Origin of the sequence: Leisingera sp. NJS201, assembly GCF_004535885.1 — a bacterium.
Lineage (GTDB): Bacteria > Pseudomonadota > Alphaproteobacteria > Rhodobacterales > Rhodobacteraceae > Leisingera.
In genome coordinates, this window is sequence record NZ_CP038234.1 from 4,229,804 (window position 1) to 4,345,146 (window position 115,343).

95 protein-coding genes and 10 pseudogenes (2 of these 105 running past the window's edge) are annotated in these 115,343 nt (G+C 62.6%); 60 read left to right on the forward strand and 45 right to left on the reverse strand.

Annotated features, from left to right (window positions below; translation table 11 throughout):
* Together ETW23_RS20955 and ETW23_RS20960 are read left to right on the forward strand one after the other, a co-directional pair.
* Positions 1-181, forward strand: the 3' end of a protein-coding gene (locus tag ETW23_RS20955; protein ID WP_134831138.1) for a GntR family transcriptional regulator. It extends 521 nt beyond the left edge of the window; the window shows 181 of its 702 coding nt (coding positions 522-702); its start codon lies beyond the left edge, outside the window; it ends in the stop codon at positions 179-181.
* Positions 182-316: 135 nt separating this feature from the next.
* Positions 317-1,516: a TIGR03862 family flavoprotein gene (locus ETW23_RS20960; protein ID WP_134831139.1), complete on the forward strand. Its 1,200-nt coding sequence runs from the start codon at positions 317-319 to the stop codon at positions 1,514-1,516.
* Here the strand turns inward: ETW23_RS20960 and ETW23_RS20965 are convergent.
* The 5 genes from ETW23_RS20965 to ETW23_RS20985 form a co-directional block, all read right to left on the reverse strand.
* Positions 1,489-2,079, reverse strand: a complete 591-nt coding sequence (locus ETW23_RS20965) for a glutathione S-transferase family protein (RefSeq protein ID WP_134831140.1) — start codon at positions 2,077-2,079, stop codon at positions 1,489-1,491. The two genes, ETW23_RS20960 and ETW23_RS20965, sit on opposite strands and share 28 nt — an antisense overlap.
* Before the next feature lie 74 nt (positions 2,080-2,153).
* Entirely contained in the window at positions 2,154-3,182 is a 1,029-nt protein-coding gene (gene holA / locus ETW23_RS20970) for a DNA polymerase III subunit delta (RefSeq protein ID WP_134831141.1), read from the reverse strand.
* Positions 3,179-3,694, reverse strand: a complete 516-nt coding sequence (lptE, locus tag ETW23_RS20975; RefSeq protein ID WP_129372456.1) for an LPS assembly lipoprotein LptE — start codon at positions 3,692-3,694, stop codon at positions 3,179-3,181. The genes holA and lptE overlap by 4 nt, the downstream gene beginning before the upstream one ends.
* A complete protein-coding gene (gene leuS / locus ETW23_RS20980; RefSeq protein ID WP_134831142.1) occupies positions 3,681-6,347 on the reverse strand; it encodes a leucine--tRNA ligase in 2,667 nt (888 codons plus the stop codon). The genes lptE and leuS overlap by 14 nt, the downstream gene beginning before the upstream one ends.
* Before the next feature lie 88 nt (positions 6,348-6,435).
* Positions 6,436-6,924 (reverse strand): DUF3576 domain-containing protein, encoded by a 489-nt coding sequence (locus ETW23_RS20985; protein WP_129372454.1) that lies wholly within the window; start codon positions 6,922-6,924, stop codon positions 6,436-6,438.
* A gap of 330 nt (positions 6,925-7,254) precedes the next feature.
* On the opposite strand from ETW23_RS20985, the gene ETW23_RS20990 reads away from it, so the two are divergent.
* Positions 7,255-8,250 carry a porin gene (locus tag ETW23_RS20990; protein ID WP_134831143.1) on the forward strand — a complete coding sequence of 332 codons (996 nt, stop codon included), beginning with the start codon at positions 7,255-7,257 and terminating at the stop codon, positions 8,248-8,250.
* Between the two features lie 123 nt (positions 8,251-8,373).
* Positions 8,374-9,024, forward strand: coding sequence for a YggS family pyridoxal phosphate-dependent enzyme (locus ETW23_RS20995; RefSeq protein WP_134831144.1), 651 nt, complete (start codon positions 8,374-8,376; stop codon positions 9,022-9,024).
* Between the two features lie 57 nt (positions 9,025-9,081).
* Here ETW23_RS20995 and ETW23_RS21000 read toward each other — a convergent pair whose 3' ends face one another.
* Both ETW23_RS21000 and ribA read right to left on the reverse strand, forming a co-directional pair.
* The gene (locus tag ETW23_RS21000; protein ID WP_134831374.1) at positions 9,082-9,576 is read right to left on the reverse strand and encodes a L,D-transpeptidase; all 495 of its coding nucleotides are present in this window, start codon (positions 9,574-9,576) and stop codon (positions 9,082-9,084) included.
* Between the two features lie 14 nt (positions 9,577-9,590).
* On the reverse strand, positions 9,591-10,679 hold the full coding sequence (ribA, locus tag ETW23_RS21005; protein ID WP_134831145.1) for a GTP cyclohydrolase II: 1,089 nt from the start codon (positions 10,677-10,679) through the stop codon (positions 9,591-9,593).
* Between the two features lie 173 nt (positions 10,680-10,852).
* Here ribA and ETW23_RS21010 point away from each other — a divergent pair, with 173 nt between their 5' ends.
* Together ETW23_RS21010 and ETW23_RS21015 are read left to right on the forward strand one after the other, a co-directional pair.
* On the forward strand, positions 10,853-11,539 hold the full coding sequence (locus ETW23_RS21010; RefSeq protein WP_129372450.1) for a response regulator transcription factor: 687 nt from the start codon (positions 10,853-10,855) through the stop codon (positions 11,537-11,539).
* Between the two features lie 234 nt (positions 11,540-11,773).
* Positions 11,774-12,561 (forward strand): annotated as a pseudogene (locus tag ETW23_RS21015) (exodeoxyribonuclease III).
* 255 nt (positions 12,562-12,816) lie between these two features.
* Here ETW23_RS21015 and ETW23_RS26920 read toward each other — a convergent pair.
* Positions 12,817-13,260, reverse strand: a pseudogene (locus ETW23_RS26920) (DUF6653 family protein); the annotation flags it as partial.
* Positions 13,261-13,334: 74 nt separating this feature from the next.
* Here ETW23_RS26920 and ETW23_RS21025 point away from each other — a divergent pair.
* The 3 genes from ETW23_RS21025 to ETW23_RS21035 are packed head-to-tail and all read left to right on the forward strand — an operon-like array spanning position 13,335 to position 15,118.
* On the forward strand, positions 13,335-14,261 hold the full coding sequence (locus tag ETW23_RS21025) for a tetratricopeptide repeat protein (RefSeq protein ID WP_129372447.1): 927 nt from the start codon (positions 13,335-13,337) through the stop codon (positions 14,259-14,261).
* A 27-nt stretch (positions 14,262-14,288) separates the two neighbouring features.
* Complete coding sequence (locus tag ETW23_RS21030) at positions 14,289-14,933, forward strand: LON peptidase substrate-binding domain-containing protein (RefSeq protein ID WP_129372446.1); 645 nt, start codon at positions 14,289-14,291, stop codon at positions 14,931-14,933.
* Complete coding sequence (locus ETW23_RS21035; protein WP_134831146.1) at positions 14,930-15,118, forward strand: Trm112 family protein; 189 nt, start codon at positions 14,930-14,932, stop codon at positions 15,116-15,118. The genes ETW23_RS21030 and ETW23_RS21035 overlap by 4 nt, the downstream gene beginning before the upstream one ends.
* A 26-nt stretch (positions 15,119-15,144) precedes the next feature.
* On the opposite strand, the gene ETW23_RS21040 is transcribed toward ETW23_RS21035, so the two are convergent.
* Positions 15,145-16,371 (reverse strand): FAD-dependent monooxygenase, encoded by a 1,227-nt coding sequence (locus ETW23_RS21040; protein WP_134831147.1) that lies wholly within the window; start codon positions 16,369-16,371, stop codon positions 15,145-15,147.
* A gap of 111 nt (positions 16,372-16,482) precedes the next feature.
* On the opposite strand from ETW23_RS21040, the gene ETW23_RS21045 reads away from it, so the two are divergent.
* The 4 genes from ETW23_RS21045 to ETW23_RS21060 all read left to right on the forward strand — a co-directional run bounded on the left by ETW23_RS21045 (position 16,483) and on the right by ETW23_RS21060 (position 22,903).
* Entirely contained in the window at positions 16,483-17,814 is a 1,332-nt protein-coding gene (locus tag ETW23_RS21045) for an amidase (RefSeq protein WP_134831148.1), read from the forward strand.
* Positions 17,815-17,923: 109 nt separating this feature from the next.
* The gene (locus ETW23_RS21050; RefSeq protein WP_134831149.1) at positions 17,924-19,102 is read left to right on the forward strand and encodes an aminotransferase class I/II-fold pyridoxal phosphate-dependent enzyme; all 1,179 of its coding nucleotides are present in this window, start codon (positions 17,924-17,926) and stop codon (positions 19,100-19,102) included.
* Between the two features lie 116 nt (positions 19,103-19,218).
* The gene (locus ETW23_RS21055; protein ID WP_134831150.1) at positions 19,219-22,239 is read left to right on the forward strand and encodes a DNA translocase FtsK; all 3,021 of its coding nucleotides are present in this window, start codon (positions 19,219-19,221) and stop codon (positions 22,237-22,239) included.
* 79 nt (positions 22,240-22,318) lie between these two features.
* Positions 22,319-22,903, forward strand: coding sequence for an outer membrane lipoprotein carrier protein LolA (locus ETW23_RS21060; protein WP_129372440.1), 585 nt, complete (start codon positions 22,319-22,321; stop codon positions 22,901-22,903).
* 201 nt (positions 22,904-23,104) lie between these two features.
* Here ETW23_RS21060 and ETW23_RS21065 read toward each other — a convergent pair whose 3' ends face one another.
* Both ETW23_RS21065 and ETW23_RS26600 read right to left on the reverse strand, forming a co-directional pair.
* The gene (locus ETW23_RS21065) at positions 23,105-23,692 is read right to left on the reverse strand and encodes a lytic transglycosylase (RefSeq protein ID WP_134831151.1); all 588 of its coding nucleotides are present in this window, start codon (positions 23,690-23,692) and stop codon (positions 23,105-23,107) included.
* Between the two features lie 265 nt (positions 23,693-23,957).
* Positions 23,958-24,089: a hypothetical protein gene (locus ETW23_RS26600; protein WP_282103107.1), complete on the reverse strand. Its 132-nt coding sequence runs from the start codon at positions 24,087-24,089 to the stop codon at positions 23,958-23,960.
* A gap of 419 nt (positions 24,090-24,508) precedes the next feature.
* On the opposite strand from ETW23_RS26600, the gene hspQ reads away from it, so the two are divergent.
* Positions 24,509-24,835 (forward strand): heat shock protein HspQ, encoded by a 327-nt coding sequence (gene hspQ, locus ETW23_RS21075; RefSeq protein WP_035920248.1) that lies wholly within the window; start codon positions 24,509-24,511, stop codon positions 24,833-24,835.
* Between the two features lie 36 nt (positions 24,836-24,871).
* On the opposite strand, the gene ETW23_RS21080 is transcribed toward hspQ, so the two are convergent.
* The 3 genes from ETW23_RS21080 to ETW23_RS21090 all read right to left on the reverse strand — a co-directional run bounded on the left by ETW23_RS21080 (position 24,872) and on the right by ETW23_RS21090 (position 27,578).
* Positions 24,872-26,446: a gamma-glutamyltransferase family protein gene (locus ETW23_RS21080; protein ID WP_134831152.1), complete on the reverse strand. Its 1,575-nt coding sequence runs from the start codon at positions 26,444-26,446 to the stop codon at positions 24,872-24,874.
* Between the two features lie 242 nt (positions 26,447-26,688).
* Positions 26,689-27,198: an ATP-binding protein gene (locus tag ETW23_RS21085; RefSeq protein WP_134831153.1), complete on the reverse strand. Its 510-nt coding sequence runs from the start codon at positions 27,196-27,198 to the stop codon at positions 26,689-26,691.
* 35 nt (positions 27,199-27,233) lie between these two features.
* A complete protein-coding gene (locus ETW23_RS21090) occupies positions 27,234-27,578 on the reverse strand; it encodes an STAS domain-containing protein (RefSeq protein WP_129372437.1) in 345 nt (114 codons plus the stop codon).
* A gap of 95 nt (positions 27,579-27,673) precedes the next feature.
* On the opposite strand from ETW23_RS21090, the gene ETW23_RS21095 reads away from it, so the two are divergent.
* The 11 genes from ETW23_RS21095 to ETW23_RS21145 all read left to right on the forward strand — a co-directional run bounded on the left by ETW23_RS21095 (position 27,674) and on the right by ETW23_RS21145 (position 40,806).
* On the forward strand, positions 27,674-28,846 hold the full coding sequence (locus tag ETW23_RS21095) for an acetyl-CoA C-acyltransferase (protein WP_134831154.1): 1,173 nt from the start codon (positions 27,674-27,676) through the stop codon (positions 28,844-28,846).
* 93 nt (positions 28,847-28,939) lie between these two features.
* Positions 28,940-29,395, forward strand: coding sequence for a GAF domain-containing protein (locus ETW23_RS21100; RefSeq protein WP_134831155.1), 456 nt, complete (start codon positions 28,940-28,942; stop codon positions 29,393-29,395).
* A gap of 201 nt (positions 29,396-29,596) precedes the next feature.
* Positions 29,597-30,166: a helix-turn-helix domain-containing protein gene (locus tag ETW23_RS21105; RefSeq protein ID WP_129372434.1), complete on the forward strand. Its 570-nt coding sequence runs from the start codon at positions 29,597-29,599 to the stop codon at positions 30,164-30,166.
* A gap of 9 nt (positions 30,167-30,175) precedes the next feature.
* On the forward strand, positions 30,176-30,547 hold the full coding sequence (locus ETW23_RS21110; protein ID WP_129372433.1) for a GFA family protein: 372 nt from the start codon (positions 30,176-30,178) through the stop codon (positions 30,545-30,547).
* A gap of 15 nt (positions 30,548-30,562) precedes the next feature.
* Positions 30,563-33,010, forward strand: a complete 2,448-nt coding sequence (locus ETW23_RS21115; RefSeq protein WP_134831156.1) for an FAD-dependent oxidoreductase — start codon at positions 30,563-30,565, stop codon at positions 33,008-33,010.
* Between the two features lie 123 nt (positions 33,011-33,133).
* Positions 33,134-34,030, forward strand: coding sequence for a homocysteine S-methyltransferase family protein (locus tag ETW23_RS21120; protein WP_134831375.1), 897 nt, complete (start codon positions 33,134-33,136; stop codon positions 34,028-34,030).
* A 23-nt stretch (positions 34,031-34,053) separates the two neighbouring features.
* Positions 34,054-35,148, forward strand: a complete 1,095-nt coding sequence (locus ETW23_RS21125) for a GlxA family transcriptional regulator (RefSeq protein ID WP_134831157.1) — start codon at positions 34,054-34,056, stop codon at positions 35,146-35,148.
* 1 nt (position 35,149) lies between these two features.
* Positions 35,150-37,600, forward strand: a complete 2,451-nt coding sequence (locus ETW23_RS21130) for an FAD-dependent oxidoreductase (RefSeq protein WP_134831158.1) — start codon at positions 35,150-35,152, stop codon at positions 37,598-37,600.
* Positions 37,601-37,894: 294 nt separating this feature from the next.
* The gene (dnaN, locus tag ETW23_RS21135) at positions 37,895-39,013 is read left to right on the forward strand and encodes a DNA polymerase III subunit beta (protein WP_129372428.1); all 1,119 of its coding nucleotides are present in this window, start codon (positions 37,895-37,897) and stop codon (positions 39,011-39,013) included.
* A 78-nt stretch (positions 39,014-39,091) separates the two neighbouring features.
* Entirely contained in the window at positions 39,092-40,189 is a 1,098-nt protein-coding gene (recF, locus tag ETW23_RS21140) for a DNA replication/repair protein RecF (RefSeq protein ID WP_129372427.1), read from the forward strand.
* Complete coding sequence (locus ETW23_RS21145) at positions 40,186-40,806, forward strand: LysE family translocator (protein ID WP_129372426.1); 621 nt, start codon at positions 40,186-40,188, stop codon at positions 40,804-40,806. The genes recF and ETW23_RS21145 overlap by 4 nt, the downstream gene beginning before the upstream one ends.
* Here ETW23_RS21145 and ETW23_RS21150 read toward each other — a convergent pair.
* Positions 40,803-41,396 carry a TetR/AcrR family transcriptional regulator gene (locus ETW23_RS21150; RefSeq protein ID WP_129372425.1) on the reverse strand — a complete coding sequence of 198 codons (594 nt, stop codon included), beginning with the start codon at positions 41,394-41,396 and terminating at the stop codon, positions 40,803-40,805. The two genes, ETW23_RS21145 and ETW23_RS21150, sit on opposite strands and share 4 nt — an antisense overlap.
* 109 nt (positions 41,397-41,505) lie before the next feature.
* Here ETW23_RS21150 and ETW23_RS21155 point away from each other — a divergent pair, with 109 nt between their 5' ends.
* The 11 genes and pseudogenes from ETW23_RS21155 to ETW23_RS21210 all read left to right on the forward strand — a co-directional run bounded on the left by ETW23_RS21155 (position 41,506) and on the right by ETW23_RS21210 (position 51,337).
* Positions 41,506-42,096, forward strand: coding sequence for an NAD(P)H-dependent oxidoreductase (locus ETW23_RS21155; RefSeq protein WP_134831159.1), 591 nt, complete (start codon positions 41,506-41,508; stop codon positions 42,094-42,096).
* A 93-nt stretch (positions 42,097-42,189) separates the two neighbouring features.
* Positions 42,190-44,607, forward strand: coding sequence for a DNA topoisomerase (ATP-hydrolyzing) subunit B (gyrB, locus tag ETW23_RS21160; RefSeq protein WP_129372423.1), 2,418 nt, complete (start codon positions 42,190-42,192; stop codon positions 44,605-44,607).
* 226 nt (positions 44,608-44,833) lie between these two features.
* Positions 44,834-45,367 carry a hypothetical protein gene (locus ETW23_RS21165; protein ID WP_134831160.1) on the forward strand — a complete coding sequence of 178 codons (534 nt, stop codon included), beginning with the start codon at positions 44,834-44,836 and terminating at the stop codon, positions 45,365-45,367.
* A gap of 12 nt (positions 45,368-45,379) precedes the next feature.
* Positions 45,380-45,763 (forward strand): hypothetical protein, encoded by a 384-nt coding sequence (locus ETW23_RS21170; RefSeq protein WP_134831161.1) that lies wholly within the window; start codon positions 45,380-45,382, stop codon positions 45,761-45,763.
* Between the two features lie 110 nt (positions 45,764-45,873).
* Positions 45,874-46,892: pseudogene (locus ETW23_RS21175) on the forward strand (GSU2403 family nucleotidyltransferase fold protein).
* 269 nt (positions 46,893-47,161) lie between these two features.
* Positions 47,162-47,353, forward strand: coding sequence for a hypothetical protein (locus tag ETW23_RS25280; RefSeq protein ID WP_167738162.1), 192 nt, complete (start codon positions 47,162-47,164; stop codon positions 47,351-47,353).
* A gap of 477 nt (positions 47,354-47,830) precedes the next feature.
* Complete coding sequence (locus tag ETW23_RS21190; protein ID WP_134831163.1) at positions 47,831-48,031, forward strand: hypothetical protein; 201 nt, start codon at positions 47,831-47,833, stop codon at positions 48,029-48,031.
* 343 nt (positions 48,032-48,374) lie between these two features.
* Positions 48,375-48,875 carry a helix-turn-helix domain-containing protein gene (locus tag ETW23_RS21195; RefSeq protein WP_134831164.1) on the forward strand — a complete coding sequence of 167 codons (501 nt, stop codon included), beginning with the start codon at positions 48,375-48,377 and terminating at the stop codon, positions 48,873-48,875.
* Positions 48,876-48,980: 105 nt separating this feature from the next.
* Positions 48,981-49,871, forward strand: coding sequence for an abortive infection family protein (locus tag ETW23_RS21200; protein WP_134831165.1), 891 nt, complete (start codon positions 48,981-48,983; stop codon positions 49,869-49,871).
* Positions 49,872-50,634: 763 nt separating this feature from the next.
* Entirely contained in the window at positions 50,635-50,871 is a 237-nt protein-coding gene (locus tag ETW23_RS21205; protein WP_134831166.1) for a hypothetical protein, read from the forward strand.
* Between the two features lie 259 nt (positions 50,872-51,130).
* Complete coding sequence (locus tag ETW23_RS21210) at positions 51,131-51,337, forward strand: hypothetical protein (RefSeq protein ID WP_134831167.1); 207 nt, start codon at positions 51,131-51,133, stop codon at positions 51,335-51,337.
* A gap of 331 nt (positions 51,338-51,668) precedes the next feature.
* Here the strand turns inward: ETW23_RS21210 and ETW23_RS21215 are convergent, their stop codons facing one another.
* Positions 51,669-52,091, reverse strand: a complete 423-nt coding sequence (locus tag ETW23_RS21215) for a hypothetical protein (protein ID WP_134831168.1) — start codon at positions 52,089-52,091, stop codon at positions 51,669-51,671.
* A gap of 826 nt (positions 52,092-52,917) precedes the next feature.
* Between ETW23_RS21215 and napE the strand changes: the two genes are divergently transcribed.
* From napE to ETW23_RS21245, 6 genes and pseudogenes are all read left to right on the forward strand, one after another.
* Positions 52,918-53,067 (forward strand): periplasmic nitrate reductase, NapE protein, encoded by a 150-nt coding sequence (gene napE / locus ETW23_RS21220; protein ID WP_134831169.1) that lies wholly within the window; start codon positions 52,918-52,920, stop codon positions 53,065-53,067.
* Positions 53,068-53,079: 12 nt separating this feature from the next.
* Positions 53,080-53,595 carry a ferredoxin-type protein NapF gene (locus tag ETW23_RS21225; RefSeq protein WP_134831170.1) on the forward strand — a complete coding sequence of 172 codons (516 nt, stop codon included), beginning with the start codon at positions 53,080-53,082 and terminating at the stop codon, positions 53,593-53,595.
* A pseudogene (locus ETW23_RS26605) lies at positions 53,592-53,813 on the forward strand (chaperone NapD); the annotation flags it as partial. The gene ETW23_RS21225 and the pseudogene ETW23_RS26605, both read left to right, overlap by 4 nt.
* A 52-nt stretch (positions 53,814-53,865) precedes the next feature.
* On the forward strand, positions 53,866-56,364 hold the full coding sequence (napA, locus tag ETW23_RS21235; RefSeq protein WP_129372419.1) for a nitrate reductase catalytic subunit NapA: 2,499 nt from the start codon (positions 53,866-53,868) through the stop codon (positions 56,362-56,364).
* A gap of 8 nt (positions 56,365-56,372) precedes the next feature.
* Entirely contained in the window at positions 56,373-56,858 is a 486-nt protein-coding gene (locus ETW23_RS21240; protein ID WP_129372418.1) for a nitrate reductase cytochrome c-type subunit, read from the forward strand.
* A complete protein-coding gene (locus ETW23_RS21245; protein WP_134831171.1) occupies positions 56,858-57,526 on the forward strand; it encodes a NapC/NirT family cytochrome c in 669 nt (222 codons plus the stop codon). The genes ETW23_RS21240 and ETW23_RS21245 overlap by 1 nt, the downstream gene beginning before the upstream one ends.
* Positions 57,527-57,607: 81 nt before the next feature.
* Here the strand turns inward: ETW23_RS21245 and ETW23_RS21250 are convergent, their stop codons facing one another.
* On the reverse strand, positions 57,608-58,519 hold the full coding sequence (locus tag ETW23_RS21250; protein ID WP_134831172.1) for a rhodanese-related sulfurtransferase: 912 nt from the start codon (positions 58,517-58,519) through the stop codon (positions 57,608-57,610).
* Positions 58,520-58,697: 178 nt separating this feature from the next.
* Between ETW23_RS21250 and pncA the strand changes: the two are divergent.
* The 3 genes and pseudogenes from pncA to pncB all read left to right on the forward strand — a co-directional run bounded on the left by pncA (position 58,698) and on the right by pncB (position 62,987).
* A pseudogene (pncA, locus tag ETW23_RS21255) lies at positions 58,698-59,293 on the forward strand (bifunctional nicotinamidase/pyrazinamidase).
* A 74-nt stretch (positions 59,294-59,367) separates the two neighbouring features.
* Complete coding sequence (locus ETW23_RS21260) at positions 59,368-61,635, forward strand: PAS domain-containing hybrid sensor histidine kinase/response regulator (protein ID WP_134831173.1); 2,268 nt, start codon at positions 59,368-59,370, stop codon at positions 61,633-61,635.
* Positions 61,636-61,697: 62 nt separating this feature from the next.
* Entirely contained in the window at positions 61,698-62,987 is a 1,290-nt protein-coding gene (pncB, locus tag ETW23_RS21265) for a nicotinate phosphoribosyltransferase (protein WP_134831174.1), read from the forward strand.
* Between the two features lie 155 nt (positions 62,988-63,142).
* On the opposite strand, the gene ETW23_RS21270 is transcribed toward pncB, so the two are convergent.
* The 5 genes and pseudogenes from ETW23_RS21270 to ETW23_RS21290 all read right to left on the reverse strand — a co-directional run bounded on the left by ETW23_RS21270 (position 63,143) and on the right by ETW23_RS21290 (position 68,409).
* Positions 63,143-64,600, reverse strand: coding sequence for an aldehyde dehydrogenase family protein (locus ETW23_RS21270; protein WP_134831175.1), 1,458 nt, complete (start codon positions 64,598-64,600; stop codon positions 63,143-63,145).
* Positions 64,593-64,943 carry a GNAT family N-acetyltransferase gene (locus ETW23_RS21275; RefSeq protein WP_254695093.1) on the reverse strand — a complete coding sequence of 117 codons (351 nt, stop codon included), beginning with the start codon at positions 64,941-64,943 and terminating at the stop codon, positions 64,593-64,595. Before ETW23_RS21275 ends, ETW23_RS21270 begins: the two co-directional genes overlap by 8 nt.
* Before the next feature lie 136 nt (positions 64,944-65,079).
* Positions 65,080-66,653: pseudogene (locus tag ETW23_RS21280) on the reverse strand (ABC transporter ATP-binding protein); the annotation flags it as partial.
* Positions 66,650-67,465: an ABC transporter permease gene (locus ETW23_RS21285; RefSeq protein ID WP_134831177.1), complete on the reverse strand. Its 816-nt coding sequence runs from the start codon at positions 67,463-67,465 to the stop codon at positions 66,650-66,652. The gene ETW23_RS21285 and the pseudogene ETW23_RS21280, both read right to left, overlap by 4 nt.
* Positions 67,462-68,409, reverse strand: coding sequence for an ABC transporter permease (locus ETW23_RS21290; RefSeq protein WP_134831178.1), 948 nt, complete (start codon positions 68,407-68,409; stop codon positions 67,462-67,464). Before ETW23_RS21290 ends, ETW23_RS21285 begins: the two co-directional genes overlap by 4 nt.
* Positions 68,410-68,570: 161 nt before the next feature.
* Between ETW23_RS21290 and ETW23_RS21295 the strand changes: the two are divergent.
* Positions 68,571-69,720: pseudogene (locus ETW23_RS21295) on the forward strand (acetoin utilization protein AcuC).
* Between the two features lie 46 nt (positions 69,721-69,766).
* Here ETW23_RS21295 and ETW23_RS21300 read toward each other — a convergent pair.
* Positions 69,767-71,245 (reverse strand): ABC transporter substrate-binding protein, encoded by a 1,479-nt coding sequence (locus ETW23_RS21300; RefSeq protein WP_134831179.1) that lies wholly within the window; start codon positions 71,243-71,245, stop codon positions 69,767-69,769.
* Between the two features lie 163 nt (positions 71,246-71,408).
* Here ETW23_RS21300 and panB point away from each other — a divergent pair, with 163 nt between their 5' ends.
* The 3 genes from panB to glpK all read left to right on the forward strand — a co-directional run bounded on the left by panB (position 71,409) and on the right by glpK (position 74,666).
* Positions 71,409-72,239, forward strand: a complete 831-nt coding sequence (gene panB / locus ETW23_RS21305) for a 3-methyl-2-oxobutanoate hydroxymethyltransferase (RefSeq protein ID WP_134831180.1) — start codon at positions 71,409-71,411, stop codon at positions 72,237-72,239.
* Positions 72,240-72,247: 8 nt separating this feature from the next.
* The gene (panC, locus tag ETW23_RS21310) at positions 72,248-73,108 is read left to right on the forward strand and encodes a pantoate--beta-alanine ligase (protein ID WP_134831181.1); all 861 of its coding nucleotides are present in this window, start codon (positions 72,248-72,250) and stop codon (positions 73,106-73,108) included.
* Between the two features lie 67 nt (positions 73,109-73,175).
* Positions 73,176-74,666, forward strand: a complete 1,491-nt coding sequence (gene glpK, locus ETW23_RS21315) for a glycerol kinase GlpK (protein WP_134831182.1) — start codon at positions 73,176-73,178, stop codon at positions 74,664-74,666.
* A 245-nt stretch (positions 74,667-74,911) separates the two neighbouring features.
* On the opposite strand, the gene ETW23_RS21320 is transcribed toward glpK, so the two are convergent.
* The 12 genes and pseudogenes from ETW23_RS21320 to ETW23_RS21375 form a co-directional block, all read right to left on the reverse strand.
* A complete protein-coding gene (locus ETW23_RS21320) occupies positions 74,912-76,168 on the reverse strand; it encodes a flavin-dependent oxidoreductase (RefSeq protein WP_134831183.1) in 1,257 nt (418 codons plus the stop codon).
* A 78-nt stretch (positions 76,169-76,246) separates the two neighbouring features.
* Positions 76,247-76,789, reverse strand: a complete 543-nt coding sequence (gene idi / locus ETW23_RS21325; protein WP_134831184.1) for an isopentenyl-diphosphate Delta-isomerase — start codon at positions 76,787-76,789, stop codon at positions 76,247-76,249.
* Positions 76,790-76,942: 153 nt separating this feature from the next.
* On the reverse strand, positions 76,943-77,404 hold the full coding sequence (locus ETW23_RS21330) for a cytochrome c family protein (RefSeq protein ID WP_129372400.1): 462 nt from the start codon (positions 77,402-77,404) through the stop codon (positions 76,943-76,945).
* A 109-nt stretch (positions 77,405-77,513) separates the two neighbouring features.
* The gene (locus tag ETW23_RS21335; protein WP_134831185.1) at positions 77,514-78,536 is read right to left on the reverse strand and encodes a P1 family peptidase; all 1,023 of its coding nucleotides are present in this window, start codon (positions 78,534-78,536) and stop codon (positions 77,514-77,516) included.
* 153 nt (positions 78,537-78,689) lie between these two features.
* Positions 78,690-79,024 (reverse strand): annotated as a pseudogene (locus tag ETW23_RS21340) (cupin domain-containing protein); the annotation flags it as partial.
* Complete coding sequence (locus ETW23_RS21345; RefSeq protein ID WP_134831186.1) at positions 79,021-79,767, reverse strand: SDR family oxidoreductase; 747 nt, start codon at positions 79,765-79,767, stop codon at positions 79,021-79,023. The pseudogene ETW23_RS21340 and the gene ETW23_RS21345, both read right to left, overlap by 4 nt.
* 67 nt (positions 79,768-79,834) lie before the next feature.
* Positions 79,835-80,254: an alternative ribosome rescue aminoacyl-tRNA hydrolase ArfB gene (arfB, locus tag ETW23_RS21350; protein WP_129372397.1), complete on the reverse strand. Its 420-nt coding sequence runs from the start codon at positions 80,252-80,254 to the stop codon at positions 79,835-79,837.
* A 246-nt stretch (positions 80,255-80,500) separates the two neighbouring features.
* Positions 80,501-81,135: pseudogene (locus ETW23_RS21355) on the reverse strand (queuosine precursor transporter).
* 188 nt (positions 81,136-81,323) lie between these two features.
* Positions 81,324-82,238, reverse strand: coding sequence for an esterase-like activity of phytase family protein (locus tag ETW23_RS21360; protein WP_129372395.1), 915 nt, complete (start codon positions 82,236-82,238; stop codon positions 81,324-81,326).
* A complete protein-coding gene (gene mepA / locus ETW23_RS21365; protein WP_134831187.1) occupies positions 82,211-83,080 on the reverse strand; it encodes a penicillin-insensitive murein endopeptidase in 870 nt (289 codons plus the stop codon). The genes ETW23_RS21360 and mepA overlap by 28 nt, the downstream gene beginning before the upstream one ends.
* A complete protein-coding gene (locus ETW23_RS21370; protein WP_134831188.1) occupies positions 83,077-84,441 on the reverse strand; it encodes an MFS transporter in 1,365 nt (454 codons plus the stop codon). Before ETW23_RS21370 ends, mepA begins: the two co-directional genes overlap by 4 nt.
* 50 nt (positions 84,442-84,491) lie before the next feature.
* The gene (locus ETW23_RS21375; protein WP_134831189.1) at positions 84,492-85,040 is read right to left on the reverse strand and encodes an acyl-CoA thioesterase; all 549 of its coding nucleotides are present in this window, start codon (positions 85,038-85,040) and stop codon (positions 84,492-84,494) included.
* A gap of 133 nt (positions 85,041-85,173) precedes the next feature.
* On the opposite strand from ETW23_RS21375, the gene ETW23_RS21380 reads away from it, so the two are divergent.
* The 3 genes from ETW23_RS21380 (at position 85,174) to yaaA (ending at position 88,463) form a co-directional block, all read left to right on the forward strand.
* Positions 85,174-85,461, forward strand: coding sequence for a YggT family protein (locus tag ETW23_RS21380; RefSeq protein ID WP_129372391.1), 288 nt, complete (start codon positions 85,174-85,176; stop codon positions 85,459-85,461).
* Between the two features lie 125 nt (positions 85,462-85,586).
* On the forward strand, positions 85,587-87,668 hold the full coding sequence (gene recQ / locus ETW23_RS21385; protein ID WP_205879924.1) for a DNA helicase RecQ: 2,082 nt from the start codon (positions 85,587-85,589) through the stop codon (positions 87,666-87,668).
* A 30-nt stretch (positions 87,669-87,698) separates the two neighbouring features.
* Complete coding sequence (yaaA, locus tag ETW23_RS21390; protein WP_134831191.1) at positions 87,699-88,463, forward strand: peroxide stress protein YaaA; 765 nt, start codon at positions 87,699-87,701, stop codon at positions 88,461-88,463.
* Positions 88,464-88,823: 360 nt separating this feature from the next.
* On the opposite strand, the gene ETW23_RS21395 is transcribed toward yaaA, so the two are convergent.
* Positions 88,824-91,112, reverse strand: coding sequence for a response regulator (locus ETW23_RS21395; protein WP_134831192.1), 2,289 nt, complete (start codon positions 91,110-91,112; stop codon positions 88,824-88,826).
* A gap of 148 nt (positions 91,113-91,260) precedes the next feature.
* Here ETW23_RS21395 and ETW23_RS21400 point away from each other — a divergent pair.
* Both ETW23_RS21400 and pbpC read left to right on the forward strand, forming a co-directional pair.
* Positions 91,261-96,718 (forward strand): annotated as a pseudogene (locus tag ETW23_RS21400) (alpha-2-macroglobulin family protein).
* Between the two features lie 136 nt (positions 96,719-96,854).
* Positions 96,855-98,861 carry a penicillin-binding protein 1C gene (gene pbpC / locus ETW23_RS21405; RefSeq protein WP_134831193.1) on the forward strand — a complete coding sequence of 669 codons (2,007 nt, stop codon included), beginning with the start codon at positions 96,855-96,857 and terminating at the stop codon, positions 98,859-98,861.
* A gap of 180 nt (positions 98,862-99,041) precedes the next feature.
* Here the strand turns inward: pbpC and ETW23_RS21410 are convergent, their stop codons facing one another.
* Genes ETW23_RS21410 through ETW23_RS21425 form a run of 4 tightly spaced genes read right to left on the reverse strand, consistent with a single transcriptional unit; the run spans position 99,042 to position 105,783 of the window.
* Positions 99,042-101,084, reverse strand: a complete 2,043-nt coding sequence (locus tag ETW23_RS21410) for a hypothetical protein (protein ID WP_134831194.1) — start codon at positions 101,082-101,084, stop codon at positions 99,042-99,044.
* A 9-nt stretch (positions 101,085-101,093) separates the two neighbouring features.
* Positions 101,094-103,877, reverse strand: a complete 2,784-nt coding sequence (locus ETW23_RS21415) for a DUF4159 domain-containing protein (protein WP_134831195.1) — start codon at positions 103,875-103,877, stop codon at positions 101,094-101,096.
* Complete coding sequence (locus tag ETW23_RS21420) at positions 103,874-104,779, reverse strand: DUF58 domain-containing protein (RefSeq protein WP_134831196.1); 906 nt, start codon at positions 104,777-104,779, stop codon at positions 103,874-103,876. Before ETW23_RS21420 ends, ETW23_RS21415 begins: the two co-directional genes overlap by 4 nt.
* Positions 104,776-105,783 (reverse strand): MoxR family ATPase, encoded by a 1,008-nt coding sequence (locus ETW23_RS21425; protein WP_129372383.1) that lies wholly within the window; start codon positions 105,781-105,783, stop codon positions 104,776-104,778. The genes ETW23_RS21420 and ETW23_RS21425 overlap by 4 nt, the downstream gene beginning before the upstream one ends.
* Before the next feature lie 64 nt (positions 105,784-105,847).
* Here ETW23_RS21425 and ETW23_RS21430 point away from each other — a divergent pair, with 64 nt between their 5' ends.
* Entirely contained in the window at positions 105,848-106,444 is a 597-nt protein-coding gene (locus tag ETW23_RS21430; protein ID WP_134831197.1) for a DUF1285 domain-containing protein, read from the forward strand.
* Between the two features lie 3 nt (positions 106,445-106,447).
* On the opposite strand, the gene ETW23_RS21435 is transcribed toward ETW23_RS21430, so the two are convergent.
* On the reverse strand, positions 106,448-106,762 hold the full coding sequence (locus tag ETW23_RS21435) for a cupin domain-containing protein (RefSeq protein WP_134831198.1): 315 nt from the start codon (positions 106,760-106,762) through the stop codon (positions 106,448-106,450).
* A gap of 212 nt (positions 106,763-106,974) precedes the next feature.
* Between ETW23_RS21435 and ETW23_RS21440 the strand changes: the two genes are divergently transcribed.
* Entirely contained in the window at positions 106,975-107,727 is a 753-nt protein-coding gene (locus ETW23_RS21440; RefSeq protein ID WP_129372380.1) for a hydroxypyruvate isomerase family protein, read from the forward strand.
* Positions 107,728-107,817: 90 nt separating this feature from the next.
* A complete protein-coding gene (locus ETW23_RS21445) occupies positions 107,818-108,054 on the forward strand; it encodes a DUF2798 domain-containing protein (protein WP_129372379.1) in 237 nt (78 codons plus the stop codon).
* Between the two features lie 343 nt (positions 108,055-108,397).
* Here the strand turns inward: ETW23_RS21445 and polA are convergent, their stop codons facing one another.
* The gene (polA, locus tag ETW23_RS21450) at positions 108,398-111,199 is read right to left on the reverse strand and encodes a DNA polymerase I (protein ID WP_134831199.1); all 2,802 of its coding nucleotides are present in this window, start codon (positions 111,197-111,199) and stop codon (positions 108,398-108,400) included.
* A 31-nt stretch (positions 111,200-111,230) separates the two neighbouring features.
* On the opposite strand from polA, the gene ETW23_RS21455 reads away from it, so the two are divergent.
* Positions 111,231-111,740 carry a hypothetical protein gene (locus tag ETW23_RS21455; protein WP_129372377.1) on the forward strand — a complete coding sequence of 170 codons (510 nt, stop codon included), beginning with the start codon at positions 111,231-111,233 and terminating at the stop codon, positions 111,738-111,740.
* Between the two features lie 111 nt (positions 111,741-111,851).
* Here ETW23_RS21455 and ETW23_RS21460 read toward each other — a convergent pair whose 3' ends face one another.
* Together ETW23_RS21460 and ETW23_RS21465 are read right to left on the reverse strand one after the other, a co-directional pair.
* Positions 111,852-112,337 (reverse strand): flavodoxin family protein, encoded by a 486-nt coding sequence (locus tag ETW23_RS21460; RefSeq protein WP_134831200.1) that lies wholly within the window; start codon positions 112,335-112,337, stop codon positions 111,852-111,854.
* 131 nt (positions 112,338-112,468) lie between these two features.
* The gene (locus ETW23_RS21465; RefSeq protein ID WP_129372375.1) at positions 112,469-112,663 is read right to left on the reverse strand and encodes a zinc-finger domain-containing protein; all 195 of its coding nucleotides are present in this window, start codon (positions 112,661-112,663) and stop codon (positions 112,469-112,471) included.
* 71 nt (positions 112,664-112,734) lie between these two features.
* Here ETW23_RS21465 and ETW23_RS21470 point away from each other — a divergent pair, with 71 nt between their 5' ends.
* The gene (locus ETW23_RS21470) at positions 112,735-113,664 is read left to right on the forward strand and encodes an ABC transporter ATP-binding protein (protein ID WP_134831201.1); all 930 of its coding nucleotides are present in this window, start codon (positions 112,735-112,737) and stop codon (positions 113,662-113,664) included.
* A gap of 202 nt (positions 113,665-113,866) precedes the next feature.
* On the opposite strand, the gene ETW23_RS21475 is transcribed toward ETW23_RS21470, so the two are convergent.
* On the reverse strand, positions 113,867-114,331 hold the full coding sequence (locus tag ETW23_RS21475) for a DUF1203 domain-containing protein (RefSeq protein ID WP_129372373.1): 465 nt from the start codon (positions 114,329-114,331) through the stop codon (positions 113,867-113,869).
* A gap of 234 nt (positions 114,332-114,565) precedes the next feature.
* Between ETW23_RS21475 and ETW23_RS21480 the strand changes: the two genes are divergently transcribed.
* Positions 114,566-115,343, forward strand: the start of a protein-coding gene (locus tag ETW23_RS21480; RefSeq protein ID WP_134831376.1) for an error-prone DNA polymerase. It continues 2,150 nt past the right edge of the window; 778 of the gene's 2,928 nt are visible here — the first part of the coding sequence; the start codon lies at positions 114,566-114,568; the stop codon falls past the right edge of the window.

Here is a 115,343-nt window from a genome sequence, read left to right on the forward strand (position 1 = left end):
CAGCAGGTGCGATTTGCGTCTTTATGCCCGCCCTGGAACCAAGGACGACAGCGAAATTCTCCAGAGTGCGATCGGAGACGCACTGTTTGTCATGGAACGCACGACTTGGATCGGCGACGCCCCGATCACCAGCCTGCGCGCCGTTGCTCACCCGGGCTATCAGCTGTTCACTCAGGGTTGATGCAATGCTGAGCGCTCGGGGCTGGCCGGCCGCAATGCGGGCAGATTGGAACGGAAATACATGGGCCTTGGCTCGATGCAGCGAAAAAAAGCGCTGGCGCCGGGCGCTGGAAACGGGCGCTGGCAAGGGGATGGCATGACAGAAACTTGGGATGCAGTGGTGATCGGCGCCGGGCCTGCAGGGCTGATGGCCGCCGAGGAGCTGGGCCGCGCCGGGCACCGCGTGCTGGTGGCTGAGGCCAAGCCGTCGGTGGCGCGCAAGCTCCTGATGGCGGGCAAGTCCGGCTTGAATCTGACCAAGGACGAACCGTTTAACCAGTTGATCACCCGCTATGGAGAGGCCGCAGACTGGCTGGCGCCAATGATCCGCGCCTGTGATTCACAGGCCGTTCAGGATTGGGCACAGGGACTGGGGAGCGAGCTGTTCACCGGCTCGACAGGCCGGGTGTTCCCGACAGTCATGAAAGCCTCTCCGCTGCTGCGCGCCTGGCTGGCACGCCTTGATGGTTTCGGCGCACAGATACGCACGCGCTGGCGCTGGGCTGGCTGGGAGGGCACAGGGCTTGCATTTGATACGCCGGACGGGCCGAAGCGGATAGAAGCCAGGGCAGTGGTCCTGGCACTGGGCGGCGCCAGCTGGGCGCGGCTTGGGTCGGACGCGGGCTGGGTCCCTCTGCTGGATGGAAAAGCTGTAGAGATTGCACCGTTCAAACCTGCCAATGCGGGGCTTCTGGTGGATTGGTCCGATCACATGGCACCGCAGTTCGGGCAGCCGCTTAAGGGTATAGCATTGCACGCCGGCCCATTGTCTTCGCGTGGGGAAGCCGTGATATCGGAGCGCGGGCTGGAAGGCGGCGGCGTCTATTCCGTCTGCGCCGCGGTACGGGAGGGAGAGATAATGCAGATGGATCTGCTTCCGGATCTGGAAACGGCAGAAGTCATCCGCCGCCTGTCCCGCCCGCGCGGCAAGGCGAGCGTTTCAAACCATCTGCGAAAGGTGCTCAAGCTGGGCGATGCACGGGCAGCAGTATTGCAGGAATTCGGACGGCCCTTGCCGCAGGATGTCCAGGCCTTAGCCCGGTTGATCAAAACGCTGCCCGTCAATCACGCGGGCCTGCGGCCAATGGACGAGGCGATCTCCACCGCTGGCGGCGTGCGGCGGGACGCGCTGGACAACGGCCTGATGCTGAAACAAATCCCCGGCACGTTCTGCGCCGGGGAAATGCTGAATTGGGAAGCGCCGACGGGCGGTTATCTGCTGACTGCGTGCCTGGCGACCGGGCGTTGGGCGGGCCGGGCAGCGGCACATTACTTGGCGAGTGCGGCAACCCGCTGATAGGCTTCGCGTTGCCGCATCCGGTGTCCATAATCCAGCAGTCTCTCGCCCTCGACTGGGAATTTGGCGCTATGGGCCCAATTCAGGCAATGGGTGCAGATGATGTCGGCGATTGTGAATTCCGTACCCATCAGGAATTCCGCACCCATCTTATCTTCAAGCCGCGCCATATTATGGGCAAATTCCCACTTCAGGCTGCCTTTCACTTCCGGTACCCGCTGATCTTCCGGCAAGATGAAGCTGTGGCGGGCCGCTGCCCACAGCACAGCATCCACTTCGTCCAGCAGGAGATGCGTCATCGCATCCTGCTTGGCACGGGCTATCGTGCCGGCGGGTGCGGTCAGGGCGCTGTGCTTGTCAGCGAGATAAGTGAGAATGGCAGTTGAATCGCTGATGGCCTCGCCTTCGGCCTGCAGCACTGGCACCTTGCCCGAGACGTTCAGCGCCTGAACTTCCGGGCTGCGGGGGCCGTGCTGTTTCAGCTCATAGGGCTGCCCAAGTTCTTCAAGCGCCCAAAGCACCCGGAACGTGCGGGTGAGCGGAATGCCGGTGACGGTGTACATCGTCTCTCTCCTGTTGTGTGTCCCTAAGATGGGCGGCACAGCAGGGGGATCAAGCCAGGAGAGGCATTAGTGGATCAGCGGGCGCGGCCCAGCATGGCCAGCCGGATCAGGGCGCGCTCCATCAGCGCCAGCGCCGGCGCGGTTTGACCGGCGGAACGCAGCGCCAGGTCGGTATCGGTAATGATCGTCAGCGCGGTTTCCAGCCGGCTTGCGCCCCAGTTCTGTGCCTGGCGCAGCATCCGGTCGCGGCGTTTGCCGTATAGCGGCGGGCGCAGTTGGCCGATGCCCTGGGCAGGGCCGCCGGGTGCGGCGGCAATGGTGTAGAGCGTTCGGAAGTGCCGGGTTGCCCCGATGCAGAGCGTCACGGCATTGGTGCCTTGTGCTTGAAGGCGGCGGATCAGCGGGCCGATTTCGGTACTGCGGGCTTCGGCCACCACATTCAGAACATCGTCCAGCGCGGCCTCGGTCGATTGCGGAGCAACAGCGCCGATATCCTCCAGTGACAGCGGGCTGCTGTCGCCGTGTTTATAAAGCGCCAGCTTCTCGATCATGCGGGAGAAGTCACCGGGGCCGGTATCATTGGCGATATCCGTCAGCGCTGACATGCTGTCGCCGGGAACGTCCCGGATACCAGCCTCCCCCAGGATCCGTTCGATCTCGGCGCGCGAGGGCGGGTCGTCGTAGATTCCCACCGAATAGGCATTTCGGTGGCCTTCAAACGCCTTCCGCAGCTTCGAGGCGGCCTTGAGCTGCCCGGCTGTGACTACAATCTGCGCATCCCCCGGCTGCCAGTCTTCCAGCGCTGTCGCAATGGCAGGGGTGGCGGTGTCATTGGCGCCTTCGACAAAAACCGCCCGGACACCGGGAAAGAATCCCACCGCCTTCACGGCATCCAGCAGCTGTGCTGGATCCTTGCGAAGGTCGCTGCCGGGCAGGCGGGTCAGGCGCATTTCTTCTTCGGCACCGGGGCCAAGCAAGGACGCCAGCACCTGCTGCCGCTTAAGCGACACGCGCATGGCGTCGGCGCCATAGATCAGGATGCCGGTCTTGCCCGGATCAGGTTTGGCGAAATAGCCATCCGCTTCGCGCGGAGAGAGCTTCATTCCACCGGCGCGGAGAGATCCGCGGTTGCCAGAATCTGTGCGGTGATCTGGTCGGCCAGAATGACCATCAGCCGTTCATGCGCGTCACGTTCACCTGCCAGCGTCTCCACGGTAGAGCCGGTTGCGGAGTAGCCGGTAAAGTTCTGCACGGTGCCGCTGGAGGTCACCTTGCCATCCGACAAGCGGGTCAGAGAAAAGCCAGCACTGCCGATCACCGAATAGCGGGTGATCTCATTGCCCGCGGTGATTGCCTGGCCTTCTTCCTGGGTGCTGAGCGTCAGGTCCAGCTTGTAGGCAGCACTGCCGCCGCGGCCCAGGCGCTGCTCCAGATTCTGCACCAGGAAGTAGGCGTCGGTGCCGGTGGCGCCCTTGATCTCCTCCGGCGCCTGAACCTCGATCTGCCCATACAGAGCGGAGCCGGTGCCGCCAGGGGCGTACACCGGGGTAAAGCCGCAGGCCGCTGCCACCAGGGGCAGGGCCAGCAACAGGGTTCTGCGGTTAAGCAACGACATTCACAATCCGGCCCGGCACCACGATCACCTTTTTCGGCGCGCCGCCATTCAGCGCCTTTTGCACAGCTTCGTGTGCCAGGGCGCGTTTTTCAACCTCTGCCTTGTCCAGATCTTTGGCGACTTCGATTTCACCGCGGCGCTTGCCGTTGATCTGGATCGGAAGGGTGACCGTGTCCTCAACCAGCATGGCCTCATCCGCAATCGGCCAGGGCGCGGTGGCGCACAAGCCTTTGCCGCCCTGATGGTTCCAGATGTCTTCTGCCAGATGCGGGGTCATCGGCGCCATCAGCTGTGCCAACGTCATGATCGCCTGCTTCTGCACCGATGCGCTGGCCTTGGATTTGGCAAGCGTGTTGGTGAAGGCATAAAGCTTTGCAATTGCCGCATTAAAGCCAAAGGAATCGACACCCAGGGTCACGTCGCGGATGCATTTATGTGTCTCGCGCAGCAACGCTTCGTCGCCTTCACCCGCCGCATCCGGGTCCATTTCGCCGATACGGTCGCACAGGTTCCAGACCCGGTTCAGGTGCTTGTAGGAAGCCTCGGCCCCGGCGGCGGTCCATTCCACATCGCGCTCGGGCGGCGAATCGGACAGCACGAACCAACGTGCGGTGTCGGCGCCGAAGGACGAGATGATGTGCAGCGGGTCCACCACGTTGTTCTTTGACTTGGACATCTTGGCAGAGGGGATAATTTCTACCTCGGTGCCGTCTTTGAGGAAGCCCTTGCCTTCGCGCAGCTCCACTTCCTCGGGGTAGTGGTAAACCGGGCGGTGATTGCCGCCGGTGGTCTTGTAGATCGCGTGGGTCACCATGCCCTGGGTGAACAGCGCGTCAAAGGGTTCTGCGGATTTCTCTGGCAGGTGGCCGCAGATCTGCATCGCGCGGGCAAAGAAGCGCGAGTACAGCAGGTGCAGAATCGCGTGCTCAATGCCGCCGATGTACTGGTCGACGTTCATCCAGTATTCGGCCTCGGCCAGATCGGTGGGCGTTTCGGCGCGCGGCGCGGTGAAGCGGGAGAAATACCAGGACGAATCGACGAAAGTGTCCATGGTGTCGGTTTCGCGCTGGGCCGGCTTGCCGCAGGACGGGCATTCGCAGTTGCGCCATGTCGGATGACGGTCCAGAGGGTTGCCCGGCACGGAAAAGTCGATGGGTTTGCCGTCTTCGTCATAGGGCAGCGCAATCGGCAGGTTCTCTTTCTTCTCCGGCACCACGCCGCAGTCTTCGCAGTGGACGACAGGGATCGGGCAGCCCCAGTAGCGCTGGCGGCTCAGCCCCCAGTCGCGCAGGCGGTATTTGGTGACACCCTGGCCCCAGCCGGCTTTTTCCGCGAAATCAACTGTGGCGTTGACCGCTTCTTCGCCGGTCGCCTCGGTCAGCCCGGCGAAGTGATTGACCCAGCGGACTTTTAGAGTTTTGAGCGGGACATAAGCCTCTTTGGTTTTGCTGTTGATCCGAAACTGGATGGGGCCTTCAGGGTCATCGAAAGCAGTATCTAAGAGCTTGAACGGGCTTCCTTCGAAATCATCATCTGGAATGTGGTCAGCTGCAAACTCAGCGTCTAGTGGCAAAAAGGTTGCTTTAATGGGCAGGTCATACTTGCGGCAGAAATCCAGGTCGCGCTGGTCATGCGCCGGGCAGGCAAAAATCGCGCCGGTGCCGTAATCCATCAAGATGAAATTGGCGATCCAGACCGGCAGCTCCCAGTCCGGGTTCAGCGGGTGTTTCACCCGGATGCCGGTGTCATAGCCCAGCTTTTCGGCGGTCTCTATGGCTTCCTCGGTGGTGCCGCCCTTGCGGCACTCGGCAACAAAGGCTGCGACCTCTTCCGATTCGGCTTCCAGCGCCTTGGCAATCGGATGATCGGGCGAAATGCCGACAAAAGACGCGCCCATCAGCGTATCCGGGCGGGTGGTGTAAACCTCAATCGGCTCTGCGCCGTCGGTGCGTTCAAACGAAAATTGAAGGCCGCGAGACTTGCCGATCCAGTTTTCCTGCATCAGGCGGACTTTGGCCGGCCAGTTCTCCAAGCCATCCAGCGCCGACAGCAGCTCTTCGGAGAAATCGGAGATCTTGAAGAACCACTGCGTCAGCTCGCGCCGCTCCACCAGCGCACCGGAGCGCCAGCCGCGGCCGTTTTCGACCTGCTCGTTGGCCAGCACGGTCATGTCGATGGGGTCCCAATTCACTACGGCGTTCTTGCGGTAGACCAGGCCCTTGTCCAGGAAATCAAGGAACAGCGCCTGCTGCTGGCCGTAATACTCCGGATCACAGGTGGCGAACATGCGGCTCCAGTCCAGCGACAGGCCCAGCGGCTTCATCTGCTCGACCATCGTGTCGATATTGGAGTAGGTCCAGTCCTTGGGGTGCCCGCCCGAGGCCATTGCGGCGTTCTCCGCAGGCATACCGAAGGCGTCAAACCCCATCGGATGCAGCACATTATGGCCGGTGGACAGCTTGTAGCGTGCGATCACATCGCCCATCGTGTAGTTGCGCACATGGCCCATGTGCAGCTTGCCCGATGGGTAGGGGAACATTTCCAGCACATAATACTTCGGCTTGCCGCCGGTGCGCTTGGCCTGAAATATCCCGGCCTTGTCCCAGGCTTCCTGCCATTTAGCTTCGATTTCCGTGGCGGAGTAACGCGACATCAGAGCGGTCCTTTGCATGAAAACGCCGGGCAAGTGGCCCGGCGCTTCTGATAGTGGGGTTTGGCTGGTGTTTCCAGAGCGCAGCGGGTCAGAGTTTTTTATCCGCGATCCGCAGCTGCCGTGCGCGGGAAAGAATCGCGTCCTCAACTGCGCGGGACGTGCTGGCGCTGACGGGACCGCCCTTGGATTGCAGCGCAACGTTCAAGGAACGCGCGTCCAGTGCCGGGTCCTTGATGTGAACGGTGGCCCGGTAGGTGCGGCCGCCGCCAGGCGGGGTGCCATAGCCTGTGATGATAACACCGGTGAAGGGATCAACCGATTGCACCGGCAGGAAGTTCAGCACGTCCAGGCTGGCCGCCCACAAGTAGCGGTTGACCTGCACGTTCTGGTCCGGCTGGCCGCGAAACACATCCCAGATCGAGGATGGATTGCTTTGTGCCCCGATTTCATCAACCGCCAACCGGTCCTTGCCCAGCAGGGTGCCATCCTGGCTGCGGTCCTTGTTGCCGCCGCATGCAGCAAGACTGAGGCATATTGCGCCGGCCAAAGTTGCCTGCAGAGTCTTTGTTCTGATCATAACCGCTCCCAGAGCCAATTTCTGGGCGAACACCTAGCGCAAGCGGCGCGGGCGGAGCAAGTGCTTTGCCCTATATAGAAGGTCCTCCCGTCGCGCGATACGCCTCCGGAGTGATCGGCCGATGGTGCAGCAGCATGCAAACCTGTGTGCTTGCGTCCATCCGGTGCAGTAGCGAGGCAGACTGTGGCATAGCTGCACCATCCCGGACCGCATCGTTTCGCCTGACTTTCCCAAGACTTGCCAAAACGGGGGCGAAAGAGCGAAACCCCTTGGCATACCCACGCCGGATTCCCCGGTTTGGGCTTAAGATTAGAAAACCGAGGGAAAAACATGAAAAAGGTTCTCTTCGCGACCACCGCGCTGATCGCCACCGCAGGCATGGCCGCGGCCGAAGTCAAAATCTCCGGCTATGGCCGTTTTGGTCTGGACTACAACGAAGCCAACAAAACCGTTGTTGGCCGTTCCGAGACCAACATCACCAGCCGTCTGCGCTTCACCTTCGACGCGTCGACCGAAACCGATGGCGGCGTGACCGTTGGCGCACGTGCTCGTGCCCAGTTCGAAAACCGTGATGGCACACCCGGCACCGGCGCGTTCAACGGCGCACAGTTCCACGTCGCATACGGCGGCCTGCGTGTGAACGTTGGCAACATCTGGGGCGCGATCGACAACATGCCGGGCTTCTACCTGGAAACCCGTTCGGTTGGTATCGGCATCGACGGCGCCGGCTTTAACTCGCTGGTGACCAACGTTGCGGGCAACGGCTTTGACTGGGACACCTACACCTCCGCAGCAGCCGGTCGTAACGGCATCGAAGCTCTGTACTCCGCTGGCGGTTTCTCGGGTCACCTGTCCTACTCCCAGGCAAACGGCGGCACCGTTGCCGGTTCCGCAAACGGCACCGAGCGTACTGCTGTGCACGTTGCCTACACCTTCGGTGACTGGACTGCCGCTCTGGGCTACCAGGACTCCAACGTCGCAACCGAAGACAAACTGGTCTTCACCATTGCAGGCGATCTGGGTCAGTTCGGTGTTCGCCTGGCATACGGCAACAACCAGGACGCAGTGACTGTTGGCGGTGTTGCACAAGACGTCGACAAAATCACCCTGGCCGGCAACGTTGAGCTGGGCGCAGCCTCCACTCTGGTTGCCTTCGTGAGCAGCGAAGACAACCCGGCGGGCACCGGTGTTAACGGCACCGACGGCACCGCCTTCGGCATCAACTACTCCTACGATCTGGGCGGCGGCGTGTCGTTCGAAGCGGGTGCGGTTGAATCGTCCTCCGACTTCACCACTGTTCAGGCAGGTCTGTACTTCAGCTTCTAAGCTGAAGCACGCCTAGCGTGAATTCGGGGCGGGTTCCTTCGGGAGCCCGCCCTTTCCTTTTGTGGCTTAACATTTGCGGGCAAACAGTGTTTTTTGCGGCTAAACAGCTACGAGGCCAAACCCATGCCGCTTGAAGAGATCAGATCCCGAATTGCCAAAGCTGAGAAGCAGGCCGGCCGTATGCCGGGCAGTGTGCAGCTGATTGCGGTTTCCAAAGTGCAGCCGGACGAGCGGGTCGAGGCGGTTTTGCAGGAAGGCCATCGCTGTTTCGGTGAAAACAAGGTGCAGGAAGCGGCTGGAAAATGGCCGGGATTTACGGAGCAGTTTGACGGTATCGACTTGCATTTGATCGGCCCGCTGCAGACCAACAAAACCCGCCAGGCGATGGAGCTGTTTGATAGCATCCATTCAGTTGACCGGCCCAAACTGGCCAATACGCTGGCCAGGCTGGCGCAGGAGCTGGGCAAATGCCCGGAATTGTTCATTCAAGTGAATACCGGCGAGGAGGAGCAAAAGGCAGGCGTGATGCCGTCCGATGCAGATGCTTTCATCGCAGAGTGCCGCCAGCTTGATCTGCCTCTAAAGGGGCTGATGTGCATCCCGCCGGTGGAAGAAGAGGCCAGCTTGCATTTCGCGCTGCTGGCAAAGATTGCTGAACGCAACGGGTTGAAGGGCTTGTCGATGGGAATGAGCGGTGATTTCGAGAAAGCCATAGCCCTTGGTGCCACCCATGTTCGCGTCGGCTCTGCCATTTTCGGCGCCCGCACCTATTGAGGCACAAAAGTTTTAGGCAAAACTTTTGCCAAGACTTTTTGAAAAGTCTTGGTTGCGTCAGTTGCGTGCCAGAGGCGGGACGATAACCCGGGATCCAGGCTGAACCCGGTCAGCAAGCCAATGGAGATCCGCGCGCGAGAAAGCGATGCAGCCTTCAGTGGGGTATCCAGGGCCGCGCCATTGATGAAGGAAGATTGCGGAACCGCTTCCCGGAATTGCGGTTGGCCAGTTCCAATCGGTGATCAAAACCAGATCATAGAGCGGATCGCTGCGCCGCAGTCGTTCGTGACTGAACGGATAAGGCGCCCGCACATGGTGGTTGTAATTTGCATCTCCTGAATCATCCGACCATAGGTCCCGCGGACCAATAGGCTTGGCCCAGGCGGCAGGGCGGCACAGCCTGTCGGGGCGGTAATACATGGCTGCAATGCGATGCACGCCAATGGGAGTCGCGCCATCCCCTTCGCGTTTGTTCCGGGACAGCCCGCCTTTGCCGATTGTGCACGGCAGCACCCGACCCAGAAACCGCACGCCGCGGGGTGTCAGGACCAGATCGGCGGGTGATGTCACAGGATATGCCCGGATTTCCGGGCCTTGGTCGCCAGGTAATGCTGGTTGTGGGCATTTTCACCCACTTTCAGCGCCACCCGTTCCGCCACATGCACGCCGGTCTTTTGCATCATCGCAATCTTGTTCGGGTTGTTGGTCAGCAGCCGCACTTGGGAGAAACCCAATTCTTGCAGAATGGAGGCGCCCAGGCGGAAGTCGCGCTCGTCATCCTCAAACCCCAGACGGTGATTGGCCTCCACCGTATCAAAGCCCTGGTCCTGCAGTGAATAGGCCCGCATTTTGTTGGCAAGGCCGATCCCGCGGCCCTCCTGATTCAGGTACAGAAGGACACCAGCACCTTCCGCGCCCATCTGTGCCAGTGCGCCCTGCAGCTGCGGACCGCAATCGCATTTCAGCGAGCCCAGCACGTCGCCGGTGAAGCAGGCCGAATGCAGCCGGGCCAGAACCGGTTTGGATCTGTCGGGGCGGCCGATTTCCACAGCATAATGCTCCTCGGCGCCATCCTCCGGGCGGAAGATGTGAAGCCTGCCGGCTTCGGCGGCATTCATTGGCAGGCGGGCAGCTGCGACCGGGTGCAGGGGGGAGCTTTGGCTCAGCAGCGGTTCTGCAGCTGCACGAGAAATGCTGGTAAGGCCGTGGGCCGCGGCAAACCCGGACGGATCGCTGATAGGCACAAGAGCAGCAGCTGGCAGCAGGCGCGCGGATTTCACCAGTGCAATTGCCAGCCGGTGCAGGTCTGCGCTGCCGCCGCGCTGGCTGGAAAGCGGACCCTTCATCGGTGTGTTCAGATCATCCGCCGGGTCGGCCAGCGACTGGATCCACTTCAGCCCCTCAGTACCGGGAACAATAATGCGGGCGGTGTCCGCGTCATACACCCGGGCCTTCAGGGTTTCCGCCCGCCGGGCCGTCAAGGCCAATGTCGGAGCGCCCAAGGCACGCATGTCTGCCAGACGTGTTTCTGTCAGCGATTCCACGGCAATTGCCAGCGCGGCACTCTTTCCATCACTCAATACCACCGGCAGGCCCATGCGCAGATCGACCCGGGCACGGGCCAGCAGTTCGATTATAGTGGGCATCAGGCTCATACGGGGATTCCGGTGTTATTTTGTAACAAAGGCTCGCTGTCTTTACGCCCAAATGCAACGGATGTGAAACATTTTCCCTGCCATGGACACGTCGGCGTGAGAGTATTGCAGCAAATCTTGCCGAGGGCGCAAGGGATGCGCATGTGTTGTCATGTGAACAGGAGGGCGAGCCGATGGCGCAACTGAAAAAAATTCTGCTGGTTGATGATGATGAAGACCTGCGAGAGGCCTTGAGCGAGCAGCTGGTGATGACCGAGGACTTCGATGTATTCGAGGCAGAGAACGGTCAAGGCGCGATGGAGCGCGCCAAGGAGGCCCTCTATGATCTGATTATTCTGGACGTGGGCTTGCCGGATACGGACGGGCGCGAACTGTGCCGCCTGCTGCGCAAGCAGGGAGTGAAGGCACCAGTCTTGATGCTGACAGGCCACGACAGCGATGCAGACACTATTCTGGGTCTGGATGCCGGCGCCAATGACTATGTCTCTAAACCCTTCAAGTTCCCGGTGCTGCTGGCCCGTATTCGGGCGCAGCTGCGTCAGCATGAACAATCCGAGGACGCGGTCTTTGCGCTTGGCCCTTATACCTTTAAACCGTCGATGAAGCTTTTGATCGCGGAGGATGAACGCAAGATCCGGTTGACCGAGAAGGAAACCAACATCCTCAAGTTTCTCTATCGCTCCAGCGATGGTGTGGTGCCGCGGGATGTTCTGCTGCATGAGGTATGGGGATACAATGCAGGCGTGACCACGCATACGCTGGAAACCCATATTTACCGTCTGCGGCAGAAAATTGAGCCCGATCCGTCGAATGCACGCCTGCTGGTGACGGAATCCGGCGGTTACCGGCTGGTCGCGTGATGTAATCGGCGTTGAGCCAGATCAAAGAAGAACCTGAGGTTCATCTTTAAAACAGACCCTATCCCGCGCATATCCGGGTCACGGTATGCACCTCCCTGTTGGACTTGGCCGGGCGTGATGCCCGGCCTTTTTTTGTCTGGATTGTTTACACACACGGGCCATTTCATCTCTGGCCCTTCCAGGCCCGGACAGGCAGTATCGCGCCGGAACCCGGATTTCACGATGAGGCGCGCGATGCCATTTACTCTTGCCACCTGGAATATCAACTCGGTCCGCCTGCGCGAACCGATTGTGCAGAAACTGTTGCAGGAGGAAGGGCCGGATGTGCTTTGCCTGCAAGAGTGCAAAAGCCCGGTGGACAAGATCCCGTTGGAAGGCTTTGCAGCCCTGGGCTACAGCCACATGGTTGCGCGCGGCCAGAAAGGCTACAACGGGGTGGCGATCCTGTCGCGCCTGCCGATTGAGGATGCAGGGGATCAGGATTTTGCCAGCCTTGGCCATGCCCGCCATGTGGCCGGACGGCTGGAGAACGGGGTGCTGATCCACAACTTCTATGTCCCGGCGGGCGGCGATGTGCCGGACCGGGAAAAGAACGAGAAATTCGGCCAGAAGCTCGATTACCTCACGGAGATGCGCGACTGGTTCCAGACCGATAAACCGGAAAAATCCATCCTGGTCGGGGATCTTAATATCGCCCGCGCGAGGATGATGTCTGGGACCACAAAAAGCTGTTGAAGGTTGTCAGCCATACGCCCATTGAGGTGGAGCATTTCGCAGACGTGATGGACGCGGGCGGGTGGTCCGATGTGACCCGGAACGATATCCCTGACGGCCGCCTGTACAGCTGGTGGAGCTACCGGGCCAAGGATTGGGATGCCGCCGACAAAGGGCGCCGTCTCGACCACGTCTGGGCGACGCCGGACATTAAAAACGCGGCCCATTCCAGCCGGATCCTGCGGGATGCCCGCGGCTGGGAAAAGCCCAGCGACCATGCGCCGGTATTTGCAACCTTTGATCTGTGACAGCAGGCGGAGTGCTCCCGCCTGATCCGCAACATCCGCAGGATGTCTCTTCTCCGTTGGGCATGGCACTGCGCTGCCGCGCAGTGCGGTTCCGCCGCGCGTCAGCGCGGCGCCCGGCCCAACGCCGTAAAGGTTCTGGCGTAGCCAGGGCCCGCTGACGGGGCGGGAGCAATACCGCTCAAAGCAGCCAGCGGGCGTATTCGGGTGCCTGTCCTGCATGTCCTGGTAGAGCCAGACCATCCGGTCCACAAACCACAGCTTACCGCCAACCATCAGCGTCAGGCCGCCAAGGGTGAATCCGGGGTCCAAGATCCAAAGACCATAGACCCAAGGGATCGCTCCAATGCCCGACGCCCAAGCCAAACCCTTTGCCCAGCCCAGATGATGGCGCGGTATGGGAACCTGCGCCCGGTTCAGCAACACCCGCTCGCCAAATGTGCCGCGGGACGCCCAGGTGCCGGTGCTGGCAGGCAGCCCAAAGGCGCGCGGGTTCCACCAGGTCCACACCAGCACCAGCGCAATGGGCAGGACCGCAGCCCAGCCCAGCCACACCCGCGACCATACGGCGAGTGTCATCAGCGGCAGAACCGTCATCCGGCTCACGACGCTCCATGGGTTGGCGTGCCGCGCCCAAGCGGCGTCATCCATGCGCATCATCTTTTCAGATAACGCAAAGAGATCGAACCTGCGGCTGGCCATCGGCAAACTCCTCTCTTGGTTTCCGGCGCTTGGGATTCCATATAGGGGGCAAGTTCCAAGCGGAGAACAATCTGATGACCGAAATTCTTGGCAGCACCGCACCGGCGGGTGATCTGATCAAAGACGTGACCGAAGCCACTTTCATGCAGGACGTTGTCGAAGCGTCGATGCAGGCGCCGGTGATCGTGGACTTCTGGGCGCCTTGGTGCGGCCCGTGCAAAACCTTGGGCCCGATGCTGGAGGCGGCTGTCACCAAGGCCAAGGGTGCCGCCACCATGGCCAAGATCAACGTCGATGAAAATCAGCGCCTGGCGCAGGCACTGGCGCAGCAGGGGCTGCCGCTGCAGTCGATCCCCACTGTGGTCGCCTTTGTTGAGGGACGTCCGGTGGACATGTTCCAGGGTGCACTGCCGGCATCCGAGATCGAAGCCTTTGTGAACAAGGCCATCGAGGCAGGGGGCGGGTCAGCCGACGGCGGTCTGGGCGAGGCGCTGGAAGCAGCCGAACTGATGCTGACTGAGGGTGCCGTGGCGGATGCCGCGCAGACTTTTGCTGCCATCCTGGGCGAAGATGACAAGAACGCCGCGGCTTATGGCGGATTGGCACGCGCGCATATTGCGCTTGGCGATCTGGATCAGGCGGAGGCCGTTTTGAATGGCGCACCCGCCGAGATTGCGGATGCAGCCGAGATCGAAGCCGCGCATGCGCAGATCGCCCTGGCGCGGCAGGCCGAGAATGCTGGCCCGGTGGGGGAATTGCGGGCTGCGGTGGACGCCAGTCCGGAGGACCTGCAGGCACGTTTCGACCTGGCGCAGGCGCTGCATGCGGCTGGAGATGCAGAAGCCGCAGTAGACGAATTGCTGGAGCTTTTCCGCCGTGACCGCGAGTGGAACGAGGGTGCTGCCAAGGTACAGCTGTTCACCATCTTTGATGCGCTGAAACCCAACGACCCGGTGGTTCTCAACGGGCGCCGGAAACTTAGCTCAATGATATTTGCCTAAGACCGGGGCAGCACTACACTCTGTCCCATGATCCAGCCTGCTGATCTGCCGGACACGATTGCCGTGTTCCCATTGCCCGGGGCGCTTTTGCTGCCCCGGTCGCGTTTGCCGTTGCACATTTTCGAGCCGCGCTACCTGCAGATGCTCGAAGATACGCTTAAGACGCGGCAGCGTCTGATAGGCATGGTGCAGCCCTGCCCGGGTCCGCATGGAACCGGGGAGGAGCTGCACGCGATTGGTTGCGCCGGGCGCGTCACACAGTTTTCCGAGACAGAAGACGGACGGTACCTGGTCACGCTTTCAGGCGTGTCCCGGTTCCGTATTACCCGTGAAGCCAATGGATTTACCCCCTATCAGCGTTGCGATGTCAGCTGGACGGGATTTGACAGGGACCTTGGCCGTTCCGAGGCGGATGATACCCTTGACCGGCCGTCTTTCCTGGATCTGCTTGAGCGGTTCTTTTCTGCCCGGAGCCTGTCAACCGATTGGGAAGCCCTGAAAGACGCGGACGACGAGCTGCTGATCAATTCACTGGCGATGCTCTTGGAATTCGACACCGAAGAGAAACAGGCCTTGCTCGAAGCGCCCTGCCTTGCCACAAGGCGGGAAACGCTTGTCACTTTGATTGAATTCGCCCTGCGCGGCGGCACTCAGGAGGAAACCCTGCAATGACCGAGACACATGCGCCTGCCTTTGACCGCCGGATGCTGGAAGCGCTGGTCTGCCCGCTGACACAGGCGGTGCTGGAATACGATGCCCAGGCGCAAGAACTGATTTCGCGTGCTGCCAACCTTGCCTTTCCGATCCGCAATGGCATCCCGGTGATGCTGGTGGACGAGGCGCGCGCGCTGGACTGACGCTGCACAAAGGCAGCGCCTAAGCCTTAGATTGCTTGCCCTGTTAAAAGCTTGGGTAAGTCTCCGGTCAGGCCTGCTGCCTCGCGCACGAAATTGCGGCGCAGGCCGGGGACCGCCCCTGCCAATCCCATTCCGATGTCACGTCCCAACCGCAGCAGCGGGTTATCGTTGGAAAACAGCCGGTTGAAAACATCCGTGGCTGCAGCCAGCGAGGCAGTGTCGAACCGGCGCCATTGCTGGTAGCGCTCCATCACCAGGGATGAGCCGATATCTTCGCCCCGCCGTGAGGCTTCGGTGATGACTTCCGCCAGAGCGCCGACATCGCGCAGGCCTGCATTCAGCCCTTGACCGGCAATCGGGTGCATCCCATGCGCCGCATCCCCCACCAGCGCCATGCGGTCGCCGATAAAGCTGTTGGCGATGGTCAGGTTCAGCGGGTAAGTGAAGCGTTTGCCTGCCAGGGAAATCTCGCCGAGGAAATCCCCAAAGCGCGGCCGCAGCGCCTGTATGTACTCGGCGTCACTCAACGCGTGGATGGCCTTGGCGGTCTCCGTCCGTTCGCTCCACACGATGGAGGAGCGGTTGCCCGGCAGCGGCAGGATCGCCAGCGGCCCGGGCGGCATGAAAAACTGATGCGCGATGCCGTGGTGTGGTTTTTCGTGGTCAATGGCGCAGACCAGGGCGGTCTGGCCATAGTCCCAGCCGGTGCGCTTGATGCCCGCCCGTTGCGCAGTGCCGCTGCGGCGCCCGTCCGAGCCGACCAGAACCTGACCGCGCAGCTCGCCGCCATCGTCCAGGGTGACAGTGACACCGCTTTGGTCCGGTGCTTGTGCAACCACGGTGCGCCCGGACACCAGGGTGATGCCCGGCGCGTCCTCCATCGCCTGCAAAAAGGCCCGGCGCAGGAAACGGTCCTCAACCATATAGCCCATCGGGCCTTCTTCCAGCTCGGCATGGTCGAAATGGATGAAAAACGGTGACGGACCGTGGCCCGCATGACCGTCTGTCACCTTGATCTCCAGCATTGCTTGCGCGTTGTTCCCGACATGCTGCCAGACGCCGGTCTGCTGCAGCAGCCGCTGCGAGGCCAGCGCCAGCGCGTAACCGCGCCCGTCAAAGCCTTCATCAGCAAGCTTGTCAGGGGTCAGCGCGTCGACCACAGTGATGCTGTGGCCGGTCTGCGCGAGGGCCAGGGCCAGCGCGGGGCCGTTCAGCCCGCCGCCCACGATCAGGATATCAGAGGCATTTTTCATGCCCCGCAATATGCGCCTGCTGGCGGGATTGTCCATCCGGGAAGCGCGGGATTGTGCCTGTGTCTTACTGCCGCTACCGTTTGCATCAACTGCATTTGGGGAGACGGGCTGATGCAAGATTGGCTGACAATGACCGCCGCCGCTTTGGGGCGGGGGATTGAGGCGGGTGAAATCGGTCCGGCGGCGCTGACCCGCTGTTATCTGAACGCCATAGATGCCCATCCGCTGAAGGACCGGATCTATACCCAAGTGACCCATGATCGCGCCCTGGCCGAAGCCGGGGCTGCGCAAGAACGTGCGGATCTGGGCCTGCGCCGGTCGCTGCTGGACGGGGTGCCGGTCAGTTGGAAGGATCTGTTTGACAGCGCAGGCACCGCAACCGAATCCGGTTCGGATCTGCTGAAGGGCCGGGTGCCGGAACAGGATGCAGCGGTTCTGCGCAACGCAACACTTTTGGGGGCGGTCTGCCTGGGCAAAACCCATATGAGCGAACTGGCGTTCTCTGGCCTTGGCTTCAACCCGATCAAGGAAACACCGCCTTGCGTCAATGATCAGTCGGCCGCGCCAGGCGGATCGTCCTCCGGGGCGGCTGCGTCGGTCGCCTTTGGTTTGGCCGCAGCCGGAATCGGCTCTGATACGGGCGGTTCGGTCCGTATTCCGTCTGCCTGGAATGATCTGGTAGGGCTCAAAACCACCTCAGGCCGGGTTACTCTGGAAGGCGTTGTGCCGCTGTGCCTGAAATTCGATACCATCGGTCCGCTGGCCCGCTCGGTGGAGGATGCCGGGCTGCTGTTAGGGCTGCTGGAGGGAACGGCGGGACCGGATTTGCGCAATCCCGGATCGCTGAAAGGGTGCCGGTTTGCCGATTTGCAGAATGTGGCGCAAAACGACTTGGACCCAAAGGTTTCTGCCGCTCATCGTGATACGCTGCAGCGCCTGAAAGACGCTGGCGCAAGAATCGTGCCGCTGGAAGTTCCAGAGCTGGAAGAGGCCATGGCGCTGAGCCCGATTCTCTACACCACCGAAGCCTACGGCTTGTGGAAAGACGTGATCGAGGCAACGCCGTATCTGATGTATGCGGAAATCCTTGAACGCTTCCGCACCGGTGCGCAGTTCAGCGGACCGGATTATGTCGCGGCCTGGGCTAAGCTGGAGCAATGCCGTATGGCCTGGGATCAAGCGGCAGCCGGGTTTGATGCGGTGCTCAGCCCCGTTTCGCCAATTTTGCCGCCGAACCTGCAACGGCTGCAAAGCGATCATGACTATTATGTGCAGTCCAACCTGCTGGCACTGCGCAATACGCGGATCGGAAACCTGATGGGGCTGTGCGCGCTTTCGCTGCCCACCGGCACACCCAGCTGCGGCCTTCAGGTGCTCGGCCAGCCGGATTGCGAGGAAGCCTTGCTGCGCACCGGTGCCGCGATTGAAATGGCCTTGGCCTGAAAGCCACATTCGGCCCAGCGGGCCACTCACCGGGTGGACGCACCCGTCCGCCACCTGTAACCTGAGGCGCAAACGGGGCGCCAATGATCCCGTGACCGAGGCATTAGATATGGATTTTCCTGAGCGGTTTTCAAACCTGCCAGCCTATGCGTTTCCGCGCCTGCGGGCGCTGTTGGACCATCACACCCCTGGCGGGGATGTGGTGCATATGACCATTGGCGAGCCGAAACATGCGTTTCCGGCCTGGGTCACCGATGTCATCACTGAAAACGCCGCCGGGTTTAACCAGTATCCTAACAATGATGGCACGCCCGAATTGCGCGGTGCCATCGCGGGTTGGATTGCCCGCCGTTACGGCGTAACCGCCGACCCTGAAACGCAAGTCATGGCACTGAACGGCACCCGCGAAGGGCTGTACAATGCCGCCATGGCGCTGTGCCCTGAGCAGAAGAACGGGCAAAAGCCGGTGGTGCTGATCCCGAACCCCTTCTATCAGGTCTATATGGTGGCCACGATTTCGGTTGCGGCAGAGCCGGTTTTCGTTCCCGCAACAACGGCCACCGGCCATCTGCCGGACTACGGGAACCTGCCCGAAGATGTGCTGAACCGTACCGCTGCGGCCTATATATGCTCGCCCGCCAATCCCCAGGGCGCTGTCGCGTCGCGCGGTTATTGGACCCGGCTGATCCAGCTGGCAGAGAAATACGATTTCCGCATCTTCGCAGATGAATGCTATTCCGAGATTTACCGCGATGAGGCCCCCGTTGGCGCATTGACCGTCGCCCAGGAGCTGGGCGCTGATCCTGAGCGTGTGGTCTTGTTCAATTCCCTGTCGAAACGTTCAAACCTTCCGGGGCTGCGCTCTGGTCTGATTGCTGGCGGTCCCGAGACCATCAAACGGGTCAAACAACTGCGCGCCTATTCCGGCGCCCCGCTGCCGGCCCCGTTGCAGGCGGCCGCGGCCAGGGTCTGGGCGGATGAGGCGCATGTGGCGGAGAACCGCGCGCTTTATCAGAAGAAATACACAATAGCCGATGAGGTCTTTGCCGGCCTCAACGGATACATGGCGCCCGAAGCGGGCTTCTTCCTTTGGCTTCCGGTGGAAAATGGCGAGCAGGCCGCACTGAAGCTGTGGCAGGAGACCGGCGTGCGGGTGCTGCCCGGCGCCTACCTGGCGCAAGGCGCGCCGGGACAGAACCCGGGCGAGACATATATCCGGGTGGCGCTGGTCGCCCCCGCCGAGGACACCCGCGCGGCGCTAAGCACGCTGCGCGGCTGCCTGTACTGAAATTCTGCTGCGCGGCCCCTGGTTTGGGGCCGCGCAGCCAAGACTAATAAACGGACAGGTTCGTGACCTTGCGTGTAACAGCGGGCACGGGCAAAAGAAACGGAACTGAGGTAGGCATGGCATTTCAAACCCGCAGCCGCGATCCGCTGCTCGACAGCAATATGCAGGCGGCTATTGAAAAGCGCGGCAAGGAATTAATCGGGGTTGCATTGATCCTCGTGGGGCTGATGGTTGCCGCCATGCTGGGGTCGTATACGCCGGACGACCCGAACTGGACCGTGTCTACGGACGCGCCAGTGCAGAACTGGCTGGGCCGTCCCGGCGCTTCTGTCTCTTTCATCCTGATTACCTTGTTCGGCAAGGCCAGCTGGGCCGTGCCTTTGTTCCTGTCAGCCTGGGGGCTGCGGTTTGTGCTGCACCGGGGCGAGGACCGGGTGGTCTGGCCGCTGCTTTTGTCGGTGCCATGGCTGCTGGTGGTGGCGCTGCACATGGAAACCCTGAACGCCAGCTCCACCTGGCAGCAGAACTATGACTTCGGCCTTGGCGGCATGGTCGGTTACACCTTCCTGGGCGCATTGCTGGCGCTGCTGCCCGTGGGCCTGCATTTCATGGTGAAAATCATGTCGCTGCTGAGTGCCGCGGGAATGCTGGCGCTTGGCTGTGCGGTGCTTGGGTTCACCTGGCCCGAGGTGAAGAAGGGCCTGCACAAAGTGATGATTGGCCTGATCCTGGGCTATGGCGCTGTGGCCGCATTGCTGGGGCGCGGGGCGTCCAGCGGGCTGCAGGCCGCAATGACCTATCGTAAAGCACGGGCGGAACAAGCGGAAGAAACTGCCTATGACGCTGCTGACGCTGAGCCGGAGATGTTCGAGGATTATGCAGAAGACGCATACATTGCAGACAGTCAGGAGGAAGAACCGGAAGCGCCTGCCAAAGGCGGCCTGCTGTCACGTGTGCCCGGCCTGATCCGCCGTGTTGCACCTGCGCCGGCGGCGGACAGTGCCTATGCGGCTGACATGCAGGATGAGGGCGAGGCTGAATTTCCGGCTGATGGCGAGGGCGGCGAAGACCGGATCTCCCAGAAAATCGCCAATGCTGTGCGTATTCGCCGGGCAGCAGATGTGCCGCCGGAGCAGGATCCGGCCCTGCCGCTGACCAAAGGCCGCGGCCAGCGCCCCGCGCCGCTGATCTATAACCCTGCCATGGAGCAGGACGGGCTGCCGCCTGAGCCGCCGCTGACCGCTGCGCTTGCAACGATGCCGCCGCTGCCGGAGGATCCATCGCTTTCCTGGCAGGCTTCCGCAGATGACGCCTTTGGTTCGGATGCATCGGATGCTGGCCTGCGGGACGAAGATGAGATTGCAATGGCCGCTTCGGATCACAGTATGATCGCTCCGGACTACGTGCCGTCCGAGGATCTGCCGGATGCTGCGGAACCGCCTGCGCCAGTTCACTCCGCGCCTGTACCGCGCCCGGCGCCGGGACCGCGTCTGACCGTTGATCTGCCCGTGGCCGAGCCGCGCAAGGCAGTGGTCGAACAGCCGGCACGCAAAACCGTACAGCCCTCGGCGCGTGCCAAGGCCGAAGCGCAGCCCAATCTGGCGTTCGATCCCAGCGGCAGCGATTTTGAGTTGCCGCCGCTGAGCCTGCTGACCAACCCGACCGGCGTCGAGCGTCACCACCTGAGCGACGAAGCGCTGGAAGAAAATGCGCGGATGCTGGAGGCCGTTCTGGATGACTATGGCGTCAAGGGAGAGATCACCTCGGTCCGTCCCGGTCCCGTTGTCACCATGTATGAGCTGGAACCGGCACCGGGCCTCAAGGCATCCCGGGTGATTGGCCTTTCCGATGACATCGCCCGCTCGATGTCGGCGCTTTCGGCACGGGTCTCAACCGTGCCGGGCCGGACGGTGATCGGTATCGAACTGCCGAATGAGAAACGCGAAAAGGTGGTCCTGCGCGAGATCCTGTCGTCGCGGGATTTCGGCGACGGCAACCACGCGCTGCCGCTGGCATTGGGCAAAGACATCGGTGGCGATTCCATGGTCGCCAACCTCGCCAAAATGCCCCACCTGCTGATTGCCGGCACCACGGGTTCCGGTAAGTCGGTGGCGATCAACACCATGATCCTGTCGCTGCTGTATAAGCTGACGCCAGATGAATGCCGCCTGATCATGATCGACCCCAAGATGCTGGAGCTTTCCGTCTATGACGGTATCCCGCATCTGCTCTCACCAGTTGTGACCGACCCGAAGAAGGCCGTTGTGGCGCTGAAGTGGGTGGTGGGCGAGATGGAAGACCGCTACCGCAAGATGTCCAAGATGGGTGTGCGCAACATCGCCGGCTACAACGGCCGCGTTAAGGAAGCGCTGGCCAAGGGCGAGATGTTCTCGCGAACCGTGCAGACGGGTTTCGACGACGACACCGGCGAGCCGGTGTTCGAGACCGAAGAGTTTCAACCCGTTGTTCTGCCCTATATCGTTGTGATCGTTGACGAGATGGCAGATCTGATGATGGTCGCCGGCAAAGAGATCGAAGCCTGCATCCAGCGTCTGGCGCAGATGGCGCGGGCTTCGGGTATCCATCTTATCATGGCGACACAGCGCCCCTCGGTTGACGTGATCACCGGCACCATCAAGGCCAACTTCCCGACCCGGATTTCCTTCCAGGTCACCTCAAAGATCGACAGCCGCACCATTCTGGGTGAAATGGGCGCTGAACAGCTCTTGGGTATGGGGGATATGCTGTACATGGCCGGCGGCGCCAAGATTACCCGCTGCCACGGGCCGTTCTGTTCGGACGAAGAGGTCGAGGAAGTGGTCAACCACCTCAAGCAATTCGGCCCGCCGGACTATGTCGGCAGCGTTCTGGATGGTCCGGCTGACGACAAGGCTGATAACATCGATGCGGTTCTTGGACTGAACACCGGCGGCAATACCGATACTGAGGACGCTTTGTACGACACCGCAGTTGCCATCGTGGTCAAGGACCGCAAATGCTCCACCTCCTACATCCAGCGAAAATTGGCGATCGGTTATAACAAAGCCGCGCGGCTGGTTGAACAGATGGAGGACGAGGGCGTCGTGTCGGCTGCCAACCACGTGGGCAAGCGGGAAATTCTGGTTCCCGAACAATGAGCTGACGAAAATTTGCCGATGCCGGATCCGTAGTGTTCCGGCATCTTCACTTTTGCAGCAGCGTGCCTATGTTGAGGCCATGAAACGGATTGCACTCGCCTTTGCGCTGACCCTTGCTGCACCGGCCGCCTGGGCGGCTGAGCAGCTTAGCCTCAATGAGATTTCCCGTTATTTGAACGGGATTTCCACCGCCGCCTCCCCCTTCACCCAGATCAATGACGACGGCAGCCTGTCGACGGGCAAGCTTTACATGCACCGCCCGGGCCGGATGCGGTTTGAATATGACGGCAAGGGCGGCGGTACCGTGGTTGCCGGCGGCGGGGCAGTGGTGATCCACGATCCCAAATCCAACCAGCCGCCCGAGACCTACCCGCTCAAGCGGACACCGCTGTCGATCATCCTGGACCGCAACGTGAATTTAGGGCGTGCAAATATGGTGGTGGGGCACAGTTTTGACGGCACCTCTACTATTGTGCGGGCACAGGACCCGGAACACCCGGACTATGGCAGTATCGAAATGATGTTCACCGGCGCGCCGGTAGAGCTGCGCAAATGGGTCATTCACGACGGTGCGGGCGGCCAGACAACCGTGATTCTGGGTGCAATGGAAACCGGCCAAAAATTGTCCTCCAGCCTGTTCACCACCAGCGGCAGATCCCGCTGAAGCAGCGGCTCCCGCGCCCGCGGCTGCACCGGCCTTGCCGGAACAGCCTGACGGCCTTGGGCCCGGCACCGGGCTGGCGCCCGGTGCGGCTCCGCCTGAATTCAGCAGTTAGGGAACATTAGTCCAGGCCTGACATGCGCTTTGGTGCAGTGTTAGGCCCAACAGCTGAGGGGGCTTCACAAAGAACGCCCCTTCGGTACCTCAGCGGAACTTACGGCAGGTTGCGAGCTGAGCCTGATAAGTCAGGGCGCGGGATTCGACCTGTCCTGCAACACGCTGCAGCCACGGTTTGGACCGGTAGCTGCCGCGTGAGTAGCCATAATGCCCCTCGTGGTAGGCGAGATATTGATTGCGCGCGTCATACAGTTGGATGCCGTTCTTTTCGCGGCTCTTGCGCATGTACCACCCCATGAAATCGGCCGCATCGCTGATCCGGTCGCGCTTGGCCCGCCGCCTGCCGGTATCGCGCCGGTAATCATCCCAGGTTCCGTCCAGCGCTTGGCTGTAACCGTAAGCGCTGGATTGCCGCCCGACCGGGATCACTCCCAGCAGGTACTGGTGCGGCGTGCGGGCATCGCCACGGAACCGGCTTTCGTGATAGATCGTTGCCATCTGCACATGCACCGGGACACCCCAGCGGCGTTGGGACGCGCGGAAGGCTTTCAGGTATTCGGGCCGCTGCTGAATGATGCTGCACGCATTATCCAGATTGCGCGGCGGCGCTTTGTGCCCGCCTCCGCAAGACGCAACCGCCATGAGGAGAACGAGGGCGCTGATTATTCTGCTCATTGCCTCTGCCCATTTTTGATTTGGGTTATTTTGCGGCAAGTTTAGCGGATTGCGGCAGGTGAGGAAATCACAATTACAGAATCTGGGTCGGCAGCAGTGGCAGCTATGCAGTTGATATCAGGGTTGAGACCGCCACAAGCCCGGCCAAAGCGCTGGAATCGGCTTCAAATTTTCTGTCCGGTCAATTCCAGCGCATTGGTCAGAAAGCGCGGTGTATCCAATTCCTGCCACAGGAACAGCCCGCCAGGAAGCGTTGCCCAAACTATCAGTTCCGGATAGCTTTGCTGTCGGCATTGCGGCCCGCCACCAGATAGTTCCTTTGGGTGGAGGACAGGATGGCTGAAACTGCAAGCATGCCAACGGCATAGTCCAATCCGGCCTCGCCGAAGGCAAACATCGACAGCGGGAGCCCAGATCGCCGGTATTGCCGAGGATGAAAGGCACCAGATAGGTGCAACGGTCCAGATGCGCTGTGCGGCAGGCAATTCCGCCTCTGCCGGCCAGCACCGGATGGCCTGCCAAGTCGGCCAGCAAAAAGGCCCCGGGCGCCCCCTTGTCCAGCTCCGCTTTCATCAGTGCGGTGAAGATCAGGCAGGCACCGCCAGGGTCATCGCCATCCGGGTGACAAACTGCGTGCGGTACTCGAGCCTGAGTTTCACCCAAGTGTACCGGCCATGGCCGGCAGGAACACCGGGGCGGTGATTTCGAGTACTGTCAAAGCGAGGTTCACAGTCTGTTTCCCTGAAAATTTACGTCAAGAGTTGGACAATTGCTTGGCGCGCGCGCTATTTACAATGTACGGGGGCGAACATGACCATGATGAGAACACGCGCAAAATACAACCTCGGGCAGGTCGTCCGCCACCGGAAGCATCCCTTCCGCGGGGTGGTCTTTGATGTTGATCCCGAGTTCTCCAATACTGACGAATGGTATGAGGCGATCCCGGAAGACAGCCGCCCGGTAAAGGACCAGCCGTTCTACCACCTGCTGGCGGAAAACGACCAAAGCTACTATGTCGCCTACGTCTCTGAGCAAAACCTGGTGGCGGACTATTCAGGGGAGCCTATAGGCCACCCGGATGTCCCTGAAATGTTTGGTAATTTCGATGGCGGCGCCTATGCGTTGCACTATCAGCTGAACTGAGTTCCGCTGTTTCCGCCCAGCCGGAACTCCCCTTCATCAATATCCCAGTGCGCAGCCGTCTTTGCGCGGATCACTGGCGCCCTCCAGCACGCCCGAGGTGTGGATCCGGATCGCTTGCGCGCCGCCCAACGGCGTGTCCGGCACCACCACGCGATGCCCCATATCCGCAAGCTTCCGGCGAACCTCAGCCGTATAGCCGCGCTCAATCTTCAGCACACCGTTATCGGCAAAGCAGCGGGGGGCATCGACAGCGGATTGCAGGTCCATGCCAAAATCAACGAGGTTGGAAACCAGCCGGGCGTGGCCGGTCGGCTGATAACCGCCGCCCATCACGCCAAAGGGCATGATCACCTCTCCGTCTTGCTGCAGCATGGCGGGGATGATCGTATGCATCGGTTGTTTTCCCGGTCCGAATTCATTCGGATGACCCGCTTCCAGGGTAAAGCCGGCGCCGCGGTTCTGCAGCAGGATACCGAATTGTTCAGACGCAATGCCCGAGCCGAAACCGTGGAATATAGAATAGATCAGCGAGACGGCCATGCGGTCCTTGTCCACCACAGTTAAATAGACCGTGTCCCTGTGTACCGCCTCGGTTAGCGGCTGCACTGCCGGCAGGGCGTGCTTGGGGTCGATCAGCGCGGCAAGCCGGGCAGCCGTTTCGGGTGCCAGCATATGCGCCAGCCGGGAGGTGTGATCCGGATCGGCCAGGAAGCGGTTGCGCGCATCATAGGCAAGCTTGGCGGCCTCCGCCTCGATATGCGCACGTTCTGCGCCAAACGGATCCATGTTAGAAATTTCAAAATGCTTGAGTATGTTCAGCAGTAAAATCGCAGTTGCACCCTGACCATTGGGCGGATGCTCGGTCAGGCCCAGGCCATTGTACTGGCCGTCAACCGGCTGTGTTGCAAAGCTGCTGGCAGCGGCGAAATCCGCCAGAGTGTGGACGCCTCCAAGCGCTGTCAGCGCTGCGGTCATATCTTCGGCCACTTCCCCGGAATAAAAGGCATCCCGCCCGTTTTTCGCGATGCGGCGCAGCACTTCGGCCTGCCCGGGTGTGCGGAACACATCGCCGCTGATGAACGGCTGGCCGTCTTTCAGGTAATGGTGCCGCGCCGCGCCTTGCAATGCCGCTGCGCCGTTGATCCAGTCGAACGCCGTGCGCGGCGCCACAGGAACGCCCTCTTCGGCATAGTGGATTGCCGGTTGCAGCAGCGCATCAATCCCAAGCCGTCCTTCGCTTTCGGCAAGGCGGCAGAACGCGTCAATCGCGCAAGGGATAGTCACCGCATCGGGGCTGCCCAGCGGAACGGATTCCAGCCCTTGTGCCCGAAGCGCAGCAGCGCTGGCCCCGGCAGGGGCGCAGCCCGATCCGTTCAGCGCCTGGATGCCCTGTCCCGGGCGGGAATGCAGAACAAAGCAATCCCCGCCGATGCCTGTCATTTGCGGCTCGCAAATCCCCAGTAAGACCGCCCCGGCCAAAGCCGCGTCCATTGAATTGCCGCCGCGTTTCAAGATGTCGACGGCGACGCTGGCAGCTAGAGGATGCGAGGTTGCACACAGGCCGTTTTGGGCCAAGACGGCTGATCGCCCCGGAAGATGAAAGTCGCGCATTTCCCTGCTCCTGCCGTCACCTTGCAAAGGCTAGGCGCACACGGCAGGAAGGCAATTCAAATCTTCAGCGGCTCTGAAAGAACGGAACGTCACCCTGGGTCAGGAATGCGGGCCAATGCAAGTATCCCCGGTGCCGCGCACTGGTGGGGGCTAGAACACGCGGTACCGGGGGAAGCTCATTTCAGCTACAGTTTATAAGTCGCATATCTATCGGGCTGAGGTGGGCCGGGATTGCGGCGCGATTATGACAAAGCGTTAAAATGCAGCAGACCCGCAACCGTACCTCTGCAAACCGGGGGCTGTTCAGACTTCGGCTGGGGGCTGGTCACTTTGATTTCGAAGCAGAGCGATAGATTGTTGTTTCCCTCCGAACGCTCATACTGGACTTGGCTTGCCAATTCGCGGATCAGAAACCAGCCGAACCCGCCTTCGGGCATGCTTTCAACCGGAACGCTGATATCAGCAGGTTTGCCCTCCGGCAATTCTCCCTTAGCAAAGGGAACACCGGCGTCCTGGATGCTGATCCACAAACGTTCAGGATAAAGCTCAGCCCGGATCCGCACGTCTCCTGGAGGCGCACTTTCATAGGCGTGCTCGACTACGTTGTTCACAGCCTCGGTCAGAGCGATTTGAACCTCATCCACACGGGCACCCGGGATCCCTAGGGACCGAAGCTGGTCTACAACCGATGAGATGCCGGAGCGGGCATTCAGGTTCGTAGCCGTGAACGAGCAGGCAAAAGTTTTTACCATCGATTTCTCGCTTTGCACTGACAGCGCATTGGTCTTCAGGAGTTTGCGCCAGCCGGAGCGATTGCGTCGCCAAGGGAACCATAAAGGTCAAAGATCGTGTCCATGCGGGTCAGCCGGAACACTTTTTCGACCATGGGGGTCAGCCCGGCGAGATCCAGTTTCCGGGTGCCGCCAAGCTGTTTCATCGCGGCGACGATCGCGCCAAGCCCGCTGGAATCGATAAACTGCACTTCGGAAAGGTCCAGGATGACACGGTCCGCACCGGATTCTGTTTCCGTGCGCATGTCCTCCTTGAACTGGATGGCCATGGCGGCATCAATGCGTTCGGCATTGACTTTAACGATCTGTGCATCGTCCGTCATGGTGGTCGTCAGGCTCATTTTGATCCCCCGGGATGTAACGTCATTTGTCAGCACTCTAGACCGCAAAGCTTACTATTCTGTAGGTATTATTTTGACGATTGGAGGAAAATTGCATGAAAGATGTTGTTATCGCCGGAGCGGCCCGGACGCCGATGGGCGGGTTTCAGGGCATGTATGACGGGGTGACGGCTTCGGAACTGGGCGGTGCGGCCATCCGGGCGGCCCTCGAAGGCGCCGGTGCTGCCACTGTCGATGAGGTGCTGATGGGCTGCGTTCTGCCTGCGGGCCAGGGTCAGGCGCCGGCGCGTCAGGCCGGATTCGCCGCAGGCCTGGGCGATGAGGTGCCGGCCACGACCCTTAACAAAATGTGCGGCTCTGGCATGAAAGCGGCGATGATCGCCTTTGACCAGATCGCGCTGGGCCACGCGGATACGATGATCGCCGGCGGCATGGAGAGCATGACCAACGCGCCGTATGTGCTGCCCAAAATGCGCGGCGGCGCCCGCATCGGCCATGGCCAGGTGATTGACCATATGTTCCTGGACGGGCTGGAAGATGCCTATGACAAGGGCCGCCTGATGGGCAGTTTTGCCGAGGATTGCGCCGAGAAATTCCAGTTCACCCGCGAAGCTCAGGATGAATACGCACTGAAGTCGCTGGCCAACGCACTGGAAGCCCAGGAAAGCGGCGCATTCAACGGGGAAATCGCGGCTGTTTCCGTAAAATCCCGCAAAGGCGAGGTGGTGACCGATGCGGATGAACAACCGAAATCGGCCCGCCCGGAAAAAATCCCGACGCTGAAACCTGCTTTCCGCAAGGGCGGTACTGTAACGGCGGCGAATGCCTCCTCCATTTCTGACGGCGCGGCAGCACTGGTTCTTGCCTCAGCCGAGGCTGCCGAGGCGCAGGGATTGAAGGTCCGCGCCCGGATCCTGGGCCACACCAGCCATGCGCAGGCCCCGGGCTTGTTCACAACCGCGCCGGTTCCCGCTGCGCAAAAGCTGCTGAAAAACATTGGCTGGCAGGTTGAAGACGTTGACCTGTGGGAGGTGAACGAAGCCTTTGCTGTTGTGCCGATGGCCTTTATGCATGAAATGGGCATCTGCCGCGATAAGATGAACGTGAACGGCGGCGCCTGTGCGCTGGGCCACCCGATCGGGGCGTCCGGTGCCAGGATCATGGTCACGCTTTTGAACGCGCTGGAAAAACGCGGCCTTAAGCGCGGTGTGGCGGCAATCTGCATCGGCGGCGGCGAAGGCACGGCTATTGCAATTGAGCGGGTGTGACATTCACCTTTGAAAAAATACTCTCGGGGTGAATTGACCGTCAGGTCAAGAGGGGGCAGACAGCCCCCTCAATGCGTTGAAGGAGAGGCGGGCATGCAGGCTGATTTCGGAACCCTTGCCAAGACCATCGCGTCGCTGACCGCTGGCGAAACGGATGAGGTTGCGCTGATGGCCACTGTCGCCTGCGAAGTGCATCACGCCGACGACCGGTTCGACTGGACAGGCTTTTACCGCGCCGTTGCACCGGAATTGCTGAAGATCGGCCCGTATCAGGGCGGGCACGGCTGTTTGCAGATCCCGTTCTCCCGCGGCGTTTGCGGCGCGGCGGCACGCACCGGAGAGGTGCAGCTGGTGGCGGATGTGGAGACCTTTCCCGGCCATATTGCCTGCGCTTCTTCCACCCGGTCGGAACTGGTATTGCCGGTTTGGAATGCCGCAGGCGCGCTGATCGGGGTTTTCGATATCGACAGCGACCAGCCGGACGCCTTTACTCAGGAAGATGCTGAGCAGCTGGCAGTAATCCTGCGGCAGGTCTTCAGCCGCAACTGATTCGCGCTTGCAGGGGCTTTGCCCCTCGGCCTTGCGGCCTCACCCCAGGGTATTTTCACCCAGAAAGAAGCAGCCCGGTGCCTGAAGGCGCTGGGTTTTTTCTTGGTTCGCGGTCAGTGCATGAAAAAAGGCTTGGAAATTTCACGATCCCAAGGCATCGTGAAAAACGAGAGCATTTTTTCACGAGCGGGGAGAGAGCCGGTGAACGATCAAACCCTGGCAGCGGCGACACTGGGGGCGGACATCCGGGCCTTGCGCAAGGCGCGCGGGCTGACGCTGTCGGATATCGCGGCGATGCTGAACCGCTCGGTTGGCTGGCTCAGCCAGGTTGAGCGGGACATGTCCGAACCTTCGATTTCCGACCTGCGCCAGATTGCCGAGGCCCTGGGTGTGCCGATGTCGATGCTGTTTGCCCATACCGGCGCTCCGGCGGATGAGCATGGCTATATTGTTCGCGCAGGCTCGCGCCGTCCGATGGGCTCGGGCGAGGAAGGGCTGATCGAAGAGCTGCTGTCGCCCGACTTGACGGATGATTTCGAGATGGTGCATTCCACCTTCCGCCCGAAATCAAGCATGCAGACACCGGCCCACCGGCCGACGCAAGAGGTTGGCTATGTGATCTCGGGTAAGCTGGATCTGCTGATCGGGGGCCGCAGCTTCACCGTTGGCCCGGGCGACAGCTTCAGGATCAAGCATGAACCTTATCAGTGGTCGAATCCCTATGACGTACCCGCAGTGGCCGTCTGGGTGATTGCACCGCCGGTGTATTAGGAGGTCTCGATGATCAAGGGATCCTGCCTCTGCGGTGATATCCGCTTTGATACCGCAGCACAACCCAAAGGCGCGTCCATGTGCCATTGCAGCCAGTGCCGCAAGCAGTCGGGCGGCATCTGGTCTTCGGCCTATGTGCGCGACCAAGACCTCAATATCACCGGTCCGGTCAGCTGGTTTGAAGCCAGCGCAGCGGCCAAGCGCGGCAGCTGCCCGCGCTGCGGCTCCTTCCTGTTCTGGAAGGCGCATGACGAAGACACCACAAGTTTCGCTTTGGGCGCTGTCGACGGGAACACCGGTCTCAGCGTCGAAAAGCACATCTTTGCCGCCTCCAAGGGCGACTACTACGAGATTGCGGACGGCGTGCCGCAAGAAGACTGAGATTAGGGAGCGAACATGTCTGATTTTCCAACCAAGGCCCGCGTGGTCATCATCGGCGGCGGTGTCATCGGCGCCTCGTCGCTTTATCATCTGGCCAAGAAAGGCTGGACCGATTGTGTGCTTTTGGAGAAGAACGAGCTGACCGCCGGTTCGACCTGGCACGCAGCCGGCAATGTGCCGACCTTCTCGACCTCCTGGGCGATCATGAATATGCAGCGGTATTCGACCGAACTGTATGCGCGCCTGGGTGAAGAAGTCGATTACCCGATGAATTATCACCAGTCCGGCTCGATCCGCCTGGGCCATACCAAGGAGCGGATCCAGGAGTTTGAGCGCGCCTGTTCGATGGGCCGTTACCAGGGTATCGAGATGGAGATGTGGACCCCGGAACAGGCCAAGGAAAATTACCCGTTCCTGGAGACCCACGACCTGGAAGGTGTGCTGTGGGATCCCTCCGATGGCGACATCGACCCGGCACAGCTGACCCAGGCGTTGGCCAAGGGCGCGCGTGACATGGGCCAGAAGATCATCCGTTTCTGCCCGGCAACCGGTGTCACGCAACAGGAAGACAAGACCTGGATCGTGCACACCGAAAAGGGCGACATCGAATGTGACTATGTGGTGAACGCCGCTGGCTATTACGCACAGCGTATTGGTGAGTGGTTCAAGCCATACGGCGGCCGCACCGTGCCAATGATGGTGATGTCGCACCAGTATCTGCTGACCGAGCAGATCCCCGAGGTGGAAGCCTGGAGCAAGGAACACGGCAAGAAGCTGCCGCTGATCCGCGACGTGGACGTGTCCTATTACCTGCGCCAGGAAAAGAACGGCTACAACCTTGGCCCCTATGAGCCGAACTGCAAGGGGGAGTGGCTGACCGAGGACAATCAGATGCCGGACGACTTCTCGTTCCAGTTGTGGTCGGACGATCTGGACCGGATCGAGGATATCGTGACCGACGCGATGGAGCGGGTGCCGCTGATGGCGTCCTCCGGCGTCAGCAGCGTGATCAACGGCCCGATCCCCTATGCGCCCGACGGCCTGCCGCTGATCGGCCCGATGCCGGGTGTCGACAACGCATTTGAGGCCTGCGTCTTCACCTTTGGCATTGCGCAGGGCGGCGGCGCCGGCAAGGTGCTGGCGGAATGGATCGTTGACGGCCAGACTGAATGGGACATGTGGGCGGTCGATCCGCGCCGCTACACCGACTACACCGACCAGGATTACTGCGATCAGAAAGGCATGGAAGTCTACGGTAATGAATACGCCATGCACTTCCCGCAGCACGAATGGCCGGCCGCGCGCGGTAAGAAGGTCAGCCAGGTGCACGGGAAGATCAAGGAACTGGGTGGCCAGATGGGGGTCTACAACGGCTGGGAGCGCGCCAACTGGTTTGCCAAAGAGGGTGATGACACCTCTGAAGAAGCCACCCACACCTGGGGCCGCTCCGGCCCGTGGCAGCAGCGGATCAAGGAAGAATGCGAAGCCGTGCGTGACGGCGTCGGTGTTCTGGATCTGCCGGGCTTCTCGCGCTTCAATCTGGATGGCGAAGGCGCCGCGGAATTCCTGCGCGGCCTGGTGACCGGCGGGTTGCCCAAGGTCGGCCGGATGAACCTGGTCTATGTCTCGGACGACCGCGGCCGGATCCTGACCGAGATGTCCTGTATTCGTCATGGTGAAGACCACTTCACCATGATCACCGCAGGCTCGGCCCAGTGGCATGACTTCGAGATCCTGCGCAAGGCGCTGCCCGCAGGCCTGACCCTGACCGACCGCACCACCGATTTTGCGACGATGATTGTCACCGGCCCGAAGTCGCGGGAACTGTTTGAGGGCATCTCTGACGCCGACCTGTCGCTGGGCTGGCTGACCCATCAGGAGGCCACGGTCGCGGGTAAACCTGCCTTCCTGGCGCGCGTATCTTATGCCGGCGAACTCGGCTGGGAAGTACACTGCGCCAACGCGCATCAGGCCGGGATCTATGCGGCGCTGATCGAAGGCGGCGCCAAACCGTTTGGCATGTATGCGCTGAACTCCTTGCGGATCGAAAAGGGCTATCGCACCTGGAAGGGTGACCTCAGCACCGATTACTCGCTGCTCGAAGGCGGGCTGGAGCGCTTTGTCAAACTCGACAAGCCGCAGGATTTCCCGGGCAAGGCCGCAATCCAAAGCGAAAAGCAGCAGGGCGTGAAAAAGTCCTTTGTCACCATGATCGTCGAAGCCGGCGATGCGGATGCGCCTTACATGTCCTGCATCTCCAAGGATGGCGAGATCGTGGGCGAGACCACGAGCGGAGACTGGGGCTATCGCGTGGGCGCCTCCATCGCGCTGGGCATGGTGCGCAGCGAACTGGCCGTGCCGGGCACCGAGCTGGAGGTAGAGATCTACGGGCAGAAATGCCGTGCCGTGGTTCAAAAAGATGAACCGCTGTGGGATCCGGCCAACGAGCGCCTGCGCGCCTGATCAAATGGCATCAGCCCGGATCGCAATGATCCGGGCTGGTACTTAATGAAAGACAGCCTGCGCCGCCGGATCGTTTCCTGTATCCTGGCGGCGCAAGGCAACCCGCACAAAGGACTGTTTGCTATGGCTGAGATCACGCTTCTGGATGGCTCGATCGGGCAGGAGGTTGTCAAACGGTCCGGCGACCGCGCAACCCCATTGTGGTCCACTGCGGTGATGGTTGACCGGCCAGGGGTGGTCGGCGCCATCCATGCCGATTACTTTGCCGCAGGCGCCACGATTGCCACAACAAACACCTATGCGGTTCTGCGCGACCGGCTGCAGCGCGCCGGTCTGGAAGATCATTTCACAGAGCTTCTGAACAAAGCCGCCGCGCAAGCGGCAACCGCGCGGGACACCCATGGATCGGGCCGTGTCGCGGCAGCGCTTGGTCCGTTGATCGCATCTTACCGGCCTGACATTTGCCCGCCGCCTGATGAGGCGAAACCAGTTTACGCAGAACTGGTCAAACTGCTGGAGCCTTCGGCGGATCTGTTCCTGATCGAAACCGTCGCCTCGCTGGAACATGCCAAAGGCGCGCTGCTGGGCTGTGCGGGTACGGACAAACCGGTCTGGCTGGCGGCCTCTGTTTCAGACGAGGACGGCACCTTGCTGCGCTCGGGTGAGCCGCTTGCCGCGCTGGCCCCGCTGGTTGAGGAATTCCAGCCCGATGCGGTTCTGCTCAACTGTTCCCGGCCCGAGGTCATCGGCGAGGGTTTGGAGATCGTCAAAGCTTTTGGCAAACCTTACGGGGCCTATGCCAACGGTTTCACCCGGATATCTGAGAGCTTCCTGAAGGACGCCCCCACCGTGGATGCGCTGGAACAGCGTCAGGACCTGGGGCCAGTGGCCTATGCGGAATTTGCCATGGGTTGGGTTGCGCAAGGGGCCACCATCACCGGCGGCTGCTGCGAGGTTGGCCCGGAACACATCGCCGAACTGGCCCGGCAGCTGCGCGCGGCCGGGCATCGGATCGTCTGACATCGTCTGACAGGGGGATCAGCATGGCAACGCAGGACAATCTCAAAACCGCGGATCCGGCCCGGGTCTGGAGTATCGACATTATTGTCAGCGAAGGATTTGTGCTGACGGAAATGTCGGCTGTGGTCGAAGTGCTGCGGATCGCCAACCGGGTGCTGGCGCAGCCGCCTTTCAAATGGACCATGCGGTCCCTGCAGGGCGGGCGCGTCGGCTGCAAGGCGGGCCTCAGTGTTGATACCGAACCTTTTGCGGTTAAGCCTGCTGCGGATTTTGCCTTCTTCCTTGGCAACTCGGATCCGGACCACCCCGGTCTCAGCCTGGGCCGGGTGATCTCCAGCTACACCTCGCGCGGCGGCAAGGTCTATCTGCTGGCCGAGGCTGCAGCCCGCTACATCCGCGATCAGGGCGGCGCGGCCGGCCGGCTGACGACGCATTGGGAAAACTCCGCGCTTCTGCGCGAGCGGATGGGGCTGAACGATTCCAGCCATGCGCTGGCCAGCGAAGACGGGCTGGTGGTGACCTGCGCCGGCATGGGGTCCACTGTGGATATCGTGCTGGCGCTGGTCGGGCGGCTGACCTCGGCTGCGGCGCAGATGACCGTTGCCAACATTATGCTGCACGAACAGGTGCGCGACTTCTCCTCGCTGCAGCCCTTTGCCGGCGCCAAGCCGACGATCACCGGCGACAGCGACCTGGATCACTGCATCCGCATCATGCAGGACAATATCGAGGAACCGGTGCCGATCAGCGAAATCGTGGATGAGCTTGGCATTTCCACCCGCTCGCTGGAGCGCAAGTTCAAGACCTTCCTCGGCACCACGCCCAACGGGTTCTACCGCGAAATGCGCCTTTCCAAGGCCAACAATCTGTTGCTCAACACCACCATGAGCGTGCGGGAGATCGGTCTTGCTTGCGGCTTCCCGAATGGCTTCTCCTCGCTCTACAAAAGCTTCTTCGGCATCACCCCCTTTACCCTGCGCAAGCGCCGCCGGCTGGGGAGGACGGTTCCGGAAATATCCTCAAAGCCGGAGAATAGCGAGGGAAGCTTGGCGTTTTTGATGCATTTTGCGCCGCCTTTTCATGGTAATCAGACGCAAACACTGACTGTGGAGCGATGATATGAGCGATCTTCCCAACAAGGCCCGCGTGGTTATTATCGGCGGCGGCGTGATCGGCTGCTCGGTGGCCTATCACCTGACCAAACTGGGCTGGAAAGATGTGGTGCTGCTGGAGCGCAAGCAGCTGACCTCCGGCACCACTTGGCACGCCGCGGGTCTGATCGCCCAGCTGCGCGCCACTGCCAACATGACCAAGCTGGCCAAATACAGCCAGGAGCTTTATGGCGCGCTGGAAGAGGAAACCGGCGTCGCCACCGGCTTCAAGCGCTGCGGCTCGATCACCGTTGCCCTGACCGAAGAACGCAAGGAAGAGATTTTCCGTCAGGCCGCCATGGCGCGCGCATTCGGTGTCGAGGTTGAGGAAATCTCCCCCGAGGAAGTGAAAACCCGCTATGAGCACCTGAATGTCGGCGATGTGACTGCCGGCGTGTGGCTGCCGAAAGACGGGCAGGGGGATCCGGCCAACATCGCGCTGGCCCTGGCCAAAGGCGCCCGCCAGCGCGGCGCGCTGGTCAAGGAACGGATCAAGGTCACCGGCATCTCCAAGGACGGCCGCCGCGTCACCGGCGTCGATTGGGCCAGTGACGACGGCCAGTCCCAGGGCCATATCGAGGCGGACATGGTGGTGAACTGCGCAGGCATGTGGGGGCATGAGGTTGGCCGCATGGCGGGCGTCAACGTGCCGCTGCATGCTTGCGAGCATTTCTACATCGTGACCGAAGGCATCACCGGTCTGACCCAGATGCCGGTGCTGCGGGTGCCTGACGAATGTGCCTACTACAAGGAAGACGCGGGAAAAATCCTGCTCGGCGCGTTTGAACCGAACGCCAAACCCTGGGCGATGAACGGCATCCCGGACACGTTCGAATTCGACCAGCTGCCCGAGGATTTTGACCACTTCGAGCCGATCCTGGAAGCGGCCTGCAACCGGATGCCGATGCTGGCCGAGGCCGGCATCCACACCTTCTTTAACGGTCCGGAATCCTTTACCCCGGATGATGCCTATCACCTGGGCCTGGCGCCCGAGATGGACAATTTCTGGGTCGCTGCAGGCTTCAACTCAATCGGCATCCAGTCGGCGGGCGGCGCAGGTATGGCGCTGGCGCAGTGGATGGAAGACGGCCAGAAACCGTTCGACCTTGGCGACGTGGACATCTCCCGCATGCACCCGTTCCAGGGCAACAAGCACTACCTGTATGAGCGCTCCAAAGAGACGCTGGGCCTGCTCTACGCCGACCATTACCCCTACCGTCAAAAGGCCACCGCCCGCGGCGTGCGCCGCACCCCGTTCCACCATCACTTGCTGCAGCAGGGCGCGGTGATGGGCGAAATCGGCGGCTGGGAACGCGCCAACTGGTTTGCCAATGAGGGCCAGGAGCGCGAATACCAGTACAGCTGGAAGCGCCAGAACTGGTTTGAGAATTCGGCAGCTGAGCACAAGGCTGTCCGCGAAAACGTCGGCATGTACGACATGTCCTCCTTTGGCAAGATCCGCGTCGAAGGTCCGGATGCCGAAACCTTCCTGAACTACATCTGCGGCGCCAACCTGTCGGTGCCTGCGGGCAAGATCGTCTATACCCAGTTCCTGAACGCCCGCGGCGGGATTGAGGCCGATGTGACCGTCACCCGCCTGTCGGAGACCGCCTATCTGGTGGTGACCCCGGCGGTGACCCGTTTGGCCGACCAGACCTGGATGATGCGCCATCTGGGCGACCACCGGGTGGTGATCACTGATGTGACCGCAGGCGAAGGCGTGCTGGCGGTGATGGGGCCAAACGCCCGCAAACTGCTGCGAAAAGTCTCGCCCAATGATTTTTCCAACGAGGTGAACCCCTTTGGCACTGCGCAGGAGATTGAACTGGGCATGGGGCTCGCCCGTGTGCACCGCGTGACCTATGTGGGTGAACTTGGCTGGGAAATCTATGTCGGTGCCGACATGGCAGGTCACGCATTTGAGACGCTGCACGAGGCAGGCCAGGACATGGGGCTGAAGCTTTGCGGCATGCATATGATGGACAGTTGCCGGATCGAGAAGGGCTTCCGCCACTTTGGCCACGACATCACTTGCGAGGACAATGTGATCGACGCAGGCCTGGGCTTTGCGGTGAAGACCGATAAGGCGGATTTCATCGGCAAAGCGGCGGTGCTGGAGCGTAAGGAGAGCGGCCCTAAGAACCGCATGGTTCAGTTCAAACTGACCGATGCCGAGCCGCTGCTGTTCCACAACGAGCCGATCATCCGTGACGGCAAATATGTGGGCTACCTCAGCTCCGGCAGCTACGGCCATACCCTGGGTGCTGCCATCGGCATGGGTTACGTGCCGTGCGAAGGTGAAAAGGCTGCCGATGTGCTGGCCTCCACCTACGAGATCGACGTTTGCGGTGTGAAAGTGAAGGCCGAGGCGTCGCTGAAGCCGATGTATGATCCGAAATCGGAGCGGGTGAAGGCCTAAGCCGCCTCTCCAAAGGTTTAACCTGTTCCGTATGACGCCCCGGTCCAAGCGCCGGGGCGTTTTCCGTAGGTGTCCCCACGGGGACAACCTGGGTTTTGCAGCTCTGTCCCCGCGGGGACAATTCCGGGTTCTGCTGCAACGTTTCTTCCGGTTTCACGGCCCAGCTGCCCACCGCCTCTTGACCCCGCCGGGAATCCCTTGGAGAAATCCACAAAAGCCTTGTACGGCAGGGGTAAACAGGTAGGTTGCTTGTCCCGGCCAGTGACATGGGGCCAGACGGAGAGGATTTGGGACATGAAGATCAGCATCGAACGCGGCACGCTTCTCAAGGCTGTGGCTCAGGCACAGTCGGTGGTCGAGCGCCGCAACACCATTCCGATTCTGGCGAATGTGCTGATCGAAGCCGAAGGCGACAGTGTCCAGTTCCGCGCCACCGACCTGGATATCGAGGTGGTCGACAAGGCCCCCGCCCAGGTGGAGCGCGCCGGGGCCACCACCGTGGCCGCCACCACCCTGCACGAGATTGTCCGCAAGCTGCCTGACGGCGCGCTGGTCACACTGAGCGCCGACGCCGCAACCGGGCGCCTGACCGTTGAGGCCGGCCGCTCCAACTTCTCGCTGGCGACCCTGCCGCGCGAGGATTTCCCGGTGATGGCTTCGTCGGAATACCACTCGAACTTCGCAGCCAAGGCCGCAGTGCTGCGCCGCCTGTTCGATAAGTCGAAATTTGCAATCTCGACCGAGGAGACCCGCTATTACCTGAACGGTGTCTATCTGCATGTGTCATCGGGCGATGGCGGCAAGGTTCTGCGTGCCGTGGCCACCGACGGCCACCGTCTGGCGCGCATCGACGCCGAGCTGCCGCTGGGCGCCGAGGACATGCCGGGCGTGATTGTGCCGCGCAAGACCGTGGGTGAGCTGCGCAAACTGCTGGACGACGATGACATGGACATCGCGGTGTCGGTCTCGGAAACCAAGGTGCGCTTTGCCACCCCGAACATCACCCTGACTTCCAAAGTGATCGACGGCACATTCCCGGACTACACCCGGGTTATCCCGGCCGGCAATACCCGCCGTCTGGAAGTGGATGCCTCCGAGTTCGCCCAGGCCGTGGACCGGGTTGCAACCGTGTCTTCCGAACGTTCCCGCGCGGTGAAGCTGCAGCTGGAAGAGGACCGTTTAATCCTGTCGGTCAATGCGCCTGACAGCGGTGCCGCCGAAGAAGAGCTGGCGGTGGCCTATAACGACGAACGCCTGGAAATCGGATTTAACGCCAAGTACTTGCTGGAAATTGCCAACCAGGTAGACCGCGAAAACGCTGTGTTTATGTTCAACTCCTCCGGCGATCCGACCCTGATGCGCGAAGGCAGCGATCAAAGCGCTGTTTACGTCGTGATGCCGATGCGTGTCTGAAGCGCCTGACGGCGCTGCCTCCCCCGCCGGGCGGCGGGACGCGAGTATTTTTGGAAAGATGAAACGGGAGCGCGCCGCGTGCTGGCCCTGACTGCCCTGACCTTGTCCCATTTCCGCTCGCATTTGCGGGCGGAATTGCGTTTGGACGGGCGTCCGGTCGCCATCCACGGCAATAACGGGGCGGGCAAGACCAATATCCTGGAAGCCGTGTCGCTGTTCTCGCCCGGCCGGGGCCTGCGCCGGGCCAGTGCGGCAGAGATGGCACGCCAGCCCGAAGCGCTGGGGTGGAAACTGAAGGCTGAGCTGCGGGCACCCTCGCAGGCCTATGAGGTGGAAACCTGGTCCGAAGGCGGCAATGCCCGGCAGGTGAAAATCGACAATAAGCCCGCCAGCCAGATCGCGCTGGGCCAGGTGGCGCGGGTGGTCTGGCTGATCCCGGCGATGGACCGGTTGTGGATTGAAGCGGCAGAAGGCCGCCGGCGCTTTCTGGACCGGATCGCGCTGAGCTTTGAACCCGCCCATGCCGAGGCCTCGCTGGCCTATGAAAAGGCAATGCGCGAGCGCAACCGGTTGTTGAAGGACCAGGTGCGCGATGCCGCATGGTACCGGGTGCTGGAAGAGCGGATGGCCGCCTCAGGGCACCGGATCCATGCGGCGCGCGTGCAAGCGGTGGAGCTGCTGCAGATTGCCCAGGCCGAAGCCGGAACCGTATTTCCCGCGGCTGAGCTGGAGCTGCTGCAATCCGAAGGCAGCATGCCGTCCACCGAGGCGGATTTCAAAGAGGCGCTGGAGGAAAGCCGGTTCCGGGATCTGGCGGCGGGCCGGACCCTTGTCGGGCCGCACAGAACCGATTTGATCGGCACCTACCAGGCTAAGGGCATCCCGGCCAAGGACTGTTCGACCGGTGAGCAGAAAGCGCTGCTGGTGTCGCTGATCCTGGCCAATGCACGGGCGCTATCGCAGCGCGAGGGCGCGCCGCCGATCCTGCTTTTGGATGAGGTTTCCGCGCATCTGGACGCTGGCCGCCGTGCGGTCCTTTATGACGAGATCTGCACTCTGGGAACCCAGGCCTGGATGACGGGCACCGGGCCGGAGCTGTTTGGCGAGCTGGCTGGCCGGGCCCAGATGCTGGAAGTCTCTGACAGCGGCAGCGGGTCGGAGGTGACGCAAAAATGACTGTCACCGTTTGGGATCTGTCGCTTTATGCAGGGGCGCTGCTGATCTTGTTCCTGACACCCGGCCCGGTCTGGCTGGCGCTGATGGCGCGCTCGGTGTCCGGCGGGTTTCCGGCGGCCTGGCCGCTGGCGCTGGGGGTTGCCTGCGGCGATATTCTGTGGCCGCTGGTGGCGGTGGGCGGCATGTCCTGGGTGGTTTCCGAATTCACCGGCATCATGACCTTGTTGCGCTGGCTGGCCTGCCTGATGTTCCTCGGCATGGGCGGGCTGCTGATCCGTCACGCGGGTGAAGCGGTTCAGGAAAGCCGCGCCCTCACCCGGCCGGGCGTCTGGGCCGGGTTCATGGCGGGAATTGCTGTGATCCTGGGCAATCCCAAGGCAATCCTGTTCTACATGGGCGTTCTGCCCGGATTCTTTGATCTGTCAGGCACAACCTGGCCGGATGTTGCCGCCATTGTGGTGCTGTCTTTTGCGGTTCCGCTGGCAGGGAACCTTGCGTTGGCAGGGATGGTGCACCGGGTCCGGCGGGCGATTGCTTCGCCCCGGATCCTGCGGCGCATCAACCTGGTGTCCGGCGGGCTGCTGATCTGTGTGGGGCTGGCGATCCCGTTCCTTTAGGCGGATGGTTGCAACCAGGCCTGCAAGTAAGGTTCCAGTGTCTGGGCCGGGCGCGCTGCAGTCTCATGCTCAATGCAGAACCACAAGCCCAGCACATGGTTCAGAAACGCCTGGATGCCTTCCGCCAGCAATTCCGGCGGCTGGTTCCGGCGAACCCTGCCCGCCGCCTGCATGTCCTGCAGCCAGCCCGTCAGCAAGGCGACCTGCCGGGTGAAGCTTGCAGTGACAACTTCATCCGGCTCATCCGCAGTGGTGCCTGAATAGCGCAGCAGCAGATCGAAAATCACCCGGTCCTGCGCGACGTAATCAAGATGCGGTGCAAGCCGGGCGGTCAGATCCGCTACATCTGCCGGTGCGCCTGCGGCCTCCATCCCGTCAAGCAGCCGTGTCACTTCCTCCCCGATCAGGACGGCCAGCAGTCCGTCCTTGTCTTTGAAATGGGAAAACAGGGTGCCTTTGGCAACACCGGCCCGGGCAACCACATCTTCAACCCGCAAACCGCTATAGCCCTGTTCCTGGACAATGACGGTTGCGGTGCTGAGCAGTTTTGCGCGGGTTTCCAGCCGCCGCTTTTGTGGAGCACGTGTCATGCCTCATCCTCACGGGTTCGTTATTGACCGCGGTCACTTTTATAATTGACCACGGTCATTTTTTATTTCAATAAAGTGACCGCGGTCAACTTAACTCATGGAGAATGACATGTCTGCCCGGAAAATACTGATCTTGAACGGCCACCCGGCTGAGAACACTTTTACGCAGGCGCTATGCGAAGCCTACGCATCTGCGGCGCAAGCTGCGGGGCACGATGTGCGCCTGCACAAGCTGTCGCAGCTGGAGTTCGACGCAGATTTCGGCCAGGCCGGGTTTTCCGGAGCAAAGAGGCTGGAGCCGCAGATCGAAGCAGTGCTTGCGGACTTTGAGTGGGCAGAGCATGTGGTCCTTGCCTTTCCGCTGTGGTGGGGCGGGATGCCGGGGAAACTGAAGGGGTTGTTTGACCGGATTCTGCTTCCCGGCCGCACGTTTGACCCGCGCATTGTGACCGATGGCCTGCCGAAACCGCTGTTGGCCGGAAAATCGGGCCGGGTGATGGTGGCGTCGGACACGCCGCCTGACTTGATGGAGCAGTTCTATGGCAATGCAGCGCATGTTCAGGTGGAGCGGCAGATAATGAATTTCGTGGGGATTGATCCGGTAGAGACCTGCCATTTCGGCGCATTGCAAGGATCAAGTGCGGAGGAGCGCGCAGCCTGGCTGAGCACCGCGTCGGAGCTTGGCGCCTTAGCAGCATAATCGTCTGATACAGCCCTGAAAAAAGGGGGCTTGCGCGTGACAATCCCGGCCAGACTCCGTATAAAATCCTGAAGCAAAGACAGGAAGATGTGAATGTCCGGAAACGAGCAGGCCCCCGCAGAATATGGCGCGGATTCCATCAAAGTTCTCAAAGGGTTGGAGGCGGTTCGAAAACGCCCCGGCATGTATATCGGGGACACCGACGATGGCTCGGGCCTGCACCACATGGTGTATGAGGTCGTGGACAACGGCATCGACGAGGCGCTGGCAGGCCACGCGGACCACGTGACGGTGAAAATTCACGCCGATTCCAGCGTATCCGTCAGCGACAACGGCCGCGGCATTCCGGTGGGTATCCACGAGGAAGAAGGCGTTTCCGCGGCCGAGGTCATCATGACCCAGCTGCATGCCGGCGGTAAGTTCGACAGCAACTCCTACAAAGTTTCCGGCGGCCTGCACGGTGTGGGTGTTTCGGTGGTGAACGCGCTGTCTGACTGGCTGGAACTGCGCGTCTGGCGAGACGGCAAGGAACACATTGCCCGGTTTGAGCGCGGTGATACCGCCAAGCATCTGGAGGTGGTCGGCGATTGCGGCGACCGCACCGGCACCGAAGTGCGCTTCATGGCCTCGACGGATACGTTTTCCAACCTCGAATATGTCTTTGAAACGTTGGAAAAGCGCTTGCGGGAACTGGCTTTTCTGAACTCCGGCGTGCGCATCATCCTGATCGACGAACGCCCGGCGGAACGGCTGGAAGTGGAGCTGTTCTATGACGGCGGCGTCAAGGAATTCGTCAAATACCTGGACCGCCACAAGACCCCGGTGATGGAAACTCCGGTTTATATCATCGGTGAAAAGGACGAAATCGTTGTCGAAATCGCCATGTGGTGGAATGACAGCTATCATGAAACTGTGCTGCCCTTTACCAACAACATCCCGCAGCGCGATGGCGGCACCCATGTTGCAGGCTTCCGCGGCGCGTTGACCCGCACGATCAACAACTACGCGCAGGTTTCGGGCATCGCGAAGAAGGAAAAGATCTCCTTTACTGGTGATGACGCCCGCGAGGGGCTGACCTGTGTTTTGTCGGTGAAAGTGCCGGATCCGAAATTCTCCAGCCAGACCAAGGACAAGCTGGTGTCATCCGAGGTGCGCCCGGTGGTCGAGAGCCTGGTCGGGGAAAAACTGGCAGAGTGGTTTGAGGAAAACCCCGGCCAGGCCAAGCAAATCGTTGGCAAAATTGTCGAGGCCGCTTTGGCCCGCGAGGCCGCCCGCAAAGCGCGCGAACTGACCCGCCGCAAAACCGCGATGGACGTGAATTATCTGGCTGGCAAGCTGAAGGATTGCTCTGAAAAAGACCCGTCCAAAACCGAAGTCTTCCTGGTCGAGGGGGACTCGGCCGGCGGTTCCGCCCAGACAGGCCGGGACCGGAGGACCCAGGCAATCCTGCCCCTGCGCGGCAAGATCCTGAACGTTGAACGGGCACGCTTTGACCGGATGCTGGGAAGCCAGGAGATCGGCAACCTGGTGATGGCATTGGGCACCGGTATTGGCCGGGACGAATTTAAGATTGAAAAGCTGCGCTACCACAAGATTGTCATCATGACCGATGCGGACGTGGACGGCGCCCATATCCGGACATTGCTCCTGACCTTCTTCTACCGGCAGATGCCGGAGCTGATCGAGGGCGGCTATCTCTACATTGCGCAGCCGCCATTGTATAAGGTCGCGCGCGGCAAATCCGAGGTTTACCTCAAGGATCAGGCGGCGCTGGATGATTATCTGATCAACCAAGGTGTCGACGGCGCGTTGCTGAAACTCGGTAACGGCTCCGAGATGGCCGGTGCCGACCTTACCCGCGTGGTCGACGAGGCGCGCCAGCTCAAACGTGTGCTGGATGCTTTCCCGACCCATTACCCGCGCCACATCCTGGAGCAAGCCGCAGTGGCCGGTGCCTTTGTGCCCGGTGCGGTGGATTCCAACCTGCAGGGCGTGGCCGACAAGGTCGCGGCGCGGCTGGACGCCATTGCCCTGGAATATGAGCGCGGCTGGCAGGGCCGGATCACCCAGGATCACGGCATCCGCCTGGCTCGCATCCTGCGCGGAGTCGAGGAAGTGCGTACCCTGGACGGCCCGATGCTGCGCTCCGGCGAGGCGCGCAAGACCGGCAGCTTTACCCAAAGCCTGCAGGAAGTTTACGGCACCGCCTCCCAGCTGATCCGCCGCGACCGCAGCCAGATTATTCACGGTCCGCTGGATCTATTGAAGGCGATCCTTGATGAAGGCGAAAAGGGTCTCTCGCTGCAGCGCTACAAAGGCCTGGGCGAGATGAACCCGGACCAGCTGTGGGAGACGACACTGGACCCGGACGCCCGGACACTGCTGCAAGTGCGGGTCGACGATATGATCGAGGCGGATGATCTGTTCACCAAGCTGATGGGCGATGTTGTCGAACCCCGTCGCGAGTTTATCCAAAAGAACGCGCTTAGCGTCGAAAACCTGGATTTCTGATCGGGTGTAGGGATCCCCATAGCGCTGCGGACACCCCATAGTTCTGCGGTATTTGCGCATAGTACTGCGGGGCGCCAATCGGCCAGCAAAAGGATCGAATGTTGGAAAGCTTCGAATTCTGTTGATTCCCGCCATGTGGTGGTGAAGTGTGGTCTGCGAGCAAAAACAACCTGGGATTGCTAATGTGTATGGCTGCTCTGGTGCGCATTTTGGATGACGTAAGAAGTTGAAGACAGAAGATATCGCCAAATCTGCACAGACCTGCTTCCAAGGTTCTCCTACGATCGTTCTTGGAAGCGGTGCATCAATGCCCCATGATCTGCCGAGCATGGGAGCTTTGAGCGAATACCTCCAAAGTGAATTGCAGGCCGAGGGGGAGGCCGAAGAAGACGCTTGGATATTGGTTAGGACTGCGCTTGCAAACGGTGATCACCTCGAAGCCGCGTTGGAAGGCAAGGCATTGCCAGAAACGCTCCTTGCGAAAATTGTCCGGCTGACCTGGCAATGTGTAAATGGGAAGGACAGGGTTCTCTTGGATGCTGCGGCATCCGATGGTGCTGAGTTTGCACTTGGTAGCTTGCTTGTTGGGATGTTCAAAAGCACTCAAACCGAGGCTCACATCGTCACGACGAACTATGATCGAGTCGCAGAATATGCCTGCAACGCTAAGGGCATTTTGTTTCAGACCGGTTTTGCGCCGGGGTATGTATGGACCTGCTTCACTTTTGTTCCGGTTTTCTGCGAGCAATGCTCGCCATAGAGGAGACCGGAAATGGCACCCAAACACAGTGACGATTTCAAACGCGAAGCGGTTCGGATCGCGACAAGCAGCGGGCTGACGCGTCGCCAAGTCGCGTCGGAGCGCTTCCGATCCTTCCCGTCCAAGATCGGGGTTGTGAAGGAAACCGGCGATACGCTGCTCAAAGGCCTGGAGGGTCTTCTCTGGCGCTTGGCGAAGGGTGCCTCCACCGTCGGCCCGAATGAACAGCTGCTGCCCTTTCGCCGAAGCTGTAGAGATGCCGTAGTCTTCGCGCCCTTTCAGAGCATTATGGAGTTGGAAGGCTTCTTGCGGCAACGAGCGACGCCAGAAATGGGGACGCGCTCGGACCAAGGTCAGCGTTACCGAAGCGGCGCAAATTCAACAGAAAGAGCGTGAACGCAGTCCGGGTGTCGTGAGTCGTATGTAGCAAAAAAACTTTGCTGCACACTTTTGATTGAGTGTATCAATCTTATATTTGATGCACACGAACAACACACAGGTATCACATGGACCCGATATCGCATTCCCGCGCAGCTCAAGTCGCTTATCAGGACTTGCTGCGCATGCATCTCGACGAGGCAGCATCGGAAATTGTGGGCAGCATCGAAGAGCGTCAGCGTAACGGGCGGACCTACCTCTACGACCGGTTCCGCATCGGGACTGTCATGAAAAGCCGCTATCTCGGCGAGGACAGCCCTGACTTGCGCGATCGTCTGGCACGCGCGGCTGATCTGAAGGCGCAGGCACAGGAGCGAAAAAAACGCATGTCGCGCCTGGCGCGCGTCCTGAGGGCCGAAGGGATGATCGGAACCGACCGGGAGACAGGCTCGCTGCTTCTGGCTTTCGCGCGCGCCGGCGTCTTCCGGCTGGGCGGCACATTGATCGGGACCGGAGCCTACGCGCTCTATCAGGGGGAGCTTGGCGTTCGCTTCGACTCTGACGAGCTTGCCCAGACTGGGGACATCGATTTCGCAAGCTTTGAGCGGCTCTCAGTGGCTCTGGGTGACCGCGTCGAGAAAGAACCGGGGGATATTCTTCGGTCGATGAAATTCGATCCCGTTCCGGGTGTTTTTGACCGGCAGGTCTGGAAGTGGCGTCAAAGTGGTGGCGAGGCCATGGTCGAGTTCCTGACGCCGGCTTTCGGCGGGGAAAGCATCAAGCCGCTTCCGGCACTGGGTGTAAACGCACAGGCATTGAACTACCTCAATTTCCTGATAGCGGAGCCGATACACGCGCTGGCAATTTACCGCTCCGGCGTCCTTGTGCAGATCCCCCGCCCGAGCGCTTCGCGATACACAAGCTGATCGTGGCCAGCAGGCGGCATGGCGGTTCGGACGAGGCGAAAGCGCGCAAAGACCGGGCTCAGGCTGAGTTCCTTATCCGCATCCTCGCGGAAGATCGGCCCGACGATCTCGCTGAGGCCTACGAGCACGCGCTGTCGCAGGGCCCCCGGTGGCGCGACCGGATCGCCTCAAGCCTCGGACGCATGCCTGCAACAAAGGATCTCCTGCGCGGGCTCTCTTGATCCTGGTGCAGATGGTGGTGCTCCGCGGATCGAGGGGTTTGTTCGGCGCGGCGCTCAGCCCAAGGATCGTGACAGAGTCGGATGCAAGCAGGGCAAAGTCTATTCCGGTCCCGACGGTTGTGAAGAACAACCCGAGCAACAGCCCACGGAATGGGTCGATGTTCGATTCCAGCTCGCGTTTGTATTCGCTGTCCGCCAGGACGACTCCCGCTCGCCTGTTGGTTCCATCCCGCCTTGTCGCCTATATTTCCCTCGAGGGAGGCTTGATCATGTTCGAAGCCATCACCACGGAAACTTTCACCGCGAGCACCATCATTGGCGCTTGTGTGCTTATTGTTGCAGGCAGCGGCTATATGCTGCGCACGAAAAGATCAAAAGATCCGATTGTTGATGTCGATGCGGCCGTGCGCGATGCGCCCTATCATCGCCTGCGCAACATTCTGAGTGTCGCGGACAGCTAAGTGATCACCTTAAAGAGTAAGGGGCCTCAGCGCTTGCAGTGGCGCGGTGGCGACTGCTGACAAAGCCGGAATCTGCAATGCCAGATCGTGAGACTGGACCTTCCGTATCACAAGGCCGGTAGATTCTTCGAGCAGACCCTGTGGTTTCGGGCGACCCAAACGTTGGGTGAGCTCAGTGCGTGCCCCAATGACTGGCGGCCTCCGGCACCCGAGAAAATTGCCATCCAAAAAACCTTTATTTAGGACTTCATAGATACTAATTAAGGATCTCATATAAGACTCACCACAAGGATACATAACATGCACCGTTATCGCACACATGCAGACACCATAACCCTGATGCGTCTCATGCTACATCGCGCCGGACAAACACGTGCAAGGCTTTCCCGAAAGACAGTCGCCCGCCTGGCAGGCCGCAAACGGCTACGCTCCGGCTTTCTCGCACAACTGATCGACGTAGGTCTCGAGGAAGGCCTGATGATCGTTGAGCTCGACACTGGCGCATTCGGCGTGATGCCAGTGTCATCGCTGGCCGGTGCAAAAACGATCCTTGCGAAGAACGTCCTAAGTGCGGAGGAGCGCAGGGCTGTTTTGAAGAACACCATCGACATGGACGCTGTCGCCGAAGAACTTGGGGACACAGAGGAAGAGGAAGAGGACGATGTCGAGGATGATTGAGCCGAAGCGGCTGGTGGAGGCGCCGTCTTGGCGCCGGCCATCCGCGCGCTGCGCCACCCGAAGCGATCGGAATGAGCGGCTGGCAAGTTTGGACGGCCGGAATACAACTCAGGCTATGGACGTGGAAGTCCAGGGGTAAGTTATCTCTAATCGCGTCCTTCGGCACTGAGTCCTAAATCGATAATTCATCCTTCTTCAGTGGTCGCCAAGGTCCAGTGCTCCTGAGGACTTTAATGTCCATAGGTCAGGTCATATATGGCCACAGGGAGTATCTCCCAACCGCCTTACAATTAATGATTTTCCCATCATATTCACCTCACACGCAACGCACAAGGAGGCGAAAATGCCTGAATGCTCAGAGAAGGTGGTTTCGATTGGGAGCCAGAGAAAAAAGAACGCGGAAGACGAGCGTACTCTCTCCCGGAAATGGGGTAAAGCAACCATCGATCTCGGTTACACCGTGATCCCGTCTGCCTTGTTGCGGGGACAGGCCCGTCTCGGCATCGGCCCTAACGAACTCGCTGTTCTCCTGCATCTCCTGGACCACTGGTGGCGGCCGGACGAAATGCCGTGGCCGTCGAAAAAGACCATCGCGGAGCGGCTGGGTGTGAGTACGAAGACTGTGCAGCGGGCCATCGTCGGCCTCGAACAGGCGAGCCTCCTGCGCCGGAACGAGCGGTATCACAAAACCGGCGGCCGCACATCGAACGAATACGACCTGCGGCCGCTTGTCGAACGGCTGAAGCCGATCGTGGCGGACATGGCAAAGGCAGAGAAAGACAGCAAGGCAACCAAGCGGGCTGCCGAGCGCCCGGGTCTGCGTAAGCGCCAGTCGGCATCGTAAGCGGAGATGAACATGGACAACGAAATTGCTTACCGCCGTATCATGCTGGTCATCGCAATCATCGGGCTTGCGGTCAGCGCTGCCCAACTCTGGATCTGAGGTCTCATGATGGCAACCTTTTCGACTTTCACTATCGAGGCCCTCGTTCAGGTGATCTCGGGAGGGTCCGGGATGAACAATCCTGAGCCTCCGATCGGCATTTATCGCAGTGCCTCCGACATAAATGGGTTCCTCATGGCGTGCGGCATAGACCCGGCACACGGCGAGGGCTCGCGACTGCCCGCGCTGAGAGGCTGCCTGAACTGGGCTGCCAAGCAGGAAAACGGCGACGACCTGATCCGCCGCTTGATCGAAAAGGTCGCCGACCCCCGGAACCACGCGCGGGAGCCGGAGAAGACACAGGCCGTTCTCGACCACCTGAACCTGCATCTCATTCCAGACGGCTTCGAGGTGGCGCTGCTCGGAGGCAGGGCGGTCCTGCGCAAGCAGGGTTCGGGGGCCGCGGTTGTCGGTGCCATCGCCAACAAGACCGCGACTCTGGATTTCGGAACAGTGAGCCAGGATCTCGACCGCGCGACCCGAAACGCGGAAGACGATCCCGAGGACGCTGTGACAGCTGCCTGCGCGACGCTGGAGGCGGTCTGCCGGTCAATCCTTGTCGAACTCGGGTTGGAGCTTCCAGCGAAGAAGGACGTCTCGGCGCTTGTGCGTGCCGTCCAGGGGCCGCTCGGTCTCTCCCCCGGGCGCAAGGACCTGCCGGACCTGATCGCTGGCGATATCCGCAAGATTCTGAGCGGCCTGACCACGGCCACCGAGGGGATCGGGGCTCTCCGCACTCATGGCGGCGATGCCCACGGCCGGGAGCGGGGGCACCGCCGGATCGACCCGCGGATCGCGCGCTTCGCCATCCATGCGGCGAGCACCGTCGCGCTCTTCCTGATCGAGACTTGGGAGCGGAAGATGCAGCGCAGCCTGCCCGCGGAGCCTGCGGAATGAACCTCGCTGCCTTCATGGCTGCGCCGGCGCTGGTGGCAGTGAGAGAGAAACGGCCGGCGAGCGCAGAAGGGATTTCTTCGGGAGCACTTTTCACACCTGCAACGCAGACGGGACCTATCTGCGAAGCGCGCAGGGTTTCCACGCCCTTCTCATGGGGGGATTGTCTGAAGTTGTCCCGGAAATCAGTCAGTTGTCCAATCATTGAGGCCTCTCAGTCGCAAGACAGGAGGCCCCCAAATGCGCAGTGTCTGCCAGGGGCTGCAGATCGACCACGACTGATGGGGAGGCACAACACGGGCCACTTGCGAGCTGGTCAGCGGCGGCTGCTTCTTTCACATGGGGCAGTGTGGTATGAACTGTACATGAGCCAAAAGTCCTTCAGTTTCTCAGATCGTGCCAAAGCAAAGGCCTTTAGCCGTGCGGACGATGAGGCACGCTTGGAGGCCGGAGACATCAGCCCACCTGAGCTGCGTGTGCAGAATTCGTTCGTGAAAAGCCCAGGGTTCGCGAAGAGGAAAGTTGGGTTCTCTCCCAGATGCCGACCGCTGAATGGCGACAAATATTTCATGGTGGAGCATAGCGGATCCAGGGGGGCTCAAAACGCGGCGCGCCGAAAGCCGAATGCAACGGATTGATTTCGATGGATTTTACTAAGGCGAGAAGCTTGGATAATGGTTGGGCGGGCATATAGCGAGCTTCTCTAAAAGTTGTCACCGATCTGCACGCCAAGTGCAAGTGACTGTAGTGAAACGCGGATAGGTTGATGGAAAGCCCTGCCTTTATAGATTTCGAAGCATCAAGCCTGAGCCAACACTCGTGGCCGATTGAAGTGGGTTTGGCTTGGCTGGAAGTTGGCCGTGTTGTTGTTGAGAGCCGGCTGATCCGGCCGCGACCTGAATGGCCGGAAAGCGACTGGGATCCCGCGAGCGAGGCGGTACACAATATCTCACGTTCTGAATTGAAGGGGCCGAAAGTGCGGACGATGTCGTTGATTGGTTGATTAAAGCGATTGGAAGAAGGGTCCTTGTTTCAGATGCTCCCGAATTCGATCAGCATTGGATGGATCGCCTGCTTGGTGAGCCTGGGCCAAAGATCCACGATTTCGACATGGCTGTTTGGCAGGCATTCTCTGACGGCGGGAATGTAAAGGCTGGGCGTCTGCATCGCGTGTATCGGAACAGGACGACCCGGCCGACGCTACATCGCGCTGGAGATGACGCAGCCGGGCTGTGTTACGCTTGGCGTGCAGGAGTGGGGAAATGAGCACTGAGACTGCTGTCAAGCTGATCACGCTTATCACAGGCGGCGTTGGCATTTTCGGCGGTTTCTATATGTTGTGGCGAACTCGCAGCGGTCAGACGACTGATGCCAGCAATATCGTCAGCAGAGCGCCGTATCCCCTGCTGGGAGATTTCAGCGTCAAAGTTGCACCACTGAGAAGTAGGCGCCGTTGGGCCAGCGCCTAACGGCAAATGTTGAGATTTGCTTAGAAGGTGGGCCAAAGTCATTGGCTCACCTTCTTCATTTGCTTCCCTTGATCATAAACAGAGTAGTTTCTTCCCTTACCGCTGGAAAGTGCCCGGCGTAGCAGCCATGACTCTGTGATCCTCATGGATATCCTGAGCACCCGATCGGAGAGAGGGCTCGATATGCATGTTGGGTCTTTGATCCGGACCAGGCAGAAATTCTCGATGTCATCAGGCTGGATGATGAGGTGAGTGCCGAACTGACCTGAAGCTCCGACCAAATTTGTGACTTAAGTCGTCCGGATTACATCATTTCGACCATCATGACCGGTTAAGAGCCGTAAAATGTCCAAAAGAACGGTTTAAGCCCACTAATCACCAGATGCCTGGTAAGCACACTTCTTCTGGGATGGGAGATGTCAAAGGATGCCAGCGCCACCTCCACCACATTCGTCATGGTCCAGCGCGCGCCAGTAAGACGCTGGGCGGGAATACCGTTTCTCCATTCGATGTCCAGCGGTTGCTCCGGCACGAAAAAATCGACATGGCGCCCATCCTCCAGAAAGGCGTTCGCACCAGCCCATAGCTCCAGGGCTTCCTCGAAGTCTTCCGATGCACATGCCGCAAATATTTCCTGGCAATTCATCATTGAGCGAACGAGGATATCCGGGTTGCCGCGGCTGGTCAGGTACCAGTAGGGGAGTGAGTTGAGCGAGGTTCGAGCCAGGGTTTTCCGCCCGAATGGGACTCGCATCCGGTCACGCTGCGTGCTCAGTGCATTTCAACGTCATTGTTAGAATTCTGCCGGCCAGCCGGGTAGCTGGCAGACCTGCCTGAGCTTCGACCGTAGTAAGCACAAACTTTAGAATATTGGCCAAATCGCTCTTTTCCAAAGGAAAAAAATGTGGTTTGAATCAGGTGTAGCAGCAGATTCCTGCGCTGCACGGATCGGTTTTTCGTCCGCAGCGCTTTGGGACTGAGCCGCAGAACTATGCGCAAATTTGGCGCAGAGCTTTGGGCGGCAAGCACCGAAATTTCACTTAGGAGTGAGGGAGCGCCCCGCTGCGCTTCGGGCGGCCCTACATCGGGTGTAGGATCGCGTGCAGCCGTGCGCGATCCCCATAACTTTGCGCGATTGGCCCAAAGGTTTGCGCATAAGCGCTGCTGCGAGGACTTCACCTGCCACGTCGCGGCAGGCGCATTTCTGGCCCCGGTACCTGCGTTCGAATGGCATCTCAATTGTGATGATCAAATTCAGTGCTCCTTCACATGTCAAGCGGCACGAGGCTGGCTGGCGGCACTTCCCAAACAATTACAGAGACATGGGCGTGTCCCAAATTGGATTGCGATGTTCGCGGTTGGAAGCGCTCTGGAAATATTGATATCGTTAGTTTCGATTGTTTGAATGTTTGGTTTTGCCAAATCTACCGCCCGGGAAATGATTCAGATCAAAGTGCAGTACGGCCGTCCTGCGCATTCTCCTGCCAGCGACGCGGCACTGTTCAGAAAACCGGAATCAGATGCGGCCTTTTCCGGCCGGCTTGCTGCGCTACATTTGTACGAGCCAAGGAGGACAAAAAATGTCCGAACAGCCAAGCAAAGCCGAAGAGCGGAGCACCTTCCTGTTCCTTGCCGTGGTTCTGGCGCCGGTACTGGCGGTGGGACTGGTCGGCGGATACGGCCTGGTCATCTGGATCTCCCAGATCTTCCTGGGACCGCCGGCCGGGTAAGAGGCCAGGCCAATGCCAGCACATGCCAGCACAGCCCCCTCGCGGCGCGCCTTCCTGACCGGGAAAGTGGCCCGCCCGGATCCGGAATTCCGTCCGCCCTGGACGGATGAGGCCCGGGTGCAGGCGCAGTGCACCGGCTGCAATGCCTGCGTGGAGAGTTGCCCGGAGAACATCATCGAATTCGACAGCCGCAGCCGCCCGCGGATCAGTTTCCACGGTGGCGAATGCACATTTTGCGGCGCCTGTGCCGAAGCCTGCCCGCAAGCGGTGTTCGATCTGGCACAGCCAGCGCCCTGGCCGGTGACGGCGGAGATCACCAGCAGTTGCCTGAATGCCGCCGGAATCGCCTGCCAGCTGTGCACCGACATTTGCGACCCTCGTGCCCTTCGGATGGACCTGTCGGTCCGCCCGGTCGGCGCCATTCAGGTGGATCCCGGCGCCTGCACCGGCTGCGGTGCCTGCCTGTCCACCTGTCCCAACAATGCCATCGCACTCTGCGATCCCCGCCAGCAAAGGACGCCCGCGTGACAGAAGAGATCCATATTTCCAGCCTGCTGGTGCGCAGCAACCCTGTACACATGGAGGCCGTCCTTGCCGACATCAAATCCATGGCAGGCGCCGAGATTTCGCAAGCCGACCCCTCGGGCAAGATCGTCGTCCTGTTCGAGGCCGAAAGCGACCGGGTCATCGGCGATGCCTTGGCCAGAATTCAGCTTCTCGACGGCGTCGCCAGCGCGGCGCTTGTCTTTCATCAAACCTGCGATGCGCAGGATCTCGCTATTGAAGAAGGAGTCCCCAATGACCGGACTTACCCGCCGCGACGCCATCAAGGCGCAGGCAGCCGCAGCTGCGGCACTTGCCGCCGGCCTGCCGATCCCTGCGGCAGCACAGAACCTTGTCACCGACGCCAATGTGACCGAGCTGAAATGGTCCAAGGCGGCCTGCCGTTTCTGCGGTACCGGCTGTTCGATCATGGTCGCCACCAAGGCCGGCCGCGTGGTTGCCACCCATGGCGACACCCAGGCCGAGGTGAACCGCGGGTTGAACTGCGTCAAGGGCTACTTCCTCTCGAAGATCATGTATGGCGCCGACCGTCTGACCCAGCCGCTGCTGCGCAAGACTAATGGCGAATATGACAAAGAAGGCGAGTTCACCCCGGTTTCCTGGGATGAAGCCTTTGATATCATGGCCGAGAAGTGGAAGAAGACCCTGGCCGAAAAAGGCCCCGAGGGCATTGGCATGTTCGGCTCCGGCCAGTGGACAGTCTGGGAGGGCTATGCCGCGTCCAAGCTGATGAAGGCGGGCTTTCGTTCCAACAACATCGACCCCAACGCGCGCCATTGCATGGCCAGCGCTGTGGGCGGCTTCATGCGCACTTTCGGCATCGACGAGCCGATGGGCTGCTATGACGACTTCGAGAACGCCGACGCCTTTGTGCTGTGGGGCTCGAACATGGCCGAGATGCACCCGATCCTGTGGACCCGCATCACCGACCGCCGGTTCAGCCATCCGCATGTGAAGGTGGCGGTTCTGTCGACCTTTACCCACCGCAGCTTCGACCTGGCCGACATCCCGGCGGTGTTCACCCCGCAGACCGACATGGTGATCCTGAACTACATCGCCAACTACATCATCCAGAATGATGCGGTGCATAAGGACTTCGTCGGCAAACACGTGAACTTCCGCCGCGGCAATCAGGACATCGGCTATGGCCTGCGTCCTGAGCACCCGCTGGAGCAGGCCGCCGAGAACAACGACAAGGCAGGCGGCTCCGAGCCGATGAGCTTTGAGGAGTTCGCCGAATTCGTCTCCGAATACACGCTTGAAAAAGCTGAAGAAATGTCCGGTGTTCCGGCCGAGACCCTGGAGAAGATCGCCAAGCTTTATGCCGATCCCGACACCAAGGTCATGTCGCTGTGGACCATGGGCGTTAACCAGCACACCCGCGGTGTCTGGACCAATAACCTGCTTTACAACATCCACCTGCTGACCGGCAAAATCTCCACCCCCGGCAACTCGCCGTTCTCGCTGACCGGCCAGCCGTCGGCCTGCGGCACTGCGCGCGAAGTGGGGACTTTCTCGCACCGCCTGCCTGCGGATCTGGTGGTGAAGAACCCCGAACACCGCGCCTTTGCTGAAAAAATCTGGAATCTGCCCGAAGGCACCGTGCCCGGCTGGGTCGGCTCCCACGCGGTGAAACAGAACCGCGACCTGAAGGACGGCAAGATCAACTGCTACTGGGTGCAGGTGAACAACAACATGCAGGCCGCCCCCAACATGATGGAGGAAGGGCTGCCGGGCTACCGCAACCCCGACAACTTTATCGTGGTGTCGGATGCCTATCCGACGGTGACCGCAGAGGCCGCCGATCTGATCCTGCCCGCCGCTATGTGGGTGGAGAAAGAAGGTGCCTATGGCAACGCCGAGCGCCGCACCCAGTTCTGGTACCAGCTGGTCAATGCACCGGGTGAATCCAGGTCCGACCTGTGGCAGCTGGCCGAGTTCTCGAAACGCTTCACCACCGATGAGGTCTGGCCGGCCGAGCTGCTGGACGCCAACCCGGAATATAAAGGCAAGACCCTGTTCGACGTGCTGTTTGCCAACGGCAAGGTTGACCAGTTTGAACTGACCGAGAAAGCCAAAGAGTACGGCAACCACGAATCCGAAGACTTTGGTTTCTATCTCCAAAAGGGTCTGTTCGAGGAGTATGCAGAGTTCGGCCGCGGCCACGGCCACGATCTGGCACCCTTTGACCGCTACCACGAGGAACGCGGGCTGCGCTGGCCAGTGGTCGACGGCAAGGAAACCCGCTGGCGCTTCAAGGAAGGCTCAGACCCCTATGTGACCCCGGGCTCGGACTACGAGTTCTATGGCAAGCCCGACGGCAAAGCGGTGATCTTTGCGCTGCCCTACGAGCCGCCGGCAGAAAGCCCGGACGCGGAATACCCGATATGGCTGGCCACTGGCCGCGTGCTGGAACACTGGCATTCCGGCTCGATGACCCAGCGGGTGCCGGAGCTGTATCAGGCCGTCCCCGACGCGCTGTGCTACATGCACCCGGACGATGCCAAGGCCCAGGGGTTCCGGCGCGGCACCGAAGTGCGGATCATCTCGCGGCGCGGTGAAATCCGCACCCGGGTTGAAACCCGCGGCCGCAATAAGCCGCCCAAAGGTCTGGTGTTTGTGCCCTGGTTCGATGCGCGCCGGCTGATCAACAAGGTCACGCTGGATGCCACCGATCCAATCTCGAAACAGACGGACTACAAGAAATGCGCAGTCCGTATCGAAGCAGTGTGAGGCCCGTCATGAAACATCTCCGTCTCGCCATCCTGGCCGCTCCGATCCTGCTGGCCCCGGTCTTTATGGCTTCACCAGCTTTTGCCCAGAATCAGGTCGCCACGCTGCGCAACAACGCGCCGCTGGGTGAACAGGGCGAAGCCACCCAGATCCCCGGCATCGTCAACACCGACATCCGCCAGGTGCGCAACTACCCGGATCAGCCGCCGCTGATCCCGCACAAGACCGACAATTATCAGGTGGATCTCAATTCCAACAAGTGCCTGACCTGCCACAGCCGCACCGCGGTTGAGGTCAGCCAGGCGCCGATGATCTCGGTCACCCACTTCATGAACCGCGAGGGCCAGACGCTGGGCGCGATCAGCCCGCGGCGGTATTTCTGCACCCAGTGCCACGTCGTGCAGACCAATGCCCGGCCGCTGGTTGAAAACGAGTTTGTCGATGTCGATCAGGTGCTGGACTACGTGCACTCGAAACAGGGCGGGTCTGACTGATGTGGGGTTTCTTAAAACGTCTGTGGTGGATCATCTCCCGCCCCAGCGCCTTCTTCTCGCTTGGCTTCCTGACCATGGGCGGCTTTGTGATGGGGATCATTTTCTGGGGCGGCTTCAACACCGCGCTTGAGGTCACCAACACCGAGGCCTTCTGCACCAGCTGCCACGAGATGCGCGACAACGTGTTTGAGGAGCTGAAGCCGACGATCCACTATTCCAACCGCTCCGGCGTGCGGGCGTCCTGCCCGGACTGCCACGTGCCGCATCAATGGTCCAACAAGATCGCCCGCAAAATGCAGGCCTCCAAGGAGGTCTGGGGCAAGATCTTCGGTACCATCAACACGCGCGAGAAATTCCTGGAGCACCGGCTGGAACTGGCGCAGCACGAATGGGCGCGGCTTGAGGCCAACGACTCGCTGGAATGCCGCAACTGCCACTCGGACGAGTCGATGGACATCACCCGCCAGTCCAAACGAGCTGCGGATGCGCATGAACGCTTCCTGTTCACCGGTGAAAAAACCTGCATCAGCTGCCACAAAGGCATCGCCCACCAGCTGCCCGACATGAGCGCCGCCGAAGGCGAAGATCATGCCGGTCTGCTGGCCCCGGCCCACGGTGAAGGCCTGCTGGCCAGCACCCGCAGCTATCTGGGTCTGAGCAGCGACTGACGCTGCCAGCCCCCGCAAACAACTAAAAAGGCCGCTGCCTCGATGGGCAGCGGCCTTTTTTGGTGTCTGTTGTCCGGCGGTTTACAGAGGGATGCTGCCCAGATGATCCGCGCCGCGTTTGCGGGCCAGCATCATCTGCTTCTGCCGCTCACGGAACCGCGCCTTGTCTTCTTCCAAGGTCTGATCGATGCACTGATGGCAGGTGACGCCCTGCTCAAACCCGGGGCGCGCCTTGTCCTCGGGCAGGATCGGGCGGCGGCAGCCGTGGCACAGCTCATGCGGGCCTTCCACCAGCCCGTGGCCGACCGACACCCGGTTGTCGAAGACAAAACATTCACCTTCCCAGGTGCTGTTTTCCGGCGGCATTTCCTCCAGATAGCGCAGGATGCCGCCCTTCAGGTGATAGACGTCCTCTACCCCCTGGCCCAGCAGGTAGTTGGTCGATTTCTCACAGCGGATGCCGCCGGTGCAGAACATCGCAACCCGCTTGTTGTGAAAGCGGTCCTTGTTCTTTTCCCACCAGGCCGGAAAGTCGCGGAACGACTCGGTCATGGGATCAATCGCGCCTTCAAAGGTGCCGATCGCCACTTCGTAATCGTTGCGGGTGTCGATCAGGACAACATCGTCCTGCCGGATCAGATCGTTCCATTCCTCCGGCTCAACGTAATGGCCAACAGATGCCAGCGGATCCACGTCCGGCTGGCCCATCGTCACGATCTCTTTCTTCAGCCGCACCTTCATCCTGCCAAAGGGCGGTTCAGCGGCGGTGGCTTCTTTCCAGTCCAGATCCGCGCAGCCGGGCAAGCCTTTGATATGGGCCAGCACCGCATCGATACCTGCGCGCGGTCCGGCGATGGTGCCATTGATCCCCTCCTGCGCCAGCAGCAGCGAGCCTTTGACGCCTTGCGCCTGGCATAGCTCCAGCAGCGCCGGACGGATCGCGGCGGGATCGGGGAAACGGGTGAAGTGATAGAGGGCAGCAATTGTGTACATACCCCGCCCTTAGAACCATGGCGCGGGTAATTCAAGAGAAAGAGCCACCGCCGATGAGCCAGTAAAATAAGGGCTTTGGATGCATGTTAATTGCTGCGCCGGTTCGCGACTGCCCGGCGGGAGTTTCCAAGATCCGCCGCCGCCGCTACATATTGTGTGCCCAGCAAAGGAATTGCCGATGACCCAGGCTCTGATTGTCGTGGATGTACAGAATGATTTCTGCCCCGGGGGCGCGCTGGCCGTGCCCGGAGGGGATGAGGTGGTGGCCCCGTAAACGCCATGATGGACCGGTTCGATGCCGTGATCCTGACCCAGGACTGGCACCCGGCGGGGCATTCCTCCTTTGCGTCTTCGCATCCGGGAAAGAACTCGTTTGAAACGACCAATATGCCTTATGGCACCCAGGTTTTGTGGCCGGATCACTGCGTGCAGGGCAGCGATGGGGCCGCATTTCGCAAGGGTTTGCGCACCGATGGCGACCTGATCATCCGTAAGGGCTTCCGGCCAGGGATTGACAGCTATTCGGGGTTCTTTGAGAACGATCACTCCACCCCCACCGGGCTGGAGGGGTATTTGCGCAGCCGCGGCATCACTGCGCTGACCCTGGCTGGACTGGCCACTGATTTCTGTGTTGCCTTCACTGCCCTGGATGCGGCGCGGCTTGGCTTTTCCGTAACGGTTGAGCTGGCGGCCTGCCGCGCCATTGATCTGGACGGATCGCTGCAGGCGGCGCTGGAGAGAATGGAGAGCAATAACATAATCCTGCAATCTTAAGGAGATTGGGGCGAAATGTTAATAAAGGCGTTGCTATGCTGTGCGGGCACCCCGATAGACGCCAAGGCTGATTGATGGACACTTCGGACTGGACCGGCAATGGACCGCTGGCCAACTTTAGAAAACGATACGGCTCGCTTGAGCTGCTGTTGCGCTATTGCCGCGGCCGTGTCCGCGCGTTCCGGGCCCGCCTGTTGTTCATGTTTTTTGCCTTTGCCGTTCTTGGGCTGGTCGTACCATCGCTCTATTCGCTGCTGGCGTTTGCGATTGCGCTTGCCGGGGATGTTGCGGACTGCCTTCTGCTGCGCCAGGCAGACCATCTGGTCCGCCGCGGGATGAGCGAAAGGTGGCTGCGGCTGCTGACGGCGCTGACCGCCTTTTTGCACGCCTTGGCGCTCGGCGCGGCCGCGTCGGTGCCGTTCTGGGTCGAAATGCCGGGATTGGTGCCGCACGCCCATAATGAGCCGCTTTTTACAATCGGTCTGCTTACCGGGATGGCGATCAATGCCGGGCTGGTGCTGCCGTATCATCCGCTTGCAGTCATAACCAGACTTGTCACCTATGCGGTACTGCCGGTTGCCTTTCTGGCCGTGGAGATCGTTGGAACCCCGGTTCTGGCACCTGAGTATTTCCTTCATCTGGCAGGGCTGGCAGTTCTTTATGCCTCCTTTTTCTGGTTTCTGACCTATGTCAGGCGCAATTTCAGCCGGACCCGCAGCGCTTTGCTGTCTCAGGCGCTCCAGCAGGAGGAACTGGAAGCCGCCTATGTCCGGCTTTCCGACCAGAAGATGGAGGCCAAGCGTCTGGCGCTGGTTGCTGAAAGCGCCAACGACAGCGTGATGCTGATGGACCGCGACGGGCGCATCACCTGGGTGAACGACAGTTTCACCCGCATCACCGGTTACAGTTTTGACGAAGCGCAGGGTCAGTTGCCCGGCGATCTGCTGAACAGCGGCGAAACGGACGCTGAGACAATCCGCCAGCTGCAAGACAGTGTTCTCCATGCGCGCCCTCTGCGGGTGGAAGTCCGCAACCGCTGCAAGGACGGCCGGCTGGTCTGGATCGAGACCAGCCAGGTGCCGATGCTGAACGCTGCCGGCGAACTGGAGACCTTGATCGCAGTGGAGCGGGACATCACCGCCGCCAAGGAACATGCCCAGCAACTGGAGCAGGCCCGTATCGCCGCCGAGGAAGGCGCCCGGGCCAAGGCTGATTTTCTGGCCACGATGAGCCACGAAATCCGTACACCGATGAATGGTGTGATCGGCATGGCCCAGTTGCTGCGCGAAAGCAGCATGGACGAAGAGCAAACGCTTTACACAGACACCATCCTCAGTTCGGCGGATACCCTGCTGGCGCTGATTAATGATGTGCTCGATTTTTCGCAAATGGATGCCGAGGAGCTTAACCTCAGCCGGGTCAATTTTGATCCGCACGCCTGTTTTGAGGAAACCATCCGCCTGCTGCAGGCCCAGGCAGACGCCAAAGATTTGGAGCTGGTACTGAAAATCACCGGTCGTGTGCCCAGCCTGCTGCGGGGGGATGACCGGCGGATCCGGCAGGTTCTGATGAATCTCACCGGCAATGCGATCAAGTTCACGAATCAGGGCCGGGTGCTGGTGACACTGGATGCCGAACCGGCGGCGTCAGGTACAGGCCGCGACCTGGTGTTCTCGGTTGCAGATACCGGAATTGGCATCGCCGCGGAAAAGCTTGGCAAGGTGTTTGAGCGTTTTTCTCAGGCGGATGCTGCAATCAGCCGCCGTTTTGGCGGTACTGGGCTTGGGCTGGCCATTTCCCGCCGCATTGCGGAAGCGATGGACGGCAGTATCACGGTCACGTCGGAACCGGGCTTGGGGTCCTGTTTTACGGTGCGGCTGCAGTTGCAAACACCTCAGCCCGAACCCGAAAAGGCGCCCGCGGCACCGGCTTATCCGGACGGTTCCCCCGCACTGGACGGCCTGCGGGTTCTGGTGGCCGAGGACAACGCGGTGAACCGGGTGCTGATTGAAAAATTCCTGCAATCCGTCCCGGTAGAGCTGGCCTTTGCCAAGGATGGCCGCGAGGCAGTGGCGCGTTTTGAGGATTTTGCACCCGATATCATTCTGATGGATATGTCGATGCCGGAAATGGATGGGCTGGAGGCCACCCGGATGATCCGGGCCAGGGCCCGCCCGCAGCCGGCCATTGTGGCCCTGACCGCCAACGCCTTTGAGTCTGACCGTAAGGCCTGCCTGGATGCCGGCATGGATAACTTTATGAGCAAGCCGATCAACCGGGGTGTGCTTTTGGAGGTGCTGGGCCAATTGGCGCCGCAAGCACAAGCCCGCCGCGCGGGTTGATTTCCTTGCTCCTGCAGGCGCGCTATCCTATCAATCAGTGACCCTTATGCACGAGGCTGCCGGTGGATATTGCAACCCGCGTCTACAATCACAAATGGAAAATCGATCCGATTGTCCGGTCGCTGATTGATACGGATTTTTACAAACTTCTGATGTGCCAGTCGGTGTTTCGCAACAAGCCGGACACGACAGTGACCTTCTCCTTGATCAACCGTTCCGCGCAGGTGCCGCTGGCCCGGCTGATCGACGAGGGCGAGCTGCGCGAACAGCTCGACCACATCCGCTCGCTGTCGCTCAGCCGCGGTGAAAGCACTTGGCTGCGCGGCAATACCTTTTACGGCAAGCGGCAGATGTTCCGCCCTGACTTCATGGAATGGTTCGAGGGCCTGCGCCTGCCGCCCTATCATCTGGAACGCAGGGGCGATCAGTATGAGCTGACCTTCGAGGGCAAATGGCACGAAGTGATGCTGTGGGAAATCCCGGCGCTGGCGGTGCTGATGGAGCTGCGCAGCCGTGCGGTGATCAACAGCATGGGCCGGTTTGAGCTGCAAGTGCTCTATGCCCGTGCCATGACCAAGGTCTGGGAAAAGATCGATCGCCTGCGGGACGTGGGCGGGCTGACCATCGCCGATTTCGGCACCCGGCGGCGGCACTCGTTCCTGTGGCAGGACTGGTGCGTGCAGGCAATGCACGAGGGGCTGAGCGGTAAATTCACCGGCACCTCCAACTGTCTCATCGCGATGCGCCGCGAAGTGGAGGCGATCGGCACCAATGCCCATGAGCTGCCGATGGTCTATTCCGCGCTGGCTGAAGATGACGCGAAGCTGGCCCAAGCGCCCTATGATGTTCTGTCCGACTGGCATGACGAGCACGAGGGAAACCTGCGCATCATCCTGCCCGACACCTACGGCACCCAAGGCTTCCTGGACCGTGCGCCCGATTGGCTGGCCGGCTGGACCGGCATCCGTATCGACAGCGGCGATCCGGCCAAGGGCGCGGAGGTTGCGATCAATTGGTGGCAGGACCGCGGCGAGGATCCGGCTGAGAAACGGGTGATCTTTTCCGACGGGCTCGACGTGCAGCAGATCCAGGACCTGCACGCGCAGTTCTCGGACCGCACCAAGGTGTCCTTTGGTTGGGGCACGCTGCTGACCAACGACTTCCGCGGGCTGGTGAAGGATAACGCGCTGGCGCCGTTTTCGCTGGTCTGCAAGGCGGTTGCCGCCAATGGCCGCCCGACCGTGAAACTGTCGGACAATCCGGAAAAGGCAATGGGGCCTGCAAAGGAGATTGCGCGCTACAAGCAAGTGTTCGGAGTCGGTTCTCAGGAACGGCTGGACGTTATTGTTTGACTCTCTTCCTGCGCTGCAAAGAACGGGCTGGCTCCCGCGCGTTGCCCCTGCTTTGAAGAGCAAGGGCGCCCCTTGGGCCCGGCAGACCACGCTGGATGCGCGGCCTGCCGGGCATTGTGCAACGCACGGCGCAAAACCTCTTGCGGCAGCGGGGCCTAACCGTGATGGGCGGCCACGGTCTTGAGCTGCGAGAACCCATAGAGCGCTTCAAACCCCTTTTCCCGCCCATGGCCGGATTTCCCGACACCGCCAAAGGGCAGCTCAACGCCGCCGCCGGCGCCGTAATTGTTAAGGAACACCTGCCCGGCCCGAAGACGCTTTGCCAGCCGCATCTGCCGTGCGCCGTCTCGGGTCCAGACGCTGGCCACCAGACCGTAATCGGTGCTGTTGGCAATCCGCACGGCGTCTTCTTCGGTCTCAAACGGGATCAGCACCTGCACCGGGCCAAAGACCTCCTCGCGCGCCAGCGCATGATCCGGCGGCACGTCGGCAAACAGAGTGGGCCGGACATAGGCACCCGTTTCCGGCGCCTGCGGGGAAATGGCGCCTTGGGCCGCAACCGGCAGGTTCGCGCCCTGCTCCAGATAGCTCTCGACAATCTGTTTTTGCCGGGCAGAGATCAGCGGTCCCAGCTGCAGGTTGTCCTTTGCCGGCCCCGCCTTCAGGTCACGGTAGGCATCTGCCATCCGCGCCTTCACCTCGCCGTAGACCCCGCGCTGCACCAGAATGCGCGAGGAGGCCGAACAGGTCTGGCCTGCATTCTGGATGCCTGCATTCACAAGAAACGGCAATGCGGCGTCCAGATCCGCATCGTCGAATACAAGCTGCGGAGACTTGCCGCCCAGCTCCAGCGTCACCGGAACCACATTGGCGCCTGCGGCCTGCTGCACCAGTGCGCCCGTGCGCACCGAGCCGGTAAAGGAAATATGCTGCACATTTGGATGCCCTGCCAGCGCCGCGCCGGCTTCCCCTCCCAGACCCGGCACCACATTCAGCGCGCCGGCGGGCAGCCCGGCCTCAACCGCGATACGGGCAAAAGCCAGTGCCGTCAGGCAGGCTTCTTCGGCCGGTTTCAGAACGCAGGCATTGCCCATTGCCAGCGCCGCACCCACCGAACGCCCGATGATCTGCATCGGGTAATTCCAGGGCACGATATGCCCCGTCACCCCATGCGGTTCGCGCAGAGTATAGACGGTGAAACCGTCCAGATAAGGGATGGTCTCTCCCATCACCTTGTCCGCTGCGCCGCCGTAGAATTCGCAGTAGCGCGCCAGCGCCAGCGCATCGGCCCGCGCCTGAGACAGCGGCTTGCCCACGTCCATCGCTTCCAGCGCGGCCAGATGCTCCACCCGTTCCAGCACCAGCTGTCCGATCCGTGTCAGGATGCGGCCGCGCTCCAGCGCTGTCATCGCGCCCCATTCCCCCTCCAAGGCAGCATCTGCGGCCTGCACCGCAGCTTCAATATCCGCCGCGCCGCCGCGGGGGATCCGGCAGATTTCGCTGCCGTCCGAGGGGTTCACCAAAGGCAGGGTTCCGCCGCTGGCGGCAGGAAGCCAAGCGCCGCCGATGAGGCACAGCGCGGGATCGAACCAGAGAGGGGAGGCGTCAGTCATCATGGGCTCCTGCAACGTCGAATGTGTAGCTTTTGATCTGATGTCCGGTGAAGGGCGCGCCCTCGCGCAAGTCCCGGATGCCAGGAAGGAGGCTGAGGCATGTGCCCCAAAACGCCACTGCCTGGCGCGAGGATTTCGACAATCCCATGCGCCAGCGCCCTGGAAACTCCTGCAGGATAAGGCAAGCGGCTTCCTGGCCCCAGCCCTGGCGGCGGTGCTGCGGCAGAATGCAGAACTCCGACAATTCGCGCCGGTCATCGGGCAGGTTCAGCACGATGGCAAAGCCGATGCGGGTGCTGTCCTTGCGCAGCCAGAAGGCGGTCACATCTTTGCGGTGCAGCATCTGGCCTGCACGCTCGGTAGGATCGATCGCAGCGTGCGGCGCTGTCTCCTTGAAATAGGGCGCCATCGCAGCGGCCAGCAAGGCCTGTTCCCGCGGCATGATCAGCGCCAGCGACAGGGTCATGCAGCCCCGAATTCAGATCGGGAAGAACCGGCGCGGCGGCAATCAGCTGCCGGGTATAGGGATGCTGCGGATTGCTGAACATGGCCCCGGTTGCGCCCTGCTCGACGATCTCGCCTTTTTGCATCACCAGGCAGCGGTCGGTGATCGTCCGCACCACGCTCAGGTCATGGCTGATGAACAGATAGGTGAGGGCATAGGCCTCGCACAGCTCCGCCAGCAGATCAAGGATCCGGGCCCGGACCGAGACGTCGAGAGCGGAGACCGCCTCGTCAAAGATGATCAGTTCTGGACGGGTGATCAATGCGCGGGCAATTGCAATACGCTGGCGCTGGCCGCCGGAGAACTGGTGGATGTATTTGCCGGCATCTTCGGGGTTCAACCCGACAGCGGCGAGGGTTTCGGAAATAAGCCCGGCGCGTGCCGCTCCGCTTGGCGGATCAGGCAGCAAATGGAAAGGTTCGGTGATCAGCCGCTCCACCCGGTGACGCGGGTTGAAACTGCCATAGGGGTCCTGGAACACAACCTGGACTTTCCGTCGAATCGTCGGGTTGAGGTGAGTCGCAACAGGCTCTCCATCGAGGCGGATCTGCCCGCCCTGCAGTGGTTCCAGCCCTAGAATCGCCCGTGTCAGGGTCGATTTTCCGCATCCCGACTCACCCACTAGTCCCAGCCGTTCGCCGCGGTTCAGGATAAAGGAGACATTGTTCACGGCGCGGAATGTGCCGGGACTGGAAAACAGTGATTCGCGCGGAGTTCTGTAGTCGCGGACCGCATTTCTGACCTCCAGCAGCGGCGCGGGGGCGGGCGGGTCCGGCAGCGCCACCTGATGGCGAGAGGCATTAAACAGCATCCGCGTGTAGGGATGCCGCATGTTGCGCAAAAGCCAGGTGGTGTGACCGGTTTCCACCACTCCGCCGTTCCGCATGACGACGATCCGGTCGGCCAGGTCCGCGACGACGGCCAGGTCATGGCTGATGATCATCAACCCCATGCCATAGTCCTGAACCAGGTCCTTCAGCAGCTCCAGAATCTGCGCCTGGGTGGTGACATCCAGCGCGGTGGTCGGCTCATCCGCGATCAACAGCTTGGGGCGCAAAGCAATGGCCATTGCGATCACCACCCGCTGGCGCTGGCCGCCCGACAGCTCATGCGGAAAGCGCGACAGGGGAAACGGTCCGCCGGCAGGCCTACCCGCTCCAGCACCTCGCGGGCTCGGGCTTCGGCTTGCCTGCGGGGCATCGCCTTGTGAATCAGGATCGTCTCCATCACCTGCGCACCGATGGTTTTGACCGGGTTCAGCGCGGTCATCGGCTCCTGGAACACCATGCCGATGGACTGGCCGCGCAGGGCGCACATTTGCGTCTCGGACTGCTCCAGCAACTGGGTGCCGCTCAGCGTGATGTACCCCTTGGCCTCCGCAAGGTCCGGCAGCAGCTGCAGGATGGCGAGTGCGGTCATCGACTTGCCCGACCCGCTTTCGCCGGTGACCGCCACGATCTCGCCCGGCTCGATGTGGAAGCAGACATCCTTCAGCACTTGAAAAGCGCCGATCCTGACCGACAGGCTGGTGACATCCAGTAGCGTCATGCGCGTGCCACCCTTAGTTTCGGGTCCAGGAAATCGCGTAACCCGTCGCCCAGCAGGTTCAGTCCCAGCACGGTCAGGATGATGGCCATGCCCGGCACAAGTGCCAGATGCGGGGCAAAGCTGACCATTGTCTGAGCGTCGGCCAGCATCCGGCCCCAGCTAGGGGTGGGCGGCTGGGCGCCGAGGCCGACATAGCTGAGACCCGCTTCCGCCAGGATACCCAGCGAGAACTGGATGGTGCCCTGCACGATCAGCAGGTTCATCACATTGGGCAGGATATGCTCAGCCGAGATCCGTGCCGCGCCCTTGCCGGCGACGCGGGCGGCCAGGATGAATTCGCGTTCCCACAGGCTCAGCGCGGCGGCGCGGGTGATGCGGGCAAAGACGGGGATGTTGAAGATGCCGATGGCGATGATGGCGTTGACAGCGCCGGCGCCAAGGACGGCTGTAATCAGGATGGCGATCACCAGCGAGGGGAAGGCAAAGACCAGATCATTGCCGCGCATGATCCCCTCATCCAGCCACGTCCCGTTGCGCGCGGCGGCGGCCAGCCCCAGCGGCACACCCGCGCCCATGCCAATGCCGACAGCCACCAGCGCCACGGCGATGGAGGTGCGGGCGCCGACCATGATCATCGACATCAGGTCGCGTCCGAAATGATCGGTGCCCAGCCAGTGCTGCGCATTCGGCGTTTGCAGTTTGGCTGGGATGTTCATTGCCGCGTGGTCGAACGGCGTCCACAGAAACGACACCAGCGCCGCCAGCAGCAGCAGCGAGGACAGCACGCCGCCAAGGATCAGGTTGCGGGTCATGTCCGGCTCCTGAGGCGCGGGTCGACCAGCGCATAGGCAAGATCGACCAGGAAATTAACCGTAATGACGGCAAAGACCAGCAGCATCACCACCGATTCCACCACGATCAGATCGCGCGACGAAATCGCCTGGAACACCAGCCGCCCGAGGCCGGGCAGGTAGAACACCTGCTCAATGATGATGGCGCCCGCCAGCAGGAACGAAAACTGCAGGCCGATGATGGTCAGCACCGGGATCAGGGCATTCCTGACCCCATGCCGCCACAGAGCCTGGCGGCGCGAGAGCCCCTTGGCGCGGGCGGTGCGCATGAAATCCTCGGCCAGGATGTCGAGCAGCGCCGAGCGCATCACCCGCGTCAGGATCGCAGCCTGCGGCAGCGCCAGTGCAATCGCGGGCAGGGTGAGCGCATGGACGCCGGTCCAAAGCCCGGCATTCCAGCCCGGAAAGCCGCCGGCTCCGAACCAGCGCAGGTTGATGGCAAAGATCAGCACGAGCATCATCGCAAACCAGAAGTTCGGCACGGCGACACCCAGCTGGGTAGCCCCGATCACGGCCATGTCCCCGGGCTTGCCGCGGCGGGCGGCGGCGTAGATGCCGGCCGGAAAGGCGATGAGCGTGGAGAGCGTCAGCGCATAAAGCGCCAGCGGCAGCGACACCCACAGCCGGTCTGCAATCATGCCGGCAACTGGCGTGCGGTACGTGTAGGAGGTGCCGAAGTCGCCGCGCAGCATGCCGGCGGCCCAGTTAAGGTAACGGGCGGCCTTGCCCTGATCCAGCCCCAGTTCGGTGCGCAGCGCAGCGACGGTATCGGGCTGTGCATTGACCCCCAGCATGAAGGAGGCCGGATCGCCCGGCGCCACCTCCACCACAAGAAAAATCACCAGCGAGGCTACAGCCAGGCTGGCAATCAGCGACAACAGGCGTTTCAGGGCGTAACGCAACATGCCCGCCACGTTAGGAGCGCCGGGCGGTCCGGTCCAGTGGGCAGCGAAGAGAAACGAGCGGCAGAGCATAAAAGCGCGCAACGTCAAGAAGTTGTACAGGACCTGCCCGGAACATGCGCACCGCGCCGGGCAAGCGGCGGCCCGCCCCGGTGCGATGTGCTTTGGCAGCGGGCGGAAACCGGCTATCACTGCCTTATGCTGACGCGCCCCTGTTCATTGGATCGGAAATCTATCGCGGATCGTCTTATGGCGGCACGCATCCGTTGCGGGTGCCACGGGTCTCAACCGTGATGGATCTGTCCCGGGTGCTGGGCTGGCTGCCGGATCAGGCCTATGTGAATTCGCCCCGGGCGAAACCGGCAGCGCTGACTGTTTGGCACACGCCCGAATATGTTGCGGCGCTGCAAGCGGCAGAGGCGGCGCAGTCTGTAAGCGAAGACGTTCGGGTGCGGCACCATTTGGGCAGCATTTCCAACCCGGTGTTTCCGGAGATGTTCCGCCGCCCGGCCACTGCCGCGGGCGGATCGATCCTGGCGGGTGAGCTGCTGACAGGGGCGGCATCGTCTACAACCCGGCGGGCGGCACCCACCACGGGATGCCGGACCGGGCCAACGGCTTTTGCTATCTGAACGATCCGGTGCTGGCGATGCTGTCCCTGCGCCATCATGGCGCCCGGCGGATCGCCTATGTGGACATCGACGCGCATCATTCCGACGGGGTGGAGCATGGCTTTGCCGGCGACAGGGACGTGCTGATGATCTCGGTGCATGAGGAGAACCTCTGGCCCAAGACAGGCACGCTGGTTGAGGACGCGGGCGGCTCGGCTCTGAACATGCCAGTGCCGCGCGGGTTCAACGATGATGAGATGGCCCATATCCGCGACGCGCTGATTCTGCCCGCGGTGGAGGATTTCGCACCGGATGCCATCGTGCTGCAATGCGGGGCGGATGCGGTGTCAGAGGATCCGCTGCCGCATCTGGACCTGTCGAACAATGCGCATTGGGCGGTGGTGCGGGCGCTGATGGGGATGGCGCCGCGGTATCTGGTGCTGGGCGGCGGTGGCTATAATCCGTGGTCGGTCGGGCGGCTCTGGACCGGGGTCTGGGCCACGCTGAACGGGTTTGATGTTCCGAAGAGGCTGCCGGGGGCCGGCCAGGATGTGCTGCGCGGGCTGCAGTTCAACTGCAACCGTCTGGGCCGTAACCCGCCGGAGCATTGGTTCACCACGCTGCGCGACCAGCCGCGGGCGGGGAGGTCCGGCGGGAAATCCGGGAGAGGGTGGCTTACTTGCGGGCTAGACAGAGTTTGTAGCGCGGTGAGGGCCCGGCGGTGCCGCCGGGCAAAAGTATGCCTGCTGCTACTCCGCCCAGCTTAGTGCGCTGAGGTCGATGGCGGCGGTGGGCGCGTTCTCCCACAGCCCCTGCAACCCGGCTTTGGCCACCCCCAGCTTGGCCAGCTGGAACAGGTAGCCATTGACGTAATCCGCCGCGATAATCTCTTGCGCCTCTTGCAGCAGCGCGGTGCGGGCGTCCGGATCGGTGGTGGCGTTCAGCTTCGCCATAAGCTCCTGGAATGGCTTGCTGTCATACTGAAAGTAATACTCGGGCCGGGCATAGATGCCGATGTCCATCGGCTCGGTATGGCTGATGATCGTCAGGCCAAAGCTTTTGCCGCGAAAGACAGATTCCAGCCACTGCGCCCATTCCACGTTGATGATCTCCGCCTTGATCCCCACCTGGGCCAGCTGCGCCGCAACAATTTCGCCGCCGCGGCGGGCATAAGAGGGCGGCGGCAGATGCAATGTGGTCTCAAACCCGTCAGGCAGACCAGCCTCCGCCAGCAGCGCCTTGGCCTTCTCAGGATCAAAGGATGACGTGCCGGTCAGATCGTTATAGGCCGGGTTATGCGGTGCAAAATGGGTGCCGATGGGGGTGCCATAGCCGAACATCGCGCCGTCAATGATGGACTGCCGGTCGATGGCATGGGCCACAGCCTGGCGTACGCGCGCGTCGTCGAATGGCGGCTGTTTGTTGTTGGTGGACAGGATTGTCTCGCCCTCGGTCGATCCCACCAGCACCTGGAACCGCGGATCAGCCTCGAATTGCGGCAGGTTCTCCGGCGCCGGGAAGTTGTCAAAGGCGTCGATGTCCTCGGCCATCATCGCGGCAAAGGCGGCGGTGGGATCGGAGATGAATTTAAAGGTGGCCGAGTCCAGCGCGGGCTGTTCGCCCCAATACTCCGTATTGCGCGCCAGGCTGATCCGGTCGCCCTGCACCCATTCCTGAAAGGTAAAGGCGCCGGTGCCGACCGGGCTGGTCTTGATATCCTCGATGCTCTCCGGTGCCACAATCACCGCATCGCCCCAGGCCAGATTGAATAGGAAACTGCCGTTCGGCGCGTCCAGAGTGACTTTGACGGTCTGTGGGTTCACCGCATCCACCGACACGATCCCCTCAAACAGCGCTTTCTGCGCGTTGGTGCTGTCTTCGGCGCGGGCGCGGTCAAGCGAGAATTTCACGTCCTCCGCATCCATCGCGCTGCCGTCGTGAAAGGTGACGCCCGCACGCAAGTGGAAGGTATAGACGGTGCCGTCCTCAGAGATTTCCCAGTTTTCGGCGAGGCCCGGCACCACGGATCCATCGCCCATGAACCGGGTCAGCCCTTCGAAAATGTTGCTGTAAACTACCGAATCAATGGCCTGTGCTGCGGCGCTGGTCGGGTCCAGATGCGGCGGTTCCAGCTGCAGGCCGATGGTGACGCTGTCCTTGGCCCAGGCGGCGCCCGCCATCAAGGCCAGCGCGGAACCGGCAGCAACTACAAAGGACTTGAAGGCCATCTGAAATCTCCCTGTGTGCAAAATACGGGCCTGTAATGGCGCCTATTGGAAACGAGTTTCCCTGTTTCCCGAGCGTAATCAAGGGCGGGCGGCATTTCGCGCACTGGAAGCACGCGGCGTTAATTGGTAATCCGGGCGCTATTCGAACTGCGGACAGGAAGCCATGAGCGCAACAGCCAAGAAACAGGCGCCCAACGCCGAAGACCTCCGGGCCCGCAAGGGCGGCACACCTTTGGTGAGCCTGACAGCCTATACCACGCCGATGGCGCGGTTGATGGACAAGCACTGCGATTTCGTGCTGGTCGGCGACAGCGTCGGCATGGTGCTGCACGGGCTGACCTCGACCTTGGGCGTGACGATGGAGATGATGATCCTGCACGGCCAGGCGGTGGCGCGTGGTCTGGAACAGGCGATGCTGGTGATCGACATGCCCTTCGGGTCTTATGAAGAAAGCCCGCAGCAGGCATTCCGCAATGCCGCCCGGCTGATGGCGGAAACCGGCTGCGCCGCGGTCAAGCTGGAGGGTGGCGTCGGGATGGCCGAAACCATCCGCTTTCTGGTCAGGCGCGGCATCCCGGTAATGGCGCATATCGGTCTTACACCGCAGTCGATCAATACGCTGGGCGGCTACAAGGTGCAGGGCCGCGATACGCAAGCCGACGCCGTGCTGGCCGATGCCCGTGCGGTGGCCGATGCCGGCGCGTTTTCCGTGGTGCTGGAAAAGGTACCGCAGAAGCTGGCTGACAAGATCACCGCCGAAGTGGCAATCCCCACCATCGGCATCGGCGCCAGTGCCGGCTGCGACGGGCAGATCCTGGTGGTCGACGACATGCTGGGCTTTTTCACCGCCTTCAAACCGAAGTTCGTGAAACGCTACGCCGATCTTGGACCGCTGGCCGAAACTGGTATTGCTGAATACGCCGCCGAGGTCCGTGCCCGCAGCTTCCCGGCGGCTGAGCATGTGTTTGCCGATCAGGCGCCCTCCAAAGGATGACTGCCGACATGACCGCACCGATCCTGCGCCGCCTGTCTGATCTGCGCGCCAAGACAGCCGCATGGCGTCGTGCCGGCGAAACCATCGGCCTGGTGCCGACCATGGGCGCGCTGCACGCGGGCCATCTGTCACTGGCCGCAGCGGCCAAACAGTCCTGCGACCGGGTGATCGTGACCATCTTCGTGAACCCCAAGCAGTTCAACAAGCCGGAAGACCTGGAAAACTACCCCCGGACTGAAGCTGACGACGCGCAAAAGCTTGCACATCTGGGGGTGGATCTGATCTATGTCCCGGACCCGGATCAGATCTACCCGGAGGGTTACGCCACCAATGTCTCGGTCGCCGGCAGCATTACGGACGTGATGGAAGGCCCATTCCGCCCCGGTCATTTCGACGGGGTGGCAACGGTTGTGGCCAAGCTTTTTTTGCAAACCAGCGCGGATAAGGCGTTTTTCGGCCAGAAGGATTACCAGCAGCTGATGGTGGTGACCCGCATGGCACGCGATCTGGATATCCCGATCGAGGTTATCGGCTGCGAAACCGTGCGAGAGGCGTCGGGCCTTGCCATGTCCTCGCGCAATCTGCTGCTGCCAAAGGACAGGCTTGCCAAGGCGGCAGCGCTGAATGCCGCGATGCGGGTAGCCGCCGCCAAGGCATCAGCGGGCGGAGCCTGGGCGCCGCTGGAGACTGCTGCGCGCCAGACACTGGCAGAGGCAGGATTCGGCGACGTGGAATACTTCGACCTGCGCTGCGCTCAGACGCTGGAGGCGCTGGACAGCCCCTCCCGTCCCGCCCGTCTGCTGGCCGCCGCCTGGATGAATGGCGTCCGGCTGATCGATAATATCGAAGTTCCTCAACTAAATCCTTAGTAGGGGCTGGCAGCGGTAACACTTTTGCGTTTATGCTCCCCGGTCAGAGGAGACTGGAGGGCAGCCGATGACCTATATTCTGGCAATTGATCAGGGCACCACGTCGACCCGGGCAATCCTGTTTGATGCGGGAATGCAGGTCGCGGGCAGCGCGCAGCAGGAGTTCACCCAGCACTACCCGCAGGCAGGCTGGGTGGAGCATGACCCGGAAGAGATCTGGGAGACCACTATCGCCGTCTGCCGCAAGGTGATGGCGGAGCTGGATGTGTCTGCCGCGGACATCGCGGGCATTGGCATCACCAACCAGCGCGAAACCACCGTGGTCTGGGATAAGACCAGCGGCAAAGCCATTCACAACGCCATTGTCTGGCAGGACCGCCGCACTGCCGCCATTTGCGAGCAGCTGCGCCAGGACGGCCAGGCTGAGATGGTGGCCGACCGCACCGGGCTGCTGCTCGATCCCTATTTCTCCGGCACCAAGGTGAAGTGGATCCTCGACATGGTGCCCGGCGCGCGCGAGCGGGCGGCGGCGGGCGATCTGCTGTTCGGCACGGTGGATACCTTTCTGATCTGGCGGCTGACCGGCGGTGCCTCGCACGTCACCGACGCCACCAACGCCGCGAGGACGCTGATGTATGACATCCGCAAGGGCCGCTGGAGCCGCACCATCAGCGATCTGCTGGATGTGCCGCAGCAGATGCTGCCGGAGGTCAAGGACAGCGCTGCCGATTTCGGCACCACCGACCCGGAGATCCTGGGCGGCGCTGTGCCGATCCTGGGCGTGGCCGGCGACCAGCAGGCAGCCACCATCGGCCAGGCCTGTTTCCAGCCGGGAATGATGAAATCCACCTATGGCACCGGCTGCTTTGCCCTTTTGAACACCGGCGACGAACCGGTGGTGTCGAAGAACCGGATGCTGACCACCATCGCCTATCAGCTCGGTGGCAAGCCGACCTATGCGCTGGAAGGTTCGATCTTCATCGCCGGCGCCGCGGTGCAATGGCTGCGCGACGGGCTGGGGATCATTGAAGAGGCGTCGCAGTCGGGCGAGCTGGCGCTGCGGGCCGATCCGGGACAGGACGTGATCCTGGTGCCCGCCTTCACCGGTCTTGGCGCCCCTTACTGGGAACCGGAATGCCGCGGCGGCATGTTCGGCCTCAGCCGCAACTCCGGCCCGGCGGAATTTGCCCGCGCCGCGCTGCAAAGCGTCGCGTACCAGACCCGCGATCTCTATGAGGCGATGCGTGCCGACTGGGAGGACGACAGCCACCACACCGTGACCCTGCGCGTCGATGGCGGCATGAGCGCCAGCGACTGGGCGATGCAGAGCCTGTCGGACATACTGGGTGCCGCCGTCGACCGCCCGGTGATGCAGGAAACCACAGCACTTGGCGCCGCTTGGCTGGCGGGGATGCGGGCCGGGATCTATCCGGATCAGACGGGGTTCGCCGACACCTGGAAGCTAGACCGCCAGTTTGCGCCGCTGATGCAGCCTGCGGCGCGGCAGGCGGCTTATGCGCGCTGGCAGCGCGCGGTTCAGGCGGTGATCGGGGTTTGACGTCAGGCGGGCAGGGCGGGCCGCTCCCGCCTGTTCCGCCACATTCTGCGAATGCGCCTCACAGTTGGGCGTAGCGCCGCGCTTTGCGCGGCGTTTTCCCTTTGCTGAGAAGCGGTTTAAGGCCAGAACCGCCCTTAAACGCGCCCATTCCAGGGTGATAGCGGCCATCCGCGCCTCAAGGGTGAACCGTGCCTGCGGCAGGGCGGCTGTGCCGCCCTTGACCCGCGGCTGGCCGCAGGCAGGCCTCAGCTGATGCGCGCGCCTGCCGGGAGGGTCGGGGCGCGGGCGTTCAGCTCTTCGATGGAGAAGCCCGCTATGGATTTGTACTTGGCGGCATGGGCGGCCAGGTCCGCCTGCGGGATCACCTCGCTGATGTCCCCGAAGTCGCCGCCGCAAAGATCCTCGACCCGCTGCAGCACCCCGTCCGGCCCGCCGCCTGCGCGGTTGGCGAGGCCCACCGCCGTTGTGACAGGGCGCACCTCTGCCTCGTAAGCCTGGAGCGCGGCGGCGCTGATGCCGTGTTCCAGCAGATTTGCGCCAATCACCCGTGCGTCCACGATGGCCTGGCTGGCGCCGTTCGATCCCACAGGATAAGTCGGATGCGCGGCGTCGCCCATCAGGGTGACGTTGCCATGGGTCCAGCGCGCCAGCGGGTCGCGGTCCACCATCGGGTATTCATAGACCACCTCCGCCCCGCGGATCAGGGTTGGCACGTCGATCCAATCAAACCGCCAATCCTCGAAATCCGGCAGGATCCCCTGGATGTCCGCAGGCCGGTTCCAGTCTTCCTTCCGCCAGGGCGCAGAGGGATCAAAGCTCTTTTCCGCAATCCAGTTCATGGCGACGCAGCCCTCTGCATCTGATGCCGAGATCGGATAGGCGACCAGCCGCAGATGGTCGTGGCCTATCATCGCCATCGCCGCGCCGCCCTTGAAGGCAGGCGCGCGGGCGGTGGCCCGCCACAGGATACGGCCGTTCCAGACAGGCGCGCCCTCACCCGGCACAATCTGTGCGCGCAGGGCGGAATGGATGCCGTCTGCCGCCACCACCAACGATCCTTTGACCCGCTGCCCGTCCGCCAGCAGCAGCGCAGCACCTTCTGCCGTATTCTCAAACCCTGCCGCCCGTGCGCCGGTCGTAAAACAGCCCGTCCCCGCGCGCTCCACCAGGGTCCGGTAGAGCATCATCTGCAGCGCGCCACGGTGCACCGAATACTGCGGCCAGGCATAGCCGGCGCGGGTACCGCGCGGTTCCTCCCAGATCGTTTTGCCAAGCTTGCTGTAAAATCCCAGCTGCCGGGTCCGGACAGCAATCGCGTCCAGTTCTGCCTTCAGCCCTAAATCGAACAGTTCCCGCACCGCGTTGGGCTGCAGGTTGATGCCAACACCCAGCGGTTTCAGGCCGCGGACTGCCTCATAAATCTGAAATGGGACCCCGATCTGATGCAGCGTCAGCCCCAGTGTCAGCCCTGCAATGCCGCCGCCCGCGATGAGGATGGACATAATAAGCATACTCCCTAATTGCACGGGCAGATAACCACGGCGCGCGGCAGGGAGCAAGCTGGCGGAAAGGGTAAATGGTCAGCGCCGGCCGCCGATGATCAGGTCGGGGCCAAAGATCACATCGGCATAATTGTGCAGATAGATTTTCAGCCAGGGCGTGAACCGTTCCGGGTGGCGGCTGACTTCGGCCAGAAGGTCATGGTAATCGACCCAGCGGGTCTCCATCACTTCGTCCGGGTTTGGGGTGATGATCAAGGGGCGGTGGGCATGGGCCAGGAACACATCCACTGCCTCATGCTCGACCAGGCCGTTGCCGACATCGGCGCGGTATTCCAGGTGATGGCGGAACTCAGGATAGAGGCCGGTCAGGCCCAGCTCTTCCTGCATCCGCCGCACGGCACAGGCCGAGGGCTGCTCGTCCCACATCGGATGGGTGCAGCAGGTGTTCGCCCAGAGGCCGGGGGTGTGGTACTTCCCCATTGCCCGGCGCTGCATCAGGATTTCCACGCCTTTCACCACAAAAACGGAGACCGCCTTGTGTTTCAGCCCGCGCTCATGCGCGGCGAGCTTGTCAACAGGTGTCAAATCGCCGTTCACCCAGGCGGGGATCATGTGGCTCATGCTGTGTCCGTGACGGTTTTTTCTGGCGCGGCCTGCCGCAACTGCGATGGCCTGGCTCCTACCGCTAACCTTTGCGGGTTACGAAAGCAATTACGCGAAAAGCCGCGGCGAAAATGCCGCGGCTTTGTGGCCGTGCTGCCGGAAAATCCGGCCTTACTCGGAAGCGGCTTCCGCGTTTTCTTCCGCGGCGGGTTCTTCAGCCGGCGCCGGGCCGTGGCTGGCCAGGAAAGCAAAGATATCCTCGCCGCCCTTCTTCAGACGGAAGGACATTTTTGACTTGGCTTTGGCGTTGCCGGTTTCAGCCTGCAGGAATTTCTTGGGGTCGGTGGTGAAGCCGACGAATTTCGCTTCGTCCCAGACCAGCCCGGCTTCGCCTGCCGCAACCAGGTCCTTGCTGTATTTGAAGCCTTCGGTGCTGCCGGCCGCGCGGCCTGCCAGTCCCCACAGGTTCGGGCCGGTCTTGCCGCCCTTTACAATCACATCGCCGTCGTCCGAGACGACCATGTGGCAGGATTTGCATTTATTAAACCCCTTTTCCCCCTTGGCCGGGTCGCCTTCGGCAAAGGCAGGGGCGGCGAGGAGGCCGAAAATGGCGGCTGTAACGAGAGGTTTCATATTGCTTGCTCCGGTTTTGAGTTGGCAGGTTTGACTCATGATCCAATAGCCGGCGGTGTCAACCGGCAGTTTGACGCGCATCAAAGTCATGGCAGGAAGTTGCGGGCATTCATACCGCCGCCCAGCAGGGCAGCAGGTCGCCGGGCTCTGGCCGGGCATGAGAAATAGCGCGGGCAATGGCGCGGCTGAGGCAAAGGGCAGCGGCGTGGCAAAGCAAACCAAGCTCTGCATCCGGGTTTTCCGGGGCGCGGGTGCCGGTGCTGGCGGCAAAGACCAGATCGCCGTCGCCGGGCGCATGGGCCGGAACAATGGCGCGGCCGATGCCGTCATGGGCGGTAGTGGCCAGGCGCTGGCACTGCGCCTTGCTGAGTGCGGCATCCGTGGCGATGATGGCGATGGTGGTATTGGCGCGCTCTTGCGGCATCGGGGCGCCGCCCAGCTTCTGCATGGCGGCCAGCTTGCGGCTCTCTGGACTGCGGCCCAGCCCGGCGGATGGGTCCGGGCCCAATCCGCCGAATTCATCCCCGATTTCAAACGGCGCCGCCCAGAAATGCCGCTCACCCGGCGTGGTGACGGCGCCCAGCGGGTTGGCGGCCACCAGCGCGCCCACGGTCACACCGCTGTTTAGCACCAGCGAGGCCGATCCCAGCCCGCCCTTGACCATCGCGGTCAGCGCGCCGGTGCCCGCACCATAGGTACCAAGATCAAAGGTATCTGCCGCGGCTTCGAACGCCGCTCGGCCCAAGGCGCGGTAGGGATTGTCATCCCAGTCCTTCTGCCCGCCGTTCAGCAGATCAAACAGGATCGCGCCCGGCACCAGCGGCACCCGCGCCGGGCCAACCGGAAAACCGCGGCCCTGACTGTGCAGCGCGTCCATCACCCCGGAACAGGCATCAAGACCAAAGGCCGAGCCGCCGGAAAGAACCAGCGCGTCGATCTTGGCAACTGATTTGTCCGGCGCCAGCAGATCGGTCTCCCGCGTTCCCGGCGCACCGCCCATCACATGCACCGATGCGGTGAAGGGCTTGTCTGCCGTCAGAACTGTGGTGCCGGATTTCAGCGCCGCATCCTGCGCATTGCCAACCAGGATGCCGGGGACATCGGTGATCAGATTTCGAGGGCCGGGAAGCATGGTGAGAAGTCCTTCTTGCATGAAGCGCGCTGGGGCGCGCTGCCTCCGGCGGGGGGTGAGGCCTGTCATGGAAACCCTCCGGGGGAGGGTTCCAAGGCCGAACGGGCGGAGCCCGGGGAAAGATGAAAGCGCGGCGTCAGATCCGCGGCTTGGGGCTGCAGTTTCCGGGTCGCCTGAGTTCGGCTCACCCTTGGGTTCGATCAGCAGCACCTTGCATTCTTGCTCGGCGCGGGGGCGGTGACTGATGCCTTTGGGCACCACGAACAGCTCACCTGTGCGGACGGTCTGCGGCGCCTGGCCTTCGATATCCATCACCATTTCACCTTCCAGAACCAGAAAGAAGTCATCGGTGCCGGCGTGAACATGGTACGGAAACTCCCCTGAAATTTCACCACCATCACGTCGTTGCCGTTATAGTCCGCCACCACATGCGGGTCCCAATGGCTGGAAAACATTGCCAGTTTTTCGCTCAGGTTCACGGTCTTCATATGCAGCGTCCTCCGTCCACTTCCATCGCAACACCGGTCACCATACCCGCCTCGTCCGAACACAAGAAGCAAGCCGCGTTGCCCATGTCCTCAGGCGTGGAAAACCGGCCGATCGGGATGGTGGACAGGAATTTGGCGCGCATTTCCGGGGTGTCTTCGCCCATGAAGGTTTTCAGCAGCGGCGTTTCCCCCGCCACCGGATTAATCGCATTGACCCGCACGCCATGCGGCGCCAATTCCACGGCCATGGTTTTGGTGGCAGTGATCATCCAGCCCTTGGAGGCGTTGTACCAGTTGAGGCTGGGGCGCGGCGAGACACCGGCGGTGGAGGCGACATTCAGGATCGCGCCGGTCTGGCGCGCCTTCATATGCGGTACCAGGGCGCGGGCTGTCAGGTAGACGGATTTGACGTTGACGCCTAGCACCCGGTCGAAATCTTCCTCGCTGATGTCTTCCAGCGGCGCGGGCAAATGGGTGACGCCGGCATTGTTGATCAGGATGTCCAGCTGTCCAAAGGCCTCCAGGGCGGCCTCTGCCATGGCATTGACTGAGGCGCCGTCGGAGACATCCACTGTCCGGGCGGTGGCGTTGCTGCCCAGCTCTGCGGCCATTTCCGCTGCCGCGGCACCATTGATGTCAGCAATCATCACCCGGGCGCCCTCAGCCAGGAACTTGCGTGCGATCCCGGCGCCAAAACCCGAGGCGCCGCCGGTCACAATGGCGGTTTTTCCGTCCAGCCGCATGTTCTTATCCTCCCTGCTGTTTTGCCAGCAGCATGGGCGGAGCGGGCGGCGGGTGCAATCCGCCGGATCAATCCGGGTCGATTTTACCGCGCGTCGCTTTCAGGCCGCCGCGCTGTTTCTTGGCCTCCAGCCGCCGCTTGACCGAGCCGCGTGTGGGTTTGGTGGCAATGCGCCGCTTGGGCGCCACCAGCGCCTTGCGCACCAGCTCGGCCAGCCGCTCGCGTACGATTTCGCGGTTGCGCTGCTGGGACCGGGTCTCGTCGCATTGCAGGATGATCGCGCCTTCCTTGGTCCAGCGGCGCCCGGCCAGCCGTTTCAGCCGGTTCTTGACCGCAGGCACCAGCGCCGGTGAGCGTTCGGCCTCGAACCGCAGTTCCACCGCAGTGGCCACCTTGTTCACATTCTGCCCGCCGGGGCCGGAGGCACGGACAAAGCTTTCGGTGAGTTCCCAATCCTGCAGGGTGATTTGCGCGTTAACGTGGATCATGGCTCAGTCAGTAATCGAAAAGGGCCGTTCCCACACGCGGAAACAGCCCTTCGAGATGATAGGAGGTGCACCGGTTAGGTCAGCACCAATTCAGTAATCTATACGCGCCAAGGGCTGCCTCGGCCGCACGCCTTCTGAACTGTTCCGGCACTGCTCTCCATAGCTTCTCTAGACAATGGGCACCTCCTTTCTGAATGTTTCGTGTGATCCCAGCCTGCCATAGATTCGGTTAATGTCAAAACAAAATCATGTGGTCTTTGCGGTCAGTTTACGCACGATGATGCGGAAGGGCACAAGGGCGGCCAGAGCAAGCGACAGTTTCACCAGCCAATCGGCCGCAGCAAGCGAGACCCACAGGGGGCCATAGGGCCGCTGCCCAGCAGCGGCAGCACCTCTGCGGCCCAGGCGACATCGTTGCCCGGCTCCAGCCAGACAAGCGCGCCTGAGAAGGCGATGGTGAAGAAAATTGCTGTGTCCACCGAAGAGCCGGCCAGCGTGGACGCCAGCGGCGCGCGCCACCATTTGCCTGTCCGCAGGGCGGAAAAGACGGCAACGTCCAAAAGCTGCGCAGTGAGAAAGGCAAGACCGGAGCCAAGAGCAATCCGCAGCGTCACGGCCGGATAGGTGAAGCCGTCGCCCTGCAGCATGATTTGAGTGCCGATCAGCGAGCAGATGACCCCGGCAAGGAAACCGGCCAGCACCACCTTGCGGGCAGCTGCGGTGCCATAGACCCGGTTCATCACGTCAGTGACCAGGAAAGCGATGGGATAGGTGAAGGCGCCCCAGGTCAGCCATTGGCCGAACAGGAATTGCACCAGGATGTTGGACGCCACAACGACGGCGGCCATGGCAGCAATGCCGGGAATATGTGAGCGGGTCATGGGCCGGATCCATTTTTCAAGGCCGCGGGCATCATAACTGCTACGGCAGAAGACTGGCCCTTTAAACCGGACGTCCTGCTGCTGCAAGCATGCTGCAGGGCAGCGGCTCCCGCCCGTTCGGGCGCTTTTCAGGAAATGCACACTCCCGGTTGGGCCCGGCGCCGCTGGCGCGGCGCGGGGGCTGCTGGTCAGCGGGGCAACGCGTATTCTACTATTTCGGTGCGTTGAAAGGGCAGGAAATTGTCGTCCGATACCATCGTGGCGCGCAGGCGCCCGGTTCCATCCGCCCAGACCGACAGCCCTTCCAGATTGTCATGGGTGCGGGCGCGGGTCTGCAGCAGCACCGTTTCATTGATCGGCCCGGCGGCGGTGATGTCCCAGCGGCGCAACCGGCTGCGGAAGCCAAACAGAGTAAAGTCGCGCTCCAGAAGATAGAACCGCCCATCGGGGCCGAAATCGGCATCCACCGGCAAAAATCCACCCACGGGCGGCAGGCTGAAGGGGCGCGACCAGCGGTGGCCGTTCCAGCGCCAGACCGGGATCTGCCCGTGTTTGTCCAAGGCGCGCTCGGGCAATGTATACAGCCGCCCGCGAGCATCGATGGCCAGGGTTTCCAGCGATTTGTTAGGCGGCAGGCCGCGAAAGGCCTTGGGGCGCGGCAGCACTTTGGCGCGGCCTTCGGGGCTGCGGTACCGCGCCACCCGTGCAGCACCTTCAAAGGAGATATAGCGGCTGCCGTCGGCCGCCACTGCCAGCCCTTCGCTGTCGCCGGCAAAGCCCCGGAGTGTTTTTCCGGTGGAGGCCCGCAGTTCATGCGCGCGCCGGGCCGTGATGCCGGAAATCAGACCCTGGTTGCGCTGGATCCGGGTTGTCACCAGTGTCGCACGGTCGCTGAGCACGGTCATCGACTTGCCGCCGTCACTGAGCTTGAGCGCCGAGAATCCGCCGAACCAGCGCTGGTTCAGCTTCCAGGTATAGCTGCTGAGGTGCTGCGCCTTGCCTGCTGCAGCCGCCGCGGGGCGGTTTGCCGCATAACCCGCCGCTGCCAGGCAGGCGGCGGCCGCAAGGGCCAGAATCAGTTTGATTGCAGAACGGCGGCGCATTGCTTGGGCAGGTCCGAAAGGGTGTAATCCCGTCTCGGTTTAGGCTTTGGCGCGTTGGGGTCAACCGGTTTCGGTTTCGGCGGGTTCAGAATGTCATTGACCCAGCGCTGGGCATCGGCGCAACCGTCGCCTTTGGGCGGGGACGCCTGATCAACGCAACCGCGCGCGCCGCGCGGACAGGCCAGCCGCACGTGGAAGTGATAGTGATGCCCCCACCAGGGCCGGATCTTGCGCAGCCAGCGGCGGTCGCCCTTTGCATCCTTGCACATCTGCACCTTGGCGCCGGGAAAGACAAAGATCCGCGCCACCCTTTTATCCTGCGCCGCGGCTTTCAGAATTTCATGATGGGCACGGGTCCAGCTGGAATTCACATAGGCGCCCTTGGCCCGGCGCATCGAGATTGAGGAGATGTTTTCCCGAGCGCTGCGGCTGAGGTTCAGCCGGTCCGGCGGCCGCATCCATATGTCGATATCAAGACCGATCTGATGGCTGCGGTGGCCCGACAGCATCGGCCCGCCGCGCGGCTGGCTGATGTCGCCGATGTACAGCCCCTTCCAGCCGCGCTGTTTGGCGGCCACGCGGCTCAGGTCCTGAACAAAATCAATTGCCGCCGGGTGCCCCCAGTTGCGGTTGCGGCTAAGGCGCATCGCCTGCCAGGTCGGGCCGGTTTCGGGCAGCTGGGCGGCGCCGGCAACGCAGCCCTTGGCATAAGAGCCGAACGGCGCGGGGCGCTGCTGCGAGGCGTTGGGCTTGGCCCCGAACAGGGCCTTGGCCGGGGTTTGCGCACTGGCCGGGCTGCAAAAGCCCGCAATCGCTAAACATATGGCAAGAAACAGTTTCAACCCTGATCTCCTTCTCCTTGAACCCAGAACAACAGTACCAATCCGATTAGAAACAGCCCGATCACGGGGGTGATCCCCAGCCGGGCGCTGCCGGTCACTGTGGTGGCCAAACCGATCAGGGCCGGCGCCAGAAATGCGGTGGCGCGCCCTGATAGGCCATAAAGGCCGAAGCTTTCGGTCGCATCCGCAGGGCTGGTGTGGCGCACCATCAGGCTGCGGCTGGCGGCCTGCAGGATGCCGCCAAAGCCGCCGATCAGCATGCCGCAGCCAAAGAACACCGTGTCGGGCAGCGTGGAGCCTTCTGCCAGGGCAATGCCGAAAATCTGGTGGCGCGACATGCTGACGAGGATCAGGCAGACAAAGGACAGTACCAGGATCGAGGCGATGATCACCGGCTTCGGGCCCAGCCGCCGGTCAGCCTTGCCGCCCAGCCAGCTGAAGACAGTGGCGGCAAAGGCGGCGACAATGCCGAAAATGCCGATCTGGGTTATTTCCCAGCCCAGCACCAGCTTGGCGTAGACACCGCCAAAACCGTACAGCCCGTTCAGCGCGTCGCGGTAAAACATTGACGATCCAAGATAGGTTGCAAGGCTCAGCCGGTGGCGCAGGCTGGCAACCAGCTTGACCACCATTTGCCAGGCTTTGCCCAGGCTGGCCTTGCGCCCGGTGGCACCGCGGTCCTGCACCCACAGAAAGTAAGGCACCATGAAGACAGCAAACCAGACGGCGGTAAAAGGGCCGACGGCGCGGGTGCCTTCCTTGGCCTCGGCATCCAGACCCAGGGCGGGGCTAAGGCCGATCAGCGTCTTGCCCGAACTTTGTTCGACAAACAGCAGCAGCATGATGAACAGCGCAATCACCCCGCCAAGATAGCCGAATGCAAAGCCGGAGCCAGAGACCGCCCCCACGTCCTCGCGGCTGGCAAGCGTCGGCAGCTGGGCGTTGACAAAGATCAGCGCAAACTCGGCGCCGATGAAGCCAAAACCAAAGCTGACCAGCATCCACCACAGGTTGCTTCCCGCAGGGTCCATGTACCACAGCCCCCAGGCACCGATCAGATACATCAGCGAAAACATCATGATCCAGGGCAGGCGGCGGCCGGTGATATCGGCCAGTGCCCCCAGAAACGGCGCACCAAAGGCGATGATCAGGCCGGTCACGGTCAGGCACAGCGACCAGACAGTCTGCGCCTGCGCCTTGGCCGCCTCGCCCGCCAGCCCCTGGGTCATAAAGTAATCCGCGGCCACGGCGGCAAAGAACGGGCTGAAAATAAACGTCACCAGCAGCGTCTGATACGGCTGGCTGGCCCAGTCAAAGAACCACCATCCCCAGATCCGCTTGCGCGTGGATACCTGCTGCATGCCCGGCCTCTTTTTATCGTTGCCCTCAGGTATGGCAGGCGGGCAGGGGCCTAGGCAAGCCCGTCCTGCATCGGCGGCCAGGGCCGGCCGCCATCCGCTTGGCACCAATCCTTGATCCAGCCGGGCAATTCGGGTGAGTTTTCAGCGTCCTGCCCCAATGCCGCCAGCACCTTGGCGGGCGGCACGATGCCCTTGCGGTCCGTGACTGCGGTGCGCAGCATCACATGACTGGCGCAGTCGCCGTTTTTCTTCCACATGGACTGTTCGACATAGATGAACTTGTCATCCCAGCCCGCCGCGCGGCTGCGCATCTCGAACCTTTCAAATCCGCGGATGCGGCGGCGGTAACGCACAGAGGATCCCGCAACCGTCAGCCCCCAGCGGTTTTTCTTCAGCGCGCCGATCAGCCCCGCCCGCTGCGCCAGCATGGTGCGGCCAAGGTCATACAACGTCATGGTGCGGCCGTTGTTCAGCTCCATCCACATATCCAGATCCCACGGCCAGCAGATGTGGTGCGAGACATGCAGCCCGGTGATCGGCAGCCGCGGCATCCGGCTGGCCAGAACGGTATCCTTGATCAGGCGGAATATTGGGTACATGCGCAAGGCCTCCTGTTTCGCTTGTGCCCGTGATGCCACCCGTTTACAGCGCGTCAACCGCAACCTCGCGGAAGCCTTGCGCATTTCGCCGCGCCTGCTTACCTGTGTGGCTGTTCGAAAAAGGGAATTACAGATGGTCTCGCTGTTCCAAATTCTGATGCTGATCCTGGACATTGTCTGGTTCTTCATCATTGCCCATGTGATCATGAGCTGGCTGATCAACTTCCAGGTACTGAACCTGCACCAGCAGCTGGTGGGCCAGATCTGGTACGGTCTGAACCGGGTGCTGGAACCGCTTTATGCCCCGGTGCGCCGCATCTTGCCCAATATGGGCGGCATTGATCTGGCGCCGCTGGCGGTTCTGGTCGCTGTCTATGCGCTGCGCATCATCCTGGTGAACAACGTCTCGGCGTTCTACTGATCTGGACATCTGCGGCCCGGCGGCTTTCGCCGGGCTTTTGCGCGGCAGCCCTTGCCGGCTGATACCTCCTGTGGGATTGTGCCTGCCAACAAGAGCAGACCACCACATTGAGGCCCATCGCCCCCATGACAGCCCCGGCATCCCCGGCAGAGTTAGCCGCGCCAGCCCTGACAGGCGCGTCCCCGATCCTGCGCGAGATCTTCGGCTTTGACGCCTTCCGTCCCGGCCAGGAGGAAATCGTTGACGCCGTGACCGCGGGCGAAAACGTGCTGGCAATCATGCCCACCGGCGGCGGCAAATCCCTGTGTTTCCAGCTGCCTGCCCTGTTGCGTGACGGGGTGACGGTGGTGATCTCGCCGCTGATTGCGCTGATGCGCGATCAGGTCCGCGCCCTGCAGGAGGCGGGCGTCACCGCCGGCGCGCTCACTTCCGGCAATACCGAAGAAGAGACCGAAGCGGTCTGGCAGGCGATCGAGGCCGGGCGGCTCAAGCTTCTTTATATGGCGCCGGAACGGCTTGCCTCGGGGGCTGCGATGGGCATGCTGCGCCGCATCGGTGTCAGCCTGATTGCGGTGGATGAGGCGCACTGCGTCAGCCAGTGGGGCCATGATTTCCGCCCCGACTATTTGCGCATAGGCGAATTGCGCCGCGCCCTGGATGTGCCGCTGGCCGCCTTCACCGCAACGGCGGATCAGGAAACCCAGGAAGAGATTGTCCAAAAACTGTTTGACGGCGAGGCCCCGCGCAGCTTCCTGCGCGGTTTTGACCGGCCAAACATCCATCTGGCCTTTGGCGCCAAGGACAGCCCGCGCCGCCAGATCCTGGAATTTGCCGCCGCCCGCAAGGGCCAGTCCGGCATCGTCTATTGCGGCACCCGCGCCAAGACCGAAGCCCTGTCTGCAGCCCTGCGCGAAGGTGGCCACTCCGCCTGTTTCTACCACGGCGGCATGGACGCCGAGGACCGCCGCGTTGTTGAGACCCGCTTTGCCCGCGAGGACGGCTTGATCGTGGTTGCCACAGTTGCGTTCGGTATGGGGATCGACAAACCGGACATCCGCTGGGTCGCCCATGCCGACCTGCCGAAAAGCATTGAGGCTTATTATCAGGAAATCGGCCGTGCGGGCCGGGACGGGGCGCCTGCGGAAACTCTCACCCTGTTCGGCCCCGACGACATCCGCCTGCGCCGCACGCAGGTGGACGAAGGATTGGCCCCGCCGGAACGCCGCGCCGCCGACCATGCCCGGTTGAATGCGTTGCTTGGTCTGGCCGAGGCGCTGCGCTGCCGCCGCCAGAAGCTTCTGGCCTACTTCGGCGAGGAGTCAAACCCCTGCGGCAATTGCGACCTCTGCGACACGCCCGCGGATGTGTTCGACGGCACCACTGTGGTGCGCAAGGCGCTGTCAGCGGTGCTCAGGACCGAGGAATGGTTCGGCTCGGGCCATCTGATCGACATCCTTTTGGGCGCTGACAACGAGCGGATCCGGGCCAAGCGCCATGACCAGCTGTCGGTCTATGGCTGCGGCAAGGAATTCGGCAAGCGCCAATGGCAGGCGGTGTTCCGGCAGATGATGGGCCACGACCTCTTGCGCCCCGATCCGGAACGCCACGGCGCGCTCCGCTTCACGGAAGCCGCCCTGCCGATCCTGCGCGGTGAACAGTCGATCGAGCTGCGCCGCGACACCATCAAAGCGGCTGAGCGCCGTCCCGCAGTGAAGGCACTGGTCGCTGAAGAAGACGCGCCGCTGCTGTCGGCTCTCAAGGCCAAGCGGCGTGCATTGGCGGAGGCGCAGAAAGTGCCGGCCTATGTGATCTTTCCCGACCGCACCCTCATTGAGATGGCCGAGACCCGCCCGGAAACGCTGGACCAGATGGCGCGTGTGAACGGTGTCGGCGCCAAGAAGCTGGAGCGCTACGGCGATGATTTCCTGAGCGTGATCACCGGCGCCGCCGAGCAGCTGCATCCCGCAAGGCGCAAGCTGGCCGGGAGCGGGTCCGGTTCGGTTTACGATTCGCTGCTGGAAGTGCAGGCACAGCTTGCCCGCGGGGACTGCGGCACCATGAAACCGCTCACCTGTTCTGCGTCGCTGCTTGCGAAAGTGGCGCAGATGCGCGCCGGTGATGAGGCGGGGATCACAAGACTGTTAGGGGAGCGCCGCGCCGAACGTTTCGCGGCGGCGTTTCTGGACGTCCTGCGCGGCGCGGGCTAGGGTCGCGCCAAGATCATCAAGGGGGCAGATATGCTGGTAGTGACCTCTCCGGCCAAGAAGCTGGACTGGGCGGAACGGGATCAGGAGATGACCTGGCCCGCGCTGCATGACGACGCGGTAGAGCTGGCAGAGGTGGCCCGCGGACAATCCGTGGCGGATCTGATGAAGCTGATGCATATCAGCGAAGATCTGGCCAAGCTGAATCACGCACGGTTTCAAGAGTTTACTGCGGATCCGGCAACTGCGGCCACCCGCCCGGCGGCGCTGGCGTTTGCCGGCGATACCTACCAGGGGCTGGAGGCGTCCTCGCTTGATGCTGATGAAATGGCCTGGGCGCAGAAGCATTTCCGCATTCTGTCAGGTCTTTATGGCCTGCTGCGTCCCTTGGACGCGATGCAGCCCTACCGGCTGGAAATGGGATCGCGTCTGAAAAATGCGCGCGGCAAAAACCTCTATGAATTCTGGGGCAGCCAGGTTTCCGCGGCACTGAATGCGCAGGCGGACGCGGTAAATGCCAGCGTGCTGGTCAACTGTGCCAGCCAGGAGTATTTCGGCGCAGTGGATGTAGCAGCGCTGAAACTGCGGGTCGTCACTCCGGTGTTCATGGAAGAAAAGAACGGCACCCCTAAGGTGGTGAGTTTCTATGCGAAACGCGCTCGCGGTGCGATGGCGCGGTTCATTATCCAGAACCGGCTGACAGATGCGGAGAGCCTCAAAGAATTTGATGCTGGCGGCTACGTGTATCAGCCGGCAATGTCGGCCCCCGATAAACCTGTCTTTTTGCGCAGCGCCTGAGGCAGGAGAAAGGCTCCCGCCCGCTCCGGCACATTCAAAGAATGCACCTTCACTGTTGGGCGTGGCAGCGCGCTCTGCGCGCTGCCACGCCCAAGACCGCACAAGGACGGTGCCGGCGCAGCCGGTGCGCCTGCGGGCGCGGGAGAGCTTCGCCGTTGTTAAATTTGGGCCGGGTGACGGAAAGGGCGTACGCTGCAAACGAGTGGGGCAAGACCCGGAAAAGCCGGATCCTGGCGGCGTCCGGCAACCGGGACCCAGCACAGCATTGTGCCAAGAGCAGAAGCCCTAGCGCACCCTGAGAACAGTTTGTTTCAAAGACTGACCGCCATGGCGTGGCGGCGGCGGGAGAGACCTGTCAGCTCAGAGTGCTTGGGCGGCAGCTGGGGCAGGCGGGCCGTCCTGATCCAAGGCCTGTGTCCCGTCCGGCGCACAGGCGCGGATCTTTTCGTGGATCAGCGCCTTGCGCAACGGCTTGGTCAGGTAATGGTCCAGGCCGGCCGCAAGGATACCATCGGAATCGCCTGCCATCGCATGTGCGGTCAAGGCCACAATCGGGGTATGGCCGCCGGTGTCCGCCTCGATACTGCGGATCCTGGCGGTGGCTTCCTTGCCGTCCATCATTGGCATCGATATATCCATGAAAATCAGATCCGGGCGGAACGCCTGGAAGGCCTCGACAGCCTCCAGCCCGTTGCTGGCAAACTTCAGCTCTATGTTCAGCTCTTTCACCATTTTGCTGAACACCAGCTGATTGGTCTTGTTGTCCTCTGCTGCCAGCACCCGCATCCGGCGGATTTCCGGGTCCGGCGGCGGGCCGGCGGATGGTTCGGTCTGCTGTGCCTCAAGACCTGCTTGCGGTGCCATCGGCCTGTCTGCCGTCACCGGGCCTTGCAGCGGAGCCGCGCAGCCGGGGCCGGCAGCACTGGCCGCCAGCTTGGCCAGCTGGTTGAAAAAATCGTCCCGCGGTGCAGGGGTTTGCAGCACCCCGTCCGCCAGATGGCGGATTTCCGGATCATTGGCGCCATGGGGACCGGAATTCAGCATCAGCACCGGCACCCCGCGCCAGGAACCGGATTTCAGATCCTTCGCCAGCTGCACGCCGTCCAGCCCAGGCAGGTTATGGCCGCTGATGACCAGGTCAATACCGCCTTGCATCGCGGCAAGCGCGCCATGCGCGGTTTCTGCAGTGGTGACCTGAATGCCCAGCATCAGCAGGTGCTTTTGCAGGATCTCGCTGTTGAGCGGCGCGTCATCCACCAGCAGCACATGGCGCAGCGAGCTGGGCAGCTTCGGCACAGGCTGCTCTGCTGATCCTTCAAGGGGCAGCGGCAAGCGGAAGCCGAAACAGGAGCCTTTGCCTTCCTCACTGTCGACCCAGATCTCGCCGCCCATCAATTCGATAAGCCGCTTGGAGATCGCCAGCCCCAGCCCGGTGCCTTCAAACTTGCGGTTGCGCTCATCTTCGACCTGGTTGAATTCGCCGAAAATATGCTCAATCTTCTCTTCCGGGATGCCGATGCCGGTGTCCTCGATCGAAATATGCACCGCGCATTGTTTGTCATCAGGCGAGGAGACACCGGTCACCCGCAGGGTCACATGGCCTTCTTTGGTGAACTTCACCGCATTGCCGGCCAGATTGGTCAGCACCTGCCGGATCCGGCCTGGATCGCCGGTAAAGCGGGTCGGCAGGAACAGGTCGTAATCGACCAGCAGCGTCAGCCCCTTGTCCCGCGCGGTGGGTTGCAGCAGCATCACCACTTCGTGCAGGCTGCGTTCCAGGTCAAAGGGTTCGGGATGCAGCTCCAGCTTGTCGGCTTCGATCTTGGAATAGTCGAGCACGTCATTGATGATGACCAGCAGCGCTTCGCCCGAGTTTTTGATGGTATTGGCATAAAGCCGCTGTTCCTCGTCCAGCGCGGTATCGCTCAGCAGCTCTGCCATGCCCACCACCCCGTTCATCGGGGTGCGGATCTCATGGCTCATATTGGCAAGGAAGGCGGATTTTGCCCGGTTTGCCGCTTCGGCGCGGGCGCGGGCGCCGCGCAGGTCCTTTTCATACTGCACGGTCGAAGTGATATCGAGCGCCAGCGTCACCACATCGCCGCCGTGGCCGCGCTGATCGATCAGCCGCAAATACCGTTCATCCCACAGCTGGATCACCACCGGATCGGGCGAAGGCGACAGCCAGCGTTCACTCATCATTTCGCGCCAGGCATCGGTGCCCAGCTCGCCGGTATTGATCAGCCCTTCGTCGGTCAGAAGCTGCAGGATCCGCGCATAGGAGATACCGGGCGAGACCTCTTCCAGCCCGTCGAAGATATTGAGGTAGGCGGTGTTCGCCCCGATCAGACTGCCATCAGCATCAAAAAAGGCGAAACCGTCCTGAAATGCCTGGATCGAATGCCACAGCCGCCGCTCGGCAGTCTCAACCTTTTCATGCGCGGTATCGAGGTCGGATTTCACCTTGGCGTTTTCGTCTCGCACAGTGGCCACTTCAGCCTGGGTCTGGCCGATCCGTTTGGTCAGCGCCAGCGCATGGCGGCCCAGCTTGCGGTTGGCAGCAGACAGCTCCGCCTGCTTCAGCTCAAGCAGCCGTTCCGCGGCCAGCCGGGCGCGTCTTTCTTCCGCTAATTTGCTGGCAAGGGTCATCCCTGCGCACTCCGGCAATACATTAACACGAACAGCGCGCGGCAATTCCGCACGCAAGAGACAGCAGGGCTGCCCTTACGTGTTACGCGGGTGAATCTTGCTATGACGTTAAGCCCGTGCCAGCCTGCGCCAAGTATTGGAGGGTGCCATGCCGCGTCTGTTTGCTTCAGTTCTAATGTATGCCATTGTTTTTATTTCTTTTGTTGCGTTTCTGCCCGCTGCCTGGGCCGGGCCGGAGGTTCCCGGTTTCCGGTACAAGGCTTTTGCCAACACCGATTTTTTCGGCTCGGACCTGCAGCCGCTGTTCGATACGGATGTCGAGTCCTGCGCGCGGGCGTGTACTGCCCAGACGGATTGCGCCGGTTTTGTGTTCAACCAAAAGGCAAATGCCTGCTTTCCAAAATCCGCCCTGACTCAGCCCAGTTCCTATGAGGGCGCCTTTTCGGCACTGAAACAGCCGGCACCCGGCGGGCTTCAGGCAGAGGCCGCTGTGCGGGCAGGCCGGCTGGACGCAATCCCGGAGCTGGAATTGCCGCGCGCGGCCGGGTTTGCCCAGTCGCTGGGCCTGGCCTATCCGCTGGCAACAGATGACGCCGCCAAGGCGGTTTCGGCGGCCCGCTCGCTGTTCCGTGCCGCAGAGCCGCTCGCGGCATTGCGATGGATGGGGCAGGCCGTGGTGCTGACTGACTCTGCCCAGGATTGGACCCGTTTCTCGGCCTATCTGCTGCGGGCTGCCAAAGACTCCGGCAACCGTTCCCAGCAGCGCCGTTTCCGGCAGGAGGCTTATTCTGCGGCCCTCAATGGCTACTTGCGGGCTGCGGCACCGGCAGATCAGGCACAGGCCCTGCGTCAGGCCGCCGAAGCGGTGGAGGCGCTTGGCCGCGGCCGCGAGATGCTGCCGCTGCTGCGCCTGGCTGACAACATCATTCCGCTTAAGGCGAATGCCGAGATGATTCACTATGCGATCCGGAAATACGGTTTTCGCGTGACTGGCTCCACGGTTGAAAGCGACAGCGCAGCCCCCCGTATCTGCGCTGAGTTCTCCGAAGATCTGGAACAGGCCGGAACCGATTACGAAAACTATGTGCGCTTGGCCGGCAGCAGTCTGGCAGTCACCGCATCCGGCCGGCAGCTGTGTTTTGACGGGGTGGAGCACGGCAAGCGCTACCAGCTGACCCTGCGCCGCGGGTTGCCGGCGGCCAGCGGCGAGCAGCTTTATAAGGATGTGGAGCTGACCCATTACGTGCGCGACCGCGCGCCCAAGGTCCGCTTCCCGGGCCGCGCCTATGTGCTGCCCGCGGGCGCTGCTGCGGCGCTGCCGGTGGAAACCGTGAACCTGACGGAACTGGACCTGCGCTTGCGCCGGGTCAGCAGCCGCAACGTGCTGCGCACCCTGCAGGAGGGGTACTTTGCCAAACCGCTTTCCCAGTGGGAGGATAAGCATTTCGCCTCCGATATCGCCGAGGAGATCTGGCAGGGCAGTGCCGAAGTGGGCACTGCGCTCAATCAGGCGATGACCAGCCGCCTGCCGCTGGAAGATGCCCTGACTGGGCAAAAGACACCGGGTCTGTACGCCCTCACCGCACGGGTGCCGGGTGCCGACCCTTATGACGACGCCGGTGCCACGCAATGGTTTGTGCTGACCACCCTGGGTCTCAGCACCATGTCGGGCAGCGATGGCCTGCATGTGCAGGTGCAGGGACTGGCGGACGCCAAACCGCAGGCCGGTGCCGAGGTCAGTTTGATCTCCAGTGCCAATGAGGTTTTGGCAACTGAAACAAGCGACGCCAGCGGCTATGTCCGTTTCAGGCCCGGCCTGACGCGCGGTTCCGGCGGCGCGTCACCGGCGCTGATCACTGCCCGGGCGGGGGAGGGAGATTTCACCTTCCTGCCCTCAACGATGCCGCTTTTGATCTGTCAGACCGCGGCGTGGCCGGCCGGCCCGCACCGGGGCCGGTGGATGTTTTCCTCGCCACCACCCGCGGCGCCTACCGTGCAGGTGAAACCGTGCATGTGACCGCATTGGCGCGTGACGGCAAGGCGCAGGCGATCGACGGCCTGCCGCTCACCGCGATCCTGCTGCGCCCTGACGGGGTGGAATACACCCGCCAGACCTCAGCCGCAGGCCATCAGGGCGGCCATGTCTTTGCCCTGCCTACCGGCCCCGCCGCCCCGCGCGGCACCTGGCGGATTGAAATCAAAAGCGACCTCAAGTCCCCCGCGCTCGCCAGCCGCCAGATCCTGGTCGAGGATTTCCTGCCCGAGCGTATCGACTTTGAGCAAGAGGTCGCCAATGCAAACACACTCCAGCCCGGCAGTGCAGCGCAGATTGCACTGCAAGCAGACTACCTGTTCGGCGCGCCGGGTGCCGGGCTGAAGGTGGAAGGAGACATCCGCCTCACTGCCGCTAATTCCCTGGATCAATGGCCGGGTTTCCGTTTTGGCCGCTATGATACGGTCTCCTCTGCCCAGACCGGATTTTTCGGCGGCCAGGAAACCGGCGCTGATGGCAGCGCGGCCTTCGCTGTAAACCTGCCCGCCGCCGCCCCGGCAGAGGGCAAGCCGCTTCTGGCCACTCTCACCACCCGTGTTGCTGATGGCGCTGCGCGTCCGGTCGAACGCTCACTGGAAATCCCTGTCCGCCCTGCAGGCCCCGTCCTCGGCATTAAACCGCAGTTTGACGAGGTTGCGGCAGAAGGCTCCGAGGCAGGCTTTGAACTCATCGCCCTGTCGCCGGACCTGTCGCCGGTGCCGATGCGTGTCAAATGGACCCTGAACCGGGTCGAGACCCGCTATCAATGGTATCAGCTTTACGGCAACTGGAACTGGGAGCCTATAACGCGCCGCACCCGTATCGCGACGGGCGAGGCGCAGCTGGGCAGCGATCCACTGCCGCTGTCTCAGCCAGTCGGCTGGGGCCGTTATGAGCTGGTGGTGGAGCGTCTGGATGGCGCCTATGCCTCTGCCGCTTATGACTTCTACGCCGGCTGGTACGCTCCCGAAGGCAGCACCGGGACGCCCGCCCGGCTGGAGCTGTCGCTGGACCGCGAAAACTATGCACCCGGCGACACCGCCCGGCTGCGCATCGTGCCGCAGGCCGCGGGCACCGCGCTGGTCTCGGTGGTATCGAACCACCTGATCCACCGCATGGCTGTCGAAGTTCCCGCCGGCGAAACCGTGATCCCGCTAGAGGTGACACAGGACTGGGGCAGCGGCGCCTATGTGACCGCCACCATAATCCAGCCTGTTGCAGGCGACCGGGGCCGCACCCCGCTGCGCGCCCTAGGGTTGGCGCATGCTAGCATCACCCAGCCCGGCCAACAGCTGGAGGTGACGATTGACGTCCCCGGCGTGGCCGGCCCGCGCGGCACGCAAGTGGCGGAACTCCGCGTGGAGGGCGCGGCAGAGGGCGATGAAGTCTGGCTCACCGTCGCCGCCGTGGACCTTGGCATCCTCAATCTCACCGGCTTCACCAGCCCCGATCCCAGCGCGCATTATTATGGCCAGCGCCGGCTGGGGATGGAGCTGCGCGACATCTATGGCCGCCTCATCGACCCCGGCAACGGCGCTTTGGGCCGCATCCGCTCCGGCGGTGATGCTGACAGCGGCCTCAAGATGCAATCGCCGCCGCCCACGCAGGACCTGGTGGCGCTGTTCTCCGGCCCGCTGAAAGTGGACGCCAATGGCAGAGCGGAGTTCCCGATGACCCTGCCCGCCTTCAACGGCACTGTGCGGCTGATGGCTGTCGCCTGGTCCGGCCGGGCTGTCGGTCAGGCCGAGGCCGACATGCTGGTGCGCGATCCCGTGGTGGTCACCGCCGCGCTGCCGCGCTTCCTGGCGCCCGGCGACGAAAGCCGCGCAAGGATCGAGATCGTCCATGCCGACGGCCCCGCCGGAGACATGGCGCTGACCGCCAGCACCGCAGGCGGTCTGACGCTGGGCAGCCTGCCCGCCTCCGTCACCCTGGCGGAACAGGGCAAGACAGTGCTGGAACTGCCGGTGACGGCAGAAACCGTTGGTGACCACGAACTCACCCTTACCCTCACCACGCCGGACGGGCAGGTGCTGCGTCAAAATTTGCGTCTGCCGGTTCGCGCCAATGATCCGGTGGTTTCTGAAACCCGCCGCTTCACGCTCGCAGGCGGTAACACTTTCCTGTTCAGTAAAGATGTTTTCACCGGCCTGCGCCCCGGCACCGCCCGCGCCGCCATCTCCTCTGGCCCGCTGGCCAAATTCGACGTTCCGGGTCTGCTGGCAGAGCTGGACCAGTACCCCTATGGCTGCACCGAACAGGTGACTTCCAAGGCGCTGCCGCTGCTCTACCTCAGCAGCGTCGCGCAGGGAGCGGGTCTGGGCGACGGCCCGGCGGTGGATGCGCGCATTAACGCCGCCATCCGCAAGGTGCTGACCCGCCAGGCCTCCAGCGGCGCCTTTGGCCTCTGGCGCGCCGACAGCGGTGAGTTCTGGCTGGACGCCTATGCCAGCGACTTCCTCAGCCGCGCCCGCGCGCAAGGCTACACCGTGCCGCAACAGGCCTTTGCCCAGGCGATGGACAACCTGCGCAACCGCATCAACTATGCCCCCGACTTCGATACCGGCGGCGAGGAGATTGCCTATGCCCTCCATGTTCTGGCGCGCGAGGGTGCGGCCCGGATGGGCGACCTGCGCTATTACGCCGATGTGAAGGGTGAGGCCTTCGCCACCCCGCTTGCTGCCGCCCAATTGGGCGCGGCCCTTGCAGCCTATGGCGATCAGCGCCGTGCGGACCGGATGTTCAGCCGCGCCGCGCAGATGATCGGGTCCGATGGGCAAAAGGACAGCCGCCTCTGGCGCGCCGACTTTGGCACCGCCTTGCGCGATACTGCTGGCGTTCTGGCCCTTGCCGCCGAGGCCGGGTCCGAGGCTGTGGACCGCGTCAGCCTGTCGTCGCGGCTTGCCGACGCCAGCGGCCATCGCTCCACGCAAGAGTCCGCCTGGACCCTGATGGCCGCCCACGCGCTGACCCGGACCCCGAGGATTCCGGCCTTCTGGTCAACGGTCAGCCTGTTCAGGGGCCATTTGTGCAGGCTGCAGACGGGCACAACACACCGGAGCTGGCGCTGACTGCCGCCAGCGGGCGGTCTGCGGAGATCACCCTCAGCACGCTTGGCGTGCCACTGGTCCCGCCGGCCGCGGGCGGCTTCGGCTACACCATCGAACGCAGCTACTACACGCTGGATGGCCAGCCGCTGGACGTGCAGTCTGTCACTACAGGCGCGCGTTTTGTCTCTGTCCTGCGGGTGAAACCGCATGAGAAGACCGGTGCGAGGCTGATGATCAACGATCCGCTGCCTGCCGGGTTCGAGATCGATAACCCGAACCTCTTGCGCTCCGGCGACCTGCGCGATCTGGACTGGCTGAACCCGGCCGGGGCCGAACACACCGAATTCCGCAGCGACCGTTTTCTGGCTGCTGTGAATATGCGCGATGCCGCGCCGGTGACACTGGCCTATATCGCCCGCGCGGTGACGCCCGGCACCTTCCACCACCCGGCAGCCTCGGTCGAAGACATGTACCGCCCCGCCTACCGCGCGAGGACCGGCACGGGGCGCGTGGTCGTGAAGTGAAACGCCGGCTGAACAGCTCAGAGGGCAGCGTCCGTCCGCGGGTGGCCGGGCAGCGCCCGCCCGGGGGGCGGACGGGCGCTGCCCGGCCTATCGGCCAAGCAGAAGGTGGAAATGGTACACCGCTACTTTAGCGGTCCTGCTTGCGGCTGCTTTCACGGCTTGGCGCAGCTTCGATGCTTGGATCGACGCCACAGATCTCCCCCTCACCCTCGCCGAAACCTCCACTGAAGTACTCGGCCGCAACGGCAAGCTTTTGCGCGCCTACCCGGTCGGCACAGGCCTCTGGCGTCTCGCTGTCCAGCCCGAGGACGTCGACCCGCGCTTCCTCGACATGCTGCTGCGCTACGAGGACAAGCGCTTCCGCTCCCACGCCGGTGTCGACCCCATTGCCCTGCTGCGCGCCGCAGGTCAGGCGCTTTGGAATGGCCGCGCGGTCTCCGGCGGCTCTACCCTGACCATGCAGGTGGCGCGCCTGCTGGAGGACGGCACCACCGGCCGCTGGGCCGGCAAGCTGCGCCAGATGCGGGTGGCGCTGGCGCTGGAACGCCGCCTCAGCAAGGACGGGATCCTCACCCTCTACCTGACGCACGCCCCCTATGGCGGCGCGGCAGAGGGCATCCGCGCGGCGGCCTACAGCTGGTTCGGCAAAGAACCGCGCCGCCTCACCCCGGCAGAAGCGGCGCTGCTGGTCGCCCTGCCGCAATCCCCTGAACGCCGCCGCCCGGACCGTTTCCCAGAGGCCGCCAGCGAGGCCCGCGACCGCGTGCTCGCCCGGATGCAGCGCCAGGGCCTCCTGAGCGAAGAACAGGCCGAGGCAGCCCGCCGCACTCCGTTGCCGCACCAAATGGCGGCCTTCCCGCGGCTGGCACCGCATTTGGCGGACCGGGTGAAGGCACAGCACCCTGGCAAGCGGCAGATCAGGCTGACCATCGACAGCGTGGTGCAATCCCGGATGCAACAGTTGCTGGCAGAGGCGGCCCGCAGCGCCACCCCGTCTCTCTCCGCTGCCCTGATCGCCGCGGACCACCAGACCGGCGAAGTGCTGGTGCTGGTTGGTTCTCCCGGCTATTCCGATGCGCAAAGGCGCGGCTTTGTCGATATGACACAGGCGATCCGCTCCCCCGGTTCGACCCTGAAACCGCTGATCTACGGTCTCGCTTTCGATCAGGGGCTGGCCCACCCGGAAACCCTGATCCACGACGGTCCCGTCAACTTCGCAGGCTACGCGCCGCAGAATTTCGATGGTGAGTTCCGCGGCGACATAAGGCTGCGCAAAGCGCTGCAGCTATCGCTCAACATCCCAGTGGTGAAGCTGACGCAGGAGCTGGGACCGGCGCGTGTGCTGGCGTCCTTGCGCGCTGGCGGTGCCAAGCCGGAGCTGCCCGGCGGCGCCCCCGGCCTGGCGCTGTCGCTGGGCGGGCTGGGCATCAGCCTGCAAGACATGGTGCAGCTTTACGCCGGGCTGGCGGCAAGCGGGCAGGGGCCGGCCTTGCGCATGTTGCAGGGCGAAGCGCCCGCGCCCGCAGGCCGCCTGACCTCGCCCGAGGCCGCCTGGCAAGTCGCAGACATCCTGCGCGGGCTGCCGGTGCCTGCGGGCGCGCGCAGCGGCACCATCGCCTATAAGACCGGCACCTCCTATGGCCACCGCGATGCCTGGGCGATCGGCTGGGACGGACGGCACGTGATCGGCGTCTGGATGGGCCGCGCCGACGGCACGCCTGTCCCCGGTATCTTTGGCGGCGACCTTGCAGCACCGGTGCTGTTTGAAGCATTTGGCCGCCTGAAACCGGCCCTCGACCCGCTGCCGCCGCCGCCCCCCGCCACGCTGATCGTCAGCTCGGCCGAATTGCCGCAGCCCCTGCAGCGCTTCCGCCCCCGCGATGCCGCCTTCTCGGAACCCGCGGATGCGCCGGAACTGATCTTCCCGCCCGAAGGCGCCCGGCTGATGCTGGAAGGCGCGGACCTGACACTGAAACTCCGCGGCGGCACCGCGCCGTTTCTGGTGATGGCAAACGGCCTGCCGGTGCTGACGGGACAGCGCCGGCGAGAGTTCTCCCTGCCCAGCCCCGGCCCTGGTTTTTCTTCGCTGGTGATTGTCGATGGTGAAGGCCGGTCTGACCGGGTCGACCTGCGGATTGACTAATGCGGGTGGCGTCAATCGACGCGGGGCACTGCCGGGCAGAGGTGTTTCGCTTCGGGCTGCGCCCGAAGCGACCCGCGCCGCGCCTTTGGCGCGGCGCTTGGCCCAACTTTCGCGGGATTCCGGCAGGAAACCTGCGATGGGCGGGAGGACCCCGCCCGTTGTGACACCGGTTGAAGCCGCTTACCGCCGCCCTTCCCGCAGCCAGCCCGCGACGATAAAGAACGACGCCATAACCAGCGCTAGCCAGCCCGGCAGCAGCGGTCCTTGGCTGACTGACAGCGTTTCATAAGCCGCGCGCGGCGTAAGTCCGATCCAGCCGCGTCCCGCCGCCGGGCGCCCGGCCCGCATGTTGCGCAAGGACGGCATACCGTCCTCCAGCCGCAGCACACCGCCGCGCAAAGGTTCCAGAACCGGCGCCAGCACTTCGCCGGTGGCAATGGTTTCCTCGAATTCTTTCGGTGCCGCAGGCCCCAGCCCGGCCACTGCCGTCTCGCCGCCTTCTTCCAGCCGGTACAGCCCCGCTTCCGGACCGTCATAACGGGCCTCCCACTGTCCCGGTGCAGTCTGGCGCAGCGCCAGCTCCACGGTGGAGCCATCCGGGTTGGTCACCGTCACCGGCCCGGTCTGACCGGCAAGTGTGCGGCGCAGGATACGCATCCGCTGGCCCGAAGCTTCGGCCCACAGCGCCTCTTCCTCCAGTTCCGGTTCCTTCATCATCCAATGGGCGAGACGGCGCAGCAGTTCCAGCTGCGGCCCGCCGCCCTCATAGCCGCGGCTCCACAACCAGGCATGGTCTGATGCCAGCAGCGCCACCCGCCCCTCGCCCACCCGGTTCAGCACCAGAAGCGGGCGTTCGCCCGCGCCGTTCATCAGCACATGTCCCTCGGGACGGCGCAGCTCAACCTGGCGCAGCCAGCGGCCCCAATCCGCAGCTCCCTCCAGCCCCGAGGTCACCGGATGCTGCTTGCCCAGATCGGTCACCTCCGGGCGGTAGGCCTCTTGCAGCACCCGCGCCGAGGGTTCGGCGGGAAGGATCAGTGACAAAGGTGAGCGGTAGATGCTGTCGGCGCTGGCAAAATCCGGCCCGGCGGCCACCAGCACCGCGCCGCCGCCCATCGCGTAATTGGCCACATTGTCCAGATAGACCGCAGGCAGGATGCCGCGCCGCTTGTAGCGGTCAAAGATGATCAGGTCGAAATCGTCGATTTTCTCCAGAAACAGCTCGCGCGTCGGGAAGGCGATCAGCGACAGCTCCTCCACCGGCACGCCATCCTGTTTTTCCGGCGGGCGCAGGATGGTGAAATGCACCAGATCCACGGCGCTGTCGGACTTCAACAGATTGCGCCAGGTGCGCCCGCCCGCGTGCGGCTCGCCCGAGACCAGCAGCACCCTCAGCCGGTCGCGGACCCCGTTGATCTGCACCAAGGCCTGGTTGTTGCGCGCCGTCAGCTCGCCCGGCTCTTCCGGCACGCTGAACCGGATTACATTGCGACCGCCGTGCTGCAGTACCATCGGCAGCTCGAAATCGACGCCGATTGGCAGGGTGAAACGCTGCGGCGCGTCGCCGCCGACTGAAATGTTCAGATCCGCAAAGCCGCCCTGAACCGGCACCGCGCCCTGATCCTCGATCCGCAGCGTCAGCTTCACCGGCTCCCCGATGATGGCAAAACCGGGGGCGTTCTTCACGATCAGGCGGCGGTCCCAATCGTCTTTGCGGCCGGTCAGCAGCAAATGCATCGGCGCAGGCAGGTTCAGCACCTGATCCGCGTCATGAACCTGGCCGTCGGACAGGGCAATGATCACCGCCACCCGCGCCCGCGGCTCATCCGCCAGCGCCTGCGCGATGGCCGCTATCAGACGGGTGCCCGCGTCGCCTTCGCCGTCCGGAACGGTGATCCAGCGCACCTCGGTGCCTGCCCGCGCGGCCAATGCTGCCTTCAGCTGAGTCCGTGCCCGCGCCATCTGTTCCGGGCGGCCGCGCAGCTGCTGGCTGGCAGTCTGGTCCTCGGCCACAATCACGATGTCGCTTAAGGGGGCGCGGTCCTCGCTTTGATGCACCGGACCTGCCAGCGCGGCCAGCAACACAAGCGCCGCCAGCGCCCGCAGCGCCCAGCCTGACAGTCCCCTCCACAGGCCCAGCACCAGCGCCGCCAGTGTTATGGCACCCGCGGCCCAGATCACCGGCCATGGCACCAGCGGGTCAAACAGGATCGTCTGTGTCATCGGGTTCCCCTATTGCCCCAGCCGGTCCAGCAGTGCGGGCACATGCACCTGGTCGGATTTGTAATTCCCGGTCAGCACATGCATCACCAGGTTGACGCCGAACCGGAACGCCAGTTCGCGCTGCCGCTCGCCGGCATAGCCGCGCCCGACCGGCAGCAAGGGCCGCCCGTTACCGTCCACGGCCCAGGCCGCCGCCCAGTCATTGCCGCCGATCACCACCGGCGTCACCCCGTCGTTGAGGTTGCGGAACGGGATGCCCTCGGCCTGTTCCGCATCCGGCGGTGCGGCCTCGACCCAGACCGGGCCGCGGCTGTGGCGGCCAGGAAAGGCCTGCAGCAAATAAAAGGCCCGGGTCAGCACATGATCTTCCGGCAGCACTTCCAGCGGCGGCACGTCCAGCGGCAGCGCAATCTGCTGCAGCCGCCGCGCCGCCGGGCTGGTGGTGCCGGAGACCGCCAGATCCGCATCCCGGGTGTCGAACAGGATCATGCCGCCCGCCCGCAGATATGCGTTCAGCTTGCCGTAAGCCTGGGATGAGGGCAGCCGCTGATCCCGCGTGACCGGCCAGTACAGAAGCGGATAAAACGCCAGCTCATCGCGCTCCAGATCGACACCCGCCGGGGCGGCAGGCTCGACCGAAGTGCGGAAGAACAGCGTCTCGGACAGTCCGCGCAGGCCGGCCGCTGCGATGCGGTCCACCTCCCGGTCGCCGGTCAGCACATGTGCCAGCACCAGTTCCGAGGCCAGCTCCGCCGCTCTGAAATCTTCAGGCGCCGCTGCGTTCTGCGCCTGCAGCTCCTGCGGCGCGGCCCATGCCGCCAGCCCAAGCGCAGCTGCCAGAGCCGCAGTCCGGGCACCGCCCAGCAGGCCGGAAAGGACCAGCGTACCCAGTGCATCCAGTGCCAAGAGCCCCAGCGCCAGCGTCAGCAGCACGCCGCCCAGCGGCAGCTCCTGAGGCGCGTCATAGCTGCTGACCGCAACCGAGGCAGGCCAGCGCGCGGCCTGCAACTCATCGCCCGGGCGCAGCACATTGCGGGCCAGCATCCGGCGCCCGCCATCATAGACACCGGGGCGAAGCTCCGGCCCGGCGGGTGCCGCCACCAGATCCGGGCCTTTAACGCCGGGCAGCGTTTCCGCCGCCGCCAGCCGGCCAAAGCCGTCCAGCACTTCAACCGGGGTCCAGGTGGTGCCCTCCAGGTCCGCAGCCGTAGGTGCGGCGGCAGAGGAAGACACCGCCAACCGCTCCAGCATCGACACAAACAGGCCGGACAGCGGCAGGCTGCTCCACTCCGCATTGGCGGTCACGTGAAACAGCACCACCTGGCCCTGGCCCAGCGTCTTGCGGGTGACCAGCGGCGTGCCGTCGCCCAGTTCGGCAATCACCCGGTCCGCCAGCTGCGGATCGGGCTGTGCCACCACCTGCGAGCTGATCGAGACCTCGCCCGGCACCTCCAGCCCGTAGAAGGGCGAGGTCTCGGCAAAGGGGGCCAGTGTCTTCGGTTCGCCCCAGCTCATCGCGCCGCCAATGCTGCGGCCGCCAATGCGCAACCGCACCGGCATCAAGGGTTCCTCGCCGCTGCGCGCTGTGTCGCTGGCGGCCAGCCTTGGCCCGGCAAAGCGCAACAGCAGACCGCCGTTTTCCACCCATGTGATCACCGCCTCTTCCTGTGCGGGCGCCAGCCGCGCCACATCCGCCAGCACGATCACATCCGGGTTCGCAGGCAGCAGATCCGCCAGCGCACCCTCCAGCAGCTCGGCAGAGGGCTCCAGCGCCTGGCGCAGGTAATGCAGCGGCGACAGCAGCGCCAGCGCTTCATCGGCGCTTTCAGAGGAGACCAGCGCCACCTCTCGCCGCCGCAAGCTGTCATCGGTCAGCGCCACTGCGCCTGCGGATTTCACATCACGGATTTCGAACCGCGACAGCCGCGCGCGCAGCTCGGCCGGCAGCGACAGCTCAGCCGTGGCGCTGCGGGCGCCATCCGCAAACCGCAGCGGCAGCACCGCCAGGCTGCGCGCGGTGCCGCCGGGGTCTTTGCCCTGCGCGACCACCGAAACCTCCTGTGCAGGCCCGGCGCGGTTGCGCTGCACCGTCAGTTCGATTGCCCCGCCGGAATAGCTGGCGGGCTGCAGCCCCAGTACCGGCAGCGGCTGCTCAAAAACTTCGATATCACCACGGCGGCCCAGGGCTTCGATCACTCCGCCGCGGTCCGGATACGCCAGCCCGTCGCTGAACCAGACGGTGTCAAATCCGCCCTCTGCCGCGGCAATCGCGGCCACGGTCTGCTGCAGCTGATCCGGTCCCGGCTGCCAGGGCAGGGGCGCCAGCCCGGCCAATTGCCGCTGCCAGTCGCTGGCAGCGCGGAACTGCAAGGGTTCCGGTGCGCTCAGCCGCAGGACGGCCACCGGGCGTCCGGCGCGGCCCGCCTCCTCCAGCTGCGCCGCGGCCTGGGCGCTGGTCTGTTTCCAGCCCGCAGCACCGCCCCAGCTGGCATCCATTACGATCAGCAGCGGCCCGCGGCCGCCTGCCTTTTCGGTTGCGGGATTGAGTACCGGCCCCGCCAGCCCGATGATCGCCGCCGCCACCGCCAGTATCCGCAGCAGCAGCAGCCACCAAGGGGTGCGGTCCGACAGGCTCTCGTCGTCCTTAAGGCCCAGCAGCAGCGTCACCGCCGGAAACGGCTGGCGCTTGGGGGCGGGCGGTATCGCACGCAACAGCAGCCACAGCACCGGCAAAGCCAAGAGCCCCAGCAAAAGCCAGGGCGCCGTAAAACCGATGCCTGCAATCATTGTCATGGCGCGGTCCGCTCCAATGCGTGGTATAGCCACATAAGCGCATTTTGCGCCGTATCGCCCGTGTGATGCTGGCCAAAGCGCCAGCCGGCCTCGCGGCACAGGCGTTCCAGCACGCTGCGGCGCTCGGCCAGCCGGTCCAGATAGCGCTCCTGCAGCGCCGAGGCCTTCAATGTTTCATGTGTGACACCGCCCTTGATGCTTTCAAACACCGTGCGCCCGGAGAACGGAAAGGCCTCCTCTGCCGGGTCCAGCACCTGCAACAGCACCCCGCGCACGCCGCGTGCCGCAGCCTTGGACAGCGCCTGCTCCATCGGTTCGGACGGTCCCAGGAAATCCGAAATGAACAGGGCGCGGGCATGCGGGATCAGGGCGCGGTCGTTCGGCGGCGCGTAATCCTGTTCCGCGTCGTCCGAGAGCGCCTCGGCCAGCCGCAGGATCTGCACATTGCCGCGCCGGGGCGGCAGGCCGCCGCCGGTCAGGCCAACCCGCTCGCCGCCCTGCACCATCAGCACCGAGGCTGCCAGCGCCAGCAACCGGGCGCGGTCTGCCTTTTGCGGCAGCTTCGGAGACGAGGCAAACCGCATTGAGGCGCCAGTGTCCACCCACAGATGCACCGTCTGGGAAATCTGCCACTCCCGCTCGCGCACAAACTGAATGTCGCCGCGGGCCGAACGCCGGTGGTCGATCATCCGGCGGCTGTCGCCCGCTTGCGCCGGCCGGTACTGCCAGAAATCATCCCCCGTGCCCGCGCGGCGGCGGCCATGTTCGCCCATCAGGACAGACCCGGCCAAATGCCGCGCCTGCACTAGCAAGGGCGGCAGGGCACTGGCCGCGGCCTCGGCCCGGTGCCGCAGTCCTGCTGCTGCACCAGAGGCCGGTACGGAGGCGGTTTCTCTGGTCACGCGGCGGCCCCGGTCCGGGCCAGATCAGCGGCGGTTTCCGCAATCAGGGCAGCCAGGCTGTCACCGCGCGCCCGCGCGGCAAAGTTCAGCTGCATCCGGTGGCTCAGCACCGGCTGCGCCATGTCCAGCACGTCCTCGGCATTGGGCGCCAGCCGCCCCTGCAGCAGCGCCCGTGCCCGGACTGCCAGCATCAGCGCCTGCGCCGCCCGCGGACCCGGCCCCCAGGCCACGGTCTGCGCCACATGGCCGGACACGCCGGGTTCTTCGGGGCGGAAGGCGCGCACCAGATCCAGGATCATCTCGACCACCGATTCCCCCACCGGCATCCGCCGCAACAGGGTCTGCGCGCCGATCAGCTCCGCTGCCGTAAATACCTGATAAGCCTCCGCTTCCTCTGCCCCCGTGGTAGCCAGCAGAATATCCCGCTCAGTCGCACGGTCCGGGTAATTCACGTCGATCTGCAACAGAAACCGGTCCAGCTGCGCCTCGGGCAGCGGATAGGTGCCCTCCTGCTCAATCGGGTTCTGGGTCGCCAGCACATGGAACGGCGCACCCAAGGGCCGGTCCTCGCCTGCCACCGTCACCATCCGCTCCTGCATCGCCTGCAGCAGCGCCGACTGGGTGCGGGGGCTGGCGCGGTTGATCTCATCCGCCATCAACAGCTGGCAGAACACCGGCCCCGGCACAAACCGGAACGAGCGGTGGCCGTCCTCCGCCGTGTCCAGCACCTCAGACCCCAGAATGTCCGCGGGCATCAGGTCCGGGGTGAACTGGATCCGGCTGCCATCCAGCCCCATTACCGTGCTGAGCGTCTCCACCAGCCGGGTTTTTCCAAGGCCCGGCAGGCCGATCAGCAGCCCGTGACCGCCGCACAAGAGCACCGACAGGGTAAGGTCCACCACCCGTTCCTGCCCGATAAAGCGCTTGGTGATCGACGCGCGCGCCTGTTGCAGCTTGGCTTCCAGCGCTTCGATACCGGCCAGCAGATCGTCCGTTTCAGGCATGACATTCCTCGTTTCCCGGATATATGCTGTTACTCTATCGTGCTGACTGGAAATGGCAAAAGCAATGAGCGGACAAAAAGCTGTGACACCCGATGCCGAAGGCCTTGCCGCGGCGGCCAAAGCGGCCGGCAAGAAGGCCGGGAAGCGCGGGGGGCTGCCGCCGGTCCACCTGTGGAACCCGCCGTTCAGCGGCGATCTGGACATTCGCATCGCCCGTGACGGCAGCTGGCATTACCTCGGCACGCCGTTCACCCGGTTTGAACTGGTCAAGCTGTTCGCCTCCATCCTCAAACTGGAGGATGGCAAATACTACCTTGTTACCCCAGTGGAAAAGGTTGGAATCACCGTCGAGGACGCACCATTCGTGGCGGTGGATTTCGATGTTGAAGGCGCGGGGCGTGATCAGGTGATCACCTTCACCACCAATATCGGCGACACTGCCGCGGCGGGGGCGGAGAACCCGGTCCGGGCCGAACGGGATGGCGAAACCGGCGAGCCGTCTCCGTACGTTATGATTCGGGCCGGGCTGGAGGCGCTGATCGACCGCAAAAGCTTCTACCGGCTGGCAGAGCTGGGAGAGCACCACGACGGCTGGTTCGGCGTCTGGTCCGGCGGGGAGTTTTTCCCGCTGATCCCTTCGGTGGAGCTGGAAGCGGACTGACCGCTAACCGGCGGGGGCTTCCTCCAGCAGTTCGGTTTCGACAAAGGCGCAGGCAAAGTCATTGCCGTTGATCACGTCATGCTCCACCCCGGCCTTGCGGAAATATGGAACCCCACGCTGCATCACCGTCTCTGTGCGCGTCCCGTCGGGATGGGCGATTTCCAGCACGCCGTCAAACAACGGCACCACAACATAGTCGAACCCGTGCCGGTGCCAGCCGGTGTTGTCGCCGCGTTTGGCAAAGCTCCATTCGGTCACGCGGACACGGTCGTTGTCAATTCTGACCGCCGGCTTGGCGGTTCCCATTGCATCACACATGGCTGTCTCCTCTGATACGTCAGCCTAGGCGTGTATCAATCCGCGCAGTTATGCCCACCTGCCGTCGCCTATGATGCCAGTTGCCACCCGGCGCGGCGGCAGAAACTTGCCGCTAAAGGTTAATAAGGATTTAATATGAAAATTCTGTTCTTTTGACGCCTTGGCGGCCCCTGTGCGCAGCGCTAGACCTTCGGGGAAGAAGGAGAACCCTCATGCCCCGCTTCGCGGCCAATATTTCGCTGTTGTTTGCAGAGCTGCCTTATCTCGACCGCTTCCAGGCTGCGGCCGCCGCCGGGTTTGAGGCGGTGGAAATCCTTTACCCCTATGAGCTTGCCGCCAAGGAAACCCAGCGCGCCCTGCTTGCCAACGGGCTGGAGCTGCTGCTGATCAACGCGCCGCCGCCGAATTACACCGGCGGCACGCCCGGCTATGCGGCCATCCCCGAGGGCGTCGACCGGTTCCAGCGCGACATCCGCCGGGTGCTGCGCTACGCCGAGGTACTGAAGGCGGGCAAGATCCATGTGATGGCGGGCTATACCAAGGGTGCAGAGGCGCAGCGGACGTTCATTGAGAACCTGCAATGGGCCGCCGGCCGCGCACCGGAGCAGCAGTTCACAATCGAACCTTTGAACAGCGGCGACCAGCCCGGTTACTTCCTGGACGACTACAACCTGGCGATGGAGGTGCTGGAGGCGGTGGACCGCCCCAACGTCGGTTTGCAGTATGATGCCTACCATGCCCAGCTGATCCACGGCGATGCGGCTAAGGTCTGGGAGATGTTCGGCTCCCGCGCCGTGCATGTGCAGATCGGTGCAGCACCCGGTCGCTGCGAGCCGGGCACCGGTCCGGTCGATTTCCCAGCGCTGTTTGCCGCCATCGACGCCAGCGGTTATGACGGCTGGGTCAGCGCCGAATACACGCCCTCGACCCGGCGCACCGAAGACAGCCTCGGCTGGATGCGTTAAGCCGCCGCAGGCGGGCTGTTACATTCGTGAATTGAAATATGATACGGCGGCCTGCATAAGGGCGGCAGGATCACAGGAAGGACCCCGCCGATGCTGCCCGCCCGCTTTGCCCCTCTGCTGTTCAGCCTGATCCTGTCGGGGCTGATGTCCTTTATCGTGACTGGTGTGGCGACCTGGAAAACGCTGGGGTTTGGTGCGGGTTTTACGCAGGCCTGGATGCAGGCCTGGTCGGTCAGCTGGCCGATTGCCTTTGCCGTCGCCTTCACGGCCGCACCGCTGGTGCGGCGGCTGGTGGCAAAACTGGTCAAAAAGCCGGCCGAAGGCTGAGGCCGGGCAGGGGAAAGCTCCCGCCCGCTGCAAGCTGCATCTGCGATGCCGCAGCAGCCGTTGGGCGTGGCGCCGCTGACGCGGCGCAGAGTCTATGCTGAGAAGCCCCTGGGGCAGGTCTGTCCTTGAGGGGTGTTCCCAATTGTTTTCAGCGCAGTCCGCGTCAAGGGCAAGCCGCGCTGAACGCGCGGAGCGTTGCGGCTCCCTCGACCCAGGGTGGAGAGGGTGCGGCAATCGCCGCGCCGCGTCAGCGGCGCTTGGCCCAACGGGATGAGATCGCCAGATCGAAGCCGGGCGGGAGTGCTTCGCCTGCCTCAAAAGGAATTGCCTCAAGAAAACTGGCTTAGTGCGCCTCCGCCCAGTTCTGACCGCGGCCTGCGTCCACCACCAGTTTCACGTCCAGATGCACTGCCGGATCGGCGGCGGTCTCCATTACCTGACGGGCGGCTGCGATGGTCTCCTCCACTGCCGCTTCCGGCACTTCGAACAGCAGTTCATCGTGCACCTGCAGCAGCATCCGCGCGGGCAGATGGGCAATCGCCGCAGGCATCCGGACCATCGCCCGGCGGATCACATCGGCAGCGGTACCCTGGATCGGCGCATTGATCGCGGCGCGTTTGGCAAAGCCTGCTTTCGGCCCCTTGGCGTTGATCTCCGCCGTGTGGATCTTGCGCCCGAACAAGGTCTGCACATAGCCATGCTCCTTGGCGAATTCCACCGTCTGATCCATGTATTTGCGGATGCCCGGGAAACGCTCGAAATAGCGGTCGATGAACCCCTGCGCGTCCTTGCGCGGAATGCGCAGATTGCGCGCCAGGCCAAAGCCTGAAATCCCGTAGATCACACCAAAATTGATCGCCTTGGCCTGACGGCGGATCTCCGGTGTCATCTGGTCCAGCGGCACCTCGAACATCTCCGACGCAGTCATGGCGTGAATATCCTGCCCCTCGGCAAAGGCCGCCTTCAGCGCGTCAATCCCGGCCATATGCGCCAGAATACGCAGCTCAATCTGGCTGTAATCCAGCGATAGCAGAACATTGCCCTCGTCCGCCACAAAGGCCTCGCGGATGCGGCGGCCTTCCTCGGTGCGCACCGGAATATTCTGCAGGTTCGGATCAGTCGAGGCCATGCGGCCGGTGCTTGCCCCGGTCTGTGCATAAGACGTATGCACCCGGCCGGTTTCCGCATTGATATGGTCCTGCAGCGCATCCGTGTAAGTCGATTTCAGTTTGCTGAGCTGCCGCCAGTCCAGCACCCGCGCGGGCAGATCATGCTCGGTCGCCAGATCCTCAAGGATATCGGCACCGGTGGCATAGGCGCCTGTCTTGCCCTTCTTGCCGCCGGGCAGGGACATTTCGTCAAACAGGATCTCCCCCAGCTGTTTGGGGGAGCCGACGTTGAAGCTGCGGCCCGCCAGCTCGTGGATCTCGGCCTCCAAGCCAGCCATCTTCTGGGCAAAGGCATTGGACATCCGGCTCAGCGTATCGCGGTCCACCTTGATGCCGTTGCGTTCCATATCCGCCAGCACCGGCACCAAGGGCCGTTCCAGCGTCTCGTAAACCGTGGTCACCCGCTCCTGATGCAGCTGCGGCTTGAACGCCTGCCACAGGCGCAGGGTGATATCGGCGTCCTCAGCCGCATAAGGCACCGCGTCGTCAATCGGCACCCGGTCAAAGGTGATCGCCGATTTGCCACTGCCCAGCAGCGGCTTGATCGGGATCGGCGTGTGGTCCAGATAGCGTTCGGACAGCGCATCCATGCCATGCCCGTGCATCCCGGCATGCAGCGCGTAAGACATCAGCATGGTGTCGTCAATCGGCGCCACATCCACCCCGTAGCGGTGCAGGATCTTGGCGTCGTATTTCATGTTCTGGCCGATCTTCAGGATCGCCGGATCTTCCAGCACGTCCTTCAGCATTGCGACGGCCTCTTCCAGCGGCATCTGCCCGTCGGACAACCCCTCGCCGCCAAACAGATCATCGCCCCCGGCCTTATGCGCCAGCGGAATATAGCAGGCCTCGCCCGCTTCCACGCACAGCGAAATGCCGACCAGATCGACAACCATTTCATCAAGCCCGGTGGTCTCGGTATCCACCGCCACCCAGCCGCGCCGGCGGATGCGGTCCACCCAGACCTGCAAGGCTTCCGCCTCGCGGACGCATTCGTATTTGTCCTTGTCGAACGGCACTGCTACGGGTGCTGAGGCCTCAGCCGCAGCGGCGGGCGCTTCGGGAATGGCAGGTGCATCCATGCCCAGCTGATCGGCAAGGCGCTTGGTCAGGGTGCGGAATTCCATCTCCGACAGGAAGGTCAGCAGGGTCTCGGCATCCGGCTCCATCACTTCCAGATCCTCCAGCGAGAAATCCAGCGCCATATTGCAATCCAGCTGCACCAGCCGTTTGGACAGTTCAATCTGCGCGCGGTGTTCGATCAGGGTCTGGCGGCGCTTGGGCTGCTTGATCTCCTCGGCGCGGTCCAGAAGGCTGGTCAGATCGCCGAATTCATTGATCAAAAGCGCTGCGGTCTTGATCCCGATCCCCGGCGCGCCGGGCACGTTATCAACGCTGTCACCCGCCAGGGCCTGCACATCCACCACCCGGTCGGGGCCGACACCGAACTTCTCATGCACGCCGTCGCTGTCGATCCGCTTGTTCTTCATCGCGTCCAGCATTTCAACGCCGCCGCCGACCAGCTGCATCAGGTCCTTGTCCGAGGAGATGATAGTGCAGCGCCCGCCGGCATCCCGCGCCTGATGCGCCAAGGTGGCGATGATGTCATCGGCCTCGAAGCCTTCGACTTCCTTGCAGGCGATATTGAAGGCGCGGGTTGCCTCGCGGGTCAGCGGGAACTGCGGGCGCAAGTCCTCAGGCGCGGGCGGACGGTTGGCCTTGTAAAGGTCGTACATCTCGTTGCGGAACGACTTGCCGGAATGGTCGAATATCACCGCCACATGGGTCGGCGCATCGGGGCCTGTGTTGCCCTCCACATATCGCTGCAGCATGTTGCAAAAGCCGGCCACTGCCCCAATCGGCAGCCCGTCGGATTTCCGCGTCAGCGGCGGCAGCGCGTGATAGGCGCGGAAGATGAAAGCCGAGCCGTCGATCAGATGGAGATGACAACCTTTGCCGAACTGAGTATTGCTCATGGTTATTTACTCCCGTTGATTTGGCGCCCGCATGTTTCAAAAAACCTTATCCTTCATCCCCCGCTGCACTGCAATTGCCGTTCTGCCGGTTGCACTGACGGTTCTCGTGTCTTGCACTGAACCTGTGGGCAATGATGGTACAATCGACGCCCTTTTCCCCGCAGAGTGTTCAACCGTGCAAGGCAGCCCGGGTAATTGTGCGCCCCTGGCGGCCTGCCTGGAAGGAGGAGAGATTTTCACTGGGGCTGCAACAGGCTGGCTTAAGGGCAGTTTCAGCGGCGAAACGTCCTCGGGCGTGCAGTGTACGGGCACATGGAAGGTGCAAAGCAAAATCGGCAATTACGGCACTGCGGACATTTCCTGCAGTGATGGCCGGGAAGGCTCCGCCCGTTTTGCATATGCGGATTTTGCATCGCACACAGTTTGGGGGGATGGCGAATTGTCGGGCGGCGGCAAACTCAAAGTATGGGCCGGGCCGGGGCTGAAAGAGCGTCTTAACAGAAACTATAGAACTGCCAGTGCTGTTTGTTCAGGGTTCTGAAGCCGAAACAGTTATGAATGGCCATTTTTTTGCCGAGAAGATTGCTATATATATAACTGGCTGGACACAGGCGTGACCTAGGCATGGTCTTCAGTGCGCAAAGGTAAAGTGTCAAAACACCCCCATCGCCAGCCCCGCGCCCAGTGCCAGCCCCAGATCGCGGCAGGCATCCAGCTGGTCCTCCGGGATCACCTTCTCCGCCAGAATAGCTTCGGGCGTTTGGGCATTGGTGCAGATGATCAGCGGCTCCTGCACCTGTTTCAATCGCCAGCCGGTGGCAATCCGGGCGCATTGCCGGGCGGCGTTTTCGCCGTCCGAGCCGGCACAGACCAGCTGCGCATAGGGCCGTCCGTTGAGCCGCCCCAGCACCGTATAATAGCAGCGGTCGAAAAACTCTTTCATTTGGCCGGACAGCGCCGCCAGGTTCTCCGGCGCGCAGAACAGATAGCCATCCGCCGCCAGCAGATCCTCCGGCCCGGCCTCTACGGCCCGTTTCAGAACCGTGGAAACCTCGCCGCGTGCTGCCTCTGCCGCCGCCTCCGCCATCCGGCGGCTGCCGCCGGTGCGCGAGTGGTAGACGATCAGAAGCTGTGCCATGTGCGCCATCCGTTTGCTTCAGCCCAGCGGGACCATACCGGGCGCTGGCAAATTTCTTCAAAGAAATTTGGCGGGAGAACTTGAATTCTCCGGTTCTCAGCCGCTGCAGGCCTGGGCTTGGCTGCGTTGGATCACTCCGCCGCCTTGGCCGCATCCTCATAGATATACTTGCAGTCGCAATAGGGGCATTCCACGAAACCCTCGGCCTCGGGGATCTGCAGATAGACCCGCGGATGCCCCAGCGCGCCCTCGCTGCCGTCGCAGGCCACCTTGCGGCTGTTCACGATCCTGGTTTCCGGCGCTTCAGGGGGCGTGGCGGTGCTCATGGCTGGCAGTCCTTTCACTTTTCGGCTAGGCGCTTTTATGAGCCAAGGAAAAACCGGGGGCAAGAGCGGCGATGACAAGCGATGCAATCCGTATCAAAGCTTTGCGTAAAATCTACAAAGGGCACAAAGGCCAGCCCGGGAAACACGCGCTGAAGGGCGTCGATCTCACGGTGCCGCGCGGCTCGGTCTTTGGGCTATTGGGGCCGAATGGCGCCGGTAAATCCACCCTGATCAATATTCTGGCAGGGCTGGTGCGCAAGACCAGCGGACAAGTGTCGATCTGGGGCTTTGACCAGGACGAAAACCCGCGCCAGAGCCGCGCCGCCATCGGTGTCATGCCGCAGGAGCTGAACCTTGATCCCTTCTTCACCCCGCGCGGCGCGCTGGAGGTGCAGGCGGGTCTTTACGGTGTGCCCGAACCCGAACGCCACAGCGACGAAATCCTGCGGATGATCGGCCTCACGGACAAGGCTGAGGCTTATGCCCGGACCCTCTCTGGCGGCATGCGGCGGCGCTTGCTGCTGGGCAAGGCGCTGGTTCACCGCCCGTCGGTGCTGGTGCTGGATGAACCTACTGCGGGTGTCGATATCGAGCTGCGCCAGATGCTGTGGCAGAACATCCGCAAGCTGAACGCCCAAGGCATGACGATCATCCTCACCACCCATTACCTGGAGGAAGCCGAGGAGATGTGCGACGAGATCGCCATTATCAACCAGGGCGAGGTGGTGGCGCGGGACAGCAAATCCAGCCTGCTGGGCCGGCTTGATGCCAAGACCATGGTGGTGCATCCGGCGGTGCCCGCCACGGTCATGCCGCAGGGCGAGGGGATCGAGGCCAGTTTGCGCGAAGACGGTGCCGTGGTGCTGCGCTACCGCAGCCGCCTGACCAGCGCCGAGGACGTGCTGGCCGCGGTCCATGCCGCCGGTATTTCGATCCGTGACGTGAAGACTGAAGAGGCAGACTTGGAGGACGTTTTCCTGTCGCTGACAAAGTCTGCCTGAGCGGGATAGTCTGTCCGGCAGGTTGGAACATCTGTTCCGCGCGGCCGGCAGGCCGGGCCGCGCCTGCCGGCCCGTCAATCCGAAGGTTTGCCTCCGGCAAAACGGACAGGCACGTGCGCGCCTGCCCAGGCAGACGCCGCCCTCAGTGTTCCGAGGTCAACGTGAGGGTTGGCACTTTCCCCTTCATCCCCCGGTTCCCCCTTCACCCCCGGTCGATCCGCGCCTGGTAGCAGTTGTTGCGTGATGACCGGACGTGGATGTAGCTGACCCGCTCATCCGCAAAGATCGCTTCCGTCTGCCCCCTCATCTCCGCCTGCGGGATGACAATGCCGGTGCCGTAAACAATCCGGTGATCGGCGCTGTAGCCTTTGATCAGGTAATCCGGGGAGCCCGTCAATATCTCCGGCATCTCTTCGCCTTCGTGCCGTTCGCAATGATCGGCGCACAGGAAAATCGGCCCCGTCTCGGCATAGGGCTGCGCCTCGGGAAAGGGGCGGTGGGCCAGGGTCAGCATGCCTGTGCCATCGGGGATGTATTGCAGGCAGTGGCGGCAGGGGTTGCTGCCGCCGCCGGACACCGCGCGCTCCGGCACTTGGCCATGGGCATCGGTGCCGCCATCCTGCAGCGCGCGGACAATCTCTGTGGGCAGGGCGGTGATCCTGATCATGCGTTTTCTCCTTTTGCTGACACCATCATGCCCGGTCCGCCCTGCCGCAATCGACCCGGATCTTGCGCATCCTGCTGTGGCCTGAAACAAAGCGCTCCCGCCCGTCGTGCGGGCATTGAAAATGCCCTGCGGCGGTTGGGCCAAGCGCCGCGCTGTGCGCGGCGCGGGCGGCGTTTGCGGCTGGCGGTGCGGCAGGACTCCACATGGGAACAAAACAGGAATATCATGCAGGCCATGTTTGCCGAATTCGCCTGCCTTTCCAACTTCACCTTCCTCACCGGGGCCTCCCACCCTGAGGAGTATGTGACCCGCGCGCTGGAGCTGGGGATCGCGGCGGTTGCCATTGCCGACGAAAACTCGGTGGCGGGTATCGTGCGCGCCCATGCCGAATGCCGCGGCATTGCCCGCCAGGTGCGCGAGCGGCAGGCCTGGAACCGGCAGAACACGCCCATCGGCCCGCCGCCCCTCGAAGGCATCGCGCCGCCGCTTTCTTTCCCGATCTACGATGCGCCACGGCTGATCCCGGCGGCGCGGCTGATCTTCAGTGATGCGCCTGAGGTGATTGCGCTGCCAGTGAACCGCGCGGGCTGGGGCAGTCTGACCCGGCTCCTGTCCACCGGGCGGCTGAGGGCACAGAAGGGCAGCTGTCTCCTGCACATCGCTGACCTGCTGGAATTCGCGGAGGGTCTCCACCTGCTCCTGTTGCCGCAGACGGAACATGGCCTCAGCGGCGCGGGCGGATGGGGGCCGCATATGGACGGGCTGACGCGCCGCTTTGCCGGGCGGATGCATCTGCTGATGGCGCCTGCCTATGACGGCGGCGACCGGGCACGGTTTGCGCAGCTCGCGGATCTCGCCCGGCATCTGAACCTGCCGCCGCTCGCCAGCGCCGCGCCAAAGATGCACCACGGCAGCCGCCGCCGCCTGGGTGATGTCCTCAGCGCCATCCGCCTGCGCTGCAAGGTAGAGACCCTGGGCCGCGCCGCCATGGCCAATGGCGAGCAGCGCCTGC

Coding starts and splice junctions, on each gene's coding strand:
- ETW23_RS20960 (WP_134831139.1), top strand. CDS start 317: ATGACAGAAACTTGGGATGCAGTGGTGATCGGCGCCGGGCCTGCAGGG.
- ETW23_RS20965 (WP_134831140.1), bottom strand. CDS start 2,079: ATGTACACCGTCACCGGCATTCCGCTCACCCGCACGTTCCGGGTGCTT.
- holA (WP_134831141.1), bottom strand. CDS start 3,182: ATGAAGCTCTCTCCGCGCGAAGCGGATGGCTATTTCGCCAAACCTGAT.
- lptE (WP_129372456.1), bottom strand. CDS start 3,694: ATGTCGTTGCTTAACCGCAGAACCCTGTTGCTGGCCCTGCCCCTGGTG.
- leuS (WP_134831142.1), bottom strand. CDS start 6,347: ATGTCGCGTTACTCCGCCACGGAAATCGAAGCTAAATGGCAGGAAGCC.
- ETW23_RS20985 (WP_129372454.1), bottom strand. CDS start 6,924: ATGATCAGAACAAAGACTCTGCAGGCAACTTTGGCCGGCGCAATATGC.
- ETW23_RS20990 (WP_134831143.1), top strand. CDS start 7,255: ATGAAAAAGGTTCTCTTCGCGACCACCGCGCTGATCGCCACCGCAGGC.
- ETW23_RS20995 (WP_134831144.1), top strand. CDS start 8,374: ATGCCGCTTGAAGAGATCAGATCCCGAATTGCCAAAGCTGAGAAGCAG.
- ribA (WP_134831145.1), bottom strand. CDS start 10,679: ATGAGCCTGATGCCCACTATAATCGAACTGCTGGCCCGTGCCCGGGTC.
- ETW23_RS21010 (WP_129372450.1), top strand. CDS start 10,853: ATGGCGCAACTGAAAAAAATTCTGCTGGTTGATGATGATGAAGACCTG.
- ETW23_RS21025 (WP_129372447.1), top strand. CDS start 13,335: ATGACCGAAATTCTTGGCAGCACCGCACCGGCGGGTGATCTGATCAAA.
- ETW23_RS21030 (WP_129372446.1), top strand. CDS start 14,289: ATGATCCAGCCTGCTGATCTGCCGGACACGATTGCCGTGTTCCCATTG.
- ETW23_RS21035 (WP_134831146.1), top strand. CDS start 14,930: ATGACCGAGACACATGCGCCTGCCTTTGACCGCCGGATGCTGGAAGCG.
- ETW23_RS21040 (WP_134831147.1), bottom strand. CDS start 16,371: ATGAAAAATGCCTCTGATATCCTGATCGTGGGCGGCGGGCTGAACGGC.
- ETW23_RS21045 (WP_134831148.1), top strand. CDS start 16,483: ATGCAAGATTGGCTGACAATGACCGCCGCCGCTTTGGGGCGGGGGATT.
- ETW23_RS21050 (WP_134831149.1), top strand. CDS start 17,924: ATGGATTTTCCTGAGCGGTTTTCAAACCTGCCAGCCTATGCGTTTCCG.
- ETW23_RS21055 (WP_134831150.1), top strand. CDS start 19,219: ATGGCATTTCAAACCCGCAGCCGCGATCCGCTGCTCGACAGCAATATG.
- ETW23_RS21060 (WP_129372440.1), top strand. CDS start 22,319: ATGAAACGGATTGCACTCGCCTTTGCGCTGACCCTTGCTGCACCGGCC.
- ETW23_RS21065 (WP_134831151.1), bottom strand. CDS start 23,692: ATGAGCAGAATAATCAGCGCCCTCGTTCTCCTCATGGCGGTTGCGTCT.
- ETW23_RS26600 (WP_282103107.1), bottom strand. CDS start 24,089: ATGTTTGCCTTCGGCGAGGCCGGATTGGACTATGCCGTTGGCATGCTT.
- hspQ (WP_035920248.1), top strand. CDS start 24,509: ATGATGAGAACACGCGCAAAATACAACCTCGGGCAGGTCGTCCGCCAC.
- ETW23_RS21080 (WP_134831152.1), bottom strand. CDS start 26,446: ATGCGCGACTTTCATCTTCCGGGGCGATCAGCCGTCTTGGCCCAAAAC.
- ETW23_RS21085 (WP_134831153.1), bottom strand. CDS start 27,198: ATGGTAAAAACTTTTGCCTGCTCGTTCACGGCTACGAACCTGAATGCC.
- ETW23_RS21090 (WP_129372437.1), bottom strand. CDS start 27,578: ATGAGCCTGACGACCACCATGACGGACGATGCACAGATCGTTAAAGTC.
- ETW23_RS21095 (WP_134831154.1), top strand. CDS start 27,674: ATGAAAGATGTTGTTATCGCCGGAGCGGCCCGGACGCCGATGGGCGGG.
- ETW23_RS21100 (WP_134831155.1), top strand. CDS start 28,940: ATGCAGGCTGATTTCGGAACCCTTGCCAAGACCATCGCGTCGCTGACC.
- ETW23_RS21110 (WP_129372433.1), top strand. CDS start 30,176: ATGATCAAGGGATCCTGCCTCTGCGGTGATATCCGCTTTGATACCGCA.
- ETW23_RS21115 (WP_134831156.1), top strand. CDS start 30,563: ATGTCTGATTTTCCAACCAAGGCCCGCGTGGTCATCATCGGCGGCGGT.
- ETW23_RS21120 (WP_134831375.1), top strand. CDS start 33,134: ATGGCTGAGATCACGCTTCTGGATGGCTCGATCGGGCAGGAGGTTGTC.
- ETW23_RS21125 (WP_134831157.1), top strand. CDS start 34,054: ATGGCAACGCAGGACAATCTCAAAACCGCGGATCCGGCCCGGGTCTGG.
- ETW23_RS21130 (WP_134831158.1), top strand. CDS start 35,150: ATGAGCGATCTTCCCAACAAGGCCCGCGTGGTTATTATCGGCGGCGGC.
- dnaN (WP_129372428.1), top strand. CDS start 37,895: ATGAAGATCAGCATCGAACGCGGCACGCTTCTCAAGGCTGTGGCTCAG.
- ETW23_RS21145 (WP_129372426.1), top strand. CDS start 40,186: ATGACTGTCACCGTTTGGGATCTGTCGCTTTATGCAGGGGCGCTGCTG.
- ETW23_RS21150 (WP_129372425.1), bottom strand. CDS start 41,396: ATGACACGTGCTCCACAAAAGCGGCGGCTGGAAACCCGCGCAAAACTG.
- ETW23_RS21155 (WP_134831159.1), top strand. CDS start 41,506: ATGTCTGCCCGGAAAATACTGATCTTGAACGGCCACCCGGCTGAGAAC.
- gyrB (WP_129372423.1), top strand. CDS start 42,190: ATGTCCGGAAACGAGCAGGCCCCCGCAGAATATGGCGCGGATTCCATC.
- ETW23_RS21170 (WP_134831161.1), top strand. CDS start 45,380: ATGGCACCCAAACACAGTGACGATTTCAAACGCGAAGCGGTTCGGATC.
- ETW23_RS25280 (WP_167738162.1), top strand. CDS start 47,162: ATGTTCGAAGCCATCACCACGGAAACTTTCACCGCGAGCACCATCATT.
- ETW23_RS21190 (WP_134831163.1), top strand. CDS start 47,831: ATGATCGTTGAGCTCGACACTGGCGCATTCGGCGTGATGCCAGTGTCA.
- ETW23_RS21195 (WP_134831164.1), top strand. CDS start 48,375: ATGCCTGAATGCTCAGAGAAGGTGGTTTCGATTGGGAGCCAGAGAAAA.
- ETW23_RS21200 (WP_134831165.1), top strand. CDS start 48,981: ATGATGGCAACCTTTTCGACTTTCACTATCGAGGCCCTCGTTCAGGTG.
- ETW23_RS21205 (WP_134831166.1), top strand. CDS start 50,635: ATGGAAAGCCCTGCCTTTATAGATTTCGAAGCATCAAGCCTGAGCCAA.
- ETW23_RS21210 (WP_134831167.1), top strand. CDS start 51,131: ATGAGCACTGAGACTGCTGTCAAGCTGATCACGCTTATCACAGGCGGC.
- ETW23_RS21215 (WP_134831168.1), bottom strand. CDS start 52,091: ATGCGAGTCCCATTCGGGCGGAAAACCCTGGCTCGAACCTCGCTCAAC.
- napE (WP_134831169.1), top strand. CDS start 52,918: ATGTCCGAACAGCCAAGCAAAGCCGAAGAGCGGAGCACCTTCCTGTTC.
- ETW23_RS21225 (WP_134831170.1), top strand. CDS start 53,080: ATGCCAGCACATGCCAGCACAGCCCCCTCGCGGCGCGCCTTCCTGACC.
- napA (WP_129372419.1), top strand. CDS start 53,866: ATGACCGGACTTACCCGCCGCGACGCCATCAAGGCGCAGGCAGCCGCA.
- ETW23_RS21240 (WP_129372418.1), top strand. CDS start 56,373: ATGAAACATCTCCGTCTCGCCATCCTGGCCGCTCCGATCCTGCTGGCC.
- ETW23_RS21245 (WP_134831171.1), top strand. CDS start 56,858: ATGTGGGGTTTCTTAAAACGTCTGTGGTGGATCATCTCCCGCCCCAGC.
- ETW23_RS21250 (WP_134831172.1), bottom strand. CDS start 58,519: ATGTACACAATTGCTGCCCTCTATCACTTCACCCGTTTCCCCGATCCC.
- ETW23_RS21260 (WP_134831173.1), top strand. CDS start 59,368: ATGGACACTTCGGACTGGACCGGCAATGGACCGCTGGCCAACTTTAGA.
- ETW23_RS21270 (WP_134831175.1), bottom strand. CDS start 64,600: ATGACTGACGCCTCCCCTCTCTGGTTCGATCCCGCGCTGTGCCTCATC.
- ETW23_RS21275 (WP_254695093.1), bottom strand. CDS start 64,943: ATGCTGCACCGCAAAGATGTGACCGCCTTCTGGCTGCGCAAGGACAGC.
- ETW23_RS21285 (WP_134831177.1), bottom strand. CDS start 67,465: ATGACCCGCAACCTGATCCTTGGCGGCGTGCTGTCCTCGCTGCTGCTG.
- ETW23_RS21290 (WP_134831178.1), bottom strand. CDS start 68,409: ATGTTGCGTTACGCCCTGAAACGCCTGTTGTCGCTGATTGCCAGCCTG.
- ETW23_RS21300 (WP_134831179.1), bottom strand. CDS start 71,245: ATGGCCTTCAAGTCCTTTGTAGTTGCTGCCGGTTCCGCGCTGGCCTTG.
- panB (WP_134831180.1), top strand. CDS start 71,409: ATGAGCGCAACAGCCAAGAAACAGGCGCCCAACGCCGAAGACCTCCGG.
- panC (WP_134831181.1), top strand. CDS start 72,248: ATGACCGCACCGATCCTGCGCCGCCTGTCTGATCTGCGCGCCAAGACA.
- glpK (WP_134831182.1), top strand. CDS start 73,176: ATGACCTATATTCTGGCAATTGATCAGGGCACCACGTCGACCCGGGCA.
- ETW23_RS21320 (WP_134831183.1), bottom strand. CDS start 76,168: ATGTCCATCCTCATCGCGGGCGGCGGCATTGCAGGGCTGACACTGGGG.
- idi (WP_134831184.1), bottom strand. CDS start 76,789: ATGAGCCACATGATCCCCGCCTGGGTGAACGGCGATTTGACACCTGTT.
- ETW23_RS21330 (WP_129372400.1), bottom strand. CDS start 77,404: ATGAAACCTCTCGTTACAGCCGCCATTTTCGGCCTCCTCGCCGCCCCT.
- ETW23_RS21335 (WP_134831185.1), bottom strand. CDS start 78,536: ATGCTTCCCGGCCCTCGAAATCTGATCACCGATGTCCCCGGCATCCTG.
- ETW23_RS21345 (WP_134831186.1), bottom strand. CDS start 79,767: ATGCGGCTGGACGGAAAAACCGCCATTGTGACCGGCGGCGCCTCGGGT.
- arfB (WP_129372397.1), bottom strand. CDS start 80,254: ATGATCCACGTTAACGCGCAAATCACCCTGCAGGATTGGGAACTCACC.
- ETW23_RS21360 (WP_129372395.1), bottom strand. CDS start 82,238: ATGCGCCGCCGTTCTGCAATCAAACTGATTCTGGCCCTTGCGGCCGCC.
- ETW23_RS21370 (WP_134831188.1), bottom strand. CDS start 84,441: ATGCAGCAGGTATCCACGCGCAAGCGGATCTGGGGATGGTGGTTCTTT.
- ETW23_RS21375 (WP_134831189.1), bottom strand. CDS start 85,040: ATGTACCCAATATTCCGCCTGATCAAGGATACCGTTCTGGCCAGCCGG.
- ETW23_RS21380 (WP_129372391.1), top strand. CDS start 85,174: ATGGTCTCGCTGTTCCAAATTCTGATGCTGATCCTGGACATTGTCTGG.
- recQ (WP_205879924.1), top strand. CDS start 85,587: ATGACAGCCCCGGCATCCCCGGCAGAGTTAGCCGCGCCAGCCCTGACA.
- yaaA (WP_134831191.1), top strand. CDS start 87,699: ATGCTGGTAGTGACCTCTCCGGCCAAGAAGCTGGACTGGGCGGAACGG.
- ETW23_RS21395 (WP_134831192.1), bottom strand. CDS start 91,112: ATGACCCTTGCCAGCAAATTAGCGGAAGAAAGACGCGCCCGGCTGGCC.
- ETW23_RS21410 (WP_134831194.1), bottom strand. CDS start 101,084: ATGACACAGACGATCCTGTTTGACCCGCTGGTGCCATGGCCGGTGATC.
- ETW23_RS21415 (WP_134831195.1), bottom strand. CDS start 103,877: ATGACAATGATTGCAGGCATCGGTTTTACGGCGCCCTGGCTTTTGCTG.
- ETW23_RS21425 (WP_129372383.1), bottom strand. CDS start 105,783: ATGCCTGAAACGGACGATCTGCTGGCCGGTATCGAAGCGCTGGAAGCC.
- ETW23_RS21430 (WP_134831197.1), top strand. CDS start 105,848: ATGAGCGGACAAAAAGCTGTGACACCCGATGCCGAAGGCCTTGCCGCG.
- ETW23_RS21435 (WP_134831198.1), bottom strand. CDS start 106,762: ATGTGTGATGCAATGGGAACCGCCAAGCCGGCGGTCAGAATTGACAAC.
- ETW23_RS21440 (WP_129372380.1), top strand. CDS start 106,975: ATGCCCCGCTTCGCGGCCAATATTTCGCTGTTGTTTGCAGAGCTGCCT.
- ETW23_RS21445 (WP_129372379.1), top strand. CDS start 107,818: ATGCTGCCCGCCCGCTTTGCCCCTCTGCTGTTCAGCCTGATCCTGTCG.
- polA (WP_134831199.1), bottom strand. CDS start 111,199: ATGAGCAATACTCAGTTCGGCAAAGGTTGTCATCTCCATCTGATCGAC.
- ETW23_RS21455 (WP_129372377.1), top strand. CDS start 111,231: ATGTTTCAAAAAACCTTATCCTTCATCCCCCGCTGCACTGCAATTGCC.
- ETW23_RS21460 (WP_134831200.1), bottom strand. CDS start 112,337: ATGGCACAGCTTCTGATCGTCTACCACTCGCGCACCGGCGGCAGCCGC.
- ETW23_RS21465 (WP_129372375.1), bottom strand. CDS start 112,663: ATGAGCACCGCCACGCCCCCTGAAGCGCCGGAAACCAGGATCGTGAAC.
- ETW23_RS21470 (WP_134831201.1), top strand. CDS start 112,735: ATGACAAGCGATGCAATCCGTATCAAAGCTTTGCGTAAAATCTACAAA.
- ETW23_RS21475 (WP_129372373.1), bottom strand. CDS start 114,331: ATGATCAGGATCACCGCCCTGCCCACAGAGATTGTCCGCGCGCTGCAG.